Origin of the sequence: Achromobacter sp. D10 (genome assembly GCF_035282245.1) — a bacterium.
Taxonomy (GTDB): domain Bacteria; phylum Pseudomonadota; class Gammaproteobacteria; order Burkholderiales; family Burkholderiaceae_B; genus Achromobacter; species Achromobacter insolitus.
This window is the reverse complement of sequence record NZ_JAYJLE010000003.1, coordinates 57,672-171,135: the sequence shown is the minus strand read 5'-3', so window position 1 is coordinate 171,135 and position 113,464 is coordinate 57,672. Positions and strand designations below refer to the sequence as shown.

At 65.0% G+C, this 113,464-nt stretch carries 103 protein-coding genes and 1 other RNA gene (2 of these 104 only partly in view); 37 read left to right on the top strand and 67 right to left on the bottom strand.

Features of this window, described 5'->3' with window-relative positions; translation table 11 throughout:
* The 3 genes from paaC to paaA form a co-directional block, all read right to left on the bottom strand.
* Positions 1–323, bottom strand: the 5' end (the start) of a protein-coding gene (paaC, locus tag VCS63_RS11000) for a 1,2-phenylacetyl-CoA epoxidase subunit PaaC (RefSeq protein WP_323879719.1). Its footprint begins 442 nt before the window's first position; only the first 323 of its 765 coding nucleotides appear in the window; the start codon lies at positions 321–323; the stop codon falls past the left edge of the window.
* Positions 324–338: 15 nt separating this feature from the next.
* Positions 339–623, bottom strand: coding sequence for a 1,2-phenylacetyl-CoA epoxidase subunit PaaB (paaB, locus tag VCS63_RS10995; RefSeq protein ID WP_006388300.1), 285 nt, complete (start codon positions 621–623; stop codon positions 339–341).
* A 175-nt stretch (positions 624–798) separates the two neighbouring features.
* Complete coding sequence (gene paaA / locus VCS63_RS10990) at positions 799–1,788, bottom strand: 1,2-phenylacetyl-CoA epoxidase subunit PaaA (RefSeq protein ID WP_076817938.1); 990 nt, start codon at positions 1,786–1,788, stop codon at positions 799–801.
* A 174-nt stretch (positions 1,789–1,962) separates the two neighbouring features.
* On the opposite strand from paaA, the gene paaX reads away from it, so the two are divergent.
* Complete coding sequence (paaX, locus tag VCS63_RS10985; RefSeq protein WP_063641698.1) at positions 1,963–2,892, top strand: phenylacetic acid degradation operon negative regulatory protein PaaX; 930 nt, start codon at positions 1,963–1,965, stop codon at positions 2,890–2,892.
* Between the two features lie 21 nt (positions 2,893–2,913).
* Here paaX and VCS63_RS10980 read toward each other — a convergent pair whose 3' ends face one another.
* A complete protein-coding gene (locus VCS63_RS10980) occupies positions 2,914–3,546 on the bottom strand; it encodes an NAD(P)H-hydrate epimerase (protein ID WP_063641699.1) in 633 nt (210 codons plus the stop codon).
* 182 nt (positions 3,547–3,728) lie between these two features.
* On the opposite strand from VCS63_RS10980, the gene VCS63_RS10975 reads away from it, so the two are divergent.
* The 3 genes from VCS63_RS10975 (at position 3,729) to VCS63_RS10965 (ending at position 6,451) form a co-directional block, all read left to right on the top strand.
* Positions 3,729–5,090, top strand: a complete 1,362-nt coding sequence (locus VCS63_RS10975) for an acyclic terpene utilization AtuA family protein (protein ID WP_149064973.1) — start codon at positions 3,729–3,731, stop codon at positions 5,088–5,090.
* Positions 5,091–5,102: 12 nt separating this feature from the next.
* A complete protein-coding gene (locus tag VCS63_RS10970; protein WP_323879715.1) occupies positions 5,103–5,429 on the top strand; it encodes a DUF4387 domain-containing protein in 327 nt (108 codons plus the stop codon).
* Positions 5,430–5,500: 71 nt separating this feature from the next.
* On the top strand, positions 5,501–6,451 hold the full coding sequence (locus tag VCS63_RS10965; protein WP_323879713.1) for a tripartite tricarboxylate transporter substrate-binding protein: 951 nt from the start codon (positions 5,501–5,503) through the stop codon (positions 6,449–6,451).
* A 3-nt stretch (positions 6,452–6,454) separates the two neighbouring features.
* Here the strand turns inward: VCS63_RS10965 and VCS63_RS10960 are convergent, their stop codons facing one another.
* Both VCS63_RS10960 and orn read right to left on the bottom strand, forming a co-directional pair.
* Positions 6,455–7,429 (bottom strand): sigma-54 interaction domain-containing protein, encoded by a 975-nt coding sequence (locus VCS63_RS10960; protein ID WP_112966412.1) that lies wholly within the window; start codon positions 7,427–7,429, stop codon positions 6,455–6,457.
* A 13-nt stretch (positions 7,430–7,442) separates the two neighbouring features.
* Positions 7,443–7,988 (bottom strand): oligoribonuclease, encoded by a 546-nt coding sequence (gene orn, locus VCS63_RS10955; protein WP_042792554.1) that lies wholly within the window; start codon positions 7,986–7,988, stop codon positions 7,443–7,445.
* A gap of 367 nt (positions 7,989–8,355) precedes the next feature.
* On the opposite strand from orn, the gene VCS63_RS10950 reads away from it, so the two are divergent.
* Together VCS63_RS10950 and rsgA are read left to right on the top strand one after the other, a co-directional pair.
* Entirely contained in the window at positions 8,356–9,606 is a 1,251-nt protein-coding gene (locus VCS63_RS10950; RefSeq protein WP_042792553.1) for a M48 family metallopeptidase, read from the top strand.
* Entirely contained in the window at positions 9,603–10,517 is a 915-nt protein-coding gene (rsgA, locus tag VCS63_RS10945; protein ID WP_112966413.1) for a ribosome small subunit-dependent GTPase A, read from the top strand. Before VCS63_RS10950 ends, rsgA begins: the two co-directional genes overlap by 4 nt.
* Before the next feature lie 73 nt (positions 10,518–10,590).
* Here the strand turns inward: rsgA and VCS63_RS10940 are convergent, their stop codons facing one another.
* Both VCS63_RS10940 and rplS read right to left on the bottom strand, forming a co-directional pair.
* Positions 10,591–11,322: a CoA pyrophosphatase gene (locus VCS63_RS10940; RefSeq protein WP_323879711.1), complete on the bottom strand. Its 732-nt coding sequence runs from the start codon at positions 11,320–11,322 to the stop codon at positions 10,591–10,593.
* Positions 11,323–11,445: 123 nt separating this feature from the next.
* On the bottom strand, positions 11,446–11,826 hold the full coding sequence (rplS, locus tag VCS63_RS10935; protein ID WP_006218237.1) for a 50S ribosomal protein L19: 381 nt from the start codon (positions 11,824–11,826) through the stop codon (positions 11,446–11,448).
* A gap of 297 nt (positions 11,827–12,123) precedes the next feature.
* Here rplS and VCS63_RS10930 point away from each other — a divergent pair, with 297 nt between their 5' ends.
* Complete coding sequence (locus tag VCS63_RS10930) at positions 12,124–12,996, top strand: DMT family transporter (protein WP_063641705.1); 873 nt, start codon at positions 12,124–12,126, stop codon at positions 12,994–12,996.
* 91 nt (positions 12,997–13,087) lie between these two features.
* Here VCS63_RS10930 and VCS63_RS10925 read toward each other — a convergent pair whose 3' ends face one another.
* From VCS63_RS10925 to VCS63_RS10860, 14 genes are all read right to left on the bottom strand, one after another.
* On the bottom strand, positions 13,088–13,558 hold the full coding sequence (locus VCS63_RS10925) for a hypothetical protein (RefSeq protein WP_323879705.1): 471 nt from the start codon (positions 13,556–13,558) through the stop codon (positions 13,088–13,090).
* A 72-nt stretch (positions 13,559–13,630) separates the two neighbouring features.
* On the bottom strand, positions 13,631–15,055 hold the full coding sequence (locus VCS63_RS10920) for a PA0069 family radical SAM protein (RefSeq protein WP_323879702.1): 1,425 nt from the start codon (positions 15,053–15,055) through the stop codon (positions 13,631–13,633).
* A gap of 209 nt (positions 15,056–15,264) precedes the next feature.
* Positions 15,265–16,563 carry a sulfate adenylyltransferase subunit 1 gene (locus VCS63_RS10915; protein WP_063641709.1) on the bottom strand — a complete coding sequence of 433 codons (1,299 nt, stop codon included), beginning with the start codon at positions 16,561–16,563 and terminating at the stop codon, positions 15,265–15,267.
* A 41-nt stretch (positions 16,564–16,604) separates the two neighbouring features.
* Positions 16,605–17,513 (bottom strand): sulfate adenylyltransferase subunit CysD, encoded by a 909-nt coding sequence (cysD, locus tag VCS63_RS10910; RefSeq protein WP_323879700.1) that lies wholly within the window; start codon positions 17,511–17,513, stop codon positions 16,605–16,607.
* A 41-nt stretch (positions 17,514–17,554) separates the two neighbouring features.
* Positions 17,555–18,298, bottom strand: a complete 744-nt coding sequence (locus tag VCS63_RS10905) for a phosphoadenylyl-sulfate reductase (RefSeq protein ID WP_323879699.1) — start codon at positions 18,296–18,298, stop codon at positions 17,555–17,557.
* Positions 18,295–19,359 (bottom strand): sulfate ABC transporter ATP-binding protein, encoded by a 1,065-nt coding sequence (locus tag VCS63_RS10900; protein ID WP_323879697.1) that lies wholly within the window; start codon positions 19,357–19,359, stop codon positions 18,295–18,297. The genes VCS63_RS10905 and VCS63_RS10900 overlap by 4 nt, the downstream gene beginning before the upstream one ends.
* Before the next feature lie 25 nt (positions 19,360–19,384).
* Positions 19,385–20,284, bottom strand: a complete 900-nt coding sequence (gene cysW, locus VCS63_RS10895) for a sulfate ABC transporter permease subunit CysW (RefSeq protein WP_063641715.1) — start codon at positions 20,282–20,284, stop codon at positions 19,385–19,387.
* Complete coding sequence (gene cysT, locus VCS63_RS10890; RefSeq protein WP_187639828.1) at positions 20,281–21,171, bottom strand: sulfate ABC transporter permease subunit CysT; 891 nt, start codon at positions 21,169–21,171, stop codon at positions 20,281–20,283. Before cysT ends, cysW begins: the two co-directional genes overlap by 4 nt.
* 24 nt (positions 21,172–21,195) lie before the next feature.
* Positions 21,196–22,176: a sulfate ABC transporter substrate-binding protein gene (locus VCS63_RS10885; RefSeq protein ID WP_223306523.1), complete on the bottom strand. Its 981-nt coding sequence runs from the start codon at positions 22,174–22,176 to the stop codon at positions 21,196–21,198.
* 273 nt (positions 22,177–22,449) lie between these two features.
* Positions 22,450–23,091 carry a peroxiredoxin gene (locus VCS63_RS10880; protein WP_042792543.1) on the bottom strand — a complete coding sequence of 214 codons (642 nt, stop codon included), beginning with the start codon at positions 23,089–23,091 and terminating at the stop codon, positions 22,450–22,452.
* Between the two features lie 150 nt (positions 23,092–23,241).
* On the bottom strand, positions 23,242–25,068 hold the full coding sequence (locus VCS63_RS10875) for an acyl-CoA dehydrogenase (protein ID WP_323879693.1): 1,827 nt from the start codon (positions 25,066–25,068) through the stop codon (positions 23,242–23,244).
* A gap of 10 nt (positions 25,069–25,078) precedes the next feature.
* On the bottom strand, positions 25,079–26,053 hold the full coding sequence (locus VCS63_RS10870; RefSeq protein ID WP_063641721.1) for a tripartite tricarboxylate transporter substrate-binding protein: 975 nt from the start codon (positions 26,051–26,053) through the stop codon (positions 25,079–25,081).
* Positions 26,054–26,118: 65 nt separating this feature from the next.
* Positions 26,119–26,886, bottom strand: a complete 768-nt coding sequence (locus VCS63_RS10865; protein ID WP_164794442.1) for an enoyl-CoA hydratase/isomerase family protein — start codon at positions 26,884–26,886, stop codon at positions 26,119–26,121.
* On the bottom strand, positions 26,883–28,088 hold the full coding sequence (locus VCS63_RS10860; protein WP_164794443.1) for a CaiB/BaiF CoA transferase family protein: 1,206 nt from the start codon (positions 28,086–28,088) through the stop codon (positions 26,883–26,885). Before VCS63_RS10860 ends, VCS63_RS10865 begins: the two co-directional genes overlap by 4 nt.
* A gap of 95 nt (positions 28,089–28,183) precedes the next feature.
* On the opposite strand from VCS63_RS10860, the gene VCS63_RS10855 reads away from it, so the two are divergent.
* Complete coding sequence (locus tag VCS63_RS10855) at positions 28,184–29,119, top strand: LysR substrate-binding domain-containing protein (protein WP_323879690.1); 936 nt, start codon at positions 28,184–28,186, stop codon at positions 29,117–29,119.
* Here the strand turns inward: VCS63_RS10855 and aspT (VCS63_RS10850) are convergent.
* From aspT (VCS63_RS10850) to VCS63_RS10825, 6 genes are all read right to left on the bottom strand, one after another.
* A complete protein-coding gene (gene aspT / locus VCS63_RS10850; RefSeq protein WP_042792537.1) occupies positions 29,116–30,816 on the bottom strand; it encodes an aspartate-alanine antiporter in 1,701 nt (566 codons plus the stop codon). The genes VCS63_RS10855 and aspT (VCS63_RS10850) overlap by 4 nt on opposite strands.
* A gap of 37 nt (positions 30,817–30,853) precedes the next feature.
* Positions 30,854–32,674 (bottom strand): bifunctional aspartate transaminase/aspartate 4-decarboxylase, encoded by a 1,821-nt coding sequence (locus VCS63_RS10845; protein ID WP_063641733.1) that lies wholly within the window; start codon positions 32,672–32,674, stop codon positions 30,854–30,856.
* 115 nt (positions 32,675–32,789) lie between these two features.
* Complete coding sequence (gene aspT / locus VCS63_RS10840; protein WP_063641736.1) at positions 32,790–34,481, bottom strand: aspartate-alanine antiporter; 1,692 nt, start codon at positions 34,479–34,481, stop codon at positions 32,790–32,792.
* Positions 34,482–34,677: 196 nt separating this feature from the next.
* Complete coding sequence (locus tag VCS63_RS10835; RefSeq protein WP_042792534.1) at positions 34,678–35,607, bottom strand: electron transfer flavoprotein subunit alpha/FixB family protein; 930 nt, start codon at positions 35,605–35,607, stop codon at positions 34,678–34,680.
* 2 nt (positions 35,608–35,609) lie between these two features.
* Positions 35,610–36,359, bottom strand: a complete 750-nt coding sequence (locus tag VCS63_RS10830; protein ID WP_042792533.1) for an electron transfer flavoprotein subunit beta/FixA family protein — start codon at positions 36,357–36,359, stop codon at positions 35,610–35,612.
* A 71-nt stretch (positions 36,360–36,430) separates the two neighbouring features.
* Entirely contained in the window at positions 36,431–37,354 is a 924-nt protein-coding gene (locus VCS63_RS10825) for a histone deacetylase family protein (protein ID WP_082884687.1), read from the bottom strand.
* Positions 37,355–37,364: 10 nt separating this feature from the next.
* Here VCS63_RS10825 and mltB point away from each other — a divergent pair, with 10 nt between their 5' ends.
* Positions 37,365–38,519, top strand: coding sequence for a lytic murein transglycosylase B (gene mltB, locus VCS63_RS10820; protein ID WP_063641738.1), 1,155 nt, complete (start codon positions 37,365–37,367; stop codon positions 38,517–38,519).
* 40 nt (positions 38,520–38,559) lie between these two features.
* On the opposite strand, the gene VCS63_RS10815 is transcribed toward mltB, so the two are convergent.
* Positions 38,560–39,609, bottom strand: a complete 1,050-nt coding sequence (locus tag VCS63_RS10815) for a cyclase family protein (protein WP_323879686.1) — start codon at positions 39,607–39,609, stop codon at positions 38,560–38,562.
* A gap of 67 nt (positions 39,610–39,676) precedes the next feature.
* Between VCS63_RS10815 and VCS63_RS10810 the strand changes: the two genes are divergently transcribed.
* Complete coding sequence (locus VCS63_RS10810) at positions 39,677–40,453, top strand: IclR family transcriptional regulator (protein ID WP_063641740.1); 777 nt, start codon at positions 39,677–39,679, stop codon at positions 40,451–40,453.
* The gene (locus VCS63_RS10805; protein ID WP_149064987.1) at positions 40,450–41,430 is read left to right on the top strand and encodes a Bug family tripartite tricarboxylate transporter substrate binding protein; all 981 of its coding nucleotides are present in this window, start codon (positions 40,450–40,452) and stop codon (positions 41,428–41,430) included. The genes VCS63_RS10810 and VCS63_RS10805 overlap by 4 nt, the downstream gene beginning before the upstream one ends.
* A gap of 103 nt (positions 41,431–41,533) precedes the next feature.
* On the opposite strand, the gene cysM is transcribed toward VCS63_RS10805, so the two are convergent.
* The 15 genes from cysM to gyrA form a co-directional block, all read right to left on the bottom strand.
* Entirely contained in the window at positions 41,534–42,442 is a 909-nt protein-coding gene (gene cysM, locus VCS63_RS10800; protein ID WP_042796849.1) for a cysteine synthase CysM, read from the bottom strand.
* Between the two features lie 83 nt (positions 42,443–42,525).
* Positions 42,526–43,020, bottom strand: a complete 495-nt coding sequence (locus VCS63_RS10795; protein ID WP_063641744.1) for a ComEA family DNA-binding protein — start codon at positions 43,018–43,020, stop codon at positions 42,526–42,528.
* A gap of 189 nt (positions 43,021–43,209) precedes the next feature.
* The gene (rfaD, locus tag VCS63_RS10790; protein ID WP_076815691.1) at positions 43,210–44,199 is read right to left on the bottom strand and encodes an ADP-glyceromanno-heptose 6-epimerase; all 990 of its coding nucleotides are present in this window, start codon (positions 44,197–44,199) and stop codon (positions 43,210–43,212) included.
* Entirely contained in the window at positions 44,196–45,137 is a 942-nt protein-coding gene (rfaE1, locus tag VCS63_RS10785) for a D-glycero-beta-D-manno-heptose-7-phosphate kinase (RefSeq protein ID WP_063641749.1), read from the bottom strand. Before rfaE1 ends, rfaD begins: the two co-directional genes overlap by 4 nt.
* Positions 45,134–46,348 carry a lipopolysaccharide assembly protein LapB gene (gene lapB, locus VCS63_RS10780; RefSeq protein ID WP_042792526.1) on the bottom strand — a complete coding sequence of 405 codons (1,215 nt, stop codon included), beginning with the start codon at positions 46,346–46,348 and terminating at the stop codon, positions 45,134–45,136. Before lapB ends, rfaE1 begins: the two co-directional genes overlap by 4 nt.
* 56 nt (positions 46,349–46,404) lie before the next feature.
* Positions 46,405–46,719, bottom strand: a complete 315-nt coding sequence (locus VCS63_RS10775) for a LapA family protein (RefSeq protein ID WP_042792525.1) — start codon at positions 46,717–46,719, stop codon at positions 46,405–46,407.
* Between the two features lie 139 nt (positions 46,720–46,858).
* A complete protein-coding gene (locus VCS63_RS10770) occupies positions 46,859–47,218 on the bottom strand; it encodes an integration host factor subunit beta (RefSeq protein ID WP_013392394.1) in 360 nt (119 codons plus the stop codon).
* Between the two features lie 3 nt (positions 47,219–47,221).
* A complete protein-coding gene (gene rpsA / locus VCS63_RS10765; protein ID WP_026382780.1) occupies positions 47,222–48,934 on the bottom strand; it encodes a 30S ribosomal protein S1 in 1,713 nt (570 codons plus the stop codon).
* A gap of 195 nt (positions 48,935–49,129) precedes the next feature.
* Positions 49,130–49,819, bottom strand: a complete 690-nt coding sequence (gene cmk / locus VCS63_RS10760; RefSeq protein WP_063641757.1) for a (d)CMP kinase — start codon at positions 49,817–49,819, stop codon at positions 49,130–49,132.
* 13 nt (positions 49,820–49,832) lie between these two features.
* The gene (aroA, locus tag VCS63_RS10755; RefSeq protein WP_323879681.1) at positions 49,833–51,155 is read right to left on the bottom strand and encodes a 3-phosphoshikimate 1-carboxyvinyltransferase; all 1,323 of its coding nucleotides are present in this window, start codon (positions 51,153–51,155) and stop codon (positions 49,833–49,835) included.
* A 5-nt stretch (positions 51,156–51,160) separates the two neighbouring features.
* A complete protein-coding gene (locus VCS63_RS10750; RefSeq protein WP_042792524.1) occupies positions 51,161–52,063 on the bottom strand; it encodes a prephenate dehydrogenase in 903 nt (300 codons plus the stop codon).
* Positions 52,060–53,181, bottom strand: a complete 1,122-nt coding sequence (gene hisC, locus VCS63_RS10745; protein WP_063959889.1) for a histidinol-phosphate transaminase — start codon at positions 53,179–53,181, stop codon at positions 52,060–52,062. Before hisC ends, VCS63_RS10750 begins: the two co-directional genes overlap by 4 nt.
* Positions 53,182–53,192: 11 nt before the next feature.
* The gene (pheA, locus tag VCS63_RS10740; RefSeq protein ID WP_042792522.1) at positions 53,193–54,278 is read right to left on the bottom strand and encodes a prephenate dehydratase; all 1,086 of its coding nucleotides are present in this window, start codon (positions 54,276–54,278) and stop codon (positions 53,193–53,195) included.
* Complete coding sequence (serC, locus tag VCS63_RS10735; RefSeq protein ID WP_042792521.1) at positions 54,271–55,401, bottom strand: 3-phosphoserine/phosphohydroxythreonine transaminase; 1,131 nt, start codon at positions 55,399–55,401, stop codon at positions 54,271–54,273. The genes pheA and serC overlap by 8 nt, the downstream gene beginning before the upstream one ends.
* Positions 55,401–58,070 (bottom strand): DNA gyrase subunit A, encoded by a 2,670-nt coding sequence (gyrA, locus tag VCS63_RS10730; protein WP_042792520.1) that lies wholly within the window; start codon positions 58,068–58,070, stop codon positions 55,401–55,403. Before gyrA ends, serC begins: the two co-directional genes overlap by 1 nt.
* Positions 58,071–58,484: 414 nt before the next feature.
* Here gyrA and ompA point away from each other — a divergent pair, with 414 nt between their 5' ends.
* The 5 genes from ompA (at position 58,485) to ssrA (ending at position 62,622) form a co-directional block, all read left to right on the top strand.
* Complete coding sequence (ompA, locus tag VCS63_RS10725; protein WP_042792519.1) at positions 58,485–59,066, top strand: outer membrane protein OmpA; 582 nt, start codon at positions 58,485–58,487, stop codon at positions 59,064–59,066.
* Positions 59,067–59,222: 156 nt separating this feature from the next.
* Positions 59,223–59,951: a bifunctional 2-polyprenyl-6-hydroxyphenol methylase/3-demethylubiquinol 3-O-methyltransferase UbiG gene (ubiG, locus tag VCS63_RS10720; protein WP_063641766.1), complete on the top strand. Its 729-nt coding sequence runs from the start codon at positions 59,223–59,225 to the stop codon at positions 59,949–59,951.
* Positions 59,948–60,622, top strand: a complete 675-nt coding sequence (locus tag VCS63_RS10715) for an HAD-IA family hydrolase (RefSeq protein WP_323879675.1) — start codon at positions 59,948–59,950, stop codon at positions 60,620–60,622. Before ubiG ends, VCS63_RS10715 begins: the two co-directional genes overlap by 4 nt.
* A gap of 343 nt (positions 60,623–60,965) precedes the next feature.
* The gene (locus tag VCS63_RS10710) at positions 60,966–62,144 is read left to right on the top strand and encodes an MFS transporter (RefSeq protein WP_076815699.1); all 1,179 of its coding nucleotides are present in this window, start codon (positions 60,966–60,968) and stop codon (positions 62,142–62,144) included.
* A gap of 89 nt (positions 62,145–62,233) precedes the next feature.
* Positions 62,234–62,622, top strand: a transfer-messenger RNA (tmRNA) gene (gene ssrA, locus VCS63_RS10705).
* Positions 62,623–62,691: 69 nt separating this feature from the next.
* On the opposite strand, the gene VCS63_RS10700 is transcribed toward ssrA, so the two are convergent.
* From VCS63_RS10700 to VCS63_RS10670, 7 genes are all read right to left on the bottom strand, one after another.
* A complete protein-coding gene (locus VCS63_RS10700; protein WP_042792514.1) occupies positions 62,692–63,102 on the bottom strand; it encodes a Zn-ribbon domain-containing OB-fold protein in 411 nt (136 codons plus the stop codon).
* A gap of 2 nt (positions 63,103–63,104) precedes the next feature.
* Positions 63,105–64,262: an acetyl-CoA acetyltransferase gene (locus VCS63_RS10695; protein ID WP_042792512.1), complete on the bottom strand. Its 1,158-nt coding sequence runs from the start codon at positions 64,260–64,262 to the stop codon at positions 63,105–63,107.
* Positions 64,263–64,299: 37 nt separating this feature from the next.
* The gene (locus VCS63_RS10690) at positions 64,300–65,439 is read right to left on the bottom strand and encodes an acyl-CoA dehydrogenase family protein (protein WP_323879671.1); all 1,140 of its coding nucleotides are present in this window, start codon (positions 65,437–65,439) and stop codon (positions 64,300–64,302) included.
* Between the two features lie 29 nt (positions 65,440–65,468).
* Positions 65,469–66,998, bottom strand: coding sequence for an AMP-binding protein (locus tag VCS63_RS10685; protein ID WP_042792510.1), 1,530 nt, complete (start codon positions 66,996–66,998; stop codon positions 65,469–65,471).
* 18 nt (positions 66,999–67,016) lie between these two features.
* Positions 67,017–67,877, bottom strand: a complete 861-nt coding sequence (locus VCS63_RS10680; protein WP_042792509.1) for a MaoC/PaaZ C-terminal domain-containing protein — start codon at positions 67,875–67,877, stop codon at positions 67,017–67,019.
* A gap of 54 nt (positions 67,878–67,931) precedes the next feature.
* Positions 67,932–68,915 carry a Bug family tripartite tricarboxylate transporter substrate binding protein gene (locus tag VCS63_RS10675; RefSeq protein ID WP_042792508.1) on the bottom strand — a complete coding sequence of 328 codons (984 nt, stop codon included), beginning with the start codon at positions 68,913–68,915 and terminating at the stop codon, positions 67,932–67,934.
* 82 nt (positions 68,916–68,997) lie between these two features.
* A complete protein-coding gene (locus tag VCS63_RS10670) occupies positions 68,998–69,963 on the bottom strand; it encodes a Bug family tripartite tricarboxylate transporter substrate binding protein (RefSeq protein WP_042792507.1) in 966 nt (321 codons plus the stop codon).
* A gap of 176 nt (positions 69,964–70,139) precedes the next feature.
* Between VCS63_RS10670 and fabG the strand changes: the two genes are divergently transcribed.
* Genes fabG through VCS63_RS10630 form a run of 8 tightly spaced genes read left to right on the top strand, consistent with a single transcriptional unit; the run spans position 70,140 to position 79,145 of the window.
* Positions 70,140–70,892: a 3-oxoacyl-ACP reductase FabG gene (gene fabG / locus VCS63_RS10665; protein WP_042796847.1), complete on the top strand. Its 753-nt coding sequence runs from the start codon at positions 70,140–70,142 to the stop codon at positions 70,890–70,892.
* Between the two features lie 39 nt (positions 70,893–70,931).
* Positions 70,932–71,420 (top strand): MaoC/PaaZ C-terminal domain-containing protein, encoded by a 489-nt coding sequence (locus VCS63_RS10660; protein WP_042792506.1) that lies wholly within the window; start codon positions 70,932–70,934, stop codon positions 71,418–71,420.
* On the top strand, positions 71,417–73,549 hold the full coding sequence (locus VCS63_RS10655) for an acetate--CoA ligase family protein (RefSeq protein WP_323879668.1): 2,133 nt from the start codon (positions 71,417–71,419) through the stop codon (positions 73,547–73,549). Before VCS63_RS10660 ends, VCS63_RS10655 begins: the two co-directional genes overlap by 4 nt.
* A 45-nt stretch (positions 73,550–73,594) precedes the next feature.
* Positions 73,595–74,749, top strand: coding sequence for an acyl-CoA dehydrogenase family protein (locus VCS63_RS10650; protein WP_042792505.1), 1,155 nt, complete (start codon positions 73,595–73,597; stop codon positions 74,747–74,749).
* 49 nt (positions 74,750–74,798) lie between these two features.
* Positions 74,799–75,536 (top strand): IclR family transcriptional regulator, encoded by a 738-nt coding sequence (locus VCS63_RS10645; protein WP_042792504.1) that lies wholly within the window; start codon positions 74,799–74,801, stop codon positions 75,534–75,536.
* A 31-nt stretch (positions 75,537–75,567) separates the two neighbouring features.
* Complete coding sequence (locus VCS63_RS10640; RefSeq protein WP_104653288.1) at positions 75,568–76,698, top strand: CaiB/BaiF CoA transferase family protein; 1,131 nt, start codon at positions 75,568–75,570, stop codon at positions 76,696–76,698.
* A gap of 59 nt (positions 76,699–76,757) precedes the next feature.
* Positions 76,758–77,585: an enoyl-CoA hydratase/isomerase family protein gene (locus VCS63_RS10635; protein WP_063641782.1), complete on the top strand. Its 828-nt coding sequence runs from the start codon at positions 76,758–76,760 to the stop codon at positions 77,583–77,585.
* Between the two features lie 3 nt (positions 77,586–77,588).
* The gene (locus VCS63_RS10630) at positions 77,589–79,145 is read left to right on the top strand and encodes a class I adenylate-forming enzyme family protein (RefSeq protein WP_323879665.1); all 1,557 of its coding nucleotides are present in this window, start codon (positions 77,589–77,591) and stop codon (positions 79,143–79,145) included.
* 33 nt (positions 79,146–79,178) lie between these two features.
* Here VCS63_RS10630 and VCS63_RS10625 read toward each other — a convergent pair whose 3' ends face one another.
* Positions 79,179–80,075 carry a LysR family transcriptional regulator gene (locus VCS63_RS10625; protein ID WP_323879663.1) on the bottom strand — a complete coding sequence of 299 codons (897 nt, stop codon included), beginning with the start codon at positions 80,073–80,075 and terminating at the stop codon, positions 79,179–79,181.
* A 119-nt stretch (positions 80,076–80,194) separates the two neighbouring features.
* Between VCS63_RS10625 and VCS63_RS10620 the strand changes: the two genes are divergently transcribed.
* The 7 genes from VCS63_RS10620 (at position 80,195) to VCS63_RS10590 (ending at position 91,548) form a co-directional block, all read left to right on the top strand.
* Positions 80,195–81,808, top strand: a complete 1,614-nt coding sequence (locus VCS63_RS10620) for an FAD-dependent monooxygenase (RefSeq protein ID WP_323879662.1) — start codon at positions 80,195–80,197, stop codon at positions 81,806–81,808.
* 87 nt (positions 81,809–81,895) lie between these two features.
* Complete coding sequence (locus tag VCS63_RS10615) at positions 81,896–83,221, top strand: MFS transporter (RefSeq protein WP_323879659.1); 1,326 nt, start codon at positions 81,896–81,898, stop codon at positions 83,219–83,221.
* Positions 83,222–83,251: 30 nt separating this feature from the next.
* Positions 83,252–83,956, top strand: coding sequence for an SDR family NAD(P)-dependent oxidoreductase (locus tag VCS63_RS10610; protein WP_042792498.1), 705 nt, complete (start codon positions 83,252–83,254; stop codon positions 83,954–83,956).
* A gap of 146 nt (positions 83,957–84,102) precedes the next feature.
* Positions 84,103–85,257, top strand: a complete 1,155-nt coding sequence (gene wecB / locus VCS63_RS10605) for a non-hydrolyzing UDP-N-acetylglucosamine 2-epimerase (protein ID WP_323879902.1) — start codon at positions 84,103–84,105, stop codon at positions 85,255–85,257.
* A gap of 34 nt (positions 85,258–85,291) precedes the next feature.
* Complete coding sequence (locus VCS63_RS10600; RefSeq protein ID WP_323879656.1) at positions 85,292–87,505, top strand: hypothetical protein; 2,214 nt, start codon at positions 85,292–85,294, stop codon at positions 87,503–87,505.
* 18 nt (positions 87,506–87,523) lie between these two features.
* The gene (locus VCS63_RS10595) at positions 87,524–89,227 is read left to right on the top strand and encodes a glycosyl transferase family protein (RefSeq protein WP_088607569.1); all 1,704 of its coding nucleotides are present in this window, start codon (positions 87,524–87,526) and stop codon (positions 89,225–89,227) included.
* Entirely contained in the window at positions 89,224–91,548 is a 2,325-nt protein-coding gene (locus VCS63_RS10590; RefSeq protein WP_278489619.1) for an NfrA family protein, read from the top strand. The genes VCS63_RS10595 and VCS63_RS10590 overlap by 4 nt, the downstream gene beginning before the upstream one ends.
* Positions 91,549–91,576: 28 nt before the next feature.
* Here VCS63_RS10590 and VCS63_RS10585 read toward each other — a convergent pair whose 3' ends face one another.
* The 4 genes from VCS63_RS10585 to VCS63_RS10570 all read right to left on the bottom strand — a co-directional run bounded on the left by VCS63_RS10585 (position 91,577) and on the right by VCS63_RS10570 (position 95,189).
* Positions 91,577–92,560 carry a DUF4434 domain-containing protein gene (locus VCS63_RS10585; protein ID WP_323879652.1) on the bottom strand — a complete coding sequence of 328 codons (984 nt, stop codon included), beginning with the start codon at positions 92,558–92,560 and terminating at the stop codon, positions 91,577–91,579.
* A gap of 20 nt (positions 92,561–92,580) precedes the next feature.
* Positions 92,581–92,997, bottom strand: a complete 417-nt coding sequence (locus tag VCS63_RS10580) for a YidB family protein (protein ID WP_063961337.1) — start codon at positions 92,995–92,997, stop codon at positions 92,581–92,583.
* 116 nt (positions 92,998–93,113) lie between these two features.
* Positions 93,114–94,358, bottom strand: a complete 1,245-nt coding sequence (locus VCS63_RS10575) for a lytic murein transglycosylase (protein WP_323879649.1) — start codon at positions 94,356–94,358, stop codon at positions 93,114–93,116.
* A gap of 9 nt (positions 94,359–94,367) precedes the next feature.
* Entirely contained in the window at positions 94,368–95,189 is an 822-nt protein-coding gene (locus VCS63_RS10570; protein ID WP_076815730.1) for a ferritin-like domain-containing protein, read from the bottom strand.
* 98 nt (positions 95,190–95,287) lie between these two features.
* Between VCS63_RS10570 and VCS63_RS10565 the strand changes: the two genes are divergently transcribed.
* A complete protein-coding gene (locus tag VCS63_RS10565) occupies positions 95,288–96,424 on the top strand; it encodes a GNAT family N-acetyltransferase (RefSeq protein WP_323879647.1) in 1,137 nt (378 codons plus the stop codon).
* Between the two features lie 3 nt (positions 96,425–96,427).
* Here the strand turns inward: VCS63_RS10565 and VCS63_RS10560 are convergent, their stop codons facing one another.
* Positions 96,428–96,898 carry a DUF1854 domain-containing protein gene (locus VCS63_RS10560; RefSeq protein WP_042792491.1) on the bottom strand — a complete coding sequence of 157 codons (471 nt, stop codon included), beginning with the start codon at positions 96,896–96,898 and terminating at the stop codon, positions 96,428–96,430.
* A gap of 21 nt (positions 96,899–96,919) precedes the next feature.
* Positions 96,920–99,205, bottom strand: coding sequence for an ABC transporter ATP-binding protein (locus tag VCS63_RS10555; RefSeq protein ID WP_063641826.1), 2,286 nt, complete (start codon positions 99,203–99,205; stop codon positions 96,920–96,922).
* A 262-nt stretch (positions 99,206–99,467) separates the two neighbouring features.
* Between VCS63_RS10555 and cphA (VCS63_RS10550) the strand changes: the two genes are divergently transcribed.
* The 5 genes from cphA (VCS63_RS10550) to VCS63_RS10530 all read left to right on the top strand — a co-directional run bounded on the left by cphA (VCS63_RS10550) (position 99,468) and on the right by VCS63_RS10530 (position 106,118).
* The gene (cphA, locus tag VCS63_RS10550; RefSeq protein ID WP_323879644.1) at positions 99,468–102,083 is read left to right on the top strand and encodes a cyanophycin synthetase; all 2,616 of its coding nucleotides are present in this window, start codon (positions 99,468–99,470) and stop codon (positions 102,081–102,083) included.
* A gap of 63 nt (positions 102,084–102,146) precedes the next feature.
* Positions 102,147–104,717: a cyanophycin synthetase gene (gene cphA / locus VCS63_RS10545; protein WP_063961343.1), complete on the top strand. Its 2,571-nt coding sequence runs from the start codon at positions 102,147–102,149 to the stop codon at positions 104,715–104,717.
* Positions 104,718–105,317: 600 nt separating this feature from the next.
* Positions 105,318–105,518, top strand: coding sequence for a CsbD family protein (locus VCS63_RS10540; protein ID WP_042792487.1), 201 nt, complete (start codon positions 105,318–105,320; stop codon positions 105,516–105,518).
* 27 nt (positions 105,519–105,545) lie between these two features.
* Entirely contained in the window at positions 105,546–105,710 is a 165-nt protein-coding gene (locus VCS63_RS10535; protein WP_006389411.1) for a DUF1328 domain-containing protein, read from the top strand.
* 69 nt (positions 105,711–105,779) lie between these two features.
* The gene (locus VCS63_RS10530) at positions 105,780–106,118 is read left to right on the top strand and encodes a BON domain-containing protein (protein ID WP_013392352.1); all 339 of its coding nucleotides are present in this window, start codon (positions 105,780–105,782) and stop codon (positions 106,116–106,118) included.
* 103 nt (positions 106,119–106,221) lie between these two features.
* On the opposite strand, the gene VCS63_RS10525 is transcribed toward VCS63_RS10530, so the two are convergent.
* The 9 genes from VCS63_RS10525 to phaC form a co-directional block, all read right to left on the bottom strand.
* Positions 106,222–107,094 carry a PhzF family phenazine biosynthesis protein gene (locus VCS63_RS10525; RefSeq protein ID WP_112966445.1) on the bottom strand — a complete coding sequence of 291 codons (873 nt, stop codon included), beginning with the start codon at positions 107,092–107,094 and terminating at the stop codon, positions 106,222–106,224.
* An 80-nt stretch (positions 107,095–107,174) separates the two neighbouring features.
* Positions 107,175–108,572, bottom strand: a complete 1,398-nt coding sequence (locus VCS63_RS10520; protein ID WP_063961345.1) for a 4Fe-4S binding protein — start codon at positions 108,570–108,572, stop codon at positions 107,175–107,177.
* Between the two features lie 39 nt (positions 108,573–108,611).
* Positions 108,612–109,463: an FTR1 family iron permease gene (locus VCS63_RS10515; protein WP_063641837.1), complete on the bottom strand. Its 852-nt coding sequence runs from the start codon at positions 109,461–109,463 to the stop codon at positions 108,612–108,614.
* 14 nt (positions 109,464–109,477) lie between these two features.
* A complete protein-coding gene (locus VCS63_RS10510) occupies positions 109,478–109,831 on the bottom strand; it encodes a cupredoxin domain-containing protein (protein ID WP_042792483.1) in 354 nt (117 codons plus the stop codon).
* 2 nt (positions 109,832–109,833) lie between these two features.
* Entirely contained in the window at positions 109,834–110,370 is a 537-nt protein-coding gene (locus tag VCS63_RS10505) for an iron transporter (RefSeq protein ID WP_042792482.1), read from the bottom strand.
* A gap of 166 nt (positions 110,371–110,536) precedes the next feature.
* The gene (locus VCS63_RS10500) at positions 110,537–111,607 is read right to left on the bottom strand and encodes a linear amide C-N hydrolase (RefSeq protein WP_416379186.1); all 1,071 of its coding nucleotides are present in this window, start codon (positions 111,605–111,607) and stop codon (positions 110,537–110,539) included.
* Between the two features lie 148 nt (positions 111,608–111,755).
* A complete protein-coding gene (gene phaR / locus VCS63_RS10495) occupies positions 111,756–112,322 on the bottom strand; it encodes a polyhydroxyalkanoate synthesis repressor PhaR (RefSeq protein WP_042792481.1) in 567 nt (188 codons plus the stop codon).
* 117 nt (positions 112,323–112,439) lie between these two features.
* Positions 112,440–113,177, bottom strand: a complete 738-nt coding sequence (locus VCS63_RS10490) for a 3-ketoacyl-ACP reductase (RefSeq protein WP_042792480.1) — start codon at positions 113,175–113,177, stop codon at positions 112,440–112,442.
* A 75-nt stretch (positions 113,178–113,252) separates the two neighbouring features.
* Positions 113,253–113,464 carry the 3' portion of a class I poly(R)-hydroxyalkanoic acid synthase gene (gene phaC, locus VCS63_RS10485; RefSeq protein ID WP_063641841.1) on the bottom strand. The gene runs 1,423 nt beyond the window's last position, so 212 of the gene's 1,635 nt are visible here — the last part of the coding sequence; its start codon lies beyond the right edge, outside the window; its stop codon occupies positions 113,253–113,255.

The following is a 113,464-nucleotide window of genomic DNA, read 5'->3' as shown; positions in this document are numbered from 1 at the left end:
AAGTAGTGCCAGACGTCGAACAGAAACTGGCGCGCCATGGTGTCGGCGTAGTTGCCATTGGGGCGTTCGACGAGCAGCACATTATGGAATTGATGCGCATCGCGCAGGTAGGCCAGCGCGTCTTCGTCGCGGCCGGCTCCTTCGACCTCGCCCGCCAGCGTCAGCCACATGCGGGCCTGGCCCAGCAGGTCCAACGCGGTATTGGTCAGCGCCAGGTCTTCTTCCAGGATCGGGCCGTGGCCAGTCCAGGCGCCTAGCCGCTGCGACAGGATGAGCGAGGAATCGCCCAAGCGCAGCAGGTATTCAAACAGAGTCTTGTCCATGTCTCCCCCGCCGTCTTACATGTGCTTGATTTCTTCGGGCATCGGGAAGAACGTGGGATGCCGGTAGACCTTGCTGTTGGCGGGTTCGAACAGCGGATCCTTGTCGCCAGGGCTGCTGGCCGAGATGTCAGACGCCCGCACCACCCAGATGCTCAGGCCTTCATTGCGGCGGGTATAGACGTCGCGGGCGTGGTTGATCGCCATTTCAGCGTCGGGCGCGTGCAGGCTGCCGACGTGTTTGTGCGCCAGGCCGTGCTGGCTGCGGATGAACACTTCCCACAGGGGCCAGTCTTTACTCATGATGGATGTCCTCGAATACCGGGCGCGCGCCGCGCGCCCTGATCTGCAATGTTTAGAAGTGTGAGTCTGGAAGCTCACCTACCGCAGCTTCAGCGCGGAGCCGGCTTTGCCGGTCCGCTGCGGCGCCCCCTTTGACGGGTAAGCGCGCAGCGCTTCGGGGGTGGGCTTTATCCTTTCACGCAGCCTTGCGCTCGGCCTGTTTGTCGGCGTAGGCGACCAAGGCGTCGCGCACCCAGGCGCCGTCTTCGTGCGCCTTGACACGCGCAGCCAGGCGTTCGCGGTTGCAGGGGCCGTTGCCCTTGAGCACGGCATAGAACTCGCTCCAGTCGATCTCGCCGAAGTCGTAATGACCGCGCTCGGCATTCCACTTCAGTTTGGGGTCCGGAATGGTCAGGCCCAGGAATTCGGCCTGGGGCACGGTCTGGTCCACCATCTTCTGGCGCAGTTCGTCGTTGGAGAAGAGCTTGATCTTCCAGGCCATGGACTGGGCGCTGTTGGGCGAATCGGCATCCGAGGGACCGAACATCATCAGCGCCGGCCACCACCAGCGGTTCAGGGAATCCTGCACCATGGCCTTCTGCTCCGGCGTGCCGTGCAGGCACATCTGCATCAGCAGGTCGTAGCCCTGGCGCTGATGGAAGGACTCTTCCTTACAGACGCGCACCATGGCCCGCGCATAGGGGCCGTAGGAACAGCGGCACAGCGGGATCTGGTTGATGATGGCGGAGCCATCGACCAGCCAGCCGATCATGCCGATGTCGGCCCAGCTGAGCGTGGGGTAGTTGAAGATACTGGAGTACTTGGCGCGGCCGGCATGCAGGTCGTCGATCAGGTCGTCGCGCGACACGCCCAGCGTTTCGGCGGCGCTGTACAGATAGAGGCCGTGACCGGCTTCGTCCTGGACCTTGGCCAGCAGGATGGCCTTGCGCTTGAGCGAAGGCGCGCGGGTGATCCAGTTGCCTTCGGGCAGCATGCCTACGATTTCGGAGTGCGCGTGCTGGGAAATCTGGCGCACGAGCGTCTTGCGGTAGGCATCCGGCATCCAGTCCTTGGCTTCGATGCGGACGCCGTCGTCGATCCGGCGCTGGAACGTCTGTTCCCGGCCTTCGAGCTGGTCCGCGGTCTTGACCTGCTTGACGCCGGTTTCGACGAGTTGAGCGTACATGTCTGTCTCCTTGAAGACGGTTTGCGAAAACGCAAAGCAAACGTTCCGCAGTGCCGTCATGTCATAGGCGGATTATTTAATACAAAAAATTCATTGTCAAACTCAAATCTGTATCACATTGGATTTATGTATCATATTGAGGATCCCGATATCGGCCGCCTGCGGCCCCCTCTAATGGCAAACCCTCAGTCGCCCCTGGACCGCTTTCTGTCACGCCTGATCAAGAACGATCCGCCACGCGCAAAATCGCTCTGCGTCAGCCTGCTCGGGGACGCACTCGCGCCGCACGGCGGTGCCATCTGGCTGGGCGATCTGATCGAACTGCTGGCCCCGCTGGGCATCAACGAACGCCTGCTGCGCACCAGCGTGTTCCGACTGGTCGCCCAGAACTGGCTGCAGTCTGAGCGGCACGGCCGGCGCAGCCTCTATCTGATTTCCGATCAGGGTCTGCGCCACACCGCGCACGCCTCCCAGCGCATCTACGTGGGTCCGCCCCAGGAATGGAATGGAGAATGGACGCTGGTCGCCCTGCCGCGCACCGGCAACGGGCTGGCCGAGCGCGCCGAGCTCCGCAAGGAACTGGTGTGGGAAGGATTTGGCATGATCGCGCCTGGCCTGTTCGCGCATCCACACACAGAGGCCAGCGCCGCCCACGACATCCTGGAAAAGTTGGGCATTCCAGACCGCGCGCTGGTGCTTTCGGCGCGCGACCTGGCCGGCGCGGGTGGCCTGCCCATCGCCAGCCTGGCCACGCAATGCTGGAACCTGGACGAACTGGCTGAACAGTATCGCCAGTTCGCCAAGAATTTCGGCCCCTTGGAAAAGCTGCTGGAGACCCCGCCCTCGCCCGCCGAGGCCTTCATCGTGCGAGTCATGCTGCTGCACAGCTGGCGCCGGATCGTGCTGCACGATCCGCAACTGCCCGGCCCCATGCTGCCCGACGACTGGCCCGGCCATGGCGCGCGGGAAATCTGCGGGCGCATCTACTGGCGGGTGTTCGACGCCTCGGAAGCGCACCTGGACGCCCTCGCCGGCCGCGACAACGAGCGCTACGCGCCGCTGGCGGCCGACATCGCCACACGCTTCGGCGGCAAGCCCGTCTAGGAAATCTGCCGGGCGCCGCGCTCAGGCGCCGTCCGCGTCCGGAATTACCACACCCAGCGAGTCCACCTCGGATACGCCGCAGGCGTCGCGTCCTGGTCCCGGCAGTTCCAGGCCTCTGGCCCGTCCGATGAAGGACAGCGTCCAATGCGCACGGATCGGCCGGCCCAGGGCCTGCCCGGTGTCGGCGTCTATGCCGCTGGGTACGTCCAGCGCCAGCACCGGCACATCCCAAGCGTTGACCCTGTCCACGAGCGCCTGCCAATCCGCGCCCAGCGGACGATTCAGTCCGATGCCGAACAGGCCGTCGATGACCAGCCCAGGCATAAAACCCGGTTCCAGCGTGGACCAGGTTTCGCCGCCCGCCGCCTGCCACCTGGCATGGGCATGGGCGGCGTCGGCGGGCAGGCCGCGCGCGCCCGATGGCAACAGCACGCGTACATCGTGGCCCATCGCGCGCAAGCCGGCCGCCGCTTCCAGCGCATCGCCACCGTTGTTGCCGGGCCCCGCCAGCGCCAGCACCGCCGTCCCCGGCCGGACCTGCGCCGCGGCATAGCGGGCGGCGGCGGCTCCTGCCAGAGGCATCAAGCGCCGGCCCTGCGCCAAAGCCTGGCGTTCGGCCTCGCGGATCCGGGCAACGGGATAGGAAGTCGACATGGTTGGGATTACGCGTGAAATTCACGCATTGCGTGAAAATTTACCAACAAATCGGCACGCGCCGAGCAGGACACGCAGCAAACACGCAGGGCGCGCGGCATCTGCAGGCTGGCATGCATTTTGCGTTGTAGTCGAGGCCGGTACGAGCGAGACCGGACGACTCAACCGAAGAGACTATACCAATGCGTTCCATGAGCATCATCTGCCCGAACGGGCATTTAGGATTCGCCCCCCTGCGCACCGAGAGCTTTCAGCTCGGCGTCGCCGCCGGGCCGGACTGCATCGCCGCCGACTCGGGCAGCGACGACGTGGGGCCCGTGCCGCTGGGCTCCGACACCTCAACCAGCCCGCAGGCGTGGCAGCGCCACGACCTGGAGCAGATGCTGCTGGCGGCGCGCAAGCTGGGCGTGCCCATGATCATCGGATCGGCGGGGGATACCGGTTCCAACAGCCGCGTCGACCTGTATGTGCGCCTGATCAAGGAAATCGCGGCGGAACACAAGCTGGCGCCGTTCAAGGTTGGTTATTTCTATTCAGAGGTCGACAAGGAGCGCGTGCGCCGCGCCCTGCGCGACGGCCAGCAGGTGGCGGGGCTGGACGGTTACGCCGATTTGACCGAGGCCGAGCTGGATGCCAGCGACCGCATCGTGGCGGTGGCCGGCGTGCATCCCTACATCAAGCTGCTGGAGGCCGGCGCGGACGTTATCATCGGCGGCCGCAGTTCGGACGCCGCCGTGTTCGCCGCCCCCGCGCTGCACCGGGGCTACCACGCGGACAAGGCCTACTACCTGGGCAAGGTGCTGGAATGCGCGTCCTTCTGCGCGGAACCCTATGGCGGCAAAGAGACCGTGATGGGCGAAATCTCGGCCGAAGACGTGCGCGTTACCGCCATGCACCCCGACCAGCGCTGCACCATCGCCTCGGTCGCGGGCCACGCGATGTATGAACGCTCCAATCCCTACGAAGAGTTCTTCGCGGGCGGCCGGCTGGACATGGCCGAATGCCGGTACGAGCAGCTCAGCGAAAAGACTACCCGCATCACGGGTTCGCGCTTCGAGCCTGCCACCCAGGTGCGCGTGAAGCTGGAAGGCTCCGGCAAGGTCGGCGAGCGCTACATGGGGCTTTGCGGCATACGCGACCCCTACACCATCGCCAACGTGGACCGCGTCATCGCCTGGGCGCGCGACAAGGTGCGCGAGCGCTTCGGCGATTCAGGCTATGAGCTTCACTACAAGGTCTATGGGCGCGACGGCGTCATGGGAGACCTGGAACCGCTGAGGGACCAACCCGGCCATGAGCTTTGCGTCATGGTCCAGGGTGTCGCTCCGACCGCCGAGATGGCCGAGGAACTGACGCTCACGGGCTTGCGCCAGATGTTCTATGCCCGCCTGCCCGACGTGAAGGGCACGGCCGGCTCCGTATCGTTTCCGCTGGACGAGGTGGTGCGCACCAGCGCGGCCTATCGCTGGACCCTGAACCATACGCTGCCGGTGCAAGACGCAGGCGAACTCTTTCCGACCCACCTCACCGAGGCTGGCGCCTGAGCCAGCAAGACCATGAGCACCCAGAAACTCAGCACCCTGGCCAAGACCATCCGCAGCAAGAATGCGGGCGTCAACAAGATTACCTTCGACATCATCTTCCGCGAGCCGGCGACCTACGAGGCGGTCAAAAGCTCCGGCGTGCTGACACGCGCCAGCATGGCGGCTCTCTACCGGATCGACGACAGCCGCATCTCGGACTTCGTGCATTACGATCCCGGCCTGGCCATCAAATTCACGATCTACCGGCTGGCTCCCAGCGGGTCCGCGGGCGATGGCGATATCTTCGGCGCCCAGCAGTACGCGCCTCTACTGGACGTCGCCATCCCCATGCCGGACTGAACGCTGCGGGCGCCATGTCCGGCGCCCGCTCCAACCTCCGCTCTCCTAGAGAATCGATCATGAAAGCGCTAATGCATACAACGTTGTTCCTGGCGGCATCCCTGCTGGCCGGCGCGGCAGCGGCCCAGACGGCAGTGCCCAAGCAGGTCAAGATCGTGGTGCCGTTCACCGCCGGCGCCAGCAACGACGCGATCGCCCGCGCGATCGCGCCACAGCTCGCTGCGCGTCTCGGCAACACGGTCATCGTGGAAAACCGTGGCGGCGCGGCCGGGGCGATCGGCTCCGAGTACGTCGCCCGCTCGGCCAAGGACGGCTCGGTGCTGCTCCTGACCTCGTCGACCTTCCTCACCACCGCCGCCACGCAGCCGCACTTGCCGTACGACCCGCTGAAGCAGTTCGCGCCGGTGGCGATGATAGGACAGGGTCCGTTGGTCATCGCGGCCTCGGCGCAGACCCCCTACACATCCTTGAAGCAATTGCTGGAAGCCGCCCGCGGCAAGCCGGGAGCCCTGAACTATGGCAGCGCGGGCGTGGGCTCACTGGCGCACCTGGCCACGGTCATGCTGGATGACGCCGCGGGCACGGGAATGACGCATGTGCCCTACAAGGGCGCGGCAAATGCCGCCTCGGACCTCGCTGGCGGCCTGATCCACGTCATGCTGTCCAACTACAGCACGCTGGCTCCGGTGGTGCAGAGCAAGAAGGTCACCTTGCTGGCCACCACGGCGCAAGCGCCCTCCCCGGCGTTCCCCGACCTGCCGCCGGCCGCGCAGGCGCTGCCGGGCTATTCGGTCCAGATCTGGGTGGGCGTATTCGCCCCCGCGGGCACGCCGCAGCCCTATATCGACAAGCTCAACGCCGCCCTCAACGAGATCGCGGCATCGCCGGAGATGAAAGCATTGCTGGATCTGGACGGAACGGTGCCCACCCGCATGGACAGCGCCGAGTTCGGCACGCGCGTGCGCGAAGAGCTGGCCCTGTGGCAGGGCATCGCGCGCAAGCACAACATCAGCGCGGAATAGGCTTCAGCCGTCCAGCCCCAGCTTGAGCATCTGGTGGCGCAGGGCATGCCGCGTCAAGCCCAGGGACTCGGCGGCACGGCCCAGGTTGCCCTCCTGGGCCTGGAGCGCCGCGCGAATCAGTCCGCGCTGAAACTGCGCGGACTGGTCGGCATAACTGCCCCCGCCCACGGTCGTAGCCGCGAGGGCGGGCTTGCCTGCTTCCCGCAGGATGCGCTGCGGCAAATGGCGGGCCAGGACCGTCTCGCCATCCTCCAGGATGCAGATCCGCTCCAGCAGATTGCTGAGCTCACGCACGTTGCCCGGCCAGGCGTAGGCTTTGAAGATGCGCCGGACCTCAGCGTCGATGGCGGTGAAGCGGCTGCCGTGGGTGGCGTTGTAACGTTCCAGGAAGCGCTGCGCCAGGACGATGACGTCGTCGCCTCGCTCGCGCAGCGGCGGCAGATTGATCGACACGACCTGCAGGCGGTAATAAAGGTCGTCCCGGAAACGTCCTGCCTGCACTTCCCCCAGCAGGATCTTGTTGGTGGCGGCGATGAAGCGGGCATCGACCGAGACTTCCTGCACGGAACCGATGCGCCGGAAGCGCCGACTGTCCAGCAAGGTCAGGATCTTGGCCTGCATGACGGGATCCAGTTCGCGGATCTCGTCCAGGAATACGGTGCCGCCGTTGGCGGCTTCCAGCAGCCCGGTCTTGCGCGCAACGGCACCCGTGAACGCGCCGCGTTCATGGCCGAACAGCTCGGACTCGAGCAGATTGCCAGGGATGGCTGCACAGTTGATCTCGGTGTAGCCCTTGGCCGCCCGCGCGGACTGCGCATGCAGGTTACGGGCCACCAGACCCTTGCCGGTGCCGGTTTCACCGTAAATGAGAACGATGCTGGCCTTGCTGCGCGCCACCCGGCCGACCAGATCGCGCAAAGCCGCCATCGACGGGTGATCCCCGATGAGCGGCTCGCAGGCGGATGAGGCGGCGGGCATGGGCGTGTACCGCCTACACCTTCAGGAAGTGCTCGCGGTAATACTTGAGTTCGTCGATCGATTCGTAAATGTCCGCCAGCGCTTCGTGGCGGCTCTTTTTCTCGAAGCCCTTGTAGACGGCAGGCGCCCAGCGGCGCGCCAGCTCCTTCAGGGTGCTCACGTCCAGATTGCGGTAATGGAAGAACTGCTCCAGGCGCGGCATGTAAGCAAACATGAAGCGGCGGTCCTGGCTGATCGTGTTGCCGCACAGGGGCGACTTGCCCGCGGGCACGTGCTGCGCCAGGAACGCCAACAGCGTATCCTCGGCCTGCGCCTCGGAAATCGTGGATGCTTTGACCTTGTCGATCAGACCGCTCTTGCCATGCGTGGATTTGTTCCAGCTGTCCATGGCGTCGAGCAGGCTATCGGGCTGATGCACCACCAGCACCGGGCCTTCCGCCACAACGGTCAGGTCGGGTTCGGTCACCACGACGGCGACTTCGATGATGCGTTCTTTTTCGGGATCCAGGCCGGTCATTTCCATGTCCAGCCAAACCAGGCGGTTTTCGTTCACAGCCATATAATTTGCCTATAAGGGATGCCCCCGCGCCGCGCCTTCGGCTTGCTGCCTCCCCAAGGGGGCGCTTTTTACCTAGGGGCGGCCCGGCGGTAAAGATTGCCCCCGCGCCGCGCCTTCGGCTTGCTGCCCCCAAGGGGGCGCTTTTTACCTAAGGGCGGCCCGGCGGTAAAGATTACCCCCACGCCGCGCCTTCGGCTTGCTGCCCCCAAGGGGGCGCTTTTTACCTAAGGGCGGCCCGGCGGTAAAGATTACCCCCACGCCGCGCCTTCGGCTTGCTGCCCCCAAGGGGGCGCTTTTTACCTAAGGGCGGCCCGGCGGTAAAACACACGATTTTCGCACATAACTACTTGACCAAGCCGCATCGCCCATGTTCACACTGCTGTTTGTTGCCTTCCTGCTGACCGATATTGCCGTGCGCCTGTGGCTGGCGTCGCGCCAGATTCGTCACGTCGCGCGCAACCGCGACCAGGTGCCGTCCGAATTCTCTCACCGTATCGGACTGGCAAGCCATCAGCGCGCGGCAGATTACACGGTGGCGCGGGTCAAGCTGGGCATGCTGGAACGCACCTACGACGCCATCCTGCTGGTCTGCCTGACCCTGATGGGGGGGCTGCAATTCATCGACCTGATGGTGGCCCAGCTTACCAGCAACGACTTCCTGCGGCAGATGCTGTTGCTGGTCGTCGTGGCGCTGCTGCTGGGAGTCCTGGGCCTGCCGTTCACGCTCTGGCGCCAGTTCAAGCTCGAGGCGCGTTTCGGCTTCAACCGCATGACGCCCGCGCTGTTCGCCGCCGACGCCGCCAAGGGTCTGCTGGTGGCCGCGGTGCTCGGCTTGCCGCTGGCGGCCGCCGTCCTCTGGCTGATGGGCAGCGCGGGCGCGTACTGGTGGGTGTGGGCCTGGGCGCTATGGACGGCGTTCAACCTGGCGCTCCTGATCATTTACCCGATGTTCATTGCACCACTCTTCAATAAGTTCACGCCGCTGTCCGATCCTGAACTGGCTGGACGCATCCAGCGCCTGGCGCAACGCTGCGGCTTTGCGCTCAATGGCCTTTTCGTGATGGACGGCTCGCGCCGGTCAGCCCACGGCAATGCCTACTTCACTGGATTCGGCCGTTCGCGCCGGATCGTGTTCTTCGACACTCTGCTGGCGCGGCTGAACGGCGACGAGATCGAGGCCGTGCTCGCGCACGAGCTGGGCCATTTCGCCAAGCGCCACATCATCAAGCGCATTGTGTTCAGTTTCGCCGCCGCGCTGGTATTCTTCGCCATCCTGGGCTGGATTTCCCAACAGCCGTGGTTTTACGTCGGCCTGGGCGTCATGCCACAGCTGGGCGGGCGTAACGACGCGATGGCGCTGCTGCTGTTCTTCCTGGTCATCCCCGTATTCACTTTCATGCTCACGCCCGTGGCCAGCTGGTACTCGCGCCGCGACGAATTCGAAGCGGACCGCTATGCGGCCGAACAGAGTTCGCCGGAACGCCTGGTGTCCGCGCTGGTCAAACTCTACGACGATAACGCCGCCACCTTGACTCCCGATCCCGTGCATTCAGCCTTCTACGACAGCCATCCGCCCGCCGCCGTGCGCATCCGCCACCTGACGGCGGCCGCTGCATGAACGCGACTACAGCCGGGCTCAATGAAGGCCGCATCATCGCCGCACACGGGCGCCATTACACCGTGGAACTTGCCGACGGCACGCTGCGCAAGTGTTTTCCGCGTGGCAAGAAGGCTGGCGCCGCCGTGGGCGACCGCGTGCGCATCACGCCCCAGGGCAAGGACGAAGGCGCCATCGACGCCATCCTCCCGCGGCGCAACCTGCTGTACCGCTCGGACGAGATGCGTTCCAAGCAGTTCGCGTCCAATGTCGACCAGTTGCTGATTGTTGTCGCCGTGCAACCCACTTTTTCGGACGACCTGACCGGGCGCGCCCTGGCGGGCGCCTGGAGCGCGGGCATCGCGCCCATCATCATCTTGAACAAGACGGACCTGGCTGACGAGTTGCCGGCGGCGCGCGCGCGGCTGGCACCCATTGCCGCCCTGGGCGTGGACGTCATTGAACTCAGCGCGCTGGAACCCGAGAAGGTGCATACGCTGCTTGCGCCCCGCCTGGCCGGGCACACCAGTTTGCTGCTGGGCCAAAGCGGCATGGGCAAGTCCACGCTCCTCAACGCCTTGGTGCCGGACGCCGCCGCCCCCACCCGCGAGCATTCCACCGCGCTGGACATGGGCAAGCACACCACCACCAGCACCCGGCTCTATCACCTTCCCGCTCCGGGTGGCGACCTGATCGATTCCCCGGGCTTTCAGGCCTTCGGCCTGCAGCACCTGAGCCGCGAAGACATCATCCGCGGCTTTCCGGAGTTCACCAAACCCATCGAGGAGTGCCGTTTCTATAACTGCACCCATCGGCAGGAACCCGGCTGCGGCGTGGTGGCGGCCTTGCAGGCCGGAGCTATCGACCCGGCGCGCTACGCCCTGTACCAACGCATCCTCGAAGAAAACCTGGCAGGCCAGCAGCGCTACTAGCGCCGAGGCGTCCCGCAATGCATGACGGCCCCATCCGGGGCCGTCATGCATAGGCTTCAGCGGTCGAATGACCTCAACGTGGCGTAAAGCCGTGGCGCAGCAGATGGTAAAGGTTGCGCAACATCCCGGCGGTGGCCCCCCAGATGAAATGCTTGCCGTAAGGCATGCCGTAATACTGGCGCACCCGGCCATCGTCCAGCCGGGCTTCATACAGCCGATGATTGGCGGGGTCCATCAGGAACGACAGCGGCACCTCGAACACTTCCGCCACTTCGAATGCGTCAGGCGCCAGATCGAAACCCGGGCGCACCAACGACACCACCGGAATGATGGAAAAACCCGTCGCGGTCAGGTAGGGCGGCATGCTGCCCAGAACCTCCACGTGATTGGCGGGCAAGCCGGTTTCTTCCTGCGCTTCTCGCAGCGCCGCGGCCTCCGGCGTGGAGTCGCTGGTTTCGATGCGTCCGCCGGGAAAGCTGATCTGGCCCGCATGATCGTGCAGGTGCGCCGCGCGCTGAGTCAGCATGATGTGCACGCCGTTATCACGTGTCACCAGCGGAATCAGCACCGCCGCGGGGACCGGCACGCCTTCGCGGCCCGGATAGCGCAGATCGGTATCGCGCGAGAGCTCCAGCCTCCAGGTGGATGGCTGGCTGAGCGTGCCCCGCAGCGAATCCGGGGTCAACAGACTGGCGGGCACGGCCGGCAAGGACTCGTTGGCCACGACCCAGGGTTGCGTCGCCGGATCGAAGCCGGGACGCGCCAGCGGCCGCCGGGGCCGCGGGGAAGACGAGGAATCAGACATACGGCTCTGCAAAAAGAAAAAGGCACCCTCGCAGGTGCCTTTTTAACCCGGAAACCCGTGCCGAACGAAAACGCGGGATGGCGTGAACGTCCGACACTGGTAGGGCCGTGTGCCGATAAGCGATCAAGCCGCCGAGGCTTGCTTGCTGACCAGCTTTTCCTTGATACGCGCCGACTTGCCCGAGCGGTTGCGCAGGTAGTACAGCTTGGCGCGGCGCACGTCGCCGCGGCGCTTGACTTCGATGCCGGCGATTTGCGGCGAGTACAGCTGGAACGTACGTTCCACGGCTTCACCCGACGAAATCTTGCGCACGGTGAACGCGGAGTTCAGGCCGCGGTTGCGCTTGGCGATCACGACGCCTTCGAAAGCCTGCACGCGCTTGCGGGTGCCTTCAACGACGTTCACGCTCACGATGACGGTGTCACCAGGAGCAAATTCAGGCTTGGCTTGACCGCCGGTCAGACGGGCAATTTCTTCCTGTTCCAGGATAGCGATAAGGTTCATGAGAACTCCTAGATCATCATGTCTTTGCGGACTAAAACTTTTGCCGTTCGATGTTGTTCACGCGGTTTCCGCGGAAAACAGCGCTATGCGCTGAGCCCGCATCCGTCGCGTGGCACGGGTGGCTGGCGGTAAGGCCAGCCCCTGTTGCATGTGCCGCAAGCAGAGGATGAGATTTGGCAAACCAATGATTCTACACCAAAAAACGCTCTGGGCGTGCGGTAACATGTCCCCCGTGCTGCCGGTTTGGAGTACCCTTCCGTCTTCTGTAACAAACACGTCATCTGACGCTGTTCCCTCATGTCGTACTCGTCCCTGATACTGGTCGTCCTGGCGGCAATGGCCCACGCCACGTGGAATCTGCTCGCCAAACGTGCGGCCATGGTGGGCGCTCCCTTTGTTTTCGCCTATGGCCTGTGCGCTTCGGTGCTGTATGCGCCGTGGGTCATCTGGGTGTTGCTGCATGACGGCATGACCTGGACCTGGCCCGTGGTCGGCGCCATCCTGACCTCCAGCCTGTTGCATCTGGGCTACAGCTTGTGCCTGCAAAAGGGCTACCAGGTGGCCGACCTGTCCGTGGTCTACCCGATTGCCCGCGGCACCGGCCCGCTGCTATCCACGACTGGCGCTTTCTTGCTGCTGGGCGAACCCGCCACCACCACCGGCATCATCGGCATGCTTTGCGTGGTGGCCGGCGTGCTGCTCATCGCCACCCAGGGCCGGCTGGCGATCTTCAAGCAGGCGCAGGCCTGGGTGGGAGTGCGCTGGGGCGTGGTGATCGGCCTGTTCATCGCCGCGTATACCGTCGTCGATGCCTACGGAGTCAAGGTGCTGCTGATCAGCCCGGTGCTGTTCGACTGGTTTACCTGCGTGACCCGCACGGCCATGATGACCCCGCATATGCTGCGTCGACGCCCCCAGGCCTGGGAGGCCATGCGTGGGCACTGGCATCTGGCGCTGGCGGTCGGGCTGTTGTCGCCGCTGGGGTACATCCTGGTGCTGTACGCCTTGCGCAACGGCGCGCCGCTGAGCCTGGTGGCGCCCGCCCGGGAAATGTCCATGATGCTGGGCACCCTGGCCGGCATGTTCCTGCTACGTGAAAAGGTCGGGCTTGGCCGTCTGGCGGGCTGCATGTCCATTCTTGCAGGGGTCATCCTGCTGGGCTCAAGCTGACCGGTCAGCTAAGGCCGGACAACGGGGCGCGACTGCTGCGCTCGAGTACGAGGTGCGAGCACGGGGTCCGGCACGGGATTCGAGCGCAGGCTCAAAATCCAGCGGCCGCGCCCAGCCACATCAGGCCGGGGATGATCGCTCCCCAGGCCAGCACCATCAAGACATCGATAACCATGGCCTTGACGCTGACCTGAGCCGTCACCGGTTCCACCGTGGCGTTGCCCAGGCTGCGGTCACGCGCGGCAGGCGCGGCAATCGGCCCGACCGCTGCCGGCGCCCCGGCGGCACCAACGGCAGCCTCGGGTACCGGCATGGGCAGGGGCATGGCGCGGCCGGACAAGGCTTGCGTGTCGGCCGGCGCGGGCGGAAAGGGCCACCTGGCCGGTGCCGAGCCTGGGCGGGCGCGACGGCCCGATCCGGCGTTGGCCGCAGCCGTGTTCCAGGGCATCGCCAGGCCAGCCACCTTGGCGCACCAGGCGCGGGCGCGATGTGTGCCGCGGCGCAGCGGGTTCAGCGTGACGACGAGCTCATCCGACAAGACGGAAATATCAGCGGTGTTCATGGGAACTCCTTGGAAAGACGGTCCAGCGCCAGGGCGAAGCGCCCGGCATGCATCCGCGGCAGCAGCCGGCGGTCAATCGAACAATGACAACTGGCCTGCGGCCATGGCTTGCAAGCGGCGCGCGGCGCGCCCTTGCGCGCCGCCAGCTGCGGGCGATACGGCAGGAAAAGGGACCCCTGAAGACGCTTGCACGCCAGCCGGGGATAGAAAATCGGCAGCCTTCGCCGCAACCGCGGCGGGGGGCAGGAAACGGTCGCAGTCCAGCGCCAGACGGTGGCGATTCAGACCCAGTTTGCGCGTGGCGATGGTGAAGCGCTGACGCAGCAGATCGGCCCAGACGCCGGTGCCTCGCATGCGTGACCCGAAATTTGGATCGTTGCGGCGGCCATTGCGCAGGTCTTCGATGCGATGCAGCACGCGCTGGGCCCGGTCCGGGAAATGGGCATTGAGCCAGTCCTCGAAAAGGGTCTTGACCTCCCAGGGCAGGCGCAAGACGGTGTAGCTGGCGTAATGCGCCCCAGCCGCCTTGGACTCCTGGAGGATGTGTTCCATGGATTCGTCGTTGATGAACGGGATGATGGGCGCCACCAGCACGCCCACCGGCACGCCGGCGTCCGTCAGGCTGCGCACGGCTTCCAGACGGCGCCACGGCGCGGCGGCGCGCGGTTCCAGCGTGCGGGCCATGCCGGCGTCCAACGTGGTGATGCTCATGTAGACGACCACCAGCTTCTGCTCGGCCAGCGCGGCCAGCAGGTCCAGGTCACGGGCGACCAGCGCGTTCTTGGTAACGATGGTGAGCGGATGGCGCGTTTCCAGCATTAGTTCCAGCAGGCCGCGGGTCAGGCGCCATTCGCGTTCGATGGGCTGATAGGCGTCCGTGGCGGAACCGATGTTGATGGGAGATGGCTTGTAACCAGGCCGGCTGAGTTCGGCGCGCAAGGCCTGAACCGCGTTGGCCTTTGCCACCAGGCGGGTTTCGAAGTCCAGCCCGGGCGAGAGCCCCAGGTAGGAATGGGTGGGCCGGGCGTAGCAATAGACGCAACCATGCTCGCAGCCACGGTACGGATTGACCGCGACGTCGAAGGGAATGTCGGGCGAATCGTTGCGCGACAGCATCTTGCGCGCTTCTTCGGCGGTGACCGTGGTCTTGGGGGCCACGGGCGAGACGCGGACGTCGGGCAGGACGGGAATGACCCGCGCACCGGAACCGCCGATGGCAGGTTCGGGAAAAATATTGGGGACTGAATCTGTATTGGGGACTGAATCTGCGCAAGCAGCGTGTGTGCAACCAGCGTCTGCGCAGTCGGGATCTACGTAGGCCGGATCCACATAATCGGCGGGCAGACCCGACGAAGACCAGCCGTCGTCGACCTGCACGCGGTCATCGCGCTGAAAGCGATGCCGAACATTAGTAACCGCACCCCGACCGCGCAAGGCGGCGGGGGCGGCAGCCGGGGACCCAGAACCGGCGGGAAAAGAATGATCGGTGCGTGCCATGAAAACTACTGTACAAAAACACAGTAGTTTTGACAAGCACCAAAAGCCTTTTCGTAAGACAGCCCCACTTTACCGCAAGACGCTGACGCCGTCCGGACAAATCGATTTCACCAGGCGAGATCGCCTGGAAAGCCGCGCCAACATTGGATTTAGCGGAAAAACAACAGACTCTGCCGCACCAAAAATCCGTTGTTTTCCGGCCTCTACCGCTAGCGCAACATGCCGGCGGCCGCCGTCTGGTGGGTAGCTTCGTCGATGAGGATGAATGCGCCCGTCGCGGGCACATCCGCATAGCGATCGACCGCCAGCGACTCGCGCGTGGTCAGCGTCACGCGTCCGATGTCGTTCATGCGCAGCGTGCCTTCGGTGTTCTCCACTTCCTGCAATTCGTGGATATCACGTTGCGACAGCACCGCGCGTATCTTCGCCGAGGTCAGGCGCGTGCCCGACTTCAGCAAATACTTGCGAGCCGGATTCAGGGCCTGCGCATCGAGCCAGCACAACTCTGCCTCGAACTCGCGCGTGACCTGCGCGGGCGCAGACACGTGCACGATCACGTCGCCGCGCGACACGTCCACGTCGCGGTCCAGCACCAAGGTAATCGAGTCGCCCGCCACCGCTTCATCCAGCGCTCGATCGAAGGCGCGCACTTCCCGCACCACAGCCGTCACGCCGGAGGGCTGCACGGCGATCTCGTCACCGGGACGCAGCACGCCGCTCGCCACACGGCCGGCGTAGCCGCGAAAATCGTCCTTGCGGTTGCCATCGTGGCGCGCCACCCACTGCACCGGAAAGCGCAACGGCAAGGCGCGGCCGTCACTGGCCAGGTCCAGCGATTCCAGCAAGGCCAGCAACGGCTGTCCCTCGTACCATGGCGTCTGGGGCGACAGCGTCACCACGTTGTCGCCGTTCAGCGCCGACAGCGGCAGCGCATCGAAATGCTCGATGCCCAATTTGCGCGCCAGGTCGCCGTACGCATCGCGGATGCGCTCGAACACCGCGCGATCCCAGTCCACCAGGTCCATCTTGTTGACGGCCACCACGATGTGGCGGATGCCCAGCAGGCGCGCAATGGTGCTGTGCCGCTTCGTTTGCGGCAGCAGCACGCCGTCGGCGGCGCGAGTGGCGTCGATCAGGATGACGGCCACGTCCGCCGTCGACGCTCCCGTCACCATGTTGCGCGTGTACTGCTCATGCCCCGGGGCATCGGCGATGATGAACTTGCGCGCCGGCGTGGAGAAATAGCGGTAGGCCACGTCGATGGTGATGCCCTGCTCCCGCTCTGCCTCCAAGCCATCGGTCAGCAGCGAGAAATCGATGCCGTCGCCGGCCACCCGCTTGTGCTTGGCGCGCGAGATCGCGTCCAGTTGGTCAGCGAACACGCCCTTGCTGTCGTACAGCAGGCGGCCGATCAGCGTCGACTTGCCGTCGTCCACCGAACCCGCCGTGATCAGGCGCAGCACGCCCGTGTCGGCGCCGGAAAGAAAAGAATCGTTTAGTGCATTCATGTGCGTCCCTCATCGCCGGCAAACGCCGGCACTTCCTGCGATCAGAAATAGCCTTCCTTCTTGCGGCGCTCCATCGAGGCCTCGGAAGTCTGGTCGTCCATGCGCGTGGCACCGCGCTCGGTAATGTCGGTCACCGCGGTCTCGGCGATGATGGCCCGGGTGTCGGCGGCATCGGACGCCACCGGGCAGGTGCAGGAAATGTCGCCCACCGTGCGGAAGCGCACCTGCAGGCGTTCGACCTGTTCGCCATCCTGTGGCGGCGTCAGCCGCGTGACCGGCACCAGCAGGCCCTTGCGGCGCACCACCTCGCGCTCGTGGCTGTAGTAAATGGACGGTAGTTCAAGTTGCTCGCGCTGGATGTACTGCCAGACGTCCAGCTCGGTCCAGTTCGAGATCGGAAAGACGCGCATGTTCTCGCCGCGATGCACGCGTGTGTTGAACAGGTTCCAGAGTTCCGGACGCTGCGCCTTCGGATCCCACTGGCCGAATTCATCGCGGAACGAGAAGATGCGTTCCTTGGCGCGAGCCTTTTCCTCGTCGCGGCGCGCTCCGCCTATGCAGGCGTCGAAGCCGAATTCCTCGATCGCCTCCAGCAGCGTCACGGCCTGGGCGGCATTGCGCGAATCGGTTTCGCGGCGCAACACCACGCTGCCGCGCGCAATCGAATCTTCGACACTGCGCACAATCAGGGTTTCGCCCAGTTCAGCCGCGCGCGCATCCCGGAAGGCGATCACTTCGTCGAAGTTGTGGCGGGTGTCGATATGCATCAGCGGGAACGGAAACCGTCCCGGCCGGAAGGCCTTTTCAGCCAGGCGCAACAGCACGACCGAGTCCTTGCCACCCGAGAACAGCAGCACGGGCTTCTCGCTTTCGGCGGCCACCTCGCGCAGGATGAATATTGCTTCCGATTCCAGCCAATCCAGGTGGCTGCGTTGGATCACAGCAGACATATGCACTTCCCCTAAGACAGATTTTGAATTCGTGGGCCGCATCAATCGGCACGCGCCGCAATGCTTATGACCCGGTTGCCCGCATGCAGGCCACATTCCTTGGAGTCCGACGACTCCCACCACCAGCGCCCTGCCCTGAGGTCTTCGCCCGGTCGGATGGCGCGGGTACAGGGCTCGCAGCCGATGGACGGATAGCCCTGGTCATGCAGCGGGTTGTATGGGATGCCGAGCGCGCGGATGACGGACCAGACGTCCTCTTCGCTCCAATCGGCCAGCGGATTGAACTTGTAGAGGCCGAAGGTCTTGTCGTCCTCTTCCAGCGGCAGTTCGCCGCGGGTCGTGGATTGCGCCCGCCGCTGGCCGGTGATCCAGGCGCCACGGCCGGCCAGCGCGCGCTTGAGCGGCTCGACCTTGCGGATCTGGCAACAGGCGCGGCGCAGCTCGACGCTTTCGTAGAAGGCGTAGGCGCCGTGGGCGGCAACGTGTTGCTCGACGGCGGTTGCGACTGGCCGGTAGACGGTGATCTCGCGGCCATAGTGCTCGCGCACGGCATCCAGCACGCCCAGCGTCTCGGCATGCAGACGGCCCGTGTCCAGGGTGAAAACTTCCAGGTCCAGGCCCGCGCTATAGATCGCTTGCGTCAGCAGCATGTCCTCGGCCGCCAGCGAAGACGCCAGCGCGGCGTCCGGATAACGCTGCTGCACATCGGCCAGGCGCGCGCCCAGCTCGCGCCAGCGCGCCGCCAGGCCCGCATCGAGGTCAAGGGTGAGATCGGTCGTGCTCATGATTGCGTCGCGAAAATGCGCGCCCGGCGGGGACGCGCCAACAGGATTTCGCCATCCCGCAGGCCCAGCTCCCGGTAACGGGACTCCGGGACTTCGGCTTCGATGATGGCGTCGGATTCCTCGCTGGCCAGCTCCAGGTAGGCGCTGGGACCCGCGAGATAGGCGTGCGCCAGGCGCACGGGAATACCGTCCGCGCCGGCGCGATAGCGCTCGACGTCGAACTCGTGCGGCCGCACATAGGCGGTGGCGCGCTGGGCTTCGGCCTGCGCCAGTTCCGGCGCGGGCAAGGACAGGCCCGACCCGTTCCAGACACCTCGCGTGGCAAAGCCCTGCAGCTCGTTCACGTCGCCCAGGAAACCATAGACGAACGGCGTGGCCGGTTCTTCCCAGACTTCGCGCGGCGTGCCCACCTGCTCGATGCGGCCCGAGTTCATCAGAACCACCCGGTCCGACACTTCCAGCGCTTCCTCCTGGTCATGCGTGACGAACACGCTGGCCACGTTCAGTTCGTCGTGCAGACGCCGCAACCAGCGACGCAGCTCCTTGCGCACCTTGGCGTCCAAGGCGCCGAAGGGCTCGTCCAGCAGCAGCACCCGCGGCTCCACGGCCAACGCGCGCGCCAGGGCGATGCGCTGGCGTTGGCCACCCGAGAGCTGAGCGGGATAGCGGTCCGCCAACCAGTCCAGCTGCACCAGTCCCAACAGGTCATGCACCTTGCGCTGGATAACGTCTTCCGAGGGACGTTGAGAACGGTGCTTGACGCGCAACCCAAAGGCCACGTTCTCGAAGACCGTCATGTGCTTGAACAGTGCATAGTGCTGGAACACGAAGCCGACCTGGCGCTGGCGCACATCCACCGCGGTCGCGTCCTCGCCCGCGAACAGCACGCTGCCGGCATCGGCCGATTCCAGCCCCGCGATGATGCGCAGCAGCGTCGTCTTGCCGCAGCCCGAAGGGCCCAGCAGCGCCACCAGCTCGCCCGTTTCGATATGCAGCGAAACGTCGTTCAGCGCTCGGAACTGGCCGAAGCGCTTGGATAGATTGCGGACTTCGATACTCATGCTTGTCTCCTTCCGGGCCGCCGCCTCAGGCTATGGCCGGCTTGATGGCGGCCGCCTGGCCGGGATACTCGACCGGCAGGTCGGCGGCTTGCTGAAAGCGCGCATTGCGCCATTCCACGACGTTCTTGGCCACCAGCGTCACCAGTGCCAGCAGGGCCAGCAACGACGCCACGGCAAACGCCGCGGAATACTGGTATTCGTTGTAGAGAATCTCGACGTGCAGCGTCATGGTGTTGGTCAGGCCCCGGATCTGCCCGGACACCACCGACACGGCGCCGAACTCGCCCATGGCGCGCGCGTTGCACAGGATGGCGCCGTAAAGCAGGCCCCATTTGATGTTCGGCAAGGTCACCCGCCAGAAGATCTGCCAGCCGCTCGCGCCCAGCGTCAGCGCCGCCTGTTCTTCCTCGCTGCCCTGTGCCTGCATCAGGGGAATCAGCTCGCGCGCGACGAACGGAAAAGTCACGAATAGCGACGCCAGCACGATGCCGGGCACGGCATAGACGATCTTGATGTCGTGCGCCTGCAACCATCCGCCGAACCACCCCTGGGTTCCAAACAGCAGCACGAATACCAGGCCCGCGACCACTGGCGATACCGAGAACGGCAGATCGATCAGCGTGATCAGGAACTGCTTGCCGCGGAACTGGAACTTGGTGATCGCCCAGGCCGCGGCCACGCCGAACACCAGGTTCAGCGGCAGCGCGATGGCCGCGACCAGCAGCGTCAACCGGATGGCTGCGAGCGCGTCCGGCTCGATGATGGCGTCCAGGTACAGCTGCCACCCTTTCTTGAAGGCCTCGGCAAATACGGCCGCCAGCGGCACCAGCAGGAACAGAGCGAGGAAACCCAGCGCGACGAATAGCAGCACGCCACGCACCCAGCGCGGCTCGGTCAGATGGGCGGGACGATCCGCGGCGCTCATGCGAGCCTCCCGAGATTGCGGCGGGCCTGCCAGCCCTGCAACAGGTTGATGACGAGCAACAGCACAAATGACAGCACCAGCATCACCGTGGCGATGGCAGCGGCGCCGGCGTAGTCGAATTCCTCGAGCTTGGCGATGATCAAGAGGGGCGTGATCTCGGACACCATGGGCATGTTGCCGGCGATGAACACGACCGAACCGTATTCACCCACCGCGCGCGCAAACGCGAGTGCGAAGCCGGTCATCAAGGCCGGCATGATGATGGGCAGCAGCACCCGCCGTATAGTCTGCCAACGGTTGGCGCCCAGGCTGGCCGCGGCCTCTTCGATCTCGCGCTCCACGTCTTCCAGCACGGGCTGCACGGTGCGCACCACGAACGGCACGCCGATGAAAATCAGGGCAATGACGATGCCCAGCGGCGTGAACGCCACCTTCCAGCCGAACCAGTCGGCCAACGGCCCGCCCAGCCATCCCTTCTGCGAATACAGCGAAGTCAGCGCGATACCCGCCACGGCGGTGGGCAGCGCGAACGGCAGGTCGACCAGCGCGTCCAGGATTTTCTTGCCCGGGAAGCGGTAACGCACCAGGACCCAGGCCACCACCGTGCCGAACACCAGGTTGACCAGCGCCGCGATAAACGAGGCCCCGAAGGTCAGCCGGTATGAGGCCAGCACCCGAGGCGCGGTCACCGCATCCCAGAAGCCCTGCCAGCCCAGCCCGGCGCTCTTGATCGGCAATGCCGCCAGCGGAATGAGCACAAGCACGCTCAGGTACAGCACCGCGTAACCCATCGAGATACCGAATCCGGGCAGCACACCCGGGCTGTTGCGCCGAAAGGCAAAAGGCGCTTGCGCGCCGCTTGCCATCGGGTTCGAGGCTATCGTCATGGCCGTCGTCCGATCGTTATTTGCTTATTTCTTTTGCGGCAGGTAGATCTGGTCGAACGTACCGCCATCGCTGAAGTGATCCTTCTGCGCCTTGCGCCACCCGCCGAAGATCTTGTCGTCGATAGTCACGAGCTTGACCTTGGGGAACTTGCTTTCGTACTTGGCGGCCACGGTCTTGTCGATAGGCCGGTAGTAGTTCTTGGCAATGATTTCCTGCGCAGCGGGCGTGTAGAGGAATTCCAGGTAGGCCTGCGCCGCGGCGCGGGTGCCCTTCTTGTCCACGACCTTGTCGACCACGGCCACCGGCGGCTCGGCCAGGATGGACAACGACGGCACCACGATGTCGAACTTGTCCGGCCCCAGTTCTTCAAGCGCCAGGAATGCCTCGTTCTCCCAGGCCAGCAGCACGTCGCCCACACCGCGCTCAACGAAGGTGGTGGTGGCGCCGCGCGCGCCGGTATCCAACACGGGCACGTGCTTGAGCAGGTCACCCACGAAGGCGCGGGCCTTGTCTTCGCTACCGCCGTTCTTCTCCAACGCATAGGCCCAGGCGGCCAGGTAATTCCAGCGCGCGCCGCCAGAGGTCTTGGGGTTGGGGGTGATGACCTGCACGCCATCCTTGACCAGATCGTCCCAGTCCTTGATCTGCTTGGGATTGCCCTTGCGCACCAGGAACACGATGGTAGAGGTGTAGGGCGAGCTGTTCTGCGGCAGGCGAGCCTGCCAGTCGGCGGGCAGCAACCCGCGGTCGGCAACGGCATCGATGTCATAGGCCAGGGCCAGCGTCACCACGTCGGCTTCCAGGCCATCGATGACGGACCGCGCCTGGCGGCCGGAGCCCCCGTGCGACTGGCGGATGGTCAGGTCGACGTTCGCCTTCGCCTTGTATTCCTTGATGAATGCGTCGTCGATGGCGCGATACAGCTCGCGGGTCGGGTCATACGAGACATTCAAGAGTGTCTGCTTCTGCTGCGCCTGGGCCGGCGCAATCGCGGCAAACGACATCGTCACTGCGGCCAAGGCGGCCAACCATCCGGCTTTCCTGAAAGACATCCCTTGCTCCCTGTGTTCGGCAATGTGGGAGCAAGTGTGCTGGCTGGACGTTCTGAACGGAACGAATCATTATTTGGTTGCTCATCGCTCGCAGGCATATAGGACCGCAGTCCCAGCAATGGGAACATCGCCCGCTCCGCTCGCGTCCCCCAATGAAAAACCGCCGTCTTCCCCAGGAGAAGACGGCGGTTGCGTACGGGGGGGCCGCCCCCGCGATTTCCGAATTTACTTATTCGGCTGCGGCGTGATGCGCAAATACGGACGCACCGCCTTGTAGCCTTTCGGGAACTTCTGCTTGATCACGGCCTCGTCCTGCAGGGACGGCACGATGATCACGTCATCGCCGTCTTCCCAGTTCACCGGCGTGGCCACGCTGTGGCTGTCCGTCAGTTGCAGGGAATCGATGACGCGCAGGATTTCGTTGAAGTTGCGACCGGTGCTGGCCGGATACGTGATGGTCAGGCGCACCTTCTTGTTGGGGTCGATGATGAACACCGAACGCACGGTCAGCGTGGCGTTGGCGTTCGGGTGGATCATGTCGTAGAGCTCGGACACCTTGCGGTCCTTGTCGGCCAGGATCGGAAAGTTGACCTTGGTGGACTGCGTATCGTTGATGTCCTCGATCCATTTGGTGTGCGAATCGGTGCCGTCGACCGACAGGGCCAGCACTTTCACATTGCGCTTGGCGAACTCGTCGGCGAGCTTGGCGGTGTAGCCCAGTTCGGTCGTGCAGACAGGCGTGAAATCGGCGGGGTGCGAGAACAGCACCCCCCAACTGTTACCCAGATACTCATGGAAACGGATCGGCCCAGCCGAGGATTCCTGTTCGAAATCAGGGGCAGTGTCGCCCAGGCGTAGATGACTCATGGTGTCTCCTGTGTGCAGATGCAGGTTTGGGGGAGCTGGCCGTCCGTCGGGAGGGCGGCGCAGGAACCGCGTTTCATGGCGCAGCGTAGCGCCTGTGAAACGATTCTTCCATCAAACCTTTAGCCGAGGAAATACGCAAGTCATATAACCTTATGCAATATTCAGGCTGGCGCCGCAGGCGTCCGCGACGACCCCAGCACGCACGGCTGCGGACAGGGTCAGCGCGCGCGGCAGGATATGGGCTGCGTAGAACAATCCCGTCGCCAATTTGCCTGTATGGAACGGATCGGAGGACCCGGCCGCCAGATGACGGCGGCAGGCCAGCACGGCTCGCGCCATCTGCCAGCCGCCGTGCACCACTCCGGCCAGCATCAGGTACGGCACGCTGCTGGAATAGACCGCCCGGATGTTGGTCGGCGATTGCTCCAGGATGAACGCCACTCCGGCCTCGTAGGCCTGGATGGCGCTATCCAGGTTGTCGCGCAGCAGACGCAGCCCCTCCCGCTCGTCCGCGGACGCGCGCGTCACCTCGGCTTCCACGGCACGCAGGGTCTCCCGCATTGCCGAGATCGCCGCGTGGGCCGTGGCGCCACCATCGCGTTGCGTCTTGCGGCTGACCAGGTCATTGGCCTGGATCGCGGTCGTGCCTTCGTAGATGGGCAGGATGCGCGCATCGCGGTAATACTGCGCAGCCCCGGTTTCCTCGATATAGCCCATGCCGCCATGCACCTGCAGGCCCAGTGACGCGACCTCGACCGCGGTCTCGGTCGAGTAGCCCTTGACGATGGGCACCATGTGTTCATAAAAGGCGCGGTTGCGCGCGCGCAATTCCGGATCGGGATGATGCGTGCCCTTGTCGTGCGCGGCCGCGGTCACGTAGGACACGGCGCGGGCCGCCTCGGTCAGCGCCTTCATGGTCATCAGCATGCGCTGCACGTCTGGATGACGCACGATCGCTACCGGCCCGGCCGATCCTTCCACCGCGCGCCCCTGCACGCGGTCTCGCGCATAGGCCAGGGCATGCTGGTAGGCACGCTCGGACACACCTATGCCCTGCTGCCCCACCGAGTAACGGGCCGCATTCATCATGATGAACATGTATTCCAGGCCGCGGTTCTGCTCACCGACCAGATAGCCGATGGCACCCTCTCCTACCTCCCCCTTGCCCGAACCGTACAGGAGCACGGCGGTAGGACTGCCATGGATACCCAGCTTGTGTTCCAGCGACGCGCACCACACGTCGTTGCGCTTGCCCAGGCTGCCGTCGGCCTGCACCAGGAACTTGGGCACGATGAACAGTGAAATACCCTTCACGCCGGCCGGCGCGTCCGGCGTGCGCGCCAGCACCAAGTGAATGATGTTCTCGGCCAGGTCGTGGTCGCCATAGGTGATGAAGATCTTTTGCCCGGTCAGGCGGTAGCTGCCGTCGTCCTGCTTCACCGCGCGGGTCGCCACCTGTGCCAGATCCGAACCGGCTTGCGGTTCGGTGAGGTTCATCGTGCCAGTCCATTTGCCGCCGATCAGCTGCGGCACATACTGCTTGCGCTGCGCGTCCGATCCGACCGTGAGCAAGGCCTCGATCACGCCGTCCGTCAGCATGGGGCACAAGGAAAACGCCAGACTGGCCGCCTGGATGTTCTCGCCCGGCGCCGCCGCAACCAGCTTGGGCAGCCCCTGGCCGCCCCACTCGGCGGGATGCTGCAAGCCCTGCCAGCCCCCCGCCGCATAGTCCTTGAACCCCTGCGCGTAACCCGGCGTGGTGGTGACCCGGCCGTCTTTCCAGACCGGCGGCTGCGTATCGCCCGGCACATTCAGCGGCGCGACGGCCTGTTCCACGAAGCGGCCATTCTCTTCCAGGATGGCGTCCACCAGATCGGGCGTGACTTCTTCAAAGCCGGGCAGCTTCAGGACCTCGTCGAGTCCGGCCAGCTCCTTCAAGGCAAAGCGGAAGTCCTGCAGCGGGGTTACGTAGGGCATGGGGTCTCCGTCAATTGGCAGTCTCTAGGCTTTCTTTGGCCAATCTTAAACCCTTGCTTCCTTCCTTGCGGGCGTACTCCCCGAAAGCGGCCAGGGACGCGGACGGGGTCACTTCCTCGTATCCGGCCGCCATGCCCTGCTGCACATCGGCCAGCGCCAGCACCTCGTTGCTGGCTTTGAACAGGGTTTCGAGCACTTGAGGCGGAGTGTCCTTGGGAGCAAAGATGCCCCACCAGTTGGAAAGGTCGTAGCCGGGCACAGTTTGCGAAATGGGCGGATAGGGCAAGAGCCGCGAGGGCTGGCCAGAGGTGACCGCCAGCGCCACGACCTTGCCCGTATCGATCACCGACTTGGCCGAGGGCGCCGTTGCGAACGAGATATCCGTATCGCCCGCCGCCACGGATTGCGCCGCCGCCGCGCCGCCCTTGAAGGGGATATGCATCAGCTTCACGCCGGTAAGCGTCATGAACTCAACCGCCGCCAGATGCGTAATGACGCCATTGCCAGACGATGCAACGTTAATGGTGCCCGGCTTGCTCTTGGCGCGGTCGATCAGGTCCTGCACGCTCTTGAGCCCCAGCTTGGCATTCGCGATCAAGACCATGGGACCGGTGGTCAGCTGCGCCACGGGCACGAAGTTGTCCGGCGTGTAATCCACCTTGTACAAGGCGCTGTCGCTACCCATGACGCTGGAGTTCCCCAGGTACAGCGTATAGCCGTCAGCTGCGGCGCGCGCCGCAAGGCTGGCGCCGATGGTGGATCCCGCGCCGGGGCGGTTCTCGACGACCACGGGCTGCTTCAATTGCCGGGCCAGCGCATTCGCGTAGACTCGGCCCACCTGGTCGGCGCCGCCGCCAGGCGGAAATCCGATCACCAAGGTCAGGGGTTTGGTGGGATAGGGCTCGGCGGCATACGCGCCGCCGGGCGTGGCGGACGCCGCGATGGCGGCAAGCAAGGCGCCGCAAACGGCAATAGCAGGTTTCATCAGTGTCTCCTTTGATGGCATCGGAGCCGCTTGTGGCGCGGCTCTCTGTTCATGCACCGGCCGCTTCAGCAGCCAGTGAAATTCGGCGGACGCTTCTCCTTCCATGCCTTCGCGCCCTCGGCGAGGTCGCGGGACCGCTCGGAGCGCAGGACCGCCTCTTCTATTGCGGCCAGATCGATCTCCCCTCGCGCAATGCGGTTCAGATGGGCCTTCACGCCGAATAGCGGTATCGGCGCCATCCCGGCGATCTGTTGGCTCAAGGCGTCCAGCCGGGAAGGCAGCATGTCGTCCGGCACCATTTCCGTCAGGAATCCGATGCGCAGCATTTCGTCGGCCTGCAGCTTCTGTGCCGTCAAGAACAGGCGCTTGGCCTGATCCAGGCCAAGCCGCGTCACATAGCGCGACATGCCTCCCGCGTAAAAATGCAGGCCGAGCCGCGTGGCCGGCATGAACATGTCGGCCTGCGGCGTGCCGATACGGAAGTCGCATGCCAGGCACAGATCCGTTCCGCCGCCATAAACGCCGCCCTGGATGGCCGCGATCGTCACGGGACGCGCCGCCTCGATCAGGTCCATGGTCTGGCCGAAATAGAGCGAGCTTGGCGCGCTGTCCGAGGCTAGCGACGAAATGTCATAGCCGCTGCAAAAATACTTGCCGCCGGACAGGAAGCGCAGCACCCGCACGTTGTCGTCCGCGTTCACTCTGTCCAGATGTTGCCTGAGTGCCGCCAGATCCTGCGGCCCAAGCCGGTTGGCATGGCCCGGCCGGCGCAGGCGAATGGTCGCTATATGCTGGTCGATGGAGAGATCGGGCGTCTCCGCGAAGTCCGTCATGCCAGGGCCTCCGCCTGATGCGCCACGCCCTCCGCCAGCAGCCGATCGATCTCGGCATCGGCCATGCCGTAGCGGGCGAAGACCTCTCGCGTATGCTGACCGAACACGGGCGGCGCGCGGCGGCTTGCCGTCTCGGCGCCGTTCAGCCCGATGGGCAGGCCCACCTGACGCAATTCGCCCAGCACCGGGTGCGTCAAAGACTGCACCAGCCCGCAGGCCTGCACCTGCGCATCGGCGAACACATCCTCCAGCGTGTTGATGGGTCCGGCGGGAATGCCGCCTTCAATCATCAGCGCGGTCCATTCCATGCGCGTCTTGCGCTTGAGCCCCGCCTCCAGTTCCAGCTTCAGTTCGTAGCGATGCTGCATGCGCTCCGCATTCGTGAGGAAGCGCTCGTCCGACACCAGATGGGACAAGCCCAAAATGCCGCAGAGCCGCACCCACATGGCCTGGGTCGCCGGCGCCAGGTTGAGCGGCCCATCGGCCGTCTCGAATGTGCCGTAGGGCGCAATCACCGGGTGCACATTGCCGCAAGGCTCCGGCACCTCGTGCTTGCTGAGATAGCGTTGGCCCTGCACGCTGAGCAGCGCCATCAGGCCTGCCAGCAGCGAGGTTTCCACGTGCTGCCCGCGCCCGGTCGATGCGCGTTGCGCCACGGCGGACAAGATGCCGATGACCAGCCACATACCAGCGGTCAGGTCGCCGATGGCGACGCCCACGCGCGTCGGTCCGGACTCCGGGGTGCCCGTCAGGCTCATGAATCCGGAATAGCCTTGCGCCACCTGGTCAAACCCGGCCCAGTCCCGCGCCGGTCCCTTGCTGCCAAAGCCGGAAATCGATGCCATGATCAAACCGGGGTGATCCTGGGCCAGTGACGCGTATCCCAAGCCCATGGCATCCATCGTCCCGACCTTGAAGTTCTCGACCACGATGTCGGAAGCCAGAGCCATCTTGCGCAACAGCGCCAGCCCCTCCGGCTTGCGGAAATCCACGCCTATGCCTTGTTTGCTGCGATTGGCGCTAAGATAATAAACACTTATGTCATCATCGAAAGGGCCCCACTGCCGCGCCATCTCGCCTGCGGGCATGGGTTCCACCTTCACAACCTCGGCGCCCAGGTCTCCAAGAATCATTGTGCAGAACGGCCCGGACAGAGCCCGAGTCAGATCCAGCACTTTCAGCCCTGCCAACGGCAGACTCATATTCGTCCTCCCGTGATACGAAGCCCATTCTAGGCAGCGCATCACAGGCCCCGAAAATACTATTTTCCGATCCATCCATAAGATTCTCTTATCTCATGAATCTGCGACAGCTCAAGTACTTTGTCCGTGTCGTTGAAATGCGCAACATGACCCGCGCCGCCGAAAGCCTGCATGTGGCCCAACCCGCGCTCAGCCAGCAGATGGCGCAGTTGGAGGAAAGCCTGGGCGTCGCATTGCTGGTGCGCGGAGTCAAGGGAGTCCAGCCCACCGCGGAAGGCCTGTTGCTGTACCGGCACGCGCAAACCATCCTGCGCCAGGTCGACAGCACGCGCAGCCTGCTTTCCAAGACCGGGGACCAAGTCACGGGGACCGTATCGATAGGTCTGGCTTCCAGCACCGCCCGCATGCTGGCGTTGCCACTGATGCGGCGGGCCAAGGCGGAGCTGCCTTCGGTGGTGCTGGAAATCGTCGATGTGCCCAGCGCGGACCTCACGAAGCTGGTCCTGCAGGGCCGCATCGATTTTTCCCTGTCCCCCGACCAGCAACCGATGCAGGGCCTGGTGCGCACGCCACTCCTTCGGGAAAGCCTGTTCCTGCTGGCTCATGCCAGCGTCAAACTACCCCGCCGCACCCTGGCCATCGCGGACTTTGCGCCGCTGCCCCTGGTTCTTCCCAGCTTGCCCAACACGCTGCGCGCGCGCCTGGACCACGCTTTCCTGACTGCGGGCCTGACCTGCAACCTGTTTGCGGAGGCCAGCACCTCGGCCATTCTGGTGCCCGCAGTGCGCAGCGCAATGGCCGCGACTATCCTGCCCTGCTCAGCCGCGCAGCCCGAGATCGAGGAAGGATCCATCGTGGCGCATGCGCTGGACGCGTCGCTATCGCGCGAACTGGTGTTATGCGCCGGCGAGAGCCTGCCGCCAACCCCTGCGGTCGACCAGGTGATCGCAATCTGCAAGGATGAAATAAAACACCTGATCAACGATCAGGCGTGGCGGGGATGCGCGCTGCTGAATCAGGATCGGCGCTAGCTCATGTGATGCGCGAGCGACACGATGATCGGGCCCAGCACCGGCAGCAGCACGTTGGCGATGGCGTAGGTCACTGTGTAGCCCAATAGCGGCACGGAGCTGCCGCTGGAGGTCAGGATGGCGCTGATGGCCGGCGTGCTGACATGCTGGCCAGCAATCGCACCGACCAGCAGCGGCCCCTCGATCTTCAGGATCTTGTGGCCCACCCAAAGCGACAGGCAAGCCGGGCCCAACGACACCAGCAGGCCGATGAGCGGCAGCACCGCGCCGTGCTCCCGGATCAGCGCAATGGCCTCCGGCCCCGCCGAGAGGCCGACGCAAGCCACGAACACCGCCAGCCCCAAATCCTTCAGCAGCTGCACGGCATGTTCCGGCATATGGCCGATCGAGGGCCGCTTGGCGTTGATCCAGCCGCAGACCAGACCGCTGACCAACGCCCCGCCGCCGCTGCCCAGCGAGACGGGAATGCCCCAGAGCCGCGCGCTCAGGCTGCCGATCAGCAGGCCGGCCAGGATGCCGAATGCCAGAAACACCAGATCGGTCACGCCGCTGCGGCGCAGTTCGTTGCCCAGCGCCGCGCCGGCCTGGGATAGTTCCGGCTCGGCGCCCACCAGCGTGACCAGGTCGCCGTATTGCACCACGGTGGACGGCGTGATGGGCAGCGAGTGGCCCGAGCGCACGATCGATTGCAGGAACACGCCGCGCGCGCGCTGGGCGTTCGGCCGCTTTGCCAGTTCGCCGACGGTATGGCCGTTGACGGCCTTCTTGTTCACGATGACGGCCAGCTCGCTCAGCTGCAGGTCGTCCGCATGCGCCTCCGGCAGCTGGATCTCGGGTCCGATGACGGAGCCCGCGCGCAGCGCAAAACGCCGCAAGCCCAGCACCACGACGACGTCGCCGGTGGCCAGCCTGTCGTCAGGCGTGGCGTCCACTGCTTCGCCATTGCGCAGGATACGGCTGATGACGGTGCGCCCGCCAAGCTCGGCCTCGACCTCGGCGACACTCTTGCCATCGGCGTCCTTGACCACGTGCGAGCGCCCCACGAGCCGCGGCAGCGTGGGCATGTTCGATTCTTCGCCTTCACCCGCCGCTACCCCGAGCTTCTCCTCCAGCGCCTTGGAGGCTTCGCGCAGGTTTATCCGCAAGAGCGCCGGCGCGATCTGGCTGGTGAAGAACACGATGCTGATCAGACCCACAAGGTAGGTCAGCGTATAGGCAGTGGCGATGTTGGCTTCCATGCGCTGAACATCGGCATCCGCCAACCCCAGGTGTTTGAGTGCTTCGGCAGCGGTACCGACCACCGCCGACTCGGTGGCGGCGCCTGCCGCCAGGCCGGCGGCCGTCCCGGCGTCCAGACCGAACAGCGGCACCGCCACCAGCACGATCGTCAACACCAGCAAGGCTTCAATAAGAGGCAGCGCGATGTACCGCAGGCTGGAGCGGTTCAAGTTCGCGAAGAACTGTGGACCGCCCGAATACCCCATCGCGAAAATGAACAAGGCGAATGCAACCTCCTTCAGGTCGCCCCGCATCTGGCAACCCGTCTGACCGATCAGCAGGGCGACGATGAGCGTTCCGCACACGCCGCCCAGCTGTATCGGCCCGACTTTGAGCTTGCCGATCAGGTATCCCAATCCCACCGTCACGAACAGCACTGCGATGGGAACGCTATTGAAAAACCCGACCGTGCAAGTCATGTCGTCATGTCGCCCTGGAGGTTGCTACCTTGCCTGCTTACTTGCGCGCCACAGCCTTCTTGGCGGACTTCGCCGCCGCGCCGGCCTTTTTCACCGCTTTCTTGACCGCCTTCTTGGCGGCTGCGGTCTTGCCCGCCTTGCGCTTGGCTGCAGGGGCCTTGGTCGTCTGCCCCTTGCCGGCCGTCGGGCCCGAACGCACCAGCTCGCCGGCCTTCCACGCCTCGACGTACTCGGTCGCAGCTTCGACCATGTACTTGCCGATCTTGGCGTAATCGCCGTCGTCCAGGTTCGCCAGCGACACGCGGATCGACCAGGGCGGGCCACCGAAGCCGCCACCATCCATCAGCACCACTCCCGACTTTTCCGCCAGGCGGAACAGGAAGTCGACTGGCTCATAGTTGGCCGTCATGTACTTGCAGAACGCGTCGCCATAGGTGACCTTGGCCCAGACCATGAAATCGAGTTCGACGTAGTACCAGGCGCGCATCGGATCTTCGGGCGGCATGGGTATGCCCAGGCCGCGCCAAAGCGCATCCCGGCGTGCCCGCACGATCTTCATCGTCAGGTGCTTGTAGGAGTCCTTCAGATCCATCAAGTGCGACAGCGCAAAGAATCCCATCTGCACCTGTTGGGGCAGAGACAGGCCCGCGGTATGGTTCAGCGCGACGTTGCGGCTGTCGGCCACCAGCCGGTCGATGAACTTGAGCTTTTCGGGCTCCATCGTCATGGCGCCATAGCGCTTGTTCAGGCGCTGCTTCCACGACGCCGGCAACTCAGCGATGCGGCGGTCCATGGTGTTCTTTTCATGGGTCGCGATCACGCCCAGGCGCCATCCCGTGCAGCCGAAATTCTTCGAGAAGGAATACACACATATCGTGTTGTGCGGCACCTCTGCCATCAACGATCGGAAATTCGGCACAAAGGTGCCGTACACATCGTCGGTCACGAGCACCAGGTCCGGATTCTTGCGGATCAGACGAACGATCTGCTTCATCTCGACCGGGCTGAACGCCACCGACGGCGGATTGCTGGGGTTGACCGTGACCGCCAGTTTGATCTTGGGATTTTCCAGCTTGGCGATTTCGGAAGCCGGGTAGTGCCAGTCGTGAGTCCCGTCAGCCCGCATGCTGCTGGCGTTGATCGGCACGATCTTGAACTGGAAGCGTTCGAGATGCGAGATCTCGATATAGGGCGTGAACGTCGGCAGGAACAGCGCGATGGTATCGCCCTGCTTCAGCAGGCCGTTCTGCATCAGCGAGTCGAAGATGTAGCACATGGCCGCCGTGCCGCCCTCGACCGGGAACAAGTCGAACTTGCCCTTGGGCGGCCGGCCGTCGCACATTTCCTTGATCAGGTAATCGTGCACCACCTGTTCCAGGTGGACCAATGCGCGCGGCGGCACGGGATAGTTGTCGCCGATAAGGCTGTCCGTCAGCTCATGGATCCACGCATCGGGGTCGAATCCCTTGACCTTCACGCCGTACTCCAGCACGCCGACCAGAAAATCGTAGCCGTCCAGACCCTTGTGCTTGGTCAGGAATTTACGGAACCGGTCCGCGCAGCCCTTCTTGGCTGGCATGCCCGCGAGAATGGATTCGTCGCGCACGCGGCGCGCCTCCTTCATGGCGAACTGCCCCATCAGGAAAAACGCATCGCGCGGCTCGGTGGCAATCCAGTTCGGATTGCCACGGCCGGCGTTCAACATGGTGATCGCGGCAGTCTGCTGGTTTTCCTTGGCCAACGTAATCAGATAATCCTTCAGTTCGAAGGGAGAAAGCTGTTCGAGGTCGCGTTGGCGCGAGCGGGTCGTTTTCAAGGCCGAGGCCAGGCTGACGGTAAGAGGCGTGGTGGAAGCCATTGTTCAGTACTCCTGGTTTGCATGGTGACAAGCACTGGGCGGGCGTCGCCGGCCGCGCCGGCGCGCTTGCAGCTTGCAGAGCACCCCGCAAGCTCTGGGCTCGCGGGGCATCCTGTTAGGACATGAGCATGACGATGACAATCCCCCAGATAATGAGCAGGGTATTGCCGATGGCGTAAGGCACCGTGTAGCCCAAGGCGGGCACCTGGCTCTTTGCCGTCTCGGTGATCTGCCCGATGGCCGCGGTGGTGGTCCGGGCTCCGGCGCAGACTCCCAGCGCGATGGCGGGATGGAACTTGAAAACATACCTTGCAATGAGCACGCCCACGATCATCGGCACGCTGGTGGCGATGATGCCGGCAATAAAGAGCTTGGCTCCCAATTGCTGGAATCCCTGGACGAATCCGGGTCCGGACGATATGCCCACCACCGCGACAAAGGTCGTAAGCCCCACCGATGTCAGGAACCAATGCACCGGCTCCGGCACCCGGCCGAAAGTCGGATGCACCGAACGCAGATAGCCGAAGATCAGGCCGGAAATCAGCGCGCCGCCGGAGGTCGACAAGGTAACGGGAATACCGCCCACGGTCAGCACCAGCGAGCCGAACAGGCCGCCGAGCAGGATGCCGAAGCCGACGAACACCATATCGGTCTGGCTGGTGGCGCGGTCCACGTAACCCAGCCGACCCACCACACGCTCGACGTCGCGCTTGGCACCCAGCACGAAAAGGCGGTCGCCCCGGTCCAGCTTCAGCCCCCAGTTGATCGGCATGTCGTGTCCGCCGCGCACGACCTTGCGCAGGAACACGCCGCGTCCCAACTCTCGGCCTGCCTCACTTTCCGCGATCTCCTTGATCGTTTTGCCGGCGATATTCTTATTGGTCAGCACGACCTCGACGACCTCGGCGGGCAGGCTGATCAGGTCGCGGTCTTCGACTTCCGTGCCGATGATGCCGGCGGCCTGCATGACGAGCGCGTCGTGCCTGCCGGTCACGCCCAGCACATCGCCCTCCTGCAATACTGTTTTGGCGTCACTGTCGATAATCTGGTCGCCACGCCGGATGCGTTCCACGAATACCCGGGCCTCGACGAAGCGGGACTCCAGCTCTCCCACCGTCTTGCCCGCGAACTCGGCGCGGTCCAGCTTGTACGCACGCGCGATGAACTTGCGATAGCCGGACAGTTCCATCGAGTCGGCGCCGCCGGACATCTTGGCTTCGTACTCCTGGCATTCCTTGACGATGTCCACGCGCATGAGCTTGGGCCCCAGCGAGGCCAGCAGCCAGGCGCTTCCCACCGTGCCAAAGATATAGCAGACCGCATAAGCGACCGGAATGCTGTCGATCCATTGCTTCTTGGTCGCGGCATCGATACTCAAGCCGTTGATGGTGTCCGTCGCCACGCCCATGACCGCCGAAATGGTCTGCGCTCCGGACAGCAGCCCTGCTCCCGTGCCGGCGTCAAAGCCGAAACCGACGGCGGTCGCCCACGTTACCAAAAGGCAGATCACGCACAGAATGACGGCGAAGATGACCTGGGGAAGGCCATCGCTTTTCATGCCTCGGAAAAACTGCGGTCCGACGCCGTAACCAAGACCGAAAAGGAAAAGCAGGAAGAAGACCTGCTTGAGGACGGGAGCGATCGTGATATTGAGCTGCCCCACCAGCACGCCCACCAGCAATGTGCCAGTCACGGCTCCCAGATTGAATCCGAAAATCTTCTTGGCGCCTATCCAGTACCCGAGACCAAGGGTTAGGAATATCGCAAGTTCCGGATATTTTCGCAGAGTGTCAAAGAACCATTCCATCCCGAATCTCCTTCGTTCTGTACAGGCCAAGCACTTGCGCGAATCTAGCTGCGCGCGAAACACATTATCAGAAACTTTCGATAAAGCAAAAGATTTGGAGAGTCTGGACTGAATGAGTTCAAACCACTGTCTCCAAAAACGGAAAAGCCCGCCAGCGTGAAGCTGGCGGGCCTTGAATAAAACAGCGCGTTGCGGCTTACAGGGCGCCGGTCAATTCAGGCACGACCTGGAACAGATCGCCCACCAGGCCATAATCCGCCACGCCGAAAATCGGCGCTTCCGGATCTTTGTTGATGGCGACGATGACCTTCGAATCCTTCATGCCGGCCAAGTGCTGGATAGCACCCGAGATACCCACCGCCACGTATAGCTGCGGCGCGACGATCTTGCCGGTCTGACCGACTTGCCAGTCGTTAGGCGCGTAGCCAGCGTCAACCGCAGCGCGCGAAGCACCAAGCGCGGCGCCGAGCTTATCGGCCAGCGGATCCAGGATCTTGAAGTTCTCGGCGCTGCCCAGGCCACGGCCACCGGACACCACCACGCGAGCACCCGCCAGTTCCGGACGATCGCTCTTGGCGACTTCACGGCCCACGAAAGTGGACAGGCCCGAATCGGCAACGGCGGCAACTTCTTCCACCGCGGCGGAACCGCCTTGCGCGGCCACGGCGTCAAAGCCGGTGGTGCGCACGGTAATGACCTTGACGGCGTCGGCCGACTGCACGGTGGCGATCGCGTTGCCGGCGTAGATCGGGCGCTGGAAGGTGTCGGCGGATTCCACGCCGATGATGTCGGAGATCTGCGCCACGTCCAGCTTGGCAGCCACGCGCGGGGCCACGTTCTTGCCCGATGCGGTGGCGGGGAACAGGATGTGGCTGTAGCCCGAGGCCACGGCCAGCACTTGTGCGGCGACGTTCTCGGCCAGGCCGTCGGCCAGCTGCGGCGCGTCGGCCAGCAGGACCTTGGCGACACCCGCGGCGGCGGCGGCCTGGTCGGCCACGGCGCGTGCATTGGCGCCGGCGACCAGCACATGCACGTCGCCTCCGATCTTGGCGGCGGCGGCGACGGCGTTCAGGGTTGCGCCCTTGAGCTGGGCGTTATCGTGTTCGGCAATAACCAGCGTCGTCATGTTCAGACCACCTTCGCTTCATTCTTGAGTTTGTCCACCAGGGCCGCGACATCGGCCACCTTGATGCCGGCCTTGCGGGCGGGCGGCTCGCTGACCTTCAGCGTCTTCAGGCGGGGAGCCGGATCCACACCCAGTTCTTCAGGGGTGACGGTGTCCAGCTGCTTCTTCTTGGCCTTCATGATGTTCGGCAACGTGACGTAGCGCGGCTCGTTCAGGCGCAGGTCGGTGGTGACGATCGCCGGCAGCTTGAGGGTCAGCGTTTCCAGGCCGCCGTCCACTTCGCGGGTCACGGTAGCCTTGCCGTCGGCCAGTTCAACCTTGCTGGCGAACGTGGCTTGCGGCCAGTCCAGCAGCGCAGCCAGCATCTGGCCCGTCTGGTTGGCGTCGTCATCGATGGCTTGCTTGCCCAGGATGACCAGTTGCGGCTGTTCCTTGTCGACCAGCGCCTTCAGCAGCTTGGCCACGGCCAGGGGCTGGAGCTCGGCATCGGTCTGCACCAGCACGCCGCGGTCGGCGCCAATGGCCATGGCCGTGCGCAGCGTTTCCTGGCATTGCGCAACGCCGCAAGAAACCGCCACGACTTCGGCAACGGCACCCTTCTCCTTCAGGCGGGTCGCTTCCTCGACGGCGATTTCGTCAAAGGGGTTCATGGACATCTTCACATTGGCGATATCCACGCCGGTTTGATCAGACTTGACGCGCACCTTGACGTTGTAGTCAACGACGCGCTTGACAGGTACCAACACCTTCATCCCGCTGCCTCCAAATGGAAAATAATTACCCGGCATGCGCCGGGATCGCATTGCACAATTTTTTCCTGATTCTACAGCTTCGCCAGCGCTCGTATATGGGCGACCACGCTGCGGCCCAGGGCTGACAAGTTGTAACCGCCCTCCAGGGTACTGACGATCCGCCCCTGGCAGTGGCGCTCGGCCACCTCCACAAGCTGCTCCGTTATCCAGGCGTAATCGGCCTCGACCAGGCCCATCTGCCCCATGTCGTCCTCGCGATGCGCATCGAAGCCCGCCGACACCAGGATCAGCTCGGGCCGGTGCGCTTCCAGCGCCGGCAGCCAGGTGTCGGTGACGATGCCTCTTACCGCCGCCCCGCCGGTATATGCGGCAACGGGCACGTTCAGCATGTTCGTGGCGGGATTCTCGGTGCCGCTATTGGGAAAGAAGGGATGCTGGAAGAAGCTGCACATCAGCACCCGGTCGTCCCCGGCAAAGATGTCTTCCGTGCCATTGCCATGGTGCACGTCGAAATCGACGATGGCCACCCGCGACAGGCCATGGAAGTCCAGCGCATGCTGCGCTGCAATGGCGACGTTGTTCAGAAAGCAGAATCCCATGGCCTGGGAACGGCAGGCATGATGACCCGGCGGCCGCACTGCGCAAAAGGCCGTGCGGGCTTCGCCACCGATTACCGCGTCCACCGCTGCCACCCCCGCCCCCGCCGCGTACAGGGCGGCTTCATAGGTGTGCGGATTCATCAAGGTATCCGGATCGATAGGGAAATACCCTTGCTCCGGCAAATGTTCGCTCAAACTGTTCAGATACTGGACAGTATGCACACGCAAGATGTCGTGGCGCGATGCCTGCGGCGCCTGGCGGTCATCCAGGTAAGGCATCAAGCCGCTGGCAAGCAACTGGTCTGAAATGGCGTCCAGCCTCTGGGGGCTTTCGGGATGCCAACTGCCCATTTCATGCAAGCGGCATGCCGGGTGGGTAAGATACATGGTCTCCATAAGGAAGATTATGTTCATCTGTCGGCGATTACTGCAACTCGGAACGCTCTCCGCCCTGCTGGCGGGCTGCTCCACCACCGCCCCCACTGCCCCCAATACCGCCGCCGGCCAGCCGGCCTCCGATTCAACCCCGGCCCCCATCCGCATCGGACCCAGTGCGCCGACACCTGGCCCCGAGCTGGCGGACGACGCCCCGGCCGCGCTGGGCGCCAATGGCGCGCTGCGACCCGAAGTCCGCTCCTTCGTGGAAAACCTGGCCGCCGAGCGCCAGTTGCCGCTGGACCCGATGGTCGCAGCGCTGGCCGGATCGCGCTACAACGCCACGGTGGCGCGCCTAATCGCGCCATCCCCGCCGGGTAAAAAGATCTGGCGCAGCTGGCTGACCTACCGCTCGCGCTTCGTCGAACCCAAGCGCATAGGCTGGGGCGTGGACTTCTACAACGAAAATCGCGACTTGCTCAATCAGGCGGCGCAGCGCTTCGGCGTGCCGGCGCCCATCATCGCCTCGATCATCGGCGTCGAAACGCTTTATGGCCGCAATATGGGCAATTTCCGCGTGCTCGACGCGTTGACCACGCTGGCTTTCGACTACCCGGACCCCGCCAAGCCCGAGCGCGCCACCATGTTTCGCGGCCAGCTCGCCGACTTCCTGACCCTGGTCATGCAGGACAAACTGGAGCTGGAAACCCGCGGCTCCTATGCCGGCGCCATCGGCATGCCGCAGTTCATGCCCACCAGCGTGATGCATTACGCCGTGGACGGCGACGACAACGGCCATATCGATCTGACCAACAATACCCGCGACGCAATCATGTCCGTGGGCAGCTTCCTGTCGCAGCATGGCTGGCAGCGTGGCCTGCCCGTGTTCGCACCGGTGGTGCTGCCTGGCGATCCGGCCCCGCTCGTGGACGGCGGACTGGAACCCAAGCAGAGTTGGGGCACGCTCACCGCGGCGGGCGCGCGCCTGCAGCCAGGAGCATCTGCCGCCGGGTGGAGCAGCCAGCCGCTGGGCGTGGTCGACCTGGTGGAAGAAGCCCGGGGCACGGCGCAATACCGTGTCGGCACGCCGAACTTCTTCGCGCTCACCAAGTACAACCGCAGCTACTTCTACGCAACCTCGGTCGCGGATCTGGCTAGCGAAATCGAAGCGCGCGTGGGCCGCTGAGCGCACCAGGGGCCGCGGCGCCGACCGCCGCGGCCCTGTCTTAAACCGTGGCGACCGGCGTCGCCGGCGAACCCACGGCGCCAGGCAGGTTCAACGGCGGCGCGGTCAGCAGGAAGCGGCTGCGGCCATTGCTGGCAAGCCAGCGCGCAAGCGCGCCCAGATACCACATCTCACCTATCGGCATGCCAAGCTTGAAGATGCAATGGTGGTGCAGCGGCAGCGCCGCGCAGCAGGCATTGGGCTTCTGGGTGGGGTAGATTTCCAGGGCATGGTTGTCCGACGCCATGGCCGCCACCTTGGAGTCCGTGATCCACTGCAGCAGCTTCTCGTCGCTGCCGTCCAGGCCGGCGCAGATCTCGTGCAGGGTGTGCGCGTCGGGCTCGCGGTTCTTCTCCAGCAAGGCATCGCCGAATTCCGTGTGGAACAACACGATATCGCCGCGCTCGATCTCGATTCGGTCCGCTTCCAGTATCCGCATCAGATCGTCATAGCCGACCGACTTCTGCTCTCGGCCGAAATGGCGCGCTAGGTCGACCATCACGCCCCGGGTCTGCAGGCACGACTCGGCCAACTGCGTGATATCCAGCTTCTTGGCATTGGAGGCCGGCCCTTGGCCCAGATCGGTCTTGGCGTAGCCATTGTCCACGTCATAGTCCACCGGCCCCACCACGTGCTCGTTTGGCCGGTAACCGTTGTAGTAAACCCGCTCGGGCAGGCCGTCGCCGTTGGCGTCGAACAACGCGCCCACATGCGCCAGCGAATCCCATTGCGTGGAGTACTGCAAGCTCATTTCCACGATGTCGTCGCTCAACACGTCGACGCATCCGGGACGCAGGCGTCCCAGCGGAAAATTCAAGTATTGGTCGCCGTCCCTTTCGGTGGGGCGCAGCTTCGGCGGATGGCGCCGGACGTTCACCCCGTTGCCGCCCGGGTAATCCAGCGGCAGCGACAGGCAGAAAGTCAGTCCTTCGCGGACTTCCCGTATGCCGCTCAGCACGTTCGCGGGGGTGATGTAATTCAGGCAACCTCGCTGGTCGTCAGGCCCGAAATCTCCCCAGTTCGATCCCTCAGGACGGTTCTTCCATCTCATGCGTAGCGACTCCTTGGCGATTGAATGCTGTTTGACATAAATTTATCACGTATAGGATACTAACATCATGGATGTGAAAACTGCTGGCCGAGTCCTGGACGTACTGAACCTCTTCGCCGAGGAGCAGAAGCCTTTGCTGTACAGCGAAATTGCCGCGCAAATGGGCATTCCGCTCTCGAGCTGCCACGGTCTCCTGAAGACCATGGTGGCGCGCGGCTATCTGTATGAAATCGGCAAGAAACATGGCTATTACCCGACGCAGAAACTGATCCACGTGGCCACGCTCATTTGTCACAGCGACCCGCTCAACGCAGTCATCGAGCCCGTGCTGGCCCAGGTGCGCGACCTGACCGGAGAGACCGCATTGCTGGCCAAGCTCGCCGACGACAAGGTCGTATACCTGATCGTCGCGGAATCGAAACAGACGATCCGCTTCTCTCATCAGCCGGGCGGCTTCAAGGCGGTGCACGCCACCAGCTCCGGCAAGGCGCTCCTGTCCGTCCTGTCCCAGGACGAACGAGAGAAATGGTTCAAGGCCTACAGCGGTTTTGCCGCCTACACGGACAGCACGCTGACCAGCCGGGAAGCCTTCGACCGGGACCTGGAAGCGGGCGTGGCGCGCGGCTGGCAGCGATCGGTGGGCGAGAACGTCGAGGACGTGATGTCAATTTCGCTCGGGTTCCGGGCCTATGAACAACCATTTGCCATTGTGGTGGCCGGCCCGCTAGGCCGAATGCAAAAGAATGAAGCCACCACGGGGAAACAGCTGACCGAGGTCAAGGCAATGCTGCACGCGGCGCTGCCCTCGGCCAACCTCACTTTTGTAGGAGAAGACAGTAGATGAACAAACGCACCTTCCTCGCCGCGGCATGCTCGGCGATTGCCACGGCGGCCCTGCCGGCCGCAACTGCCTATGCGCAGGCGGACTATCCGGACAAGCCCATCCGCGTAATCATGCCGTGGGCCGCGGGCGGGCCGACGGACGTGGTCGGCCGCGTGATCGCGGTCCAGATGGGAGAGATACTGGGTCAGCCGCTGGTGATCGAAACCCGCGCGGGGGCCAGCGGCACCATCGGCACCGCCCAGGTGGCCAAGGCGCCTGCCGACGGCTACACCTTGCTGATGAATCCCTCGGTGCAAGGCATCTACCCCGCTCAATTCAAGAATCTGAGCTTTGATCCGATCAAGGACTTCCGGATGGTGGGCGTGCTGGGCACGGTGCCAATGGTGGCCGTCGTCCCGCCCGATTCCAAGTTCAAGACCTTCGGCGACCTGATCAAGCAAGGCCAGGCACAGCCTGGCTCGCTGACCTTCGCCTCCCCCGGCGTCGCCACCTTGCCGCATCTGGCGGGCGAGCTGATCAATACCTCCACCAAGGCCAAGATCACCCACGTCGGCTACCGCGGCAGCAGCCCGGCGCTGACCGACGTCGCGGGCGGCCACGTGGACCTGATGTACGCGCCGCTGGCGCCGGCCTTGCCTCTCATCCAAAGCGGCAAGATCCGCCCGATCGCGGTCACAACCAAGGCGCGGCTGGCCGAACTGCCCGACGTGCCCACGATCGCCGAAAGCGTCCTGCCCGGCTTTGACATCGTCACCTGGTACGGCATGTGGGCGCCAAAAGATACGCCGCAGCCCATCATCGCCAAGCTGAACAAGGTCATGATCGAAGCGTCGCGATCGCCCAAGGTGGTGGAGGCCCTGAAATCGCAAGGCACGATGCCCAGCGCCATGAGCTACCAGGAGGCCGAAGCCTTCAGTCTCGCGGAAAGCGAACGCTGGATCAAGGTGATGCAGGACGCCGGCATCCAGCCCGAGTAAGCGGCAACGAGAGAGCGCGCGACTGCTGCTCCCGTCCAATGAAAAACCGCCATGCCCGGGGCCAGCCCGGCATGGCGGTTTTGTTTGACCCGGATACGGAAAGTCAGTTGAAAACGCCCGTGGACAGGTAGCGGTCCCCGCGGTCGCACACGATGAACACGATGGTGGCGTCGTTCACGCGCTCCGCCACGCGCAGCGCCGCAACCAATGCGCCCGCCGAGGAAATCCCGCCGAAAATGCCCTCTTCCGCGGCCAGCCGGCGCGCCATTTGCTCGGCGTCCTTCTGCTCGATGGATTCGTAGGCGTCCACCCGGCTGCGATCAAAAATCTTGGGCAGGTAGGCTTCGGGCCACTTGCGGATGCCCGGGATGGACGACCCTTCGGCGGGCTGCGCGCCTACCACCTGCACTGCGGGATTGCGCGACTTCAGGTAGGTCGACACGCCCATGATGGTGCCCGTGGTGCCCATGGCGCTAACGAAGTGGGTGACGCGCCCGTCGGTCTGGTTCCAGATTTCCGGCCCGGTAGTCTCAATGTGGGCACGCGGGTTGTCGGGATTGGCGAACTGATCCAGCACCAGCCCACGGCCGTCGGCCTGCATGGCCGACGCCAGATCGCGGGCATATTCCATGCCGCCCTTGTCCGCAGGCGTCAGGATCAGTTCGGCGCCGTAGGCCGTCATGGCCGCGCGGCGTTCCACCGACAGGTTGTCCGGCATGATCAGGATCATGCGATAGCCGCGCATGGCGGCCGCCATGGCCAATGCAATGCCGGTATTGCCGCTGGTCGCTTCGATGAGGGTATCGCCGGGCTTGATGTCGCCGCGCTCTTCCGCGCGCGCGATCATCGACAGGGCCGGCCGATCCTTCACGGAGCCGGCGGGGTTGTTGCCCTCCAGCTTGGCCAGGATGACATTGCCTCGGGCAGCGCCCGCGGCCCCGGGGATGCGCTGCAGGCGTACCAGCGGCGTGTTGCCGACGGTTTGCTCGATAGTGGGATAGGTAGTAGTCATGCGGACGATAATAACTCTGCCTGGCGGCACGCGGCGCCAAAAGCCGCGCTCCCGCCAGGGCTACCCGTACTGGCCGGCCGTCGTCAGGGCCGGGCGCGGGCTGCGGGCGGAGACGCCACCGCCTTCGTTTCGGGCTTGGCTTCCGGTTTGACCGCCCCCGCCCTGCCCGGCGCAGGCTTGCCACGGAGCTCGCCGGGCGCGGCCTGTGACGCCGCCCCGCCTATCTGCAGGCCGGCTTCCTGCAGGGCCTGCGCTCTTTTCGGGCCTATGCCGCGCACCCGCTCAGCCAGATCGTTCAGGGACTCGAACTTCCCTCCCCGCTCGCGCTCCTTCACGATGATTTCCGCCATGCGCGGGCCAATGCCTCGAACGCCTTCGAGCTGCTGCGGGTTGGCCTGGTTGACGTCCACCGCATGCGCGGACGACGCCCCGAAACCCAGCCCCGCGGTCATCAATAGCGCGCCCACCGCCTGTCGCAAGGGACGCGCGCCGGCGCCGGAACCGATGGGCGCTCGCGGCCTGCGCCACCGCGCATAGGACGAAGGCCGCGCCGTGGCGGATTGAAGAAATGGATTCATGGAAGGTCTCCCTGGAGTCTGGCGCAACGGCTGTCACGCCACGCCCAGATCATGCCGAGGACCTTGCCGCCCGCGTCCGTGCAGTGAACGTATACGTCCGCCCCGGCAAACCACAGGGCAAAAAAAACCACCGGGGGCCGGTGGCTTTTCAGGAACGGCGCTGTCGCGGCGCTGGCCGCCCGTGTCTCTTTACTTGCGGGCGCGCCAATAGCGCACGTACTCCGTCACCCCGGTGCGCACGTCGCGCATCGGTGCCTGGAAGCCCGCCGCGCGCAGGCGCGTGACATCGGCCTGCGTATAGCTCTGGTAGCGGCCTTTCAGATCGTCCGGGAACGGGATGTAGCGGATGAGATCCAGCTCGACCAATTGCGCAAGCGTCAGCTCGGATTCGCCGCGCTCGCTGCGCAGCGCATTGACTACGCCAGCCGCCACATCGTTGAACGGCTGCGCCCGGCCGGTGCCGCAGTTGAAAATGCCCGACTGCTCCGGATGGTCCAGGAAATGCAGGTTGACGGCCACCACGTCCTCGACGGAGATGAAGTCGCGACTCTGGCCGCCATCCACATAACCGTCCCAGCCCGCGAACAGGCGCACGTGTCCGTGCTCCAGGAACTGGTTCATATTGTGGAACGCCACCGAGGCCATGCGGCCCTTGTGCTGTTCGTGCGGGCCATAGACGTTGAAGTAGCGCAATCCCACGACTTGTGCCGTCAGGCTGTCCATGCGCTGGCGCAGGACCTGGTCGAACAGCAGTTTGGAATAGCCGTAGACGTTGAGCGGGCCTTCATTCGCCGGATCTTCCACGTAGATCGACGAACCGCCGTAGACCGCCGCCGACGAGGCGTACAGGAACGGAATGCGGCGTGCCTGGCAAAACTCGAACAGCTCCAGCGTGACACGGTAGTTGTTATCGAGCATGTAGCGGCCATTGCGCTCGGTCGTGTCCGAGCAGGCGCCCTGATGCAGCACGGCTCGCACTTCGCGCAGGCTGCCGTCAAGGATTCGGCGGCGGAAGTCGTCCTTGTCCATGTAGTCCGCGATCTGGCAATCGACCAGATTGACGAACTTGTCGCCTTCGGTGAGGTCATCGACTGCGATGATGTCCTGGATACCGCGGCGGTTGAGTCCGCGCACCAGGTTGCTGCCTATGAAGCCCGCGGCTCCGGTAACGACGATCATGAGGATACTCCTGCCAATTCCGCGGCGGTGACGATGGAGGTGCCCAGCTTGCCCACGGCGATGCCCCCGGCCTTATTGGCCCAGCCCATCGCGTCGACCCACGGCAAGTCGATGGCTCGCGATACGGCCAGCGTCGCCAGCACGGTGTCGCCTGCGCCGGACACGTCGAACACTTCATGCGCCTGCGCATCGATGTGATCGCGCCCCGCGTCGGTAAACAAAGTCATGCCTTGCTCGGACCGCGTCACGAGCAAGGCTTCCAGATCCAGGTCGGCGCGCAGGCGCTGCGCCCGACTGGTAAGTTCGGCCTCGGAATTCCAGCGGCCCACGGCCTCCTGCATCTCCGAGCGATTGGGGGTGACCAGGGTAGCGCCGCGATAACGGGTGTAATCGTGGCCCTTGGGATCCACCAGCACCGGGACCCCGGCGCTACGAGCCAGGGCAATCAGCGATTCGACCCGCGCCAGCACACCCTTGGCATAGTCGGACAGCACGACGATGTCATGGTTGGCCAGATGGCGGGCAAAGGCCGCATCCACGTTGTCCAATGCCGCCTGCGCGGGATGCTGCTCGAAATCCACGCGCAACAACTGCTGCTGGCGGCCCAACACGCGCATTTTCAGCGTGGTGTGCAGGGACGGATCGGCGATCAGCTCGGTCTGTATGCTGGCTTCGGTGGACAAACGCCTGACGCTGTCGCCTGCCTCGTCTTCGCCCAGCACGCCTACCAGGGTCACGTGGCCGCCCAGGGCCGCCACGTTGCGCGCGACGTTGGCGGCGCCTCCCAGGCGGTCTTCGCGGCGCGCGACGCGCACCACGGGAACCGGCGCTTCTGGCGAAATGCGTTCGACTTCGCCGAACCAGTAACGGTCCAGCATGACGTCGCCCACCACGAGGACACGGCTATGCGAAATGGCTTCGGCGGGAAAAGAGTTCATTCAAGTTCTTCCAGACGGCGCGGCGCATAGGTTTCCCAGGCATTGCAGCCGGGACATTGCCAGTAAAAGCGACGCGCCTGAAAACCGCAACTGCGGCATGCGTAGCGATCCAGCCGCTGCGTATGCTTGTGGATCAGGCTGCGCAACAGCGTCAGGTCGGCGCCGGGCACGGGACCTTGCTCGACGCTACCTTCCGAATTGGCCAGTTCGGCCTCCAGCAGGCGGTCCAGCCCCAGGAGCGATGGGTGGCTGCGCAATGCGTTGCGGGCGAACGCCCACGAAGGCGAAGCGCCTTTCTGGACGCGGAGTTCGCGAAACAGCACATTGAAAAGGTCCAGCGAGGCATGGCGCTCGTACTGCTTCTGCAACACGTCGAGCCCGGCTTCCTCCTGGTTGGCCGCGCGGTAGTTGGCCAGGACCTGTTCGGCCACCAGGCCGGCATACTCCGGAGCGTCGGTCATGATCGACTCCAGATACAGCCTCTCGCGCTTGGGATCCTGCTCGATCAAGGCCAGGCGGGCGCGCAGCATGGCGGTGCGGACCATGGCCCCCTTGCCCGAACCGGGATCGATGGTCGACAGCGCATGGTCGGCGGCATCCAGCGCCTTGTGGGCTGCGTCGATATCGGCGGGCTTGGCCGCCAATGCGGTCTGCGCCTGTTCGCAGTAGTAGTGCACGATCTGCGGCACGGGTTCGTCGACCAGGCCTTGCAGCGTCTTCACGGCTTCGATGGCGCGCGGCCAGTCGTGTTCCGATTCATAGATGCGGATCAGCGAACGCAGCGCGGGCAAGGCATAGCGGGTGTCCTTGAGCTGTTCGAAGCCGCTTTCGGCGCGGTCCAGCATGCCGGCCTTGAGGAAGTCCTGCGCCAGCTCGTGCTGCGCATGCTCGCGCTCGGCCGCAGGCAGATCGGAGCGGTTCAGTAGGCTTTGGTGCACGCGAATCGCGCGCTCCATCTCGCCCCGGCGCCGGAACAGGCTGCCAAGCGCAAAGTGCAGCTCGGTGGTTTCGGGGTCCAGCTTGGCCACTTCGACGAAGGCGTCGATGGCGCGATCCGGCTCCTCGTTGAGCAGGAAATTCAGCCCGCGGAAATAGGAGTCGGGCAGGCTGCGGGTTTCCCGCAGCATTTGCCGGATATCGAAGCGCGCGGCCAGCCAGCCCAGCGCGAACAATACCGGCACGAAAATCAACCACCAAGGTTCAAAATCCACTATGCGGGCTCTTGCGGTGTCAGTGCGGAAAAGGATTCAGGGCCGGCGCGTGCACATCACAGCGGCGACATCGGGGCAACGGCCTCCGGCGGCACGGCGGGCGTGGTGCCATTCACGGCGGCCTGCACGCGGTCCAGTTCGCGGCGCAGGCGCATGGCTTCACGGCGGCGGCGCATGGCGGCAGGCACGGTCAGCAGCAAGCCGAACAAGGCGCCCAACACGAACACGACCAGCATCACGACGATGAGCGGAACGTCCTGCACCACGTAATCGGCGTAGAACTTCACGGCGACCGGGTCCGTGTTTTTCAACGCAAACATCAATACTGCAACAAACACGAGCAATCGCAGGGCCCAGACAAGGTAGCGCATGGCGCATGCTCCAAAGAATTCGAGACTATCAATTGTAAGCGACGGATCCCGCCTGCCGCCAAAAAACAAAGCCCCTTGATTGCTCAAGGGGCCAGGTTTTCGGTCCGATCCGCCCGAAGGCGGCCTTTCAGCCGTGCCGTCAATGCATGGCGTGCAGACTCACCATCGACGGCATCGGTTCACTCGATCCAGAGGATTGAGCGTCCTCATCATTGCCGCCGGCCAAGTCCACCCGCTCGCGCAGTTCCTTGCCCGCCTTGAAGTGCGGCACCTGTTTTCCAGGCACCAGCACCTGTTCGCCGGATTTCGGATTGCGACCGATGCGGGGAGACCGCTGCGACAGTGAAAAGCTGCCAAAACCGCGGATCTCGATGCGCTGACCCGAGGCCAGGGCCTGGGTCATTGCGTCGAGCACGGTCTTGACCGCGTAATCGGTGTCGCGGGCGGCCAGCTGAGGATAGCGGGCCGCCAAGGCGGCGATCAGCTCCGACTTGGTCACGAATTAACCGTCGTTGCGCTGTTGGTCCAGCTTGGCCTTCAGCAGCGCGCCGAGGTTGGTGGTGCCGGACGAAGCGCTGGCGTCGGACATGCGCTGGATCGTTTCGGCGGTTTCGGCGTTGTCGCGAGCCTTGATCGACAGCTGGATCGAACGCGTCTTGCGGTCGATGTTGACGATCATGGCTTCGATGTTCTCGCCGGCGGTCAGAACGGTGGTGGCATCTTCGACGCGGCCCGAGGAGATCTCGGAAGCGCGCAGGTAGCCTTCGACGTCCACGGACAGCGTGACAACAGCGCCCTTGGCTTCGACGGACTTGATGGTGCCCGGAACAACGGCGCCCTTGTCGAAGGTGGCAACGAAGTTGTTGAAGGGGTCGCCTTCCAGCTGCTTGATGCCCAGCGAGATGCGTTCCTTGTCGGTATCGATGCCCAGAACCACGGCTTCGATCTCGTCGCCCTTCTTGAAGTTGCGCACGGCTTCTTCGCCGGTTTCCGTCCACGACAGGTCGGACAGGTGAACCAGGCCATCGATGCCGCCGGGCAGACCGACGAACACGCCGAAGTCGGTGATCGACTTGATGGCGCCGCGGACCTTGTCACCACGCTTGAAGTTGGTGGCGAACTCTTCCCACGGGTTCTGACGGCATTGCTTCATGCCCAGCGAGATGCGACGACGGTCTTCGTCGATTTCCAGGACCATGACTTCGACTTCTTCGCCCAGGGTCACGACCTTGCGCGGATCGACGTTCTTGTTGGTCCAGTCCATTTCGGAGACGTGCACCAGGCCTTCGATGCCGGCTTCGACTTCAACGAACGCGCCGTAGTCGGTCAGGTTGGTGACCTTGCCGAACAGGCGGGTGCCTTGCGGGTAGCGGCGAGCCAGGCCCACCCACGGATCTTCGCCCAGTTGCTTGACGCCCAGGGAGACGCGGCTCTTTTCCTGGTCGAACTTGAGCACCTTGGCTTCGACTTCCTGACCCACTTGCAGGACTTCGGAGGGGTGACGCACACGGCGCCAGGCCATGTCGGTGATGTGCAGCAGGCCGTCGATGCCGCCCAGGTCCACGAACGCGCCGTAGTCGGTGATGTTCTTGACCACGCCCTTGACCACAGCACCTTCGTGCAGGGTTTCGAGCAGCTTCTGGCGCTCTTCGCCCATGCTGGCTTCCAGCACCTGGCGACGCGACAGAACGACGTTGTTGCGCTTGCGGTCGAGCTTGATGACCTTGAATTCGAGGGTCTTGCCTTCGTACGGGGTGGTGTCCTTGACCGGACGCAGATCCACCAGCGAACCCGGCAGGAACGCGCGGATGCCGTTGGTCATGACGGTCAGGCCGCCCTTCACCTTGCCGGTGATGGTGCCGGTAACCAGCTCGCCGTTTTCCAGGGCCTTTTCCAGTTGCAGCCAGGCCGACAGGCGCTTGGCGCGGTCACGCGACAGGATGGTGTCGCCGTAGCCGTTTTCCAGGGAATCGATGGCCACCGAGACGAAATCGCCGGGTTGCACTTCGAGCTCGCCCTGGTCGTTCAGGAACTCTTCCAGGGGGATCAGCGCTTCGGACTTCAGGCCGGCGTTGACGACGACGAAATTGTGGTCGACGCGCACGACTTCGGCGCTGATGACCTCGCCGGACTTCATGTCCTGGCTCTTGAGGCTTTGTGCGAAAAGGTCGGCGAAGCTTTCGCCGCCGGTGGCGGTAGTGGAAACGGAAGACATGGGGTTGAAATCCATTGGGCCGAAATGGCCGTTAAAAACACACCGCAGCGGATTGCCCGCCACAGTGGAGTCAAAATACCTGCTTGCCGGTTTACCCTTGCGGGGTGTCCCGTGGGGGCTGCGCCTGGCGTGAACAGGGCCGATAAAAATAGAAAACCTGCGGAGGATTCGCGGGGAAAGTCCGGGACCTATACGTCAATCCGCGGCGGCGTTCTTCCAGAAATCCAGTATTGCCTGCACCGTTTCCGCAACCGTCAAATTGGACGAATCCAGCACGTGTGCATCTGCTGCGGGGGCCAAGGGAGCCGTAGTTCGCCCCATATCGCGGGCGTCCCGCTCGCGCATATCCCGCAGAAGGTCATCAAGATTAGCAGAAATTCCCTTTTCGATCAACTGCTTACAGCGCCTCTGCGCCCGCGCGACCACATCGGCCACCAGGAACACTTTCAGGGGCGCATCGGGAAACACCACCGTGCCCATGTCTCGGCCGTCCGCCACCAGCCCCGGCGCGAGCCGGAAGGCGCGCTGGCGCTCGAGCAGGGCCTGGCGCACGCCCGGGAAGGCCGCCACGCGCGAGGCGAAATTGCCGACTTCCTCGCGGCGGATTTCATGGCCGACTTCCACGCCCTCCAGGTAGACATGGGGACCTTCGAATCGCACATCGAGGGTCTCGGCCACGCGCGCCACGGCGGGCTCGTCTTCGGCGGACAAGCCACGGTTGAGCGCCGCCAAGGCGGTCAGGCGATAGAGAGCGCCGCTGTCGAGCACCGCCCACCCCAGCGCCTTGGCGACGCGGTGGGCCACCGTGCCCTTGCCGGACGCGGTGGGGCCGTCGATGGTGATGACAGGCACGACAGAGGAAATATCAGAGGGAATCGAAGTCATGGGCAATTCTTCGCTAGGCCGCTACCAGGCCCGCGTAAACATCAAAGTAACCCGGGAAGGTCTTGCTGACGCAGCCCGGATCGAGAATACGCACGGCCGCCGGCCCGAAAGCCGCAAGCGAGAAGCACATGGCCATGCGGTGGTCGTCCCAGGTGCCGATGTGGGCGTCGCGCCAGGCGTCCGGCGCCGGCGGCGTCACGCGCAGCCAATCCGGCCCCGATTCCACCTGGGCGCCCAGCTTTTCGAGCTCGGTTTGCATGGCATGGATGCGATCCGTTTCCTTGACGCGCCAACTGCCGATATTGCGCAGGCGGCACGGCCCGTCGGCGTACAGGGCCAGGGCGGCCGCGGTCATGGCGGCGTCCGGAATCAGGTTGAAATCGGTATCGAAGGCTTTCAGGCGTTCGCCCTGGGCGACCCGCGCGCCGGACACCTCGATCCAGTCGGGGCCGTAGGTCACCATGGCGCCCATGTCCGCCAGCGTGCCAGCAAAAGCGACGTCGCCCTGGATGCTGTCCGCCCCGACGCCAGTAACGCGCAGCGGTCCGCCGCCGATCGCACCCAGCGCCAGGAAATAGGATGCCGTGGAGGCGTCGCCCTCGACCGCGATCCGTCCCGGGCTGCGATAAGACGCCCCACCCTCGATGACGAAGCGGCTCCAGCCGTCGCGGCGGACCTGCACGCCGAAACGCGCCATCAGGTTCAGCGTGATCTCGATATAGGGCTTGGAGATGAGTTCGCCCAGCACCTCGATGGTGACGGGCTTGCCGCTGCGGCCCGCTTGCAGCGGCGCGGCCATCAGCAAGGCGGTCAGGAACTGGCTGGATACCGAGCCCTGCACGCGCGTGACCGCGTCCGCCGCGATGTCTCCGCGACCGATGCGCAGGGGCGGATAGCCGGGCTGGCCCAGGTAATCGATGCGCGCGCCCAGAGCATTCAGCGCGTCGACCAGATCACCGATGGGGCGCTCGTGCATGCGCGGCACGCCGGACAAACGGTAGTCGCCGCCCATGAGCGCCAGCGCGGCGGTCAGCGGACGGATCGCGGTGCCCGCATTGCCCATGAACAGGTCCGCGCCTTCCACGGGAAAACGCCGCACGCCTTGCACCGTGACGCTGCCCGCCTCCAGTTCCGATACCTGCACGCCCAACTGGCGCAGAGCGCCGAGCATGACGCGGGTGTCGTCGGAATCCAGCAATCCGGTGATGACCGTGGTGCCCTCGGCGATGGCGGAGAGCAGCAGCACGCGATTGGAAATGCTCTTGGAACCAGGCAAGGCGATCACGCCCCGCGCTTGCCGCACGCGCGGCAGATCGAGATAAGGCAAAGCGCCCATGTCAGCTACTCCTTGCGCCAGCCGCGGCGGGCGCGGGCCGCCGTGTCCAGCAACGTCAGCAACGCCGCGCCATCGCCCTCGGCAATGGCGCGCTCGGCACGATCCAGCACCGCGCGCACGTCAGCCAATTCGGCCAGCATTGCGTCACGGTTGGAAAGAAAGATGTCGCGCCACATCTCCGGCGAACCGGCGGCAATGCGCGTGAAGTCGCGAAAGCCGCTGCCCGCCAGCCCCAGGCGCGTCGGCGCGTCGGCGGCCTCGGCCACCTGAGCCATATAAACGGACGACAGTAGATGCGGCAAGTGGCTGACCGACGCCAGCACCCGATCATGGGCGTCGGCGTCCATGTCGATCACATCCGCTTCGCAAGCCTGCCAGGCGCGGCGCACCAGGTCCAGCGAGGGCGGCGCATTCTCGCCCAGAGGCGTCAGGATGACCGTGCGCTTGCGGTAAAGGCCGGCATCGGCGGCTTCGGGTCCGGTGCGCTCGGCGCCCGCGATGGGATGGCCTGGCACGAACTGCGCGACCCGGTCGCCCAAGGCGGCCCGCGCCGCGGCAACCACTTCAAGCTTGGTGCTGCCCGCATCGGTCAGCACGGTACCGGGGCGCAAATGCGCACGCATGCGTGCCAACGCGTCCGCCAGCCCGCCCACCGGCGTCGCCAGCAGGATCAGGTCGGCGCGCGCGGCCGCTTCCTCGGCGCTCGCGGCCTCGTCGATCAGGCCCAACTCAATGGCGCGCGCCAGGGATTGCGCATTGCGCCCTACCCCCAGCACCCGGCCGACCTGCCCGGCGCGGCGCAAGGCTGCGGCGAAGGATCCGCCGATCAGACCCACCCCCACGACGGCCAATACAGGAATCAGGGGGCCGGCGGCCCCCTGATCGGATTTCGGTGACGCGTCGTTCATGCGGAAAGAATGGCAGTCAAGGCGTCGATGAATCGCTCGTTTTCCTGCGGCAGCCCGATGGAGACCCGCAGCCACTCCGGCAAGCCGTCGCCGGCGACCGGACGCACGATCACGCCTCGCTTGAGCAGTTCAAGGTTGATGCGCGGGGCGTCGCCCACATGCACCAGCACGAAATTGCCGTAGCTGGGCACGTAGCGCAGCTTCAGGCGTTCGAACGCGGCGCACAGTTGCGCCTTGCCCGCCTTGTTGGAGGCGTAGGCCTCTTCCAGATAGGCCGCATCGCGCAGCGCGGCGATGGCCGCGGCCTGCGCCAGCGTGTTGACGTTGAACGGCTGACGCACGCGGTTCAGCAGGTCGGTCAGGGCAGGCTGCGCGACCGCGAAGCCCACACGCAGGCCCGCTAGGCCATAAGCCTTGGAGAACGTGCGCGACACGATCAGGTTCGGGTAGCGGCGCACCAGGGCGGTGCTGTCGAAGCGGAACTCGGGATCGAGATATTCGTTGTAGGCCTCGTCCAGCACAACCGTCACGCGATCGCCATGGGCGGCATGAACGCGCTCCAGGAAGGCCGCGATCTGGTCACCCGGCACGAACGTGCCCGTCGGGTTGTTCGGGTTGGCGATGAACAGCAGCCGCGTGTCGTCGGCGATGGCATCGAACATCGCGTCCAGGTCATGGCCGTAGTCCTTGGCCGGCACCACGATGTGGCGCGCGCCGCGCGCCTGCGTGGCCAGGCGGTAGACGGCGAACGAATGCTGTGCGTAGACGGCCGACACGCCCGGCTCCAGCAGCGCCAGCGCCGCGATTTCCAGGATGTCGTTGGAGCCGTTGCCCAGCGTGACCCAGTTCATCGGCACGCCGTAGCGCTCGGCCAGCGCGGCCTTCAGGTCAAAGCCATTGGGATCCGGATAGCGGGCCAGCGACTCGGCCGCGGCCAGCATGGCTGCGCGCGCGGACTTGGGCATGCCCAGCGGGTTTTCGTTGGACGCCAGCTTGACGATGCCGGCGGGATCCAGCCCGAATTCGCGGGCCAGTTCTTCGATGGGCTTGCCCGCCTGGTAGGGCGCAATGGCGCTGACGTGCGCGGGAGCAACGAGGGGCTTGGATGCGGTGGTCATGTCGGAGGGACTCACGGCGCCGGGTAGGAACCCAGCACTTTCAGGTAGGCAACCTGCGCCTGCAAGGCGGCCAGGGCGCGTTCGACGTTCGGATCATTGCGGTGACCCAGGACGTCCACATAGAAATAGTATTCCCACTGGCCGGTGCGGGCGGGCCGCGACTCGAAGCGCGTCATGGACACGCCGTTGGCCGCCAGCGGCGCCAGCATTTCGTAGACGGCGCCCGCGCGGTTGGGCACCGCCAGGATCAGGCTGGTCTTGTCTTTGCCGCTGACCAGCGGTTCGATATTGCCGATCGCCAGGAAGCGCGTGCGGTTGTGCGGATCGTCCTGGATGCCCGCGGCGACAATCTGCAGGTTCCAGGCGGGCGCCGCCACCTCGCCGGCAATGGCCGCGATGCTCGGATCGGCCGCCGCCGCGCGAGCAGCCTCGGAATTGCTGGACGCGGCCACGCGCGCCACGTCGGGGTAGTTGCGCGTGAGCCAGCCCTGGCATTGGGCCAGCGCCTGCGGGTGCGCGGAAATCGTCTTGATCCCGTCCATGCTGCCGGACTGCGACATCAGGCAATGGCGGATGACGAGCGAACGCTCGCCCAGGATCTTCAGCGGCGTATTCAGCAGCAGGTCCAGGCTGCGGTTGACCGCGCCTTCGGTGGAATTCTCGACCGGGACCATGCCCACGTCGGCCTGCCCCGCTTCGACGGCGCGGAAGACCTCATCAAAGGATGCGCATGGCAGTTTCTGCACGGCGTGGCCGAAATGCTCCTGCGCGGCCTGCTCCGAGAACGAGCCTTGCGGCCCCAGGAAGGCGACCGTCATGCCGCGTTCCAGGCCCCGGCAGGCGGAGATGATTTCGGTCCAAACCGCCGCCACGCCGGCATTCGGAAACGGGCCGGGATTGGTCTGCTGCAGGCGGCGGATCACGTCGGCTTCGCGCTCGGGACGCAGAACTGGGCCGTCGGCGTTCGCGGCATGCTTGACCTCGCCCACTTCCAGCGCGGCGCTCGCGCGCTGCGTCAGGAGGTCGAGGATCTGAGCGTCCAGCGCATCGATGCGCTGGCGCAGGGGAAGCAGCTTGCGCTGCAGATCGTCATCCATAGCGACGCTCGAATTCCTTGAGGTACTCGACCAGCGCCGCGACTCCAGCAAGGGGCACGGCGTTGTAGATGGAGGCACGCATGCCGCCCACGCTCTTATGGCCCTTGAGCTGCGTCAGGCCGGCCGCGTCCGCGCCTTGCAGGAAGGCATCGTTGAGCGATTCGTCGTGCAACACGAACGGCACGTTCATGCGCGAGCGCACGGGCGCGTGGATGGGATTGCGGTAGAAACTGGTGCTGTCCAGGTAGCCGTAGAGCAGATCGGCCTTGGCCTTGTTCGCCGCTTCCATGCCGGCGACGCCGCCATTCGCCTTGACCCACTTGAACACCAGTCCTGCGACGTAGATGGCAAAGGTGGGCGGCGTGTTGTAGCGCGAATGCTCCGCGGCCACGTTGGCGTAATCGAACGCGGACGGGCAGATCGGCAAAGCGTGGCCGATGAGATCGCGGCGCGCGATGACCATGGTCACACCCGCCGGGCCGGCGTTCTTCTGCGCGCCGGCATACAGCATGCCGCAACGCGTCACGTCCATGGGACGCGACAGGAAGTGCGAGGACGCATCGACGACCAGCGGCACGTCGGGCGCGCCCAGCGCGGCGGTATCGGGCCAATCCATGAACTCGACGCCACCGATGGTTTCGTTGCTGCACAGGTGCAGATAGGCCGATTCCGGCCGCACCTGCCAGGAGTCGACGGGCGGCACCCAGGTCAGCGGCGCCTGCTCGCGGCCGTCCAGCTGGATGGCTTGGTCGCTGCTCGCTGCCACATGGGTGCTGCCGTAGCGGCCGGCTTCCTTGTACGAACGCTTGGACCAATGGCCCGTCACGACGAAATCAGCCGCCGGCGTGCCGCGGCGTCCCATGAGGTTCATGGGAACGATGGCGTTTTCCCCGGAACCGCCGCCTTGCATGAACATGATGGCGTAATCCGCCGGCAGTCCCAGCAAGTCGCGCAGGTCGGACTCGGCTTCATCGCAGATCTGCACGAAATGCTTGCCGCGATGGCTCATTTCCATCACGGACATGCCGCTGCCGTGCCAGTCCAGCATTTCTGCAGCGGCTTGCTGCAGCACCACCTCGGGCAAGGCCGAGGGGCCTGCCGAGAAGTTCCAGGGGCGGGCCATTATTGCTCCGTAGGTTCCGTCGAATCCGTCGAGTCCGCTGCGCCGTTGTCGTCGCCGCCATCCGCATCCTGGCCGTCATCGCCCAGGTCGCTGTCATCGTCCGCGTCGCTTTCCACGACACGGCGCACGCCGGACAGCGAGCTGCCGTCGTCGACGTTGATGAGCGTGACGCCTTGCGTGGCGCGGCCCATTTCGCGGATTTCGGAGACGCGGGTGCGCACCAGCACGCCGCCGGTCGTGATCAGCATGATCTCGTCCGAAGGCATGACCAGCACGGCGCCGACGACCTTGCCGTTGCGCGAGCTGGTCTGGATCGCGATCATGCCCTTGGTGCCGCGGCCGTGGCGCGTGTACTCGGTGATCGGGGTGCGCTTGCCGTAGCCGTTTTCAGTGGCCGTCAGCACGCTTTGCGTTTCATCGCCAGCCACGAGCAGCGCGATGACGGTCTGGGAGTCTTCCAGCATCATGCCGCGCACGCCGCGGGCGTTGCGGCCCATCGGGCGCACATCGTTTTCGTCGAAGCGCACAGCCTTGCCTGCGTCCGAGAACAGCATGACGTCATGCTGGCCGTCGGTGAGGTCGGCGCCGATCAGGTAGTCGCCATCGTCCAGGTCCACGGCGATGATGCCGGCCTTGCGCGGATTGGAGAAGTCGGACAGCGGGGTCTTCTTGACCGTGCCGCGCGAGGTCGCCATGAAGACGTAGTGGTCTTCGCTGAATTCCTTGACCGGCAACACCACGGTGATCTTCTCGCCTTCGGCCAACGGGAACATGTTGACGATGGGCTTGCCGCGCGAGTTGCGCGTGCCTTGCGGCACTTCCCAGACCTTGAGCCAGTAGACGCGGCCGCGGTTGGAGAAGCACAACAGGAAGTCGTGCGTGTTGGCGATGAACAACTGGTCGATCCAGTCGTTTTCCTTCATGGCCGTGGCCTGCTTGCCGCGTCCGCCGCGCTTCTGCGAACGGTACTCGGACAAGGGCTGGCTCTTGATGTAGCCGCCGTGCGACAGCGTCACGACCATGTCGGTCGGCGTGATCAGGTCTTCGGTGTCGAGCTCGGTGGCGTTGAGTTCGATTTCCGAACGGCGCGTGTCCTTGGCGCCGGTGGAGAACTCCGCCTTGATGGCCTGCAGCTCTTCGCCAATGATCGTGGTGATGCGCTCAGGGCGCGCCAGGATGTCCAGCAGGTCGGCGATGGTGGACATGATGTCCTTGTATTCGCCGACGATCTTGTCCTGCTCCAGCCCGGTCAGGCGTTGCAGGCGCATGTTCAGGATTTCCTGGGCCTGGGTATCGCTCAGGCGGTACATGCCGTCGCCCTGGAGGCCGAACTCGGCGCCCAGGTCGTCCGGACGGAAGGCCGCGCGGCCTCCCGGCGTGTCGCCATCGGCGCGCGACAGCATTTCGCGTACCAGCGACGAGTCCCAGGACTTCGCCATCAGTTCCTGGCGCGCGACCGGCGGGGTCGGCGCCGCCTTGATGATGGCGATGAAATCGTCGATGTTGGCCAGCGCGACGGCCAGGCCTTCCAGCACGTGGCCGCGTTCGCGGGCCTTGCGCAGCTGGAACACCGTGCGGCGCGTGACCACTTCCCTGCGGTGCTGCAGGAAGTAATCGATCATCTGCTTCAGGTTGAGCAGGCGGGGCTGGCCATCGACCAGCGCCACCAGGTTCATCCCGAAGGTATCCTGCAGCTGGGTATTCTTGTACAGGTTATTCAGCACCACTTCGGGCACTTCGCCGCGCTTGAGCTCGATGACCAGGCGCATGCCGTCCTTGTCGGACTCGTCCCGGATATCGGAGATGCCTTCGATCTTCTTGTCGTTGACCAGCTCGGCGATGCGTTCCTGCAGCGTCTTCTTGTTGACCTGGTAGGGAATCGCGTCGACCACGATGGCCTGGCGATTGCCCTTCTCCATGTCCTCGAAGTGGGTCTTGGCGCGCATGATGACGCGGCCGCGACCGGTGCGGTAGCCTTCGCGCACGCCGGACATGCCGTAAATGACGCCGCCGGTGGGGAAATCGGGGGCCGGGATGAGCTCCATGAGCTCATCGACCGAGCAGCCCGGATTGCGCAGGCAGTACAGGCAGCCGTCGACCACTTCCTGGAGGTTGTGGGGCGGAATGTTGGTGGCCATGCCCACCGCGATCCCGGAGCTGCCGTTGACCAGCAGGTTGGGCAGGCGCGAGGGCAGCAGCAGCGGTTCTTGCTCGCTGCCGTCGTAGTTGGGGCCGAAGTCCACCGTTTCCTGGTCGATGTCGGCCAGCAGTTCGTGGGCGATCTTGGCCAGGCGGATTTCGGTGTAACGCATCGCCGCGGCGTTATCGCCGTCGATCGAGCCGAAGTTGCCCTGGCCGTCGACCAGCATGTAGCGCATGGAGAAATCCTGCGCCATGCGGACGATGGTGTCGTAGACGGACTGGTCGCCGTGGGGGTGGTATTTACCGATGACGTCCCCGACGATACGCGCGGACTTCTTATAGGCGCGGTTCCAGTCGTTGTTCAGTTCGTGCATCGCGTAGAGCACGCGCCGGTGGACAGGCTTGAGGCCGTCCCGCACATCCGGTAGCGCCCGCCCTACGATCACGCTCATTGCGTAATCGAGGTAACTGCGGCGCATCTCTTCTTCCAGCGATACCGGAAGCGTCTCCTTGGCAAAGGAATCCATATATATAACGACAGAATCGTGTAAGGAGGAACCCGGGCCGGGTAAACAGGAAATTCTATCATCCGATTCCCGGAGCGGTCAGAAGGGCCTCCCGAAGTGGCCGCTTGGCGGACCGGACCGAAAGACATGAAGAGGTGGCCGACGTTGCGCGCGGCCGCGTCCTGCGGGCCTGTTGTCAAAAACCAACATGGAAAACCGATGGAGTGCCGAAAACGTCATATCCAGCACCAATGCGCCTCTCCAGGGAAGCCAAAGCCCCCCAAATGCCTTAAGATTGTTTCCAGCACGCAGGAAACCCAGTAGCTATTCCTTTGAACCAGCTCTTGGCGTTGCTATACTGGCCCCGTTTTCCTGATATGCGGCGGGGGTTCGCTGCGAGTCACTTATCCAGCTTCAAGCTCAACGAGGAGAAACATGAACAAACCCTCCAAATTCGCTCTGGCGCTCGCCTTCGCCGCCGTCACGGCCTCTGGTGTAGCTTCCGCGCAAACCGTGGACAACTGGCGCAACCCGTTCGGTGACGTTTGGAAGAACGGCACGAACGAACTGTGCTGGCGCGATGCTTTCTGGACCCCGGCCACCGGCATCCCCGGCTGCGACGGCGTTCCGGTTGCACAACAGAAGGCGAAGCCGGCCCCGATGGCGGCCAAGGTCGTGTTCAATGCTGACACGTTCTTCGACTTCGACAAGTCGACGCTGAAGCCCGAAGGCCGTCAGCTGCTGGACCAAGTCGCCCAGCAAGCTCGCGGTATCGACCTCGAAACCATCATTGCTGTGGGCCACACCGACTCGATCGGTACCGAAGCCTACAACCAGAAGCTGTCCGAGCGCCGCGCCGCTTCGGTCAAGTCCTACCTGGTCAGCAAGGGTATCGACCCGAACCGTATCTACACGGAAGGCAAGGGTGAGCTGAACCCGATCGCTTCCAACAAGACGAAGGAAGGCCGCGCCCAAAACCGTCGCGTTGAGATCGAAATCGTGGGTAGCCGCAAGTAATTGCTGGACTAGCTACAATAAGGGGGCCTCGCATAGCGAGGCCCTTTTTTTCGCCGGCCACGCACCAAACCGGTGCAGAGCCGTGACCCTCCCCTCGCCTGGCGCGACGGTCCTCTATATATAGAGTCATAGAGTCGCCTTACGCTGAACCTGCCCATGACTACGCAAACTCACGACACCGCCCGCCCCGCCATCAACGCCGATCAGGCTGAACTGGATAAGTTCGGCGCCCTGGCCAGCCGTTGGTGGGACCCCGAAAGCGAGTTCAAGCCCCTGCATGCCATCAATCCGCTGCGGCTGGAATGGATCCAGGAATGCGCGGGCAGCCTGGCGGGCAAGCGGGTGCTGGACGTGGGCTGCGGCGGTGGCATCCTGTCCGAAGCCATGGCGCGCGGCGGCGCGGAAGTCACCGGCATCGACCTGGCCGACAAATCCCTGAAGGTGGCTCGCCTGCACGGCCTGGAATCGGGCGTGAAAGTCGAGTACCGCAAGGTTCCCGTCGAGGAACTCGCGGCGGAACAACCAGGTCACTATGACGTGGTGACCTGCATGGAAATGCTGGAACACGTGCCCGATCCGGCTTCGATCGTGCGCGCCTGCTCGACCCTGGTCAAACCCGGCGGCTGGGTGTTCTTTTCCACCTTGAACCGCAATCCCAAGTCCTTCCTGTTTGCCATCGTGGGTGCCGAGTACGTCCTGCGCCTGTTGCCGCGCGGCACGCACAGCTATGACCAATTCATCAAACCCAGCGAACTGTCGGCGGCCGCCCGCGGCGCCAACCTCGAACCGGTGAGCATGCGCGGGATGGAATACAACCCGATTACCCAGATCTATACCCTGTCGTCCGATACCTCGGTCAATTACCTGATGGCTACCCGCAAATGAGCGCCCTGATTCTGTTCGACTTCGACGGCACGCTGGCCGACACCGCCCCCGACCTGGCCGCCGCGGCAAACCGCCAGCGCACCCGCAAGGGCCTGGAACCGATGCCTTACGAGGCCTTGCGCCCGGTTGCGTCCCAAGGCGCTCGCGGGCTGCTGCGGGTGGCGCTGGACTTGAAGCCCGGCGACGCCGATTACGAACCCACCCGGCTGCAGTTCCTGGAAGATTACGCCGCCGGCTCGACGGTCCACAGCAAGCTGTTTCCCGGCATCGAGGCCCTGCTGGCGGACATCCGCGGCCGCGGCCTGTCTTGGGGCATCGTGACCAACAAGGTCACCTATCTGACCCTGCCCATCCTGGAATACCTGGACCTGACGCGCAATAGCGCGGTCCTGGTCTGCGGCGACACGACCGCGCACGCCAAGCCGCACCCCTTGCCTCTGCAACATGCCGCGCGTGAAGCCGGCTTCGCCATCGACCGCTGCGTCTATGTGGGCGACGACCTGCGCGACATCCAGGCCGCGCACGCGGCGGGCATGCCCGCCGTTGCGGCCGCCTATGGCTACGTCGGCGAAGACGACAACATCACTACCTGGGAAGCGGAAACCTGCGCCAACTCACCGGAGGAACTCTGGTCGGCCATCCAGCCCTTGCTGCCCAGCGACCTGCGCTAAGCCTTGCCGGACGGGTCGCCCCGCGGCCCGTTCCCCCTCCGATTGTTCGCCAACCATTAGTTGAGTTGCTCGAACAATCTTTCCGAAGCCAGGGCCTTTATCCTGCATCCGAAGTCACTTAAAGTGTGATCCATGCAAGGCATTCGGGAGCTTCCCAATTGCCTTTTCCGGCTGATGCCGGAGGCCGCGGACCCCACCGTCCTTCGCCACTGATCCCGCGCACCGGCGCCCTTCGGCCCCGATGCACTTGCCCGGCACTCAGGCCGGCGCACCCCTGACCTTTTTAGACCACTTACAACGCCGCCCGCGCGCCGCCCTCCAGCGTCGCGCCAGAGGAATGCCTATGCTATTGCCCATCCTGTTACTTTCTGCCGCCGGCTTTACCATCCTGACGACCGAGTTCCTGATCGTCGGACTGCTGCCGGGCCTGGCCCGCGACCTGCACGTCACCGTTTCCCAGGCGGGCCTGCTGGTCACTCTGTTCGCGTTCACCGTAGCGGCAACGGGGCCGCTGCTTACGGCGCTCATGGCCAATGTCGAACGCAAGCGCCTGTTCATCGGCGTGCTGGTGCTGTTCGGCCTGTCCAACGCCCTGGCCGCCGCCGCTCCCAACATCTGGGTCATGGCCGTGGCCCGCTTCGTCCCCGCCCTGGCCCTGCCGGTGTTCTGGTCGCTGGCCAGCGCCACGGCGGTGGAGTTGGTCGGCCCGGCCCGCGCCGGCCGCGCCATCTCGATGGTCGCGTTCGGCATCGTGGCGGCCACGGTGTTCGGCATCCCCATCGGCGTGCTGATCTCGGACGCTTTCGGCTGGCGCGCCGCCTTTGGCGTGCTCTCGGTCGTAGCGTTCGCCAAGGCCGTGCTGCTGCTGTTCGCCTTCCCCAGCACCCGTATCCGCGCCGACAGCGTCAAGCTCATCACGCAGCTGCGCATCCTGCGCAACCCTATCGTGGTGGGCCATGTGTTGTTGTCGCTGCTGGTCTTCACGGGCATGTTTACCGCCTATACCTATTTGGCGGACATGCTGGAGCGGCTGGCGGGCTTCAACGGCCAGATCGTAGGTTGGACCATGATGGCGTTTGGCGCCGTCGGCCTGATCGGCAACACGCTGGGCGGCCGCCTGGTGGACCGCAGTCCGTTGGGCGCGACCGCCCTGTTCTCGGCGCTGATGGCGGCTGGACTGGCGGTGGTTGCCCCCGTGATGCAGTCGCATGGTCTTTTGGCGGTGGCGCTGGGCGTGTGGGGGATCGCGCAAGCCGCGCTCTTCATCGTCTGCCACGTGCGCCTGATGAAATCCGCGCCCGAAGCGCCCGCGTTTGCCGCGTCCCTGAATATTTCGGGCGCCAACATCGGCATTGGCCTGGGCGCCGTAGTCGGCGGACATGTCATCGATAACTATGGGCTGGCATCGCTGGGTTGGGCGGCTGCCGCCATCGTGGGCGTGTCCGTGGGCCTGGCCTTCGTATTAATGGCCGCTTCACGCCCCAGCCGCGAATCCAAGACGGTCTGCGCCAACGCAACCTGATCCCGCCTGTATCGTCCGCGCCACGCCAGGGCAAGGCCGCGCAGGCGATACAGCAGGCTATTGCGTTTACCAGTACAATAGGAGTTCTTGGGGCCGATCCGGATTCGACGTGGGTCGCGAAACAACTCAGGGCATGCCGAGCACCAGTACGCTCGTTAAACCACTGGAACACTACAAACGCCAACGACGAGCGTTTCGCTCTCGCCGCTTAAGCGGTGAGCCGCTGCACTGATCTGTCCTTGGGTCAGGCGGAGGAAGGCAACTTCCTAGGGGGGCAACCCTCGAACCGCAGCAGCGACATTCACAAGGAATCGGTTTGAACTGGGGTCACACGGTTCAAATTTAAATTACGTGAATCGCTCTGGTCCGGCCTGTCGGTTGGCTAAGTCCAGGGTTAAAACCAAATAAATCGACTACGCATGTAGAACTGGTTGCGGAGGGCTTGCGGACGGGGGTTCAATTCCCCCCGGCTCCACCAAATACCGCAGTAGGCCGGTCCGATCTTTCAATCGGACCGGCCTTTTTATTTGCCGGCTCAAAGCCGCGATCACCCTTCCAGCCGGAACTGCGGCAAGGTGATGTCTTCCGACACCTGCTCGAAGCAGACCCGCACCCGGCTTCCTATCCTGACGGCCTCGGGTGGGCTGTCGATGATGTTGGCCATCATGCGCACCCCTTCGTCCAGGTCGATCATGGCAACGACATACGGGACTTTTTCGCTCAAGGCGGCGTTGCTCGGCCGCCGGTTGATGGTGTAGGTGTAGACGGTTCCTCCGCCGCCGCAGTCGATCCACTCCAGGCTATCGGACAGGCAGGCCGTGCAGAATTCGCGCGGATAGAACTGGCGCGTCTTGCAGCAACCGCATTGCTGGACGACCAGACGGTTTTGCCTGGCCGCGTCCCAATACGGCTGGGTGATCCGGGTCGGTTGCGGCAGCGGGCGTTGGGCTTGGTCCATGGTCAGACTCCGAGTATCAGGGTGGTGTTGCAAGAAAAAACCAGGCCGGGCGCATGCACCAGGGCCAACTCGGCGCGGGGCAGTTGGCGCTCGCCGCATTCCTTGCGCAATTGGTGCACGGCCTCCAGCAGCAGCAGCATGCCGAACTGGCCGGGATGGTTGTACGAAAGGCCGCCGCCCGAGGTGTTGATCGGGAAGTCGCCGCCGGGGGCCAAGCGCCCGTCCGCCACGAAAGCACCGCCTTCGCCACGCTTGCAGAAGCCCAGCTCTTCCAGCGACTGGATCACGCCGATGGTGAAGTGGTCGTAGATCTGCACCACGTCGATGTCGGCGCGCGTAACGCCGGCCATGGCGAGCGCGGCGTCGGCCGTCTGCGCCACGTTGGTATCCAGCCAGTCCGCCGTGTTGAATGGCGTGTAGTGATGCGAGAAGGATTCTGCGATGCCCATCACGTAGACTGGCGGACGCTTGAGTTCGCGGGCGCGCGCGGCAGACGTGATGATGACCGCGCCGCCTGCGTCGGTCACGAGGCAGCAATCGCGCTGCCGCAAGGGGTCGGCGATCATCCTGGACGCCATGACTTCATCGATCGAGGTGTCCTCGCGCCGGTAGGCCTTGGGGTTGAGCTGCGCCCACTTGCGCGCCGCCACCGCCACCTCGGCCAGATCCTTGTGCGTGGTGCCGTAGCGCTGCATGTGCAACTGCGCCACCATCGCGTAATAGCCGATGGGACTCAGTTGGCCATACGGCGTGATGAACTGGCCGCGCGGCATGCGCATGTCTTCGGGCGTGCCGCCCACCTTGCGCGTGCCGTCCGAGAGCTGGGTGCTGCCATAGGCCACCAGCGCCACCTCGCACATGCCGGCCTCGATGGCGGCCATGGCGTGGCGGATGTGCATGACGCTGGACATGCCGCCGACGCTGGTCGAATCCACGTAGCGCGGACGAATGCCCAGGTATTCGGCGAGATGCAGGCCGGCGAATTTGTCGTCCACGTGCGCGAACACGCCATCGACGTCATTGAGCGTCAGTCCGGCATCGCGCAGCGCGCGGGCAGACGCCTGCGCCTGCAGGTCCAGCGAGGTCATCCCGGGCACTTTCCCCAGGTCCGATTCGGCGGCGCCGACGATGGCGACCGATTTCGAGAGATGCTTGGTCATGTAGGGATCTGTTCCTGTCGAGGTCGAAAAAGAAGGGTCAAAGCGTCCGGGCGATCAGCTCGCGCATGACCTCCGAGGCGCCGCCATAAATCCGGTTGGGCCGCACGTCGGTGTAGGCGCGCGCAATGGGGTATTCGCACATGTACCCGTAGCCGCCATGGAACTGCAGCAGGTCATCGATGGCGCTCGTGGCTTCGGATGCCCACAGCTTGGCCATGGCGGCGCCCCCCGCGTCGAGCTCGCCGTCCAGGTATTGCTGCACGCAGCCATCGACGAAGGCGCGGGTTGCGGCCGTCAGGGTCTTGATGTCGGCGAGCTTGAAGCGGATGTGCTGGTTGTCGATCAGGGCTTTGTCGAAGGCGCGCCTTTCCTTGGTGTAGTCGACGGTCCATTGCAGCGCGCTCTCCAGCGCCATGGCGCAACGCACCGCGATCATCAGGCGTTCTCGCACCAGTTCCTTCATGAGGTAGCCAAAGCCCTGCCCGGGCTCGCCCAGCATGTCCTTGTCCGGCACGAACATGTCCTGGAAGAAGAGCTCCGCCGTGTCCTGCGCTTTTTGCCCGACCTTGTCCAGGAGACGCCCGCGCGTGAATCCTGGCGTGGCGGTGTCGACCCAGAAGAGGCTGATGCCGCGCGCGCCGGCGGCGGGATCGGTCTTGGCCACCACCAGCACGCGGTCGGCATGAAAGCCGTTGGTGATGAAGGTTTTCTGGCCATTGATGACGTAGCCGCCCTGCGCCTTCGCGGCCGCGGTGCGTATCGCCTTGACATCGCTGCCCGCCCCCGGCTCGGTCATGGCGATGGACGCCACGATGTCGCCCTGCGCCATGCCGGGCAGGTCGCGCTGCTTCTGGCGTTCAGTGCCGAAGTTCAACAGGTAGGGCGCGACGATGTCGGAATGGGTCGTGAAGCCCGTGACACCGGTGGCCAACGCGCGCGCGATTTCCTCCACCACGATGATGGTATGCAGGAAATCCCCCCCGCCCCCGCCGTATTCCTCGGGTGTGCTGGGCAACAGAATGCCCGCCGCGCCGGCCTTGCGCCAGAGATCCCGCGGCACCAGTCCTTCCTGTTCCCATTGGTAGTGGTTGGGCGTGATCTCATCCGCGATGAAGCGCGCCACGGTATCGCGGAACAATTCATGGTCCGCCGAGAAAAGCTTGCGCTGCCGGTTCATGCTGCCTCCTGATCTGTCATGGTGGCCGCCTACGCTTGCGGCCAATAGCGCTGCTTGACCAGGCGCTTGAGCAGCTTGCCGGTCTCGGTGCGCGGCATGTCGCTGGAGAAGTCCACGCTCTTGGGACACTTGATGGGCGAGATGCGGTCACGGCAATAGGCGATCAGCTGCTGCGCAAGGTCGGGGCTGGCCGCGGCCGGGTCCCGCAATTGCACAACCGCCTTGACCTCCTCGCCGAACTCGTCGTTGGGCACGCCGACCACCGCCACGTCGGCCACGGCGGGATGCGTGCAGAGCAGGTTCTCGGCTTCCTGCGGATAGATATTGACGCCGCCCGACACGATCATGTTGGACAGGCGGTCGGTCAGGTACAGATAGCCGTCCTGATCCAGATAGCCGATATCGCCATAGGTGGCCCAGCCGCGCGCGTTGTAGGCGCCGCGCGTCTTCTCCGGATCCTTGTGATATTCGAAGGAGCCGCCGCCCGAAAAGTAAATGACCCCGGGCTGGCCCGCGGGCAATTCGGTCAGGCCGTCCTCGCTCATGATGTGAGCCTGGCCGAACTCGGGCTTGCCGACCGAACCTCGGTGCGTCAGCCATTCCTCGGACCCCAGAGAAGTTCGCCCCACCAGTTCGGTGCCGCTGTAATACTCGTACAGAATGGGCCCCCACCACGCGATCATGGCTTCTTTGACATCGACCGGGCACGGCGCGGCCGCGTGCACGGCATAGCGCAAGGTGGACAGGTCATGGCGCTGGCGCGTTTCCTGCGGCAGGCGCAGCAGGCGGATGAACATGGTCGGCACCCATTGCGAATGGGTGACGCCGTAGGTCTCGATGGCTTCGAGCGCCGCCTCCGCATCGAATTTTTCCATCATGACGCAGCTGCCGCCCGCGCGCAGCGCCGCCATGTTCCAGCGCACCGGGGCTGCGTGATAGAACGGCGCCGTGGACAGATAGACCGTGTCGCGGTCGAATGCCTTCCAGGCGCTGCTGGGCGCGTCGCCCACGCGGAAGTAGCGATTGGCCACCGTTAGCGGACGCTTGATTCCCTTGGGCAGGCCGGTGGTGCCCGACGAATAAAGGAAGTCCGTGCCTTCCGGGGTCTCAGGCAGCGTTACGTCATCCGCATAGCGGCCGATCCAGGCTTCGTATTGGATCGCGCCGGCATCGGCGCCGTCCATGCAGACGCGCAGCACGCCGCGCCGGTCCAGGCCGTCCGCATCCGTTTCAGCCTGCGTGTGGCCGGAATAGAACAGGACCCGGGCGTCGCAATTCTCGATGATGTAGCGCGCTTCGTCGCGCTTGAGGTGGCGGCTGATGGTGGTGTAGTACAGGCCGATGCGGTGCGCCGCCCACAACAGTTCAAAAAAGCGCGGATGGTTTTCCAGGAAAACCGCGATCACGTCGCCGGCCTGCAGGCCGGCATCCAGCAAGGCCGCCGCGCATTTGCGGGTGCGCAGTTCCAGCTCGCGCCACGTCACCGTGGTTCCGGACGGAATCATGCGGTAGGCGATGCGGTCGGGCATCTCCCGGGCATGGACTTCAAGTGCAGACATGGTTCACCTCGGGTTAGCTCAATGGGCCAGGTTGGCGACGCCGTTGCTCAACACCACCGTGCCGCGCTCGTGGGCCAGGGCTCGGAAATGCAGGCTGTCGCCGTCGCGCCACAGCTCCACGCGCAGCGTCTCGCCGGGGAAGAACGGCGCGGAAAATCGCGCGGCGATTCCGCCCAGCCGTTGTGGCGCAACGGGCGCGCAGGCCTGCAGCAAGGCGCGCGCCGCCATGCCATACGTGCACAGGCCATGCAGAATGGGCCGATCGAAGCCGGCGGCGCGCGCCATGTTCGGCAACGCATGCACCGGGTTGAGGTCACCGTTCAGCCGGTAAAGCAGGGCCTGCTGCGGCAGCGTGGGCAGCAGCACGACCTGGTCAGGGTCACGCTCGGGCACCGCGGGCAAGGCTTCGGGCGGCTCGTCGCCCTGGCCAAAGCCGCCGTCGGCGCGGCAGAACGACACATGCTCCACCGTGGCCAGGGGCGCGCCGGTGTCGGCGTCCGAAATGTCGCGCACGGTAACCACCAGCGCGCCCTTGCTGGCGCCCTTGTCCACCACCCGAGTCACCCGCGTCTGGCTGCGCACGGCGCCTGAGGCCGCCAACGGCGCATGGAAGGTCATGCGGTGTTCGCCATGCAGGATCTTCACCCAGTCGATGCCGGTGGCCGGATCGGCCGCCCAACCGTTGGGCGCCCCGATGGTGGCCAGGAAAGTCGGCACCACGGCCGTCCCGTCTTCATGCACATAGCGCAGTTCGGCCTCGTCGGCGGGATCGCTGCCGTAGCCCAGGCCCAATGCATAGATCATGCAGTCGCGCGCGGTATAGCGGTCGACGCGGTCGTCGAACTTCCAGTTGCGCAGGTTTTGATAATCAATTGCCATGGATCGTGCCTCCCAACGCATGCCGGCGGCGCGTTGCCGCCGCCGGCATGCTGGTCATTCCGCCTTGATGCCGGCGGCCTTGATGATTTTTTCCCAGCGGTCCTTTTCCGACCGGATGAAGCTGTCGAACTCGGCCGGCGTGCCACCCAGCGGAATGCCCCCTTGCTGCGCCAGCTGCTTTTTCACTTCTTCGTCGGCCAGGACTGCGTTGAGCTCCGTGTTCAGGCGCGCGACCACGGCCGGCGGCGTGCGCGCCGCGACCAGCACGCCCAGCCACGCGCCGACATCCACGTCGGGATAGCCTTGCTCGGCCAACGTAGGCACGTCGGGCAGGATCTGGCTACGTTCACGGGTGGTGACGGCCAGCGCCCGCAATCTGCCAGCCTTGACGAGCGGGGCCACGGTGATCACGTTTTCGACGGTGAAATCGACCTGGCCCGCGACCAGGTCGTTGGTTGCCGGCGCCGCGCCCTTGTACGGCACGGTGACCGCGGTAAAGTCCAGGCGGTTCTTCAACAGTTCTCCGCCCAGGTGGCCGGACGTGCCGATCATGGACACGGCCATGGACAGGTTGCCTTGCTTCTTCCGGGCGTAGTCGCGGAATTCCGCCAGCGTCTTGACCGGCGCGTTGGCATTGACGACCAGCGCGTTCGGCATGGTGATGATGCGCGCCACCGGAGCGAAGTCGGACATGGCGTACGGCAGCTTGCTGTACAGCGTGTAGTTCACGGCGTTCGGCCCGCTGCTGCCCATGATCATCGTGTAGCCGTCGGGCTCCGCGCGCAGCAAACTCTGCATGCCCAGAATGCCGGCCGCGCCGGGCACGTTCTCCACCACCACCGGCTGGCCCAGCCGTTCGGACAGCTTCTTGCCTATCACCCGGCTTGTAATGTCCAGGATTCCGCCCGGCGAACTGGGCGCGATCAGGCGCAAGGGCTTGTTTGGATAGCCATCGGCTGCGCGCGAGGTCTGCGGCACGGCCAAGGTAGTCATCAGGCCGGCCAGCACTGCCAGCGCGACTCGCCTGCGTGTGTTCATGTGTGTCTCCTGATAGTCTTGTGTTCCGCGGGCTTGTGGCGCCCGCTGTCGTGGATCCGGAGATCGGACCCGGTGCCGCGCCTCAGTCCACCTTCATGCCGGTGGCGTCGACCACGCCCTGCCACTTCTTCACTTCGGTCTTCAGGAAGGCACGGGCCTCTTCGGGGCCGCCCGTCAATGGGCGGGCGTAGATCCGGTCCATGAATTCCTGCACATCCGGCTGCTTGTTGATGTCGGCCACGGCATCGGCCAGCGTCTTCAGGACCGGCGCCGGCACCTTGGCGGGCGCCGCCATGAAGTACACCGCTTCCACGTCATAGCCTTTAAGGCCCGCCTCCTCGATGGTGGGCAGGTCCGGCATTGCCTTCATGCGCTCGCGCCCGGTGACGGCCAGGGCCTTCAACTTCTTGGACTGCACCAGGGGGATCGCGGTGGAGACGCTGCCGAACATCATGTCGACCGTGCCCGACATCAGATCCACTTCCGCCGGCGACACACCCTTGTAGGGCACATGGGTCATGTCGACCCCCGCCATGACCTTGAAGAGCTCGCCCGCCAGATGGATGGAGGAGCCCATGCCCGCCGACGCGAAGGTCAGCTTGTTGCCGCCTGCCTTGGCCTTGCGGACCAGGTCATCCACGCTCTGGATGCTGGAGCCGGGCGGCACCACCAGGATATTGGGCGTGGACGCCACCATGCCGATGGGCATGAGGTCGCGCTCCCAGTCATAAGGGTTGCGCTTCATGGCGGCATTGGCTGCTACGTAGTTGGCCGCCATCGCGATGGTGTAGCCGTCGGCCGGGGCCTGCGTCAGCGCCTGGACCGCGATATTGCCTCCCGCGCCAGGGCGGTTCTCCACGATGAATGTCTGGCCGAACCGCTCGCCGAGCTTTTTGGCGTACAGGCGGGCAAGCAGGTCGGTGGCGCCGCCGGGCGCGAAGCCCACGTACACCCGCACCGGCTTGTCTGGATAAGTGTCGGCCCCGCTGGCTGCTCCGACAGCAGCCAGGCTCAGTACCGCGGCCAACAATCCCTTCAACATTGCCATGAGTCGATCTCCTTCCGTTTTTTTAGAGATATGGGAATGCCGGGCCAACTTATTCCGACATGCCGAACAGTATAACGACGTGCCGATATTAATTGTCAATATTTCCGGTGATGTGTATATTTGTTCGGAACCTCGGAATAAATTCGACACTCATCAGCTACAGAAGGGGAATGGAGATGGACCTGCAACTCACCGGTAAAGTCGCTGTCATCACGGGTTCCGGCCGCGGCATCGGCTACGCGTCGGCGCTGGCCCTGGCGCAGGAAGGCGCCCGGATCGTCATTACGGACATCAACCCCGAATCGGTGGAACAGGCGGTCGGCAGCCTGAAGCAGGCCGGCCACGAAGCCATCGGCGCCGTGCTGGACGTCTGCGATCCCGAACAGGTCCAGACCATGGCCGATCTGGCGGCGCATGCGTTCGGCGGCATCGACATCCTGGTCAATAACGCCGGCTTCACGCGTGACAAGTACCTGCTCAAGATGCCGGTGGAAGATTGGGATTCGGTGGTGGACACCATCCTGAAGGGCGCCTACTACTGCACCAAGGCCGCCCTGCCGTCGATGATGGAAAGGAAGTGGGGCCGCGTCATCAACATCGCCTCGCGCGCGCACTGGGGCAACCCCGGCCAGACCAACTACTCGGCCGCCAAGGCGGGCCTGATCGGCTTTACCCGCGCGCTGGCGCTGGAACAGGGCAAGTTCAACGTCACCGCCAACGCCATCGCCCCGGGACTGATCGAAACGCCGCTGGTGCGCGGGCTGTCGACCTACGAGACGCTGCGCACCAACGCGCTGGCGCGCCAGCCGGTGCCGCGCCTGGGCGCGGTCGAGGACATCGCCAACGCGGTGGCCTTCCTGGCTTCGGAGCGCGCCTCGTTCATCACGGGCGAACTGTTGCACGTGACCGGCGGCCGCTACGCTTCGTAAACCGCCCTTCCCGCGCCCCCTTACGGAATCCGATCAGCCATGCAAAGCGCAAGCCCTGCCAGCCAGTCCCCGCTTCCCCCCCAGCAGCCCCTGCAGGTCGGCCACAGCTTCGAGTCTGCCGGCCGCACCATCACCGAAAGCGACATCGTCAACTTCGCCTGCCTGTCCGGCGATTTCAACCGCCTGCACGTCGACCACGAATACGCCAGCGCCACCCCGTTCGGCCAGCGCATCGCCCACGGGCTGCTGGTGCTGTCCGTGCTGTCGGGCCTGACCACCCAGTCCAGCGGCTACCGCCAGCTGGAGCCCTACGTGCTGGCGCTGATCGACATCAATTGCCGCTTTCCCAAGCCCACTTTCATCGGCGACACCATCGTCGTTCGCGTGACAGTGACGGAAAAGACGGGCCAGTACCGGCCTGGCAAGGACAAGGTGGTGTTCCGGCGCGAAGCCATCAACCAGCGCGGCGAGGTCGTCGTGCAGGCCGACTTCGCGATGGTGCTGCGGTCCATGGAGGGCGCGGCATGAAGCCCTTCGCTGACTTGACCCGCTTCATCAATCCGCGCAACGTGGCCGTAGTGGGCGCTTCGGCCCGCGAATCCAGTCAGGGGCGTCGCCTGTACGACAACCTGGTGTTGCATTCCTCCGTGCCTGGCGAGGTCTACGCGGTCAATCCCGCCTATCAGGAGATCGGCGGCCGGCCTTGCTGGCCGTCCATCAGCGCGCTGCCCGAAGCCGAGATCGACGTGGCCTTGATCATGATCAACGCCACGCTGGTGCTGGATGCCTTGCGGCAATGCGTGGCGCGCGGGATTCCATTTGCAGTGGTCATGACGTCGGGGTTCTCGGAAGCGGGCACGGAAGGCCAGCGCCTGGAGCGCGAGATCGCCGAGCTGTGCCAGACCACGGGCCTGCACGTCTATGGACCGAACTGTCCGGGTTTCGTGAATGTGCGCGATCGCCTGGGCATGACCTTTTCACCCGCGTTCAAGGACGATCTGAATGCCGGCCCGATCGGCCTGGCGACGCAGGGCGGCGGGCTGGGCCGCAATTTGCTGCAGGGCCTGTCGTTTGGCGAGGGCGTGGGCCTGTGGTTCTCCGCTGGCAATGAGGTCGACCTGGAGATTCCCGATTTCATCGCCCACATGGCGAACGACCCGAAAATCAGCGTCATCGCCTTGTTGATGGAAGGCGTCAAGAACGGCCGGCGCCTGACGGCTGCGCTTGAGCTGGCGCGCGCGCGCAACAAGCCGGTGGTGGTGCTGAAGGTCGGCCGATCCGAAGCCGGCGTGCGCGCGGCGCAGTCGCACACGGCATCGGTGGCTGGCACGGCTGCCGTCAACAGCGCCGTGTTCCGCCAATTCGGCGCGATCGAGGTGGACGACCTGGACCAGCTCCTGGCCGCCTCGCGCCTGCTGACCCGGATTACGCCCAAGAGCGGCAACGGGCTGTGCATCTACACCTTTTCGGGCGGCACCGCCGCGCTGGCCGCGGACATCGCCGGCGCCGCCGGGCTGCCGATGGCGGCATTCTCGCCTGACACCAAGGCCGCCCTGCGCAAGCTGCTGCCGGATTTCGCCAGCATGGACAATCCGGTCGACACCACCGCCGACATCCTGCGCAACCCCGAAGCCTCGGCCGCATGCCTGCGCGCAATATGCGCCGACTCCGCAGTGGGCACGGTGCTGTTCCCGATTCCCATGGATTACGGCGTCATTACCGACGGCATGGCCCAGGCCATCGCCACGGTTGCGGCCGAAACCGACACCCTGATCGTGCCCGTCTGGATGAGCCGGCGCCTGGGCGGCGGCTTCCAGTTGCTGGAAACCGCGGGCTTGCTGCCGTTCCTGTCCCTGTCAGACGCAATCTCGGCCCTGTCCAAGGCCATTCCGTGGAAACGCCCCGCTCGCGCGGCTGCCGCGGCGCCCCGACATGGGGACGACGGCGCCACCGGGGGGCCCCGCATGCTCAGCGAAGCCGACGCCAAATCCATGCTGCGCGAAGCCGGTCTGCCGATACCAGAAGGCCGGGTGGTCACGAGCGCTGAGCAGGCGGCCCGGGAAGCGGAGCATCTGGGCTTTCCGGTGGTGATGAAAGTGGTCAGCGCCCAGATCGCGCACAAGACGGAAGCAGGCGGCGTCAAGCTCGGCATTGCGAGCGCCGGCGCGGCGCGCGAGGCCTATACCGCCATCCACGAATCGGTCGCGCAGCGTTGCCCTGGCGCGATCGTGGACGGCATCCTGGTGGAGCGCATGCTACCGCCCGGCGGACGCGAGGTGCTGGTCGGCGTGCACAGCGACGCGGCTTTCGGCCTGGTGCTGACCTTTGGCCTGGGCGGCATCTTCGTCGAAACCATTCGCGACGTGGCCCACCGGATGGTCCCGCTGTCGCGCGAGGATGCGCGCGCGCTGCTGGCCGAGATCCGTTATGCCGAAATGCTGGATGGCGTGCGCGGCCAGGCGCCGGCCGATCTCGCCGCGCTGGAAGACTTGGTCCTGCGGGTCTCCGACTTTGCCTGGAGCCACCGCGACACACTGCAGGAAATGGAGCTCAATCCGGTCTGGGTCGGCGCCGAAGGACAAGGCGCGGTGCCGCTGGACGCGCTGATCGGTCTGCGCCAAGCCGCGGAATCCAGTTCGGACCCGCGCCCGGCATGAACACCGCCAGATCCCCATTCCCGCCCCTATCTGCCTAGGACTTGCATGGACTTCTCACTGGATTCCACCCAGACCGAACTGCGCGACTCGCTGCGCCGCTACCTGGCGGCCGAAGTCGCGCCCATCGTCAACCGCTACGAAGCCGAAGGCCGCGTGGTGCCACAGGAAATGGTGCGCGCCATGCGCGACTTCGGTCTCCTGGGCGGCATGTTGCAAGAGAAGGATGGCGGCTACGGTTTGCCGATGACCACCTACGGCCTGCTGATCGCCGAGCTGGCGCGGGTCTGGCCGTCGCTGCGCAGCATCGTCAGCACCAGCAATCTTGCCGCCTCCGTGCTGAGCGATGGGGGCTCGCCCTATCTCAAGGAAAAGTACCTGCCGCGCGTCCTGTCGGGCGACGCCATCGCCAGCTTTGCGTTGAGCGAACCCAATATCGGTTCCGACGCCGCGAACGTCGAGACGCGCGCGGTGGAAACCGCCACGGGCTGGCGGGTCAATGGCCGCAAGCTCTACATCAGCCTGGGCACGGTCTGCGAGCTGGGCGTAGTGTTCGTGCAAACCCAGCGGCAAAGCGGCGAACGTGGGGTCTCGTGCCTGCTGTTCGAGCGCGCGATGGCAGGCTTCTCGTCCAGCCCCATCCACAAGATGGGCATGCTGAGCTGCCCGCTGGGCGAACTGCTGTTCGAAGACGTGGAGATCCCCGCGGCCAACCTGATCGGCACCGAGGGCAAGGGGTTCGCGTTGGCCAAGAAATACCTCAACATCGGCCGTTGCGTGGTGGCGTTTTCGGCGCTGGGCATCGCCGAAGCGGCGTATGAGGCGGCGGTAAAATACGCCGGCGACCGGGTCCAGTTCGGCCGGCCCATAGGCGGCTTCCAGCTGGTGCAGCATATGATCGCCGACATGATGACGCTGGTCGAAACCTCGCGCCTGCTTTGCTGGCGCGCGGCCGACGCGCTGGACCGCAATGCCGCCGACAGCCAGATGCTATGTTCGATGGCCAAGCGCCATGCCACCGATGCCGTGCTGCGCGTAGCCGAACTGTCCATGCAGGTACATGGCGGCGCTGGCTACACCACGCTGTTCCCCGTCGAGCGTCATTACCGCGACGCCCGCCACCTGAGCATTGCCGAAGGCACCAACCAGATCCAGGCCCTCCTCATGGCGCAAAGCGTATTAGGCATTTCCGCGTTGAAATGACCGACGATGTAAAAGCCCGGGCCGGCTCCCCACTCAACTCCGACATCCTATGCCGCAAATTCTCCCTACCGCGCAACGCGTGCTGCAAGTCTTCGAAGTCTATGCGCGCGAACGCCGTCCGCTGACGAATTCGGAAATGGCGCGCTTTCTCGATCTGGCCGACAGCAGCTGCTCGGACCTGCTCTACACGCTGCGCCAGGCCGGCTACCTTTTGCGCACGCCGAAGTCCCGCTACTTCCACCCGACAGGCAGGCTGCTCGATGTGGCCCAGGGCATCTCGGCGGCCGACCCGCTGCAGGCATTTGCCTCCGAAGCGCTGGAGATCCTGACGCGCCAGTCTGGCGAGTCCTCGATGTGCGGCCTGCTCGACGGCAACAAGGTGAAGATCTACGCCAGCCAGGAAAGCCCGCGCGCCCTGCGCTACGTGGTGCAGCCGGGTACCACCTTCGACCTGCAGGTCGCGGCGCTGGGCAAGGCCTTGCTGGGCGAGATGGACGCCGAGGAACGCAATGCGCTGATCGACGCGCTGCCGTTCGAACACGTTACGGCCAGCAGCATTACCGACCCTGGCACCTTGCGCACGCAGATCGAATCCCAACTGGAAAAGAAGTACTTCCATACCCGCGACGAAGGCAACGAAGGCGTCTCTGCCGTCGGCATCGCGGGACGCGTAGGCGGGCAATTGACCGCTCTCTCCATCGTGGGGCCGACCCACCGCATGGACGCCAACATGGAAAAGTACACCCAGATCATCCTGGACGCGCGCGCGGAATTCTTCGAATCCTGACAACCCGCTTCATCATGGAGTGACGATAGACATGGCTGGTCCCCTGAGCGGATTTACCGTCGTGGAAATGGCTGGCATAGGGCCCGGTCCCTTCTGCGCCATGATGTTGGCGGACATGGGCGCGGACGTGATCCGCATCGACCGGCTTGCCCCGGGATTCCTGGGCGGCGGCGGCACCATCATCGACCGAGGCCGCCGCACGATCGCGCTGGACCTCAAGAAGCCCGGCGCGACCGATATCGTGCTGCGACTGCTGGACAAGGCGGACGCGCTGCTGGAGGGGTTTCGGCCCGGCGTGATGGAAAGGCTGGGGCTGGGGCCCGACGAGTGCCTGGCGCGCAATCCGCGCCTGGTGTACGGACGCATGACGGGCTGGGGGCAGGACGGGCCGCTGTCGCAAGCGGCCGGCCATGACCTGAACTACATCGCCATCACTGGCGCGCTGCACGCCATGGGGCATGCCGAACTGCCACCGGCGCCGCCGCTGCACCTGGTCGGCGACATGGGCGGCGGCGCCATGATGTTGGCCTTCGGGGTGCTGTGCGGCTTGCTCGAAGCGGGCCGCACCGGTAAAGGCCAGGTGGTGGACGCCGCGATCTGCGACGGCGCCTCGCTGCTGGCCAGCGCCTATCACGGCAAGCTGCGAAGCGGCGACTGGATCAACCAGCGCCAGTCCAACATGCTGGACGGCGGCGCCCATTTTTATGGCTGCTATGCGTGCGCGGACGGCAAGTACGTGTCGATCGGCGCAATCGAACCGCAGTTCTACCGCCTGCTGCTGGAGCGCTGCGGCATCGACGACCCGGATTTCCAGCAGCAATGGGAACGCGCGCAGTGGCCGCAATTGCGCGCCAAGCTCGCTGGCATTATCGCCGGCAGGACTCGAGAACAATGGTGCGCGCTGCTTGAGGGCACGGACGCCTGCTTCGCGCCGGTGCTCGATTTCGAGGAAGCCCCGCAGCATGCCCACCACCAGGCGCGAGGCAGCTTCATCGAAACTGCCGGCACTGTCCACCCCGCCCCCGCGCCGCGCTTTTCCCGCACTCCGGGGCAGGCCCGCGCAGTGCCAGCGCCGGGCGAGCACACGGACGCGCTGCTGGGGGAACTGGGGCTGACCCAGGACGACATCCAGTCCCTGCGCGAGCGTGGCGCCATCGCCTGACGGCCCGCGACAGCTTGCGGCCGGGCCCGCATGCGGCCTGGCCATCATGGAAGGCAGACATGGAGACTTACCCGATGCAAGTCATCTCAAGCGAGTTCAAGACCGTGCTCTATGCCGTGGAAGGCGGCGTCGCCACCATCACCCTGAACCGTCCCGCCCAGCGCAACGCGCTGGACCTGACCATGCGTGAAGAACTGGCCCACCTGGTGGGCGAGATCCGGCGCGATCGCGGGGTGCGCGTGGTGATCCTGGCCGGCGCCGGCGGCGCCTTCTGTTCTGGCGGCGATATCTCCACCATGGGCTGCGGCGGCTCCGCCGAGCAAGCGCACGAACGCATGGCCAGCCTGCTCGTGACAATCGAAGGCCTGATCACGCTGGACCGGCCGGTCATCGCAGCGGTCGACGGCGCGGCCTATGGCGCCGGGCTGGGCCTGGCCCTGACCGCCGACCTGATCCTGGCCTCGCCGCGCGCGCGCTTCTGCCTGTCGTTCCTGCGGCTGGGGGCCATCCCGGATTGCGCCACGCTGTATACCCTGCCGCGCATGGTGGGACTGCAGCGCGCCAAGGAACTGGCCTTCTCCACCCGCGAGTTCCAGGCGCAGGAAGCCCGTGACATGGGCATCGTGTTCGAGATCCAGCCGCAGGAACGGATCCACCAGCGCGCCCGCCAGATCGCGCTGTCGATGGCGGAACTGCCCATGGCGGCGCTGGCGATCACCAAACGCGCTTTCAACGCTTCGCTCAACAGCGATTTGAACACCATGCTGGACCTGGAGGCGGCCGGCCAGGGCGTGGCCCGCTCCACCGACTACCACCGCGAGGCGGCCGGGCGCTTTCTCGACAAGGTGGCGCAGCGCTTCCAGTGGCCGGCGGCCGATGCCGTATAGGCCATGGCCCATCTGATCGATTTCTTCGAGCGCGGCCTGAGGATGTCCGCAAGCGCGCCCTGCTTCGCGGAACCCGGCGGCCGCGTCCTGGACTACGGCACGGTGGCGGATCTGTCCCACCGCATCGCCAATGGCCTGCACGCGGCGGGCGTGGGCCCGGGCGACAAGGTCGGCTTGCTCAGCCCCAACCATCTTCTGACCTTCGTCGCGGTGCTCGGCATCGTCCGGTCCCGCGGCATCTGGCTGCCCGTCAATGCACGCAACAGCATCGAGGAAAACCTCCATGTACTCGCGCGTGGCCACTGCGCCTTCCTGTTCCTGCACAGCAGTTTCGCGGGCGACCTGGACAAGATCCGGGCCGCCCTGCCGGACCTGAAGGGCCTGATCATCATCGACGGCCCGCAAGGAGCAGCGCCGGGACTGGAGCAATGGGCCGCCGCGCAGAGCGCGGCACCCGTGGCCTCCGAGGGCGGCGGCGATGACATCGTGGCGATCCGGGGCACCGGCGGCACCACGGGCATGCCCAAGGGGGTGCTGGTCACACATCGCATGTACGCCACCCTGCTCGCCAACTGGTTCGCCGCCATGCCGGTCCGCGAAACGCCCGTGCATCTGGTCGTGGCGCCGCTGACTCATGCGGCCGGCATGGTGGCCTTTGCCACGCTGGCCTATGGGGGCGTGAACATCGTATTGCCATCGCCGCGCCCGGAAGCGATTCTGCAAGCCATGGAACGGCATCGCGTTACTCAGCTTTTCTGCCCACCCACCGTCATCTACCGCCTGCTCGCTCACCCGGAGGTACGCCGCTGGCGCTACGACGCGCTGCGCTACTTCGTCTATTCGGCCGCGCCCATGTCGGCGGCCAAGCTGAAGCTGGCGCTGGAAATCTTCGGTCCCGTCATGGTGCAGTGCTACGGCCAGGCCGAGGCCCCCTTCACCTGCACCACGATGACCACCGAGGATCACGTCGCCGCGCTGCGGCAGGACACGGAACACCGGCTGGCCAGCTGCGGGCGGGCCGGCCCATTTGTCCGAGTGGAGATCATGGATCCGCAAGGCGGGCTGCTCGGCCCCGGCGAACGCGGCGAAATCGTGGTCCAGGGCGACCTGGTCATGGCCGGGTACTACAACAACCCCGAAGGCACCGCGCAAGCCTTGCGCGGCGGCTGGCTGCACACCGGGGACGTCGGCTATCGCGACGCCGACGGCTTTTTCTACATCGTCGACCGCATGAAAGATTTGATCATCTCGGGCGGCTTCAACATCTCGCCGGGTGAAATCGAACAAGTTCTGTGGGCGCATCCCCTGGTGAACGATTGCGCCGTGATCGGTGTGCCGGACGAAGATTGGGGTGAGGCAGTCAAGGCCATCATCGAACTGAAACCGGGCGCGCGGTGGAATGCGGAAGACGCCATCGCATATTGCCGTGCGCGGCTGGACGGCATGAAGACGCCAAAGTCGGTGGAGTTCCGCGACGAGCTGCCGCGCAGCCAGGTGGGCAAGGTATTGAAGCAGCAACTGCGCGAGCCCTACTGGGCTGGCCGGGACCGGCGCGTGTAGGCCGGCGCCCGATCGCGACTGGCCGGCCCGCGGCTAGCCCTGCGCCCGCGCGCTGGCGCGCCGCGCCAGCGTGCAGTAGTAATCGGCCGCAGGTGTCAGCGGCAAGCCGGCCCGCTGCACGATGCACACCGGCGGCGCCGGCAGCGGTTCCTTGACGCGGATTTCCTGGAACACCCCCTGCAATAGGGGATATTGCAACCATTGCACCGGCAGCATCATCAGCAAGTCTGAATTGGTCAGGGCCGTGATGAAGGTCAGCGCCGACTGCGCTTTCAGGGCGAGGTGAGGTGGCGGCAAGCCATGCTTCTCGAAAAGCGGCCCCAGTTCCTCTTCGGCCTTGTGCGTGATGGAGGTAGTGATCCATTGCGCCCCCGCGAGGTCGCGCAGGGACCGTGCGCGCGCAAGCGGATGCCCTTTGCGCCCGACAATCACGCGCATGTTGTCGAAGAGCTTTTCGACCTGCAGTTCACCCGGCGTGCGCGCAGGCACCGGCCCGATGTAGAAGTCCACGGTACCGTCGAGCAGGGACGACTCCACCCGTGGATAAACCCCATCGATGATTTCCAGATGGATATCCGGGTAGCGCGCCCGGAACTCTCGCAACACTTCGGCGAACAGGCCCAGATGGGGCGCCGTCGACATGCAGAGCGTGACGCGCCCGCGGGACTCGCCGTTCAGTTGGCCGATCTCGTCGCGGGCACGCTGAAGCTCGTGGCGTATGGCGTTGGCCCGCCTGAGGAAAACCTCGCCCATGGGCGTCAGGCGCACGCCCGTGGCGTGCCGTTCGAACAGCACGCATCCCAGTTCTTTTTCGAGTTCGCGGATGCTGCGGGAAATTGCAGGCTGCGGCGCGTCCAGGTGACGAGCCGCAGCCCTGACCCCGCCACGTTCGGCCACCGCCAGGAAATCCCGCAGGGTGTTCAGCTTCATGGATAGCGAATCAAATTTGATATCAGTAAGCTAATTCTGCCATCTTTAAGCATCGGAGGCATAGGCCTAGGATGCGTCCAAAACCTGCAGGAAAAAGCAGGCAACCCAGGAGACCTAAGGTGGAAAAGCGAGCCTCGCCCCGCGTGCTGATCGTGGGCGCCGGACCGGCCGGATTGAGTCTGGCGATTGAACTGGGGCACAGGAAGATTCCGTGCCTGCTCATCGAGCGCAACGACCGCGTGGGATACGCCCCACGGGCGAAGACAACCAACGTGCGCACGCGTGAACACCTGCGGCGCTGGGGCATCGCCGACCGCCTGCGGGCAGCATCGCCGCTGGGCGCCTACTACCCTTCAAACGTGGTGTTCTGCACCCGCCTGGCGGGCTTCGAACTCGGGCGGCATGAGAACGCCATGTACTGCGCCCCCGGCCGCAATCCCCTGTACTCGGAACATGCGCAATGGATTCCTCAATACACCGTGGAAGAGGTGCTGCGCTCGCATGCGGCCACCCTGCCCGGTGTTGAAATCCGGTTCCGCACCGAATTATTGGACCTGTCGCAGGATGCCCGCGGCGTGCACGTCCGCTTGCGCGATCTGGCGCAGGGCCGCGACGTCGAACTGGAAGTGGACTACCTGGCAGGCGCCGACGGCGCCCGCAGTCTGGTACGGGACCTGATCGGCACGCGCATGGAAGGCAGGCACGGCCTGTCCCGCAACTACAACATCGTGTTCCGCGCGCCCGGCCTGGCACAGGCGCATAAGCACGGGCCCGCCATCATGTACTGGCAGGTCAATGGCGACGCGCCCAGCCTGATAGGTCCGATGGACGGCGGCGACACCTGGTTCTTCATGCCCACGCACGTAGATCCGCAACAGCGAGCCAGCGACATCGACGCGCGCGCACTGATCGCCCGCGCCACCGGCATCGACCTGCCCTACGAGGTGCTCAGCAGCGATGAGTGGACCGCGAGCAAACTCCTGGGCAACCGCTACCGGCAGGCGCGCGTCTTCCTGGTTGGCGACGCCTGCCATCTGCACCCGCCTTTCGGCGGCTACGGCATGAACATGGGCGTGGCAGATAGCGTGGACCTGGGCTGGAAGCTGGCCGCCGTGCTGCAAGGCTGGGGCGGCCCCGCGCTGCTCGACAGCTATGAACTGGAACGCCGGCCGGTACACCAGTGGGTGCTGGATGAAGCCGAGCACAACCATTCGATACTGGGCAATCACTTGCTGGCCGAGCACCTTGAAGATGCCGGCGCGGCGGGCGAACAGGCGCGCCACGAAGCCGGCGCGCGCATCCAGGCAGCGAAAATGCGCGAGTTCGCCACGCTGGGCGTGGTGCTGGGCTATCGGTACGCGGACTCCCCCGTCATCGTGCCGGATGGCAGCCCCGCGCCTGCCCGCGACTTCATTAACTACACGCCCTCGTCCCATCCCGGCGCCCTCGCCCCCCACGCCTGGCTGCACGACGGCAGCTCCCTCTATGACCATTTCGGCCCGGGATTCACATTGCTGGCCTTGCCTGCGGCAGCCGCGAGGGACGTCGATTCCGCCGTACGCGCGGCTCGAGCCGCGGGGGTGCCGCTGACGTTGATCCGTCCGACCGAAGGCGGAATCGCCAACCTCTACCCTGCCCCGCTCACCCTTATCCGGCCCGACCAGCACGTCGCCTGGCGCGGCGCAACCTGGCCGGACGCTGACTTGTACGCCCAGGTCACGGGGCGCCACTGAAACCAAGACCGGCGGTGCGCAGCCAGGCACCGTCCCAATCCAAGCCTAGCGAGATCCGCCACGAAGGTGGACGACTGGAGACCAACCATGATCCGCAATGAAGATCTGGCGAACGCCGAACGGGCTGTCGCCGGCTTTCGCAACCGCGTCCTGCCCCTGCTGTTCGCAGGATATCTGCTCAACTTCCTGGACCGAACCAACATCAGCTACGCGCAATTGCAGATGGGCGTCGACCTGGGCATTTCCCTGGCGGCCTATGGATTCGGCGCGGGGCTGTTCTTTATCGGCTACGCCAGCGTATGCGTGCCGGCCAATCTGGCGCTGCAACGCTTCGGCGTCAGGCGCTGGCTGGCGTTCATGTTCCTCGCCTGGGGCCTGGTTTCCTGCCTGATGGCGGCGCTGCATGGCGAAAAATCGTTCTACGTGCTGCGCTTCCTGCTAGGGGTGACGGAGGGCGGCTTCATTCCCGCCGTCAATTTCTATATTGCATCCTGGATACCGCCGCGCTATCGCAGCCGGATCAACTCGATCTTCATCATGGCGCTGCCGCTGGCGATGATCTTCGGCGGTCCGCTGGCGGGCATGCTGCTCAAAATCGAATTCGGCATGCCAGGCTGGCGCTGGCTGTTTCTCATCGAAGGCCTGCCGACCATGCTGCTGGGCCTGCTGATCCTGCGCTACCTGCCCGGCACCCCGCGCGAGGCGCGATGGCTCAGCGATGAGCAGCGCCAGGGCTTGCTTGCGGTCATGGAGCATGAAGCCCCCGCCCGCGCGGCCGCCCCGGCCGCGTCCTGGACGCACGGATTCGCGGTCTTCCGCCAGCCGATGCTATGGGGCATTCTGCTGATACTGCTGGCGGCCTACGCCGCAACCTTCGCCCTGGCGTACTTCCTTCCCACCATTCTCAAGCAGTTGTACGGCATCACGCCCCTGGAAATCGGCACGCTGCTGATGATTCCCAACGTGGTGGCGCTGGTGTTCAGCTACGTAATCGGGCGCAGCAGCGAACGCACGGGCGACATCCGCTGGCACCTGGCCGTCGTCTGCCTGGTGGGCGCTGGCGGATTCATGATGCTGCACGGCGCGGCAACGGTATCACTGGCGGCATTCCTGGCCGTGGTGTCGGTCATTACGGGCTACACCATCGCGTACTACGGCCCCCTCAATGCCGCCGTGCAGAACTACATCGGCGCCAGCGCCGGCCCGCTTGCGCTCGTTACGACCATAGGCTCACTCGGAGGCTTCTTTGGCCCGACCCTGACGGGCGCCGTCATGCAGGCCAGTGGAGGCGAATGGGAACTCGCGGCCCAGGTGTTCGCGCTGGCGACGCTGGCAAGCGCTGGCCTGGCAATACTGTGCGTGCGCAACCGGGGCGCCGCGCGAGGCGCGCAGGTCGCTGCGTCCAGCACCTGAAATCGATCCAACCTGCATAGGGAGTCAGACATGAATGCGAATACGCAAGCAAGAACCGCGGTCATCACGGGCGGCGCCAGCGGCATCGGCCAGGAATGCGCGCGGCAACTGCGCGCCGAGGGGTGGCGGGTCATCGTGTGGGATCGGAGCGCCGCGGACGGCGGCGTGGCCGTCGATGTTTCCGACTACGCCAGCGTTGCCCGCGCAGCCGCGCAGCTGGACGGCGTCGATCTGCTGATCAACGCCGCCGGGATAGCTGGCGGCCGCGCCCCCGTCGCGGACAAGGACCCGGCGGAATGGGCCCAGGTCCTGGCGGTGAACCTCAACGGCACCTTCCATTGTGCGCACGCCCTGTACCCCGGCCTGCGTGCCCGCGGCGGCGTCATCGTCAACATCGCTTCGGTCGCCGGCATGGTCATGATGAAAGGCCGCGCCCATTACGCGGTATCGAAAGCCGGCGTGGCGACGCTGACGCGCTCGCTCGCCAACGAATGGGCCGAGGACGGCATCCGCGTCATCGCGGTCGCGCCCGGCTACGTCAAGACGCCGTTGATCCAGCATTCCATCGATGCCGGGGAACTGGACGAGGCGCGGCTGGCGGCCATGCACCCCATGAATCGCCTTGCCACCACCCAGGAAATCGCGGCATCCATCATTGCGCTGACCCGGCCGCCGTTCCTGTTCATGACGGGCTCCGTCGTCACCATCGATGGAGGCCTGACGCTGGGCAAATAATCCCGGACACCGCGCGAAAGCAACAGTTTGTCCCTAAATTCTGTCCTAATCTGCCCCCAATGAAATAAACTGTCACATATTACGAAAACTTTCAATCCATAATCTACGCAAGAAAATGCCACCGGCGTAGGGGGCCCGCTCTTGTGATGAAAGTCCTTTCGATATTCGGGACCCGTCCCGAAGCAATCAAGATGGCGCCGCTGGTGTCCGCCCTGCAAGGCGAGCCCCAGATCCAGAGTGTCGTCTGCGTGACGGGCCAGCATCGCGAGATGCTGGACCAGGTAATGGCGCTGTTCGATCTGCGGGCGCAGCATGACCTGGACATCATGGTGCCCAACCAGACGCTCAACGGCCTGTACGCGCGCTTGATCAGCCGGGTGGACAGCGTGCTGGAAGCGGAACAGCCCGACTGCGTGCTCGTCCATGGCGACACCAGCACCGCATCGGCCTGCGCGCTGGCCTCGTTCCATCGCCGCGCGCGCATCGGCCACGTCGAAGCAGGCCTGCGCACCGGCGACCTGGCCAAGCCCTTCCCCGAGGAAATGAACCGCCGCGTGGTCGATGCGGTGGGCGACTGGCTGTTCGCGCCCACGGCGCAATCGCGCGGCAACCTGCTGCGTGAAAACCTGGCGGGCCGCATCACGGTCACCGGCAATACCGTGATCGACGCGCTGGCCATGACGTGCGCCAAGCTCGCTCCGGAAGGCGCGCTTGCACAGCAGCTGGCGGCGCGTTACGGCTGGCTGGATCCGCAGCGCCGACTGCTGCTGGTCACCGGGCACCGGCGCGAAAGCTTCGGCGACGGTTTCCGCAACATCTGCGCCGCCCTGGCAGAACTGGCGCGGCGCGAGGATCTGCAGATCGTCTATCCCGTGCACTTGAATCCACAGGTGCGCAACGTGGTGATGGCGCAGCTGGATGGCTTGTCGCGCGTGCACCTGATAGCCCCGCTGGATTACCTGGACTTCGTCTGGTTCATGCAACGCGCCTATCTGATCCTGACCGACTCCGGCGGCGTACAGGAAGAAGCGCCCTACCTGGGCAAGCCAGTGTTGGTAATGCGCGACGTCACGGAGCGCCCGGAAGCCGTGCAAGCCGGCACTGTAACGCTGGTGGGCACGGATACCGGGCGCATCCTCGCGGAAGTGAACCGGCTGCTCGACAACCCGGATCTCCATGCCTCGTTCTCCCGCCGTATCAATCCGTATGGCGACGGCCACGCCAGCCAGCGCATCGTGGATGCGCTCTGTGGCCGTGCGGTATCCGAATTTTCATTGCCAGGACCGGCCGCGGCCCGTTAATGGCCGCCCTACGTATCCCATCTCCGGAGCCCTCATGCCCAAAGCCCCGCATTTCCACGCCGCCCGCACCCTGCGCCGCGCCTTGATCGCCGCCGGGTTGCTGCTCCCGCTGGGAGCGCTGGCCAGTCCTGCGGGCGATGCCTTGCGGCGCTTGGGGGGCGACGATTGGGTCACGCGCGACACCAGCCTGGAAGACCTGGGCATCCGCGAGCCCGTGGTGCTGAGCGACAGCGATGCGCGCCAGGAGTTCTACCTGCCCGTGCCCCGCGGCGTGCCGATAGCCGACGCCACGCTGGACTTCGATGCGCGGTACATCAAGGGCGAGCCAGGCCGCGCCAGCATGGTGCTGTGGGTGGACGGCGTGCCCCAGACCGCGCAACGCGTCGCCGACGGCGAAGGTTCCGCCACGCGCAAGCTCAACGTGGAACCGCGCGTGCGCGACACCGGCTTCGTGCGCCTGGCCGTGGACTGGCAATCGGAGGTTGCGCAGCGCCAGTGCGAGAGCAACCGCGCCACGGCAAACGCCTTGATGGTTTCGCCGCGGACGCGCCTGAGCTATCGCTACGCGCCCTCGTCCATCGGCAGCCTGGACGAGGCCTGGAGCATACTGCCGGGCAGAGCCGTGCTGATGGTGGCGGGCACAAAGCTCGACCAACAGGCGTTCGACAGCGCCTGGCGCATGGGTGTGGCGCTCGAACGCAGCGGCAAGCGCGTCACGGTGCGGGCCTTCCCCTCGGTGGGAGACGAGATCGACACGCGGGGCCTGCAGGCCCCGAACGGACTCGGCCAGGTGCCCGCATTTGCGGCCCTGGCGGGCAATGACAAGCACAAACTGGCCAGCCCCGCCGAGATCGGCGCTTTGCTGGTCATGGGTGCGCCCGCCGTCAGCGGCGACGTGGTCATCGCGGATGCCGCGCTGCGCGCCCGGTACAACGAGGCGCTGGACGCCTTGCAGGCTCAGTTGGCGCAGGACGCCGATGCTGCCGAGGCCTTCAAGGCATGGCGCCAGCGGCGCATGCCTTTGGCCGGCCAGGACCTGCAGCCCAAGGAAATCCGCCTGTCGCCGCTGGGCCGGCAGGCGGTGATCGCGGTCGCCGCCGACGCCGGCGCACAGGGCGCGGGCGCCTTCGACACCGCCTGGCGCCGCATCCTCGTCACCCGTCAGGCGCAGGTCAAGGCGGCCGAACCGCCACAGTCGCTTGGCCAGGACGGCATGCGCCTGACGACGCTGGGGGGATCATCCGCCAGCTTCGACGTCGTCGCGCGCGGCGACTGGAACGCGACATTTCCGCTGGCCGCCGTCTCCGCGGACGGCAGCATGCCCGACGAGCTGGTCATGGACCTGGCCGCCGCGCCCGGCGCCTCCGCCACCCGGCCCGTCGCCTCGGTGTTCTGGAACGGCATCCTGCTGGCCGCCAAGCAGATGGACGCGGACGGCCATCCCGAGCGCGTGACGGCGCGCGTGCCCGGCTACGTCCTGGGCTCGACCAACGCGGTGCGCGTCACCTTCCAGCGCCAGCCGGTATCGGTGGACTGCAACGAAATCCCGCAGGGCTATCCCGTCAACGTGCTGCCCACGAGCTACGTGAAGCCTGGCCGCGCGCAGCCGGACGGCACCTTCGTGGGGCTGTTGCCGCTGCTTGCCGGCAGCCCCCAGCTGCTCGTCCCCGACACCTATCTGGCGGATGCCCCGGCCAGCATCCAGCGCGTGATCGGGATCGCCGCGGCCAGCGGGCTGTCGGCCACGCGCGCGACGCTGTCGCTGACGCCGGCAGGCCAGGCAGCCAAGCCCGGCGGGCCTTTCGTGGCGATGGAAGTGGCGCTGGACGGCGCCAAGCCACTCGTCAAGGTTACGGATCGCAAGCAACTGACCGTGGACGGCAAGAGCGCGCCCTGGCTGGACGTTTCCGGGCTGGACAACCTGAGCACGGCCGAGGTCGTCCGGGCGGGCGGCCAGGACGGCCTGCTGTGGCACACGCTGGGCCAGCGCCCGGCAATCCCGCAAGCGCCCTTCGTGCTGAACCGCGGCAACATCGCCATCATCGGCGCGGCGGGCCCGTTGGCCTGGATCGACAGCGCCAACCCCGGGGCCGGCCAGCCTCCGGGCGCGGGCGCCAGCGCCTTCTTCGAATGGCGCCGCTATCTATCATGGAGCGTGCCCGCCCTGAGCGTCGGCCTGCTGGTCCTGCTCCTGATCCTGATCGCCGCGTTGCGCATCACCCGCAGGAAGAACAAGGAAAGCAAGTAACCCGGAGGCGCTGGCGCCATGTCCTCGCTTTACTGGCCCTACCTCATCGCCGACTACTACCGCGGACTGGAGATCGTGACGGCGGTGGTCGGCGTCATCATCTTGCTGTCCAGCCTGGACGACTTGTTCATCGATGGCTGGTTCTGGCTGCGCGAACTGCGCCGCGGGCTGACGGTCAAGCGCCAGTATGCGGCGCTGACCGCGGAGCAACTGCGCGCCAAGCCGGAACAGCCGCTGGCAATCATGGTGCCGGCGTGGCTGGAGTACGACGTGATCGCGCCCATGCTCGAGAACATGGTGTCCACGCTGGAATACAAGAACTACATGATCTTCGCGGGCACTTACCAGAACGACGAGCGCACGATCAAAGAGGTGGAGCGCATGCGGCGGCGCTACCGCCAATTGATACGCGTGGAAGTCCCGCATGACGGGCCGACCTGCAAGGCCGACTGCCTGAACTGGATCGTGCAGGCCATCTTTGCGCAGGACACCCGGCAGCCCGTGCCCTTCGCGGGCGTGATCCTGCACGACAGCGAAGACGTGCTGCACCCGCTGGAACTGAAGTACTACAACTACCTGCTGCCGCGCATCGACTTCATCCAGTTGCCGGTGACCTCGCTTGAGCGGGAATGGCACGAATTGGTTGCCGGCACCTACATGGATGAGTTCGCGGAATGGCACACCAAAGATCTGGTGGTGCGCGAGAGCCTGTCCAAGATGGTGCCGTCCGCCGGCGTGGGCACCTGCTTCTCGCGCCACGCGCTGCAGGAGCTGGCGGCAGAAACGAACAACCAGCCCTTCAATACGGATACCTTGACCGAGGACTATGACATCGGCGCGCGCCTGGCGCAGCGCGGCATGCGCCAGATCTTCGGCAAGTTCGAGGTCGAGTACGTGACCCGCCGCCGCTCCTGGTTCGGCCTGGGGCGGGAAAAAATCTCCACCATCAAGATGCCGCTGGGCGTGCGCGAATATTTTCCCAACACCTTCCGCACGGCGTACCGGCAGAAGGCCCGCTGGACGCTGGGCATCGGCCTGCAAGGCTGGCAGCAGGTGGGATGGACGGGATCGCTGGCCACCAAGTATTTATTGTTCCGCGACCGCAAGGGCCTGTTCACTTCGTTCATCGCGATACTGGCCTATCTGCTGCTGGCCAACTTTTTCCTCTTCTACCTGGCTGACCGCTTCGGCTGGTGGAAGGTCTACTACCCTTCCTACTTCCGCCCCGGCGGCTGGCTGGTGACGCTGATGTGGCTGAACGCGGGCGCCCTGTTGCTGCGGGTGGTGCAACGCGCTTATTTCGTCGGCCGCATGTATGGCTGGGAACATGCCCTGCTCTCCATGCCCCGCATGATCGTGGGCAACTTCATCAATGCCATGGCGGCGGCGCGGGCGTGGCGCCTGTTCATCGTCCACCTCGTCACCGGCAAGCGGCTGGCCTGGGACAAGACCATGCATGACTTCCCTTCAACCGACCAATTGGCGCAGCAGCGCCAGCGCCTGGGCGACCTGCTGCTGTCCTGGCAGGCGATCGACCACCAGATGCTGGAACAGGCGCTGGAGATCCAGGCGCGCGAGAAGCGGCCGCTCGGCGAAATCCTGATGGAGCACGGCTGGCTCGACGAGAAAACGCTGCACGAAGCCCTGTCATTCCAGCAAGGCGCCCCGACGCAAACCGAGCCCCCCGCGGATCCGCTATCGCACAGGCCCACGTCTCCATGACCGTCATTTCCCGTTCGCTGGCTTTTTCCGCCTTGCTGCTGTGCGCGGCGGCGGCGCCCGAAGCTGCCGGGCAAGCCGCGGCTGCCGCCGAGCGCCCCCTTGAAGGCGACGCCTACCAATTAGCCGACCAGGCCTACAAGCAATACGATGCGGGCCACTACGAAACCGCCCAAATCATGGCGGAGAACGCCATCCGCCTGCGGCCGGACGTGGCCCGCCTGCGGTTGCTGCTGGTATACACCCTGGAAAAACAGGGCAAGCGGCAGGAGGCCGTGCGCGCCGCGGACGCGGCGATAGCCGCAGGATTGGACACGGCCGAGCTGCGCCAGGCAAAGGCCAATCTGCAACGCCCGACAGCCGTGGCCGCGCCCGCCGCCCCGCCGCCTCCGCAAACGCCCACGCAAACGTCCGCCGCGCAAACACCCGCGACGCCTCGCAAGCCCGCGCCGCAGACTCCATATCAACGGGCATATCCCGTAGCGGCGCGCGCCTATGCGGACTATGCGCGCCAGGATTACGCCGCAGCAGCCGCGGGCGCCGAGCGCGCCTTCCGCGCCGTCCCCAGGCAAGGCGAATGGGCCTTGCTGTGGGTCGAATCGCTGGGCGCGCAGCAACGCTATCTGGACGCCAGCCAGGCCGTCGACACGGCGCTGGCGCTGGGCGCGCCTAACAAGGCCGCGCTGCAGGCCAGGCAACAGGCGTTCGATCGCCAGCTCGCGGCAAACCAGGCGCCGGCCGCGCCCGCTCCGGGCAGCGCCGCCGCTGCGGGCGCCTATGCAGCCTACGACAAAGGCGCCTACCAGGAAGCCATCGTGCTCGCCCGCCAGGCGGTGGCCGAGGCGCCGGACAACGAGAGCTACGCCCAACTCCTGACGACCACGCTGGCCGCAGGCACTACCGCGCAAGTCGCTGAAGCGCAAGCCCGGCTCAGCGACGCAATCTCCCGCCAGCCGGACTCGGCCCAGTTGCTTGCGCAACGCGGTTATGCGCGCCAGCGCCTGGGCCAGCCCGCGGGCGCGGCGTCCGACTTCGCGGCCGCGCGCGCAACCGGCCAGGCGCCGCCCCGCCTGATCCTGGACCAGGCCTATGCGCAATCCGCGATGGGCGACAATCGCGCCGCCACGGACTCGCTCAAGCAGGCCATCGACATGGACGACGCGGGCCAACTGGGCCTGACGCCGCTTGAGCGCTACAACACGCGCAGCGCGGTCGGCGCCCTGTCGCGCGAATGGGGCGGCTCCTTCTCCGCTTCCTATCGCGGCGCGAGGCCGGCCAGTTCCAGCCTGGGCGGAGCCGCCATCAACACGCCGGGCGACGTGATCTTCAGCACCGCGGAGATCTTCTGGCGTCCGCCCCAACTGAACAACCGCTGGGGCATGCTCGAGGCCTACGCGCGCAGTTCCAACACGCTGTACGACAGCGGCAGCACGTATGAGTCGCGCCGCAACGTGGATCCCTGCACTGGAGAAAGCACGCCGGACGAACGCTCCAACGAAGAACGCTTCCGCAACAACAGTACGGCGTCCGGCATTCCCAGTACCATCGGCGCTCTGGGCCTGCGCTATCTGCTGGCCGATACCGGCGTGACCTTCGGCATAGAACGGCGCTTCTTCCTGGGGTCCGCCACCCGCCAAGGCTATGCCTATCCCGAATCCAGTGCCGTGCAGTGCGCGGCCCAGCAGGCCTTTCACAACGCGTATCCCAATCTGCAGGACCAGAGCGCCGTGGCGCGCTACAAACTCAATGGCAATGCCGGCGGCTGGATGTCCTACGTGACTTACGGCTATTACCAGGGCCGCGAACTGCGCGTGGACGTGCCGAGCTGGCTCACCATCGAAGGTTATGCGCAGGCCGGCTACGCCTGGGATGACAACAGCGCCCGCTATACGGCCTACTCGGTAGACTCCAAAGGCCAACGCCAGCAGGAACTGGGCAGCTCGTCGGGCCGCCTCAAGCGCGACCAGGCTTTCCTGTCCGGTGAACTACGCGTGGGCCGCAGCTTCCGCGCTACCAGCATCAGCGACAAGCTGGTCCTGTTTCCGTATGCCGTCATTGGCGCCGACTGGCTGTGGCAGAAAAGCGTGGCCAAGCTCGACGACCTGGCTGGTTACGGCAGCCAGTCCGTGGTCCTGTCCGACCATGATTCCTCATGGTCGCTGGGGGTGGGGCCGGGATTCAACGTGCGCTATTGGTTCCGCGAGGACCACTACAACGCGCCGCGCTCCTATCTGGACTTCGGCGTCCAGTACCGGGCCAGCCTGGGCGGTGGTGCAAGCGACCGCGCCAAGGGCTGGTTCATGAATATGACGCTGTCGTATTGAGGCGGCTTAAGTCCGCTTTTCGCCGCACCTACGACGGGGGCCAGTCCCGCCTGAGGCGCTCGGCCTCGGGCGTGGGCCCGATCAGCCAGGGGTCCGCGGCAAAGGCAACCACGCTTTGCGCGCGGTAACGCCGCGCGATGCGCAACTGCTGGCGCACGCGCGCGCTATCGGCAGAGCGGGCGTTGAACGTGGTGCCGTCCTGGCGCTCGGACGGCAATTCCTCGAACAGTTCTACGATCAGGTCGAACGGCACGCGGCGCGCCAGCAGCATGCGGTGCAGCGGCTCCAGCGCGTCGTACGCTGCCATACCGGACACCCCCACCCCGTCTTGCAACATGGGCCTCAGCCTCGCGGCATCCAGCAGCCCGTTCCAAAGATCGGCCAGGCTCAACGGTCCCGGCAGTTTGCTGTGATAGGTGGATATGGCGGGTACGCGTCCGGTCTGTTGCAAAAGAGGATCCGACATTTCGCGCAGCCAGCGCGCCAGGTGTGACTGCCTTTCGGGCGCGGCCCAACTGTACTGTTCGATTTCGTAAGGGATGTACCAGCCGCGGAAAGCCGCGTGGCCGGCGATAGTCGAAGCGCGCGCATAGGCCAGCGCCTGCGCTTGAGCCTCCTGCAGGAAACCGGCGAGCGCGGCGTCGTCGGCATTGCCCAATTGCCGCCACCAGCGCTCGTCGTAGGGCAGCCCCAGCTGCAGGCCCATGCCCAGCCGTTCCGCTTCCTCGAATATCAGCGCCAGGGTGGACGCGGGCAATTGCCAGGGCTGCGCGCCCCCGCTAGCCCCGACCCACTGGATGATGATTTCGCGAAAGCCCAGCCCGTGCATGGCGGCAATGCGCTCGCGCCAAGCCTGCGGATTCAATTCCAAATGGCTGGGCCAAAGTTGCCAGAAGGTGCTTTGCACCGACCACGCCGGCGCGCAGGCGGGCAGGCTGGCGGCCAGCGCCGCCGCGCCCAGGCCCTGCAACAAACGCCGCCGGTCGATGGAAGCAGGCGCTGACGCCTGCATGGCTTGCCTGGCGATAGGAACTACCCTGCGCGATTGCCGAAAATGCCCGACAACGACGCCAGCAGCTCGGCCGGATTGAACTGTTGGCCGCCTTGCACTTCGCCGTTCGGCGTGGCCTGGTCGACCAGTTGCGGCAGCAGCGAGGACAGCGAGCCCAGTACCGAATCCGTGTCCTGTCCGGTCTTGGCCGCCAGTTCGTTGACGACGCCGGGATCCAGAACGGAACCGAGCTGGTCTGCGCTGACGGGCATGTTCTGGCCCGTGCCCACCCACGAGGCCACGATTTCGCTCAAGCCGCCCTTCTGGAAGCTTGCGATCAAGCCGGACAGGCCGCCCGGGTACTTGTTCAGTTGCTCGATCAGGGCGGGCAACAGCGAAGCCGAGCCCCCTTGTTGACCGCCGCCGGCCATCGAGGCCAAGGTATCCAATAGGCTCATCATCGTGCTCCTGAAAAATCGGAGAATCAGTATAGGCCCATGCCCGCCGCCCTGCCTGTCATCTGAAGGATGACTCCCGGCATCTTTACAAAGCTTGTCCATTCCGGCCAGGCAATTCAGTTTGGCGTCTTTCCTGCCTGTAAAGCCTGCAGCGACTTCAGGCCGGCGCGCCCATCCGGCTTCAGGCCCAGCTCGCGCTGCGCCTCCTGCAGGGCCTGCCGGGTGCGGGTGCCGATCATGCCATCGGGTTCGCCGATCTCATAGCCGCGGGCAATCAACAGCCGTTGCAGTTCCCGCCGCTGCGCCCGCGACAGCCCCGGATCGTCCGTGGGCCAGGCTTGCGCCAAGGGACTTCCGCCCCGCAGCCTGTCGGACAGGTGGGCAATGGCCAAGGCGTAGCTTTCCGCCGCGTTGTAGGAATACAGGGCGTCGAAGTTGCGCGTGACCAGGAAGGCGGGGCCGCCGCGGCCCGCCGGCAGCAGCAGGCCCGCCGGCGTGTCGCCCGCAGGCAGCGGCTGGCCGTCGGCGCGCGTTACGCCCCTTCCTGCCCAATACGACATCGCGCGCTTGTTCTTCCTGCCGGTGCCCGAGGTGTCCAGGCCCGCCGGCAGCCGGACTTCAAAGCCCCACGGCAGCGCGGCGTTCCAGCCCGCGCGCTTGAGGAAATTGGCCGTGGAGGCCAGTGCGTCCGGCACGCTGTCGACCAGATCCCGGCGCCCGTCGCCGTCGAAGTCCACCGCCAGCCGCAAGTAGGTCGACGGCATGAACTGGGTCTGGCCAAAGGCGCCCGCCCAGGAGCCCGTCAGGCGCTCGGGCGCAATGTGCTCGTCCTGGATGATCTTGAGGGTGGAAAAGAACTCGCCCCGGAAATAGGCCTGGCGCCGGCCATAGCAGGACAGCGTGGACAGGGAGGTCAGCAGCGGCCGGCCGCCCAAGGTGCGGCCGTAGTTGCTTTCCACGCCCCAAACGGCGGCGATGGTGGCGGCGTCCACGCCATAGCGCGATGCGGCGCGGTCCAGGTCGGACTGCCAGCGCGCCATGCCGGCCTGGCCGTCGGAGACGCGCTCATCGTCGACCAGGGCCGCCATGTAGTCCCAGATGGGCGTCTTGAACTCCGGCTGGGCGTCCAGCAGATCGATCACCGCCATATCGGGCGCGAGCCCCGCGGTGTGGGTGTCGAACGTGGCGCCCGACACACCTGCCTTGAGCGCCGGGCCGCGCAATTGCGCCAGGCACGCCGCGAACGAGTCGGCGGCTGACGCGGCGGGCGCCAGTGAAATGAGCGCAGCCCCCGCCAAGGCAATGGCCAGCGGGCGCAGCAGACGAACCTGCGGTGTCTTGATGGAAGGATCGATACTCATGTTGTCCTGTCAGCCGGACTGCAGCGCGGCAAGTTCGGCATCGTCGAATCCGGCGGCGCGGCGCGCCTCCAGGTTGAAGGGACCGCGCAGGCGCGGGGCATCGTGGCGCTGGGCCAGTTCGGCATAGCAGGCGACGGGATCCTTGCCCGCCAGCGCGCACAGGTGCTTGTACCAATGGTTGCCGATAGCCACGTGACCGATTTCGTCGGCCAGGATGATGTCGACGATAGCCGCGCTTTCCCTGTCTCCTGCCCCGGCCAGCTTGGCGCGGATCATGGGGGAAGCGTCCAGGCCGCGCGCCTCCAGCGTGCGCGGCACCAGGGCCAGGCGGGCCAGCAGATCTTCCTGCGTGCGTTGCGCCATGTCCCACAAGCTGTCGTGGGCGGGAAAGTCGCCATAGGCGTGCCCCATGGCGGCCAGGCGCTGCCTGAGCAGATCGAAGTGATAGGCCTCTTCGCGCGCCACCCGTAGCCAATCGCGATAGAACGCTTCCGGCATGCCGGCAAAGCGCCACATGATGTCCAGCGCCAGGTTGATGGCATTGAATTCGATATGCGCCAGGGCGTGCAGCAGGGCCGCGCGCCCTTGCGGCGTGGCCATCGAGCGATGCTTGACCTGGGCGGGAGGCACCAGTTGCGGCAGCGAAGGACGGCCGGGCAGTCCCGCAACAGGCGCGTACACCCGCTCGCAATCCAGCGCGGCCTCATCCGAAATGGCGCGCACCGCCGCCAGCTTGTCCTGCCATGCCGTGGCAGCCAAGGCTGCCAGCGCCTGCCCCCGCAGGCAGTCCAGGCCGTGCCCGAACGCGGCGGGCGTCGTAGTGCTGTCCATACTCTCTCTGTGCCGGGCGGCCTCAAGCTGCCCCGAAATCCCGTGAAAGCGCCGGGGCCGCAGGCCTCGCGCATACACGGAGACTTTATCATTCACCCATGGATTCCCTGCGCTTGACCATAGAGACCGACCTGTCCCGCATCGACGCCCAGCAGTGGGACGCGCTGGCGGGCGAGCAGCCCTTCCTGCGCCATGCGTTCCTGTGCGCGCTGCATGAAACCGGCTGCGCCGCGCCAGGCACCGGCTGGGCGCCGCATTATCTTGCGCTGTGGCGAGACCATGCGCTGGCTGCCGCCGCCCCGCTCTACCTGAAGTCGCACTCGCGCGGTGAGTATGTTTTCGACTACGCGTGGGCCGACGCCTTCCAGCGCCACGGCTTGCGCTACTACCCCAAGCTGCTGTCCGCGATTCCATTCACCCCGGTGACCGGCCCCCGGCTGCTGGCGCGCAACGACGAGGATCGCGACACCCTGGTGCGCGGGCTGATCGCCTTTGCCGAAGAGATCAAGGTTTCTTCGCTGCATCTGCTTTTTCCCGCGGATGCGGACGTGCGCGCGCTGCGCGAAGCCGGGTTCATGATCCGCGAAAGCGTGCAGTTCCACTGGACCAATCCCGGCTACGCGGACTTCGACGCGTTCCTGGCCGCGATGAGCCATGACAAGCGCAAGAAAATCCGCCAGGACCGCAAGAAGGTGGCCGCCGCCGGGCTGTCCTACCGCTGGCTGCGTGGCGCCGAAATCGGCGCGGCCGAACTGGACTTCTTCTATGAATGCTATTGCCGCACCTACTTCAGCCATGGCAATCCGCCCTACCTGAACCAGGAGTTCTTCCGCCGCGCGCATCGCGCACTTGCGGACGCTTTCGTGTTGATCCTGGCGCAGCGCGACGGCCAACCGGTGGCGGCCGCGCTGAACCTTGCAGGCGGCGACGCGCTTTACGGGCGCTACTGGGGCGCGACCGAGTACGTGCCCGGCCTGCACTTCGAGACCTGCTACATGCAGTCCATCGCCTATTGCATCGCCCATGGCATCGCGCGCTTCGAAGGCGGCGCGCAAGGCGAACATAAGATGGCGCGCGGGCTGCTGCCCACGCCCACGTGGTCCGCGCACCGGGTCGCGCACCCGGGGTTTGCGGACGCGATCCAGACCTTCCTGGACGAAGAAACCGCGGCGGTGACGGACTATCTGGGAGAGCTGGAAACGCACTCTCCGTTCAAGCGGCCGCGGGAAGACTGAGGCCTACAGGAAACGGTCCAGCAGCTTGCGGCTGTGCTTGTCCAGCGCCTGGATGTTGCGCACCAGATAGAAGATGCCGTGGCTGTCGGCGATCAGCAGGGTCTGCGGACTCAGCCGCCGTATGTCTTCTTCGCCCCGCAGCGTAAACGACGTCGGGCCGCGATCGGTATCGACCTGCCAGGTGCTGGGGGTGGCAAACGTGGACACGCTGGCCAGCTTGCGGATCTCGGGCATGAATTCCCGGCTCGCCAGCTCTTCTTCGATCAAGGCGCGCTGCGGGGCGGGCACGTCGGACAGGTGTTCGATCCAGAGCAATTCGTGCCCGTCCACGGTCACGAGCGACAGGCCACGATCCGCCTCGCTGATCGGAAACGCGCGAACGGGCAACACGCCTTCGTGCATCTCGCCATCGGCGGACTGGAACTCCAGACGTCCGAAGGCATTGCGGCGCAACTGAAAAGACGGCAAGGTCATGACGATAATTCCGGTTCCGCGTCAGGCCACGGCGGCCATGTCTTCGCTGCCTGACGCTTGCGCGTCGGCCTCGGCCTGGCGCGCCTGCGCCTGGTACAGACGGTAGTAGGCGCCCTCCCGGGCCATCAGTTCTTCGTGCGGCCCCTGTTCCACGATCTGGCCGCGATCCAGCACCACCAGACGGTCGGCCTTGCGCAAGGTGCTCAGGCGATGGGCGATGGCGATGGTAGTGCGGCCGCGCACCAGATTGTCGAGCGCCTTCTGGATTTCCTTTTCGGTGGTCGTATCCACCGACGAGGTCGCTTCGTCCAGGATCAGGATGCGCGGATCGATCAGCAACGCGCGCGCGATCGAGATACGCTGGCGCTCGCCGCCGGACAGCGCCTGGCCGCGTTCGCCGACCAGCGAGTCGTAGCCGTGCGGCAGCCGCAGGATGAATTCGTGCGCGTGCGCGGCGCGTGCGGCGGCTACGATCTCATCCCGGGTGGCGTCCGGCTTGCCATAGGCGATGTTTTCGGCAATGGTGCCGAAGAACAGGAACGGCTCCTGCAGCACCAACCCGATGTTGCGCCGGTAGTCCGCCACGCGCACCGAACGGATGTCGGCGCCGTCCACCAGCACCGCGCCTTCGGACACATCATAGAAGCGGCAGATCAGGTTGATCAGCGTGCTCTTGCCCGAGCCGCTGTGCCCCACCAGGCCGATCATTTCGCCAGGGGCAATGTTCAGGTTCAGCCCGCGGATGACTTGGCGGTTGCCATAGCGAAAGCCCACGTCGCGCAATTCGATGCGGCCGTTGATGTGCGGCAGTTTGGCCGGATTCTGCGGTTCCGGCACGCTGGAAACGTGGTCCAGGATGTCGAAAATGCGCTTGGCGCCGGCCGCGGCCTTTTGCGTCACCGAAACGATACGGCTCATCGAATCCAGGCGCATGTAGAACCGCCCGATATAGGCCAGGAAAGCGGCCAGCACACCGACGGTGATTTGTTTTTGGGACACCTGCCAGATGCCGAAAATCCACACCACCAGCAGCCCCACTTCGGTGAGCAGCGTGACCGTGGGCGAGAACAGCGACCAGGTGGTGTTCACACGGTCGTTGACTTCCAGGTTGCGATTATTGGCTTCGCGAAAGCGCGCGACTTCGCGCTTTTCCTGGGCGAAAGCCTTGACCACGCGGATGCCCGGTATGGTGTCGGCCAGCACGTTGGTGATTTCCGACCAGATGCGATCGACCTTTTCAAAGCCGTGGCGCAGACGGTCGCGCACCGCGTGGATCATCCAGATAATGAAGGGCAGCGGCACCAGCGTGACCAGCGCCAGCCACGGATTAATGGACACCAGGATGACCGCGGTCATGCAGATCATCAGGATATCGGTTGCAAAGTCCAGCAGATGCAGCGACAGAAACACGCAAATGCGGTCGGTTTCGCTACCGATGCGCGAGATCAGATCGCCCGTGCGCTTGCCCCCGAAATACTCCAGGGACAACTGCTGCAAGTGCTCGTACGTGGTGGTGCGCAGGTCTGCGCCGATGCGTTCGCTGACCCATGCCAGGATGTAGGTCCTGGCCCAGCCCAGGCCCCAGGCCAGGAAGGCCGAGGCCAGCAGCCCGCCCAGGTAAAGACGCACTTTGTCGTAATCGATGGGCGCGCCGTTCTGGAACGGAATCAGCACGTCGTCCATCAGCGGCATGGTCAGGTACGGCGGCACCAGCGTCGCGGCAGTGCCCAGCAGCGTCAATATGAAACCCGCCAATAGCGGGCCGCGGTAAGGCCGGGCAAAGCGCCACAGGCGCAGCAGCGCCCAGGTGGAGGACGGCGCCGCCTGTTCCTGGTTGCAGCTTGGGCACTCTTCCTCACCTGCCGGTATGACGTTATTACAGATGGTGCAGGTGCGCTCTGCCGGCTCCTCCGCCTGATGACCGGACAGACGGATCGCCTGCTGGGTCTCGAACTGCGCCAGCAGGCGCAGCGCGGCCGGGTTGCGGGCCAGCGTGAAACGCCACACGCCCAGGCGGGAACTGTCGTCGTGCAATTCCAGCACCGCGGCGCCGGCATGGTCGGTCAGGCTGAGTTTTAATTGGGGGCCATATGCCCAGGAATCCCAGCCCGCCTCGTCGGGCTGGCGGGCCAGCAGCCGGCGGTCGGTAGCGGCGATCAGCCCCGGCCGGAACTTCAAGCGCTGGTCCAGGTCTATCTCGACCCAGGCCAATAAGGTTTCGCCATCCGCCAGTTCGGCGCGGATTTCATCCCGCCAGCGGGCAGGAAAGGCTTCGGCAAGGCCGGAAAGCAGGTTTGGTTTTTTCATTGGAACGCATACCGGGCCAGGACTCTGCCCTACTAGGCGGCAACCGGTTCGCAACCTCAGGCGGCGGCAAACGTGTCCCTTCCTTACAACACAACGAGTTCACGCCTTGAAGGCGTCGTATAGTATCAGCCGATTTTTCTAATTAGGAATATCTGGGATCCCCCACTCGTTGGCATTATTCTAAAGGCGCAACCCCAATAAATTCGCGGTCTTGCATAGGGGCGTCCGCGCGTGCCAACCTGCTTCTCTCGTAAATTAAAACATGAAAAAGAAAGACATTGAATTTCTCGATGTCGTGGCTTTGCGCGGCCCGAACATTTGGACGTACCGTCCGGTACTTGAAGCGTGGGTGGATATCGGCGAGCTGGAGGATTACCCCTCCAATACCATTCCCGGCTTTTACGAGCGGCTGACCGAATGGCTGCCGACGCTGATCGAGCACCGCTGCAGCCCGGGGGTCCGGGGAGGCTTCCTGTCGCGCCTGAAGGAAGGCACGTGGCCCGGCCATATTCTTGAGCATGTCACCCTGGAATTGCAGAACCTGGCCGGCTTGCGCGGCGGTTTCGGCAAGGCCCGCGAAACCTCCACTCGCGGCGTCTACAAGGTGGTCGTGCGCGCCTGGCAGGAACAGGTCACGCGCACCGCCCTGAACGAAGCCCGCGACCTGGTCATGGCCGCCATCGAAGACCGCCCCTTCGATGTGCCCGCTGCCATCTCGAAGCTGCGCGGCCTGATCGACAAGCATTGTCTCGGCCCCAGCACCGCCTGCATCGTGGATGCCGCCGACGACCGCGACATCCCCTACATCCGCCTGTTCGAAGGCAACCTCGTGCAGTTCGGCTACGGCTCGGCCCAGCGCCGCATCTGGACGGCGGAAACCGACCGCACCAGCGCAATCGCCGAAGGCATCTCGCGCGACAAGGACCTGACCAAGGAACTGCTGTCGACCTGCGGCGTGCCGGTGCCCGAAGGCCGCCTCGTGCGCAGCGAGGACGACGCCTGGGAAGCGGCCGAGGACATCGGCCTGCCGGTGGTCGTGAAGCCCTATGACGGCAACCATGGCCGCGGCGTATTCACCAACCTGACGACCCGCGAGGAAGTGGTGTCGGCCTATCGCGTCGCGGTGGACGAAGGCAGCGGCGTGATCGTCGAACGCTTCGTGCTGGGCAACGAACATCGCCTGCTCGTCGTGGGCGATCGCATGGTGGCCGCTGCCGCCGGCGAACCCGCCTGGGTCACGGGCGATGGCAAATCCACGATCTCCGAACTCATCGACAGCCAGATCAACACGGATCCACGCCGCGGCCGCACCGAGAACCACCCGCTGAACCCGGTGCGCCTCGATTCCGCCGCGCGGCTCGAGATCGCGCGCCAAGGCCTGTCGGAAGACAGCGTGCCGCCCGAAGGCCAGCGCGTGCTGGTGCAACGCAGCGGCAACGTCGCCTTCGACGTCACCGACCGCGTGCACCCCAGCATCGCCGCGACCGTGACCCTGGCCGCGCGCATCGTGGGCCTGGACATCGCCGGCGTCGACCTGGTGGCCGAGGACATTTCGCGCCCGCTGGATGAACAGCGCGGCGCCATCGTCGAAGTCAATGCCGGCCCCGGCCTGCTGATGCACCTGAAGCCCGCGGACGGCACCCCGCGCCCGGTGGGCCGCGCCATCGTGGACCATCTGTTCCCCGAGGGCGATGCGGGCCGCATTCCCATCGTGGGCGTAACGGGCACTAACGGCAAGACCGTGGTGGCGCGTCTGGTCGCCCGCCTGCTGAGCCTGTCGGGCAAGCGCACCGGCCTGGCTTGCAGCGAAGGCCTCTACCTGGACCGCCGCCTGGTCCAAAAAGGCGACCGCGCCGATTTCGCCTCCGGCACGCGCCTGCTGATGAACCGCAACCTGGATGCCGCCGTCATCGAAAACGACAGCGGCGTGATCCTGGGCCAAGGCCTGGCCTACGACCGCTGCCAGGTGGGCGTGGTCACCAACATCGACGATGCCGACCATCTCGGCGACTTCGACATCAATGAAACGGAACGCATGTTCAACGTGTTCCGCACACAGGTGGACGTGGTGCTGCCCGGCGGCGCCGCCGTGCTGAACGCGCGCGATCCGCGCGTGGTGGAAATGGCGGAACTGTCCGACGGCTCGGTGATTTTCTTCGGCATCGATCCCGCGTTGCCAGCCATCGCCGCGCACTTGCAACAGGATGGCCGCGCCGTGTTCGTGCGCGACGGCAGCATCGTTCTTGCGCAAGGCAGCCGCGAGGAACGCCTGGCCGCCGTGGCCGCTATCCCGCTGACCCATGGCGGACGCGTGGCTTTCCAGGTCGAGAATGTGCTGGCCGCGGTGGGTGCGGCCTGGGCGCTGGATATTCCGGTTGAACTGATCCGCGCCGGCATCGAAACCTTCGACATCGACCAGGCCGACGCTCCCTGGCAGTTCACGCTGTTCGAACGCAACGGCAGCACCGTGGTGGTCGACGACGTGCACAATGCCTCGGCGCTGCGCCCCCTCATCGCCGCCATCGATCAGTTCCCCGCGACCACGCGCGCCGCCGTCTATTCGGCCGGCGCCGACCGCCGCGACGCGGACCTGATCGAACAGGGCAAGCTGCTGGGCGACGCCTTCGACCGCGTGGTGCTCTACGACGACCTGACCGTGCGTAGCAAACGCCCCGAAGGCCAGGCGCGCGCGCTGCTGCGGCAGGGCCTGGCGCAAGGCGCCCGCGTCAAGGACATCCAGGAAGAACCCGACCACGGCAAGGCCATCCAGAGCCAACTCGACGGCATCGCCGCGGGCGATTTCGTCCTGCTGCAATCGGACGAAGCCTTCTCCGGTCCCACCATCGACCTGGTCCGCCGCTGGATTCAGCAATACTGACAATATCTGCGCGCGCCCTTGCCCGAGCGGCGGGCGCGCGTAAGCTAGACAGGAATACCTGCCATGGAAGTTTCCCGTATCCGAGCACTGCGCGGTCCCAATCTGTGGAGCAAGAACACCGCGATCGAGGCCATTGTTTCCTGCGCCGACGCCGAATGCTCCATCGACAACCTGCCTGACTTCGAAGCGCGCCTGCGCGCGCGGCTGCCCCAGACCGGCCTGCTGCGTCCGGAAGGCCATCAAGGCGCCGTCTCCATCGCCCACGTGCTGCAGATCGTGGCGCTGACGATGCAGGCGCACGCTGGCTGCCCCGTCACGTTCGGCCGCACCGCCTCCACCATCGAGCCTGGCGTGTTCCAGGTGGTGGTCGAATACAGCGAAGAGGAAGTCGGCCGGCTGGCGATGGAACTGGCGCAAGTGCTGGTGCGCGCCGCGCTGGACGACACGCCCTTCGATCTTGCCGATGCCCTCAAGCGCCTGCGCGACCTGGACGAAGACGTGCGTCTGGGACCCAGCACCGGCTCCATCGTCAACGCCGCCACGGCCCGCAACATCCCCTATCGCCGCCTGACCCAGGGCAGCATGGTGCAGTTCGGCTGGGGCAGCAAGCAGCGCCGTATCCAGGCCGCCGAAACCGACCTGACCAGCGCCATCTCCGAATCCATCGCGCAGGACAAAGACCTGACGAAGATGCTGCTGGACGCAGCCGGCGTGCCAGTGCCGATGGGCCGTTCGGTAACCACCGCCGAGGAAGCCTGGGCCGCCGCCGAAGAACTGGGCGGCCCGGTCGTGGTCAAGCCGCGCGACGGCAGCCAGGGGCGTGGCGTCGCCGTCAACATTGAAACGCGCGAACGCGTGATCCAGGCTTTTGAAGTAGCCGAAGAGATCAGCTCCGAGGTCATCGTCGAGCGCTACATTCCCGGCCACGATTTCCGTCTGCTAGTGGTGGGCGGCGCGCTGGTCGCGGCTTCGCGGCGCGATCCGCCCCAGGTCACCGGAGACGGCGTGCAGACCATCCGCCAATTGGTGGATCAGGTCAACGCCGACCCGCTGCGCGGCGACGGCCATGCCACCTCGCTCACCAAGATCCGCTTCGACGACATCGCCCTGGCCACCCTCAAGAAGCAAGGCTTCGATGCCGATTCCGTGCCGCCCTCCGGCACGCTGATCTTCCTGCGCAACAACGCCAACCTGAGCACCGGCGGTTCAGCCACCGACGTCACCGACGAAGTGCATCCCGAGATGGCCGCGCGCGCGGTGTCGGCGGCCCGCATGATCGGGCTGGACATCTGCGGCGTGGACGTCGTGGCGGAGAGCGTGCTGTACCCGCTCGAGGAACAGAACGGCGGCGTCGTGGAAGTGAACGCCGCGCCAGGCCTGCGCATGCACTTGAACCCGTCCTTCGGCAAGGGCCGCGCCGTGGGCGAAGCCATCATCGCCAACATGTACGCCGACGGCGATGACGGCCGCATCCCCGTCGTGGCCGTGGCGGGCACCAATGGCAAGACCACTACCGTGCGCCTGACCGCCCATATCCTGGGTGTTGCCGGCAATCGCGTAGGCATGACGAATTCCGACGGCGTCTACGTGGACAACCTGCGTATCGACACCGGCGATTGCAGCGGTCCGCGCAGCGCGCGCAGCGTGCTCATGCACCCGGACGTGGACGCAGCCGTGTTCGAGACCGCGCGCGGCGGCATCCTGCGCGAAGGGCTGGCCTTCGACCGGTGCAACGTGGCCATCGTCACGAATATCGGCATGGGCGACCACCTGGGGCTGGGCTACATCAGTACGGTCGAAGACCTGGCCGTGGTCAAGCGCGTGATCGTGCAGCACGTGCATCCCACGGGCACCGCGGTCCTGAACGCGGCGGACCCCATCGTGGCCGAAATGGCCGCGAGCTGCCCGGGCTCGATCACCTACTTCGCCGAAGACCGCAACCATCCCGTGCTGGCGACGCACCGCGCGCAAGGCCTGCGCTGCGTCTACCGCGACGGCGACTCCATCGTGACCGCCCAAGGTGCCGACGAGACCCGCTACCCCTTGGCTTCCATTCCGCTCACGCGCAACGGCACCATCACCTTCCAGGTGGAAAACGCCATGGCGTCGATCGCGGCCGCCTGGGCGCTGGGGCTGGACACGGACATCATCCGCCGCGGCCTGGCGACCTTCGTCAACGATGCCCAGACCGCTCCCGGACGCTTCAACGTGTTCGATTACCGCGGCGCCACGGTGATCGCCGACTACGGCCACAATCCCGATGCCATCCTGGCGCTGGTGCGGGCCGTCGACGCCATGCCCGCCAAGCGGCGCTCCGTGGTCATCAGCGGCGCGGGCGACCGCCGCGATGAAGACATCCGGATGCAGACCGAGATCCTGGGAGAAGCATTCGACGACGTGCTGCTGTATCAGGACCAATGCCAGCGCGGCCGCGCCGACGGCGAAGTGCTGGCGCTATTGCAGCAGGGCCTGGTCAACGCCACCCGCAGCAAGCATGTCGAAGAGATCCATGGCGAGTTTCTCGCCATCGACACCGCACTGGCGCGCCTGGGCGCTGGCGACCTCTGCCTGATCCTCGTCGACCAGGTCGAAGAAGCGCTGGATCACATCGCGCGCCGCATCGCGCAAGCCTGAGCCGATCGCGGCCTTCCGTAGCGAAACGGGGCGCCCTTGGGCGCCCCGTTCGCGTCTGGCATCGGCGTGCGGCCGATCAACTGGCGCTTGACGCCGCAGGCACAGCCGCCTGGTACCTGTCGGTCACGTGCGTGCATCCCATTGCCGTCATCGCGGCCAGTGTCAGCAAGATTGCGCTGCAAAGTCGTTGCGTCATGCGAATTCCTCTTCCTATTCTGAGGCCGAACCTGCTTGCGGGTTCCGCCATGACTATACCGTTGCGCCCGCGCCCAAGCCAACCGCGGACACCCCGGTCCACCCCCGCAAATCCAGTTACCAGCCTCCCTCAAAAGCGGACAAGACATTGCCGGAATGTAACTGCAGCTTCTAGTGCGCCTGCAACCTCTTCCCGCTGGAAAGCGGCTATTTTCCTGCCCTCCGCGTTGTTACATTTACCCACAGCCAGGTTTGACGGCCGCGCCGCGTGCTCGTACGGTAAGTGCATGGCCTGAACGGAAACCTTTTTACCGACAGGCCCTAGCTGATCAGTGTCCAATTCAACCGCGGCACTCCGGTTTACAGGCCGCAAACCGGATGCCGCAAGCAAAAGGAGAGGTCACCATGAACAACGACATCATCGCTGGCAAATGGAAGCAACTGACGGGCAAAGCCAAAGCCGCCTGGGGTGAACTCACCGACGACGAGCTGACCCGCACCGAAGGCAACGCCGAACGGCTGGCAGGCCTGATCCAGGAGCGTTATGGCAAGACTCGCGAAGAAGCTGAAAAGGAAGTCCGCGACTTCTTCGACCGGAATCCCTGATCCGTCCAACCACCAGGAGAAGCTGACATGCTGCACTACGCCGTAGTTTTCTTCGTCATCGCCATCATCGCGGCTGTCCTGGGCTTCGGCGGCATCGCCGCCGGCGCTGCGGGCATCGCCAAGATCCTGTTCTTCGTCTTCCTGGTACTGGCGCTGCTGTCCATTCTCGGCGGCGCATTCCGCAAGAAATAGAACTCGTACCCAAGATACTTCGCCATCCTCGCGTATCGACGCGCTGAATCACTAACAAGGAGCATGACTATGGAATTTCGCAAGCTGATCGCCGCCGCTGCACTGGGCACGGGCGCCGTCTTCACTTCCATGGCTTTTGCCGCCGACGACGGCAAGCCGAAACAGTCCGTGGGTGAATACGCGTCCGACGCCACCGTGACCACCAAGGTCAAGGCCGCCATCGTGGCCGACAAGCAGCTGAGCGCGCTGGATATCGCGGTCGAAACCAATGCGGGCGTCACCAAGCTGACGGGTACCGTCGGCACAGCGGCCGAAGCTGATCATGCAGCCACCGTTGCGCGCGGCGTCGAAGGCGTCAAGCAGGTGATGAACAACATCAAGGTCGACCCGGCCAAGAACAAGAAGTAAAGCGGGGGCTTGCCAGCCCTATCCAGAAAACAAAGCGGCGCCTGTGTCATACACAGGCGCCGCTTTGCATTGTTCTGGGCAAGAGTCCGTCGTGTCGCTCGATTCAGATATCGACCACCCCGCGGCCTATTTCGAGCGCTCGGCCGCCCACCTGGATCCGGCCATCGGCCTGGACGTCCAGCAACAACCGGCAAGGCCTGCCGATATGGTCGCCCTGCTCCACGAGGATGCGGGCGGGCAAGGCATGATTCCGATGCTGCAGCCAGCCGCCCAGGTTGGCGCAGGCGGAACCGGTGCCGGCGTCCTCGTTCACGCCGCCGCCCGCTTTGGCGTAGAAGTAGCGCGCCACCACGACCTGCCGCCCGTCCTGCTGGCGGCCTTCGTCAAAGGCGAAGGCGTACATGACTTTGCGTCCCAGGCTGTTGGCCTGCCAGCGGTCCAGCCGGGAGGCATCGGGAGCGATGCGGCGCACGGCTTGAACGCTGGCGACAGGAATCAACAGTTGGTCGGCGCCCGTATCCACCCAGATCGGGTCGCCCAGCAGATCGGCGGCATCCAGACCGAGCAGACTTGCGATTTCGGCGCGGTCCAACGCCGGTGGGGCGGTCTGCACACCGCCGGGACAGGGCGCGGTAAAGGTCCAGGCATCGCCATGCGCGGTCACCGGCACTACCCCCGCGGCAAACTCCAGGGTCAGCTCATCGCCCGTTTGCTGCAAGTCCCGCACCACCTGCGAGGTGCCGATCGTCGGATGCCCAGCGAACTTCATCTCGAAGCCCGGCGTGTAGATGCGCACGCGCGCCGCGGCCTTGTCCGAAGGCAGGATGAAAGTGGTTTCGGACAAGTTGAACTGCGCCGCCAGGTTAAGCATGGTGGCGTCGTCCATGCCGCGCGCATCTTCAAACACGCAAAGCTGGTTGCCGCTGAAAGTGGAGGAAGCGAAAACGTTGAGCAGGCGGAAAGCGTAAGAGGCCATGGCGGTAACAAGGGGTTGAAAGCGTTGCGCCGGCCAACGCCGGCGCAATGCCCCACTTTATCGCAAGCCTCGGGGCCCTGCTACCAGATCGCGAAGAAAAGCACCCAGGCCAGACAGAACGGCGCCAGGCCCGCAGCCAGCACCGTCCAGGCCAGCCCTTTGCGCCATGCGCTCGCCACACGGGGCTTTAACAGCCGCGCATACAACCGCAGCGTCCACAGCACCGCCAAGCTCAACAACGTAAAACGCACGGGCGCGGCCCAGGCGGCCTGCATGCCTTCATGCTTGAGCAGATTCACGGTGGTGGCCGACAGGCCCAGGAACACGCCGATGCCGGCCGAAGGAATCAATGCCTGGGCCAATTTATGCAGGCCGGGACGGCCCCAGCGCGTGGCCGGCTCGTCCGGCACGGGCACGGCTGGCGCCAGGCGATCGGCAATCCACAGCGACAGGAAGGTCGCCCCACCGACGCAGACCGTAGCGCCCACCACGAACATCAGAATGCCGGCCCCATCCAGCCACGAGAAGCTGTCATTCACTTCCGGGTAATGCGTCAGGATGAACCAGGGCGCGTTGTCCATCAGCGGCCACATGATGTCGTGTTCGACCAGCCAGGTCGCGGCCCACTGCTTGGCGGTCACGTACCAGGGGCTGGCGCTCCAGAGGAAGGCACCGATCGCGATGCCCATCAGGCCGAAGCACAGCAGCGCCGTCTGCCAGGGATCGCCGTGCGTGACATGCACGATTTCTTCTTCGGGCGAACGCGGCGTCAGCGCGATCGCGCCGCGATAGCCGCTGCAACGTCCGCAGACATGGCAATCGCCCGCGCCCTTCATATGGCGCAACGGCACCAGCGGCGCACAGTTGATGGGTTCGATGCGGATGACCGGATGGCGCCACTTTTCTTCATCGACCTTGAAATGCCACGGCGCCAGCTTGGCCAGGAGGTTGAAGACGCCATTGACCGGGCACAGATATTTGCACCACACGCGCTTGCTGCGGCCGTAGCGCCAGCCGACGATCATGGCCGCCACGGTGGAACCGCCCAGCACCGCCAGCACCGCCAGCGGATACTGGTACACGCTGACCAGCTGGCCGTAGACGGTGGTCAGCGCGAAGGCAACAAAAGGCCAGCCTCCCCAGCGCATCCATTTCGGGATCGCATGCCCCTGGCCGCGCTCGCTGGCCCATTCCGTCAGCATCCCTTCGGGGCAGAGCCAGCCGCACCAGGCCCGGCCAAGAATGGGCATGGAAATCAGCACGAACGGCCACCACACTCCCCAGAACGCGAACTGCGCGACGATGGTCAGGTTGTTGAACACCGAGGCCGCATTGTCCGGCAAGGGCAGGATGGCGGGCACGATCAAAAGGAAAGCGTATATCGCAACAATGCCCCACTGCAGCTTGCGCAACAGCGGGGCATGGTCACGAAGGAAGTCGGCGATACGGGAGGTTGCCCTCCCGAGTGCAGCTGCCATGGTCAAACCTTCAAATATTCAGTCCGGCAACAGTCGGGTTCAGGAAGCGCTGCGGGCCGCGGCGGTCGCCCCTGCGGGCTTGCCTCCCACCCAGCGCAGCAGCGCCCAGACGACGATCCAGTAAGCCACCCACAACAGCACGGAACTCAGCGCAGGCAGGGCCCGGTAGCCGGCGAAGTCGGCCAAGACCTTGCCCACGCCGGTGCTGTCGCTCAAGAGCCAGGAGCTGTCCCACACCGGGTCCACGATGGTCGGCAGCACGTCCAGCGAAATCAGGTGATCCAGGCCGCCCACCAGCAATGCGCCGGCCAGCAACAGCAAAAGGATCTCGGTCACGCGGAAGAAGCGGCGCCAGGTGATGAGCTTGCCGCCCAGCTGCAACAGCCAGAACGTCAGCAACGCGACAACGAAGCCGGCAATGCCAGCCAGCGCCAGCTTCAGCATGTCGCTGCCGCCCTCGCCCGCCGACACGGTGCCGTACAGGAACACGACGGTCTCGCTGCCTTCGCGCGCCACGGCGATGGCTACAAGCACGAACAGGCCCCACCAGTTGTCATTGGCGACGGAAGCCCGCGCCCCGCTCTCGAGTTCGCCCTTGAGCGTGCGGCCATGCTTCTTCATCCAGACGACCATCTGCACCACCAGCGCGCAGGCGGCAAGCGACATGATGGCCTGGAACCATTCCTGGCCTTCGTCGCTGAGCCAGGTGGACACGCCCAGCAGCACCAGGGCCAAGGCCACGGCCAGCGCAAGGCCGGCGGCCACGCCGCCCCACAAATAGGTCAGGCCGCGCTTGCCCTCGGGCGTCGCGCGCAGCCAGGTGTACAGGATGCCCACCACCAGCATGGCTTCGACGCTTTCGCGCCAGACGATGAAAAGTACCTGTTCCATATAGTGCTACCGCGTCATTCCTTGGGCTTGACGACCAAGGTGCCTTTCACGCTCTGGTGAAAATCGTCAAAAAAGGGATACTCGCCCGGGCGGGAAATGGTGATCACGACGAAGGATTTCACCCCCGGCCCCAGCACCTTTTCCTTGCGCAGCGGAATGCTTTCGAATTCCACCGGCTCGTTGCTCTCGTTGATGAGCTCGATCTTGAAACGACCCGCCGGCACTTCCAGCGTGGCGGGTTCGAAGGTGCCGTCCGGCTTGAACTTCAGCGTGAACGTGGGCAACTCGTCAGCCTGCGCGGGCGCGCCGCCGGCCAGTCCGGCCAGGCCGATCAGCAATGCGGCGGCAAGGCGAAGCAGGCTGCGCACGATCAGTAACCGCCCTTCTTGCCCGTGCCGGCGTAGACGAATTCATATTCCAGGTCAAAGGGCTCGAACCACGGGCCCACGCCGGTTTCCTTGTCGACGTGGCGGCCGAAGTGGCTCATCTTGTCCGCGGTGGGCGGCAGTACCGTGTACTTCAGCTTGTACTTGCCCGGACCTTCCAGCTTGACGTTTTCGCCGTAGTGGGGACCGTCGTTGGCGACCATGGGCATGAACGTGCCCTTCTGCACATTCTGGCTGCCGACCTTCTGGATTTCGTACTTCACGACCAGGTAAGGCACCCACTCGCCCTCGGGAAAGCCCGTCTTGTTGCCGGCAGTGGCGTGGATGTCGGCTTCAAGGTGCACATCCGAATCCTTGGCCGGGCGCATCATTCCCGGGGGGTCCATTTCGATCGGTTGCAGATACACCGCGCCGATTTCCATGCCGCCCTTTTCCACCGGTTTGCCGATAGGGTATTCGGCCGCGTTGGCGGCGGAAACGCTCAGAGCGACAATGGCCAGGGCCAAGGCTTTCTTGATCATGTGCATAATCCTTGAAACACAAATGGGACGACGGTTCTCAAAACACAAACAAGAACCGTTTTCATTAATGTAACGAAATCAACTGACAGAACCCTGAACCTGGCGCCAGGAAATTCCGCGGATCATTGCGTTTGATCAAGCGGTAAAAAAAGCTCGCCCCCTGGGTTCAGAGCCCGAGAAACTTGAACGGCGCCGACGGCTGGAAGGCGCGCGTGGCATCGCCCGCAAACGTGTGGCGCTGGTCTGGTCCCAGGTCCAGCTTCAGCACTTTGCCGCTTTCCGGACTGAAGTCCAGAGCCTTCAGATCCACCCAAAATGTGTTGGGCGTCAGGGCCGATTCGAAGAAATACAACTTGCGCCGGTGGTCGAAGACAGTGCGCCAGCGCGTGGACGAAATATTGGGTTGTCCAGGCGTACTGATGCCATAGGGCACAGAGACGTTGCGTATCACGCTGAAGACACTGGCCAGCGCCTTGTTGGGATCCGGGTCCTTGGGGATGGCGTTGATATAGAACGATGCCCGCACGAAACGGTCGGCGGCGCGATTGGTGCCCGGCAGCATGGTGGTGCCGCCGATCTGCTGCCAATAGGCATTGAGCGCCAGTTGCTGTTCGAATTGAGGCGAATTCGTCATCATCTGGTAGTCGCGGCTGTGGTGGATCACCTGGCGTCCGCCGATGTATTCGATGATGGCGCTGTCCCCGCTGGCGTCCGAGATCGACAGGTGCAGCGTCGTCAGGCGGTCCTCGCCCGGCACGTTGTCCGAAACGATGGTGTAGGGTTCCTGTCCCAATGCCTCCACGGCTTCCTTGACGGTGGCGTAGTTGTCCAGCACGTACTGCGCCCACGCGGCAATGGTCAGGCCGGGTTTGCTCTTAGCATCGAATTGCGGGTACTGCGATTCGGCCAGCCACAGCAGATTGGCGCTCAAGCCCGCTTCGTTCACACCGTCGGTGGTCGAGACGTCATAGCCGGATGTGACCACGCTGCCGTAGCGCGACGTCCAGTGCAGGGAGTTCGGGCCGGCCTCGCCGCTGCGAGCCATGCCGCGCGGCAACACCCACAGGTTGCTGGTGATGTCGTTCTTCCAGTCCATGGACCGCGCGGTAACCACCTGATCGCCGGCGCCGTGGAAGACGACGCGCGTGCAGGCCCAGGTGGCGGGCGATGCGGACAGGACCGTCAGTCCGGCTAACGCCGAGCAGGCCAAGCGGGAAAACATCTTGTTCAGTCTCATGCTTGCACTCCCGGGTGACTGTTCTTGCGCTTGCCGCCCAAGTCGAAGCCTGCAAGCGGTGATTAAAAAACACCCCAAGAAACCGGACCGCTGTCCGGCTTTTGGGGTGCTGACGATCGATGAAGCCGCGCCTGACGCGGCCACGCCGTTACTTGCGTCCGGGCCCTTGCGTGCCGCCGGGCGTGAACGGAAAGGTCGAGAACATGGCGCGCGTCTGATCCTGCATCTGGTCCTGCATCTGCACGAACAGATTTTTGCTCTGGTCGATGTAGTTGTTCATCATGTTCTGCAGCATGGGCGTCTGCACGTTCATGAACTGGGCCCAGGCCTCGGGACCGAATTGGCTGCCATACAGGCCCTTGGACTGCTCCGCCATGCGTTGCTGGATTTCCATGAAGGCCTGGATGTTCTTTTCCAGGTAGGAACCCATGATGCCCTGCATGGCATGCCCGTAGAACCGGATGATCTGCGACAGCATGTTGGACGAGAACATGGGCATGCCGCCGCTTTCTTCTTCAAGAATGATCTGCAGGAGAATGCTGCGCGTCAGGTCTTCGCTGCTCTTGGCGTCGACGACCTGGAATTCTTCATTGGCCAGGACCAGTTGTTTGACATCTGCCAGGGTGATGTACGTGCTGGTCCGGGTGTCGTACAGGCGACGGTTGGGGTACTTTTTAATCAGGCGCAGGCTGGCGCCGGTTTGTGCTTGCGTCATGGTTGTCCCCGGATCGGGCGATCTCTAAGGCTTCAGATAGGGTTAGTGTAATCCGGAGGGCCTTCTCCCCAAGGCCCTCCGGCGCCGACGAACCGCCTGCTGGCGGTCCGCGATGCGTCAGCCCATGTGCAGGCCGCCGTTGAGCGAGAAGTCCGCGCCCGTCGAAAAACCGGACTCATCCGAGGCCAGCCACGACGTGATGGACGCGATTTCCTCCGGCGTGCCCAGGCGGCGCACCGGGATGGTGGCGACAATCTTTTCCAGCACGTCGGGGCGAATGGCGCGAACCATGTCTGTGCCGATGTAGCCGGGCGAAATCGTGTTGACGGTGACGCCCTTGCTGGCCACTTCCTGGGCCAGCGCCATGGTGAAGCCATGGATGCCAGCCTTGGCCGTCGAATAGTTCGTCTGGCCGAATTGGCCCTTCTGCCCGTTAACCGAGCTGATGTTGATGATGCGCCCCCACTGGCGTTCGACCATACCGTCGATCACCTGTTTGGTCACATTGAACAAGCTGTTCAGGTTGGTGTCGATGACCGCGCGCCAATCGTCGGCGCTCATCTTGCGGAACAGGCCATCGCGGGTAATGCCCGCGTTGTTGACCAGCACGTCGACCGGACCCAGTTCCTTGGTGACCCGTTCAAAGGCCTCTACCGTGGAGTCCCAATCCGACACATTGCCCACGGACGCGTAGAACGTATAGCCCTGCGCTGCCTGCTCATCCAGCCATTGCTGGTAATTGCGGCTGGGGCCGCAACCTGCCACCACGCGAAAGCCATCCTTGGCCAAGCGTTGGCAAATAGAGGTGCCGATACCGCCCATCCCGCCTGTTACGTAAGCCAGTTTTCCGCTCATTGGACTTCCTCCTGTGTGCGACGGACGCCTCGTTAATTAACTTTCTTCCATCCGGGCCTGACCGCTGCCGCGGCCTCAGGCCGCCCGGACTTTCACATACCTGCCAGGCGCCGGCTCTATCGGCCGGTACTTGGCATTGCCCAACTTTGCACGCGCCTTGACCTGCTTGCCCGAATGGCCCGATAGCCAGCCGGTCCAATCGGGCCACCAGCTGCCCGGCATCTCCACCGCCTGGGCGAACCAGGCGTTCGGATCTCCAGGCAGATGGTGGCCAGACTGCTCGAGCT

What these genes read in the sequence shown, in the direction of transcription:
- paaX (WP_063641698.1), top strand. Translation starts at nt 1,963, where the DNA reads ATGGCAAACCCTCAGTCGCCCCTGGACCGCTTTCTGTCACGCCTGATC.
- VCS63_RS10630 (WP_323879665.1), top strand. Translation starts at nt 77,589, where the DNA reads ATGGCCCATCTGATCGATTTCTTCGAGCGCGGCCTGAGGATGTCCGCA.
- VCS63_RS10670 (WP_042792507.1), bottom strand. Translation starts at nt 69,963, where the DNA reads ATGGCAATGTTGAAGGGATTGTTGGCCGCGGTACTGAGCCTGGCTGCT.
- VCS63_RS10775 (WP_042792525.1), bottom strand. Translation starts at nt 46,719, where the DNA reads ATGCGCTACCTTGTCTGGGCCCTGCGATTGCTCGTGTTTGTTGCAGTA.
- VCS63_RS10805 (WP_149064987.1), top strand. Translation starts at nt 40,450, where the DNA reads ATGAACAAACGCACCTTCCTCGCCGCGGCATGCTCGGCGATTGCCACG.
- rfaD (WP_076815691.1), bottom strand. Translation starts at nt 44,199, where the DNA reads ATGATCGTCGTTACCGGAGCCGCGGGCTTCATAGGCAGCAACCTGGTG.
- cysT (WP_187639828.1), bottom strand. Translation starts at nt 21,171, where the DNA reads ATGACGATAGCCTCGAACCCGATGGCAAGCGGCGCGCAAGCGCCTTTT.
- rpsA (WP_026382780.1), bottom strand. Translation starts at nt 48,934, where the DNA reads ATGTCTTCCGTTTCCACTACCGCCACCGGCGGCGAAAGCTTCGCCGAC.
- cysM (WP_042796849.1), bottom strand. Translation starts at nt 42,442, where the DNA reads ATGACTACTACCTATCCCACTATCGAGCAAACCGTCGGCAACACGCCG.
- ubiG (WP_063641766.1), top strand. Translation starts at nt 59,223, where the DNA reads ATGACTACGCAAACTCACGACACCGCCCGCCCCGCCATCAACGCCGAT.
- aspT (WP_042792537.1), bottom strand. Translation starts at nt 30,816, where the DNA reads ATGACTTGCACGGTCGGGTTTTTCAATAGCGTTCCCATCGCAGTGCTG.
- VCS63_RS10560 (WP_042792491.1), bottom strand. Translation starts at nt 96,898, where the DNA reads ATGACCTTGCCGTCTTTTCAGTTGCGCCGCAATGCCTTCGGACGTCTG.
- cysW (WP_063641715.1), bottom strand. Translation starts at nt 20,284, where the DNA reads ATGAGCGCCGCGGATCGTCCCGCCCATCTGACCGAGCCGCGCTGGGTG.
- VCS63_RS10880 (WP_042792543.1), bottom strand. Translation starts at nt 23,091, where the DNA reads ATGAGTCATCTACGCCTGGGCGACACTGCCCCTGATTTCGAACAGGAA.
- VCS63_RS10810 (WP_063641740.1), top strand. Translation starts at nt 39,677, where the DNA reads ATGGATGTGAAAACTGCTGGCCGAGTCCTGGACGTACTGAACCTCTTC.
- orn (WP_042792554.1), bottom strand. Translation starts at nt 7,988, where the DNA reads ATGGCTGTGAACGAAAACCGCCTGGTTTGGCTGGACATGGAAATGACC.
- VCS63_RS10535 (WP_006389411.1), top strand. Translation starts at nt 105,546, where the DNA reads ATGCTGCACTACGCCGTAGTTTTCTTCGTCATCGCCATCATCGCGGCT.
- VCS63_RS10915 (WP_063641709.1), bottom strand. Translation starts at nt 16,563, where the DNA reads ATGAATGCACTAAACGATTCTTTTCTTTCCGGCGCCGACACGGGCGTG.
- VCS63_RS10875 (WP_323879693.1), bottom strand. Translation starts at nt 25,068, where the DNA reads ATGCCCTACGTAACCCCGCTGCAGGACTTCCGCTTTGCCTTGAAGGAG.
- VCS63_RS10640 (WP_104653288.1), top strand. Translation starts at nt 75,568, where the DNA reads ATGGCTGGTCCCCTGAGCGGATTTACCGTCGTGGAAATGGCTGGCATA.
- VCS63_RS10920 (WP_323879702.1), bottom strand. Translation starts at nt 15,055, where the DNA reads ATGGCACGCACCGATCATTCTTTTCCCGCCGGTTCTGGGTCCCCGGCT.
- hisC (WP_063959889.1), bottom strand. Translation starts at nt 53,181, where the DNA reads ATGACCACCGCATCCAAGCCCCTCGTTGCTCCCGCGCACGTCAGCGCC.
- VCS63_RS10645 (WP_042792504.1), top strand. Translation starts at nt 74,799, where the DNA reads ATGCCGCAAATTCTCCCTACCGCGCAACGCGTGCTGCAAGTCTTCGAA.
- paaB (WP_006388300.1), bottom strand. Translation starts at nt 623, where the DNA reads ATGAGTAAAGACTGGCCCCTGTGGGAAGTGTTCATCCGCAGCCAGCAC.
- VCS63_RS10815 (WP_323879686.1), bottom strand. Translation starts at nt 39,609, where the DNA reads ATGAGATGGAAGAACCGTCCTGAGGGATCGAACTGGGGAGATTTCGGG.
- fabG (WP_042796847.1), top strand. Translation starts at nt 70,140, where the DNA reads ATGGACCTGCAACTCACCGGTAAAGTCGCTGTCATCACGGGTTCCGGC.
- VCS63_RS10650 (WP_042792505.1), top strand. Translation starts at nt 73,595, where the DNA reads ATGGACTTCTCACTGGATTCCACCCAGACCGAACTGCGCGACTCGCTG.
- gyrA (WP_042792520.1), bottom strand. Translation starts at nt 58,070, where the DNA reads ATGGATTCCTTTGCCAAGGAGACGCTTCCGGTATCGCTGGAAGAAGAG.
- VCS63_RS10855 (WP_323879690.1), top strand. Translation starts at nt 28,184, where the DNA reads ATGAATCTGCGACAGCTCAAGTACTTTGTCCGTGTCGTTGAAATGCGC.
- rsgA (WP_112966413.1), top strand. Translation starts at nt 9,603, where the DNA reads ATGAACGCGACTACAGCCGGGCTCAATGAAGGCCGCATCATCGCCGCA.
- VCS63_RS10570 (WP_076815730.1), bottom strand. Translation starts at nt 95,189, where the DNA reads ATGGACAGCACTACGACGCCCGCCGCGTTCGGGCACGGCCTGGACTGC.
- VCS63_RS10590 (WP_278489619.1), top strand. Translation starts at nt 89,224, where the DNA reads ATGACCGTCATTTCCCGTTCGCTGGCTTTTTCCGCCTTGCTGCTGTGC.
- VCS63_RS10515 (WP_063641837.1), bottom strand. Translation starts at nt 109,463, where the DNA reads ATGGAACAGGTACTTTTCATCGTCTGGCGCGAAAGCGTCGAAGCCATG.
- VCS63_RS10585 (WP_323879652.1), bottom strand. Translation starts at nt 92,560, where the DNA reads ATGCAGGCGTCAGCGCCTGCTTCCATCGACCGGCGGCGTTTGTTGCAG.
- VCS63_RS10940 (WP_323879711.1), bottom strand. Translation starts at nt 11,322, where the DNA reads ATGTCTGATTCCTCGTCTTCCCCGCGGCCCCGGCGGCCGCTGGCGCGT.
- ompA (WP_042792519.1), top strand. Translation starts at nt 58,485, where the DNA reads ATGAACAAACCCTCCAAATTCGCTCTGGCGCTCGCCTTCGCCGCCGTC.
- VCS63_RS10870 (WP_063641721.1), bottom strand. Translation starts at nt 26,053, where the DNA reads ATGAAACCTGCTATTGCCGTTTGCGGCGCCTTGCTTGCCGCCATCGCG.
- mltB (WP_063641738.1), top strand. Translation starts at nt 37,365, where the DNA reads ATGTTCATCTGTCGGCGATTACTGCAACTCGGAACGCTCTCCGCCCTG.
- VCS63_RS10580 (WP_063961337.1), bottom strand. Translation starts at nt 92,997, where the DNA reads ATGAGCCTATTGGATACCTTGGCCTCGATGGCCGGCGGCGGTCAACAA.
- VCS63_RS10825 (WP_082884687.1), bottom strand. Translation starts at nt 37,354, where the DNA reads ATGGAGACCATGTATCTTACCCACCCGGCATGCCGCTTGCATGAAATG.
- VCS63_RS10555 (WP_063641826.1), bottom strand. Translation starts at nt 99,205, where the DNA reads ATGAAAAAACCAAACCTGCTTTCCGGCCTTGCCGAAGCCTTTCCTGCC.
- VCS63_RS10930 (WP_063641705.1), top strand. Translation starts at nt 12,124, where the DNA reads ATGTCGTACTCGTCCCTGATACTGGTCGTCCTGGCGGCAATGGCCCAC.
- VCS63_RS10710 (WP_076815699.1), top strand. Translation starts at nt 60,966, where the DNA reads ATGCTATTGCCCATCCTGTTACTTTCTGCCGCCGGCTTTACCATCCTG.
- VCS63_RS10600 (WP_323879656.1), top strand. Translation starts at nt 85,292, where the DNA reads ATGCCCAAAGCCCCGCATTTCCACGCCGCCCGCACCCTGCGCCGCGCC.
- rfaE1 (WP_063641749.1), bottom strand. Translation starts at nt 45,137, where the DNA reads ATGAACTCTTTTCCCGCCGAAGCCATTTCGCATAGCCGTGTCCTCGTG.
- VCS63_RS10835 (WP_042792534.1), bottom strand. Translation starts at nt 35,607, where the DNA reads ATGACGACGCTGGTTATTGCCGAACACGATAACGCCCAGCTCAAGGGC.
- rplS (WP_006218237.1), bottom strand. Translation starts at nt 11,826, where the DNA reads ATGAACCTTATCGCTATCCTGGAACAGGAAGAAATTGCCCGTCTGACC.
- VCS63_RS10905 (WP_323879699.1), bottom strand. Translation starts at nt 18,298, where the DNA reads ATGAGCACGACCGATCTCACCCTTGACCTCGATGCGGGCCTGGCGGCG.
- serC (WP_042792521.1), bottom strand. Translation starts at nt 55,401, where the DNA reads ATGGCCCGCCCCTGGAACTTCTCGGCAGGCCCCTCGGCCTTGCCCGAG.
- VCS63_RS10980 (WP_063641699.1), bottom strand. Translation starts at nt 3,546, where the DNA reads ATGTCGACTTCCTATCCCGTTGCCCGGATCCGCGAGGCCGAACGCCAG.
- VCS63_RS10695 (WP_042792512.1), bottom strand. Translation starts at nt 64,262, where the DNA reads ATGACCAAGCATCTCTCGAAATCGGTCGCCATCGTCGGCGCCGCCGAA.
- VCS63_RS10965 (WP_323879713.1), top strand. Translation starts at nt 5,501, where the DNA reads ATGCATACAACGTTGTTCCTGGCGGCATCCCTGCTGGCCGGCGCGGCA.
- VCS63_RS10625 (WP_323879663.1), bottom strand. Translation starts at nt 80,075, where the DNA reads ATGAAGCTGAACACCCTGCGGGATTTCCTGGCGGTGGCCGAACGTGGC.
- VCS63_RS10885 (WP_223306523.1), bottom strand. Translation starts at nt 22,176, where the DNA reads ATGTCGTTTGCCGCGATTGCGCCGGCCCAGGCGCAGCAGAAGCAGACA.
- VCS63_RS10845 (WP_063641733.1), bottom strand. Translation starts at nt 32,674, where the DNA reads ATGGCTTCCACCACGCCTCTTACCGTCAGCCTGGCCTCGGCCTTGAAA.
- VCS63_RS10490 (WP_042792480.1), bottom strand. Translation starts at nt 113,177, where the DNA reads ATGAGCGGAAAACTGGCTTACGTAACAGGCGGGATGGGCGGTATCGGC.
- VCS63_RS10900 (WP_323879697.1), bottom strand. Translation starts at nt 19,359, where the DNA reads ATGAGTATCGAAGTCCGCAATCTATCCAAGCGCTTCGGCCAGTTCCGA.
- VCS63_RS10685 (WP_042792510.1), bottom strand. Translation starts at nt 66,998, where the DNA reads ATGTCTGCACTTGAAGTCCATGCCCGGGAGATGCCCGACCGCATCGCC.
- aspT (WP_063641736.1), bottom strand. Translation starts at nt 34,481, where the DNA reads ATGGAATGGTTCTTTGACACTCTGCGAAAATATCCGGAACTTGCGATA.
- VCS63_RS10865 (WP_164794442.1), bottom strand. Translation starts at nt 26,886, where the DNA reads ATGACGGACTTCGCGGAGACGCCCGATCTCTCCATCGACCAGCATATA.
- VCS63_RS10830 (WP_042792533.1), bottom strand. Translation starts at nt 36,359, where the DNA reads ATGAAGGTGTTGGTACCTGTCAAGCGCGTCGTTGACTACAACGTCAAG.
- VCS63_RS10595 (WP_088607569.1), top strand. Translation starts at nt 87,524, where the DNA reads ATGTCCTCGCTTTACTGGCCCTACCTCATCGCCGACTACTACCGCGGA.
- cphA (WP_323879644.1), top strand. Translation starts at nt 99,468, where the DNA reads ATGAAAAAGAAAGACATTGAATTTCTCGATGTCGTGGCTTTGCGCGGC.
- VCS63_RS10690 (WP_323879671.1), bottom strand. Translation starts at nt 65,439, where the DNA reads ATGAACCGGCAGCGCAAGCTTTTCTCGGCGGACCATGAATTGTTCCGC.
- VCS63_RS10660 (WP_042792506.1), top strand. Translation starts at nt 70,932, where the DNA reads ATGCAAAGCGCAAGCCCTGCCAGCCAGTCCCCGCTTCCCCCCCAGCAG.
- cysD (WP_323879700.1), bottom strand. Translation starts at nt 17,513, where the DNA reads ATGTCTGCTGTGATCCAACGCAGCCACCTGGATTGGCTGGAATCGGAA.
- VCS63_RS10675 (WP_042792508.1), bottom strand. Translation starts at nt 68,915, where the DNA reads ATGAACACACGCAGGCGAGTCGCGCTGGCAGTGCTGGCCGGCCTGATG.
- VCS63_RS10860 (WP_164794443.1), bottom strand. Translation starts at nt 28,088, where the DNA reads ATGAGTCTGCCGTTGGCAGGGCTGAAAGTGCTGGATCTGACTCGGGCT.
- VCS63_RS10500 (WP_416379186.1), bottom strand. Translation starts at nt 111,607, where the DNA reads ATGAGACTGAACAAGATGTTTTCCCGCTTGGCCTGCTCGGCGTTAGCC.
- VCS63_RS10655 (WP_323879668.1), top strand. Translation starts at nt 71,417, where the DNA reads ATGAAGCCCTTCGCTGACTTGACCCGCTTCATCAATCCGCGCAACGTG.
- VCS63_RS10575 (WP_323879649.1), bottom strand. Translation starts at nt 94,358, where the DNA reads ATGAGTATCGATCCTTCCATCAAGACACCGCAGGTTCGTCTGCTGCGC.
- cphA (WP_063961343.1), top strand. Translation starts at nt 102,147, where the DNA reads ATGGAAGTTTCCCGTATCCGAGCACTGCGCGGTCCCAATCTGTGGAGC.
- VCS63_RS10525 (WP_112966445.1), bottom strand. Translation starts at nt 107,094, where the DNA reads ATGGCCTCTTACGCTTTCCGCCTGCTCAACGTTTTCGCTTCCTCCACT.
- VCS63_RS10505 (WP_042792482.1), bottom strand. Translation starts at nt 110,370, where the DNA reads ATGATCAAGAAAGCCTTGGCCCTGGCCATTGTCGCTCTGAGCGTTTCC.
- pheA (WP_042792522.1), bottom strand. Translation starts at nt 54,278, where the DNA reads ATGGATGACGATCTGCAGCGCAAGCTGCTTCCCCTGCGCCAGCGCATC.
- VCS63_RS10970 (WP_323879715.1), top strand. Translation starts at nt 5,103, where the DNA reads ATGAGCACCCAGAAACTCAGCACCCTGGCCAAGACCATCCGCAGCAAG.
- VCS63_RS10565 (WP_323879647.1), top strand. Translation starts at nt 95,288, where the DNA reads ATGGATTCCCTGCGCTTGACCATAGAGACCGACCTGTCCCGCATCGAC.
- VCS63_RS10795 (WP_063641744.1), bottom strand. Translation starts at nt 43,020, where the DNA reads ATGAATCCATTTCTTCAATCCGCCACGGCGCGGCCTTCGTCCTATGCG.
- VCS63_RS10925 (WP_323879705.1), bottom strand. Translation starts at nt 13,558, where the DNA reads ATGAACACCGCTGATATTTCCGTCTTGTCGGATGAGCTCGTCGTCACG.
- aroA (WP_323879681.1), bottom strand. Translation starts at nt 51,155, where the DNA reads ATGGGCGCTTTGCCTTATCTCGATCTGCCGCGCGTGCGGCAAGCGCGG.
- wecB (WP_323879902.1), top strand. Translation starts at nt 84,103, where the DNA reads ATGAAAGTCCTTTCGATATTCGGGACCCGTCCCGAAGCAATCAAGATG.
- VCS63_RS10610 (WP_042792498.1), top strand. Translation starts at nt 83,252, where the DNA reads ATGAATGCGAATACGCAAGCAAGAACCGCGGTCATCACGGGCGGCGCC.
- VCS63_RS10750 (WP_042792524.1), bottom strand. Translation starts at nt 52,063, where the DNA reads ATGAACGACGCGTCACCGAAATCCGATCAGGGGGCCGCCGGCCCCCTG.
- paaA (WP_076817938.1), bottom strand. Translation starts at nt 1,788, where the DNA reads ATGTACGCTCAACTCGTCGAAACCGGCGTCAAGCAGGTCAAGACCGCG.
- VCS63_RS10615 (WP_323879659.1), top strand. Translation starts at nt 81,896, where the DNA reads ATGATCCGCAATGAAGATCTGGCGAACGCCGAACGGGCTGTCGCCGGC.
- VCS63_RS10540 (WP_042792487.1), top strand. Translation starts at nt 105,318, where the DNA reads ATGAACAACGACATCATCGCTGGCAAATGGAAGCAACTGACGGGCAAA.
- VCS63_RS10960 (WP_112966412.1), bottom strand. Translation starts at nt 7,429, where the DNA reads ATGCCCGCCGCCTCATCCGCCTGCGAGCCGCTCATCGGGGATCACCCG.
- phaR (WP_042792481.1), bottom strand. Translation starts at nt 112,322, where the DNA reads ATGACGCAAGCACAAACCGGCGCCAGCCTGCGCCTGATTAAAAAGTAC.
- VCS63_RS10635 (WP_063641782.1), top strand. Translation starts at nt 76,758, where the DNA reads ATGGAGACTTACCCGATGCAAGTCATCTCAAGCGAGTTCAAGACCGTG.
- cmk (WP_063641757.1), bottom strand. Translation starts at nt 49,819, where the DNA reads ATGACTTCGATTCCCTCTGATATTTCCTCTGTCGTGCCTGTCATCACC.
- VCS63_RS10520 (WP_063961345.1), bottom strand. Translation starts at nt 108,572, where the DNA reads ATGGCAGCTGCACTCGGGAGGGCAACCTCCCGTATCGCCGACTTCCTT.
- VCS63_RS10530 (WP_013392352.1), top strand. Translation starts at nt 105,780, where the DNA reads ATGGAATTTCGCAAGCTGATCGCCGCCGCTGCACTGGGCACGGGCGCC.
- VCS63_RS10700 (WP_042792514.1), bottom strand. Translation starts at nt 63,102, where the DNA reads ATGGACCAAGCCCAACGCCCGCTGCCGCAACCGACCCGGATCACCCAG.
- VCS63_RS10950 (WP_042792553.1), top strand. Translation starts at nt 8,356, where the DNA reads ATGTTCACACTGCTGTTTGTTGCCTTCCTGCTGACCGATATTGCCGTG.
- VCS63_RS10975 (WP_149064973.1), top strand. Translation starts at nt 3,729, where the DNA reads ATGCGTTCCATGAGCATCATCTGCCCGAACGGGCATTTAGGATTCGCC.
- VCS63_RS10715 (WP_323879675.1), top strand. Translation starts at nt 59,948, where the DNA reads ATGAGCGCCCTGATTCTGTTCGACTTCGACGGCACGCTGGCCGACACC.
- VCS63_RS10680 (WP_042792509.1), bottom strand. Translation starts at nt 67,877, where the DNA reads ATGGCAATTGATTATCAAAACCTGCGCAACTGGAAGTTCGACGACCGC.